We start from the raw sequence: 114,172 nt of genomic DNA, 5'->3' as shown, positions 1-114,172 counted from the left end.
TAGAAAACTGTGAAAGAAGCCGTGAACACACCGAATCCCGCCATGGCCCGCCGCTCCCTCCTGAAGTTCGGAGCCGCACTTGCCGTAGGCCTTCCTGCTTCAGTGGCCCTTGCGTCGTGCGCTGCCGAGGACCCGCTGGCGCAGCAGGCCGCAGCCGGAGACAACAAGAACTATATTGCGGGCGACGGTTCGGTCACTGAATATGCGGTCGGCGAGCGCGGTGAGGCTGTCGACCTGACGGGGAAGCTCTTCGACGGAACCCAGGTGTCAAGCGCCGAGTGGACGGGCACCGTCACCGTCCTCAACTTCTGGTACGCCGCATGTGCGCCATGCCGCAAGGAGGCCCCGGACCTCGTTGCGTTGCACGACGAGTTCGAGCCGCAGGGTGCCCAGTTCTTCGGCGTCAACATCCGTGACGAACGGGCCACGGCCGAAGCGTTCGAGCGCAGCTTCGACATCCCCTATCCGAGCTTCGATGACCAGGACGGCGGCGTCCTCCTCGCCATGACGAGCTATGTGCCGCCGCAAGCCGTGCCGACAACCCTGGTTTTCGACAAAGCGGGCCGGATCTCGGCAAGAATTCTGGGCCTGGCGGAGCGAAGTACCCTCAAGGCCCTGATCCAAGATGCTCTCGCAGAGTAGCGCCGGCGCAGCGCCCGCACTCTCCCTTCCCTTGCTCTCAGCCGATAATTCCTTCGCCGATGCCGTCCTCAACGGGTCGATGCTCCTGGCTCTGCCAGTGGCCCTGCTGGCTGGGTTCGTCTCCTTTGCCTCTCCCTGCGTCCTACCGCTCGTCCCCGGGTACCTCGGCTATGTCACCGGCCTCACCGGGGTGGATCTCGAGCGGCAGCGGCGGGGGCGCATGTTCGCCGGCATCGGCCTCTTCGTCCTCGGATTCTCGGCGGTCTTCATGGCCTACGGTGCATTGTTCGGTGCGCTCGGCTCCTGGCTTCGGCTCTCCCAGGACTGGCTGATCCAGGTTTTCGGTGGAGTGGTCATCCTGCTCGGCGTCGTGTTCATCGGCGGTTTCTCCTGGTTCCAGCGGGAAAGCCGCATTCACGCGCGCGTGCCCGCTGGACTGATCGGCGCGCCGCTCCTCGGCGTCACGTTCGGGCTCGGCTGGGCTCCGTGCATCGGTCCCACCCTGGGAGCAGTGCAGCTGCTCGCCATCTCCGGTGATGATGCCAGCGCATTCAAGGGCGCGGTGCTGACGTTCGTTTATTGTCTCGGCCTCGGCCTTCCGTTCCTCCTCATTGCCCTCGGGGTCCGCCGGGGTATGGGGGCGGTGAAGTTCTTCCGAAAGCACCGGCTCGTGTTGCAGCGCTCCGGTGGAGGGATGCTCATCGCAGTGGGGTTGCTCATGGTCACCGGGGTGTGGAACCTGTGGATCACCGAGCTCCAGGATGTCCTCGTCAACAGCGTGGTGCTCCCCATCTAGCGCACTGCGCTCTACGCAGGAATCCAGCCAGCCAGGAACCACCACAGAAGAAAAGGTCAGAGTGACAAAGGAAAAGGAAAGCAGCCGGGAGGTACGGTCCGACGCCGTCCTGCCCGCGCTGGGATTCACCGGAACGCTGAGGTGGGCCTGGACACAATTGACCAGCATGCGCACCGCGCTGTTTCTGCTGTTGCTCCTTGCCGTCGCGGCAGTGCCTGGATCACTGTTCCCGCAGCGGTCGGCCAACCCCGAAGTGGTGACGCAGTACATCCAGGACAACCCGGATACCGGCCCCGTCCTGGACTGGTTCCAGCTTTTCGACGTCTATTCCTCGGTCTGGTTCTCGGCCATCTACCTGCTGCTGTTCATCTCGTTGATCGGGTGCGTGATTCCACGCGCGATGGCCCATGGACGGGCCCTGCGGTCACAACCGCCGCGGACACCGAAACGACTCTCGAGGATGCCGGTCTATGGAACTCTGGAGATTCCGGCGGCCCGGGCTGCGGAGTCGGGGATCACGCCGTCGTCAGCTGCCGCCGACGCCGCTGCCGTCCTCAAGAAGCGCGGGTACCGCGTGGAGGTGAGGGATGCCGGAACCGATCGCCCCTCGGTGGGAGCCGAACGTGGGCTGTCGAAGGAGCTGGGGAACCTTGTCTTTCACACTTCGCTGATCGGGGTGCTGGTTTCGGTGGCCGTGGGAAGCCTTTTCGGGTACAACGGGCAAAAGGTGATCGTGGAGGGTGACAGCTTCGTCAATACCCTCGTTGGTTATGACTCGTTCACGCCGGGTTCGAACTTCTCGGGAGACCAGCTTGAGCCCTACTCCATCCGGCTGGACGCCTTCGACGTGCAGTTCGACCGTTCCCAGCCCACCAACTACGGCTCCCCGATCGACTTCACCGCGAACGTCACCACGCAGGACGGGCCCGGTGCGGAGCCCGAGGAGCAGGTCCTCAAAGTCAACGATCCCATCACCATCGGCGGGACCAGCGTTTACCTGGTGGGGAACGGTTACGCGCCGGTGGTCACCATCCGTGACGGCGAGGGCAACGTCGCGCTGGAAGGCCCCGTCGTCTCGGTACCCTCGGACGGCCTCTACACCTCGCTGGTGGTCATCAAAGCCCCTGATGCGAAGCCCGAGCAGCTCGGGTTCGTGGGTTTCTTCCTGCCCACGGCGTTCGTTGATGAGGCTGGGGTGTCCTTTTCCAGGGATCCCGATCCGTTCAACCCCCAGCTGAACCTCAACGCCTACTACGGCGACCTTGGGCTGGATGAAGGGAATCCCAAGAACGTCTACGTGCTCGACACCGAGGACCTCACCGAACTCAACAGTCGCACCAGCGAAAACGGCGGCATCACCCTCGGTGCCGAAGAGACCTACGAACTGCCGGAGGGCAAGGGATCCATCACCTTCGAAGGCCTCCGGCGCTACGTTGCCCTCGACGTCCACCACGATCCGGGGCAGCTCGGGGCGCTGGTGTTCTCGACCCTCGCGCTGACGGGGCTCTCCGCCTCGCTGTTCATCGGACGGCGGAGGCTGTGGGTGCGGACGGGGGCGCATGCCGACGGCCGCGTGATGGTTGAGTACGGGCTCCTGGCCCGTGGCTCGGACCATCGGCTGTCTGGCGAAGCGAAGGCCGTCGAGGGTCTTCTCGCAAAGCGCTGGCTGGTGCAGCAGCAGCGCACAGGCGAAAATGAATTGCAGACCGCGGGAGCGCGCGCCGCCGGTTCCGGCACTGGGGAATCCCACAACGATGCTAAGGACAAGTAATGCCAAGCGTTAACACTGAACTGGGCGGGATCAGCGAGCTGTTCATGCTCCTCGCCTCCATCGCCTACATGGCGGCGTTCGTCTTCTTCGTGCTGGACCTGGTGAAGTCGAGCAAGACCATCAGCGGCGTCGAGGCCCGGCTTGCGCAGGAGCAGGCTGTGCTGACCGGAGTGGGTGGGCGGTCGGGTACGTCCGCCGTGGTGCCGCCCGACGTCGCGACCGCCGATGACTCGATGGACTATGGCTCTGGTCGTCCGAGGTCTTCAGCCCGCATCGCGGTAGCACTGACAGTGGTCGCCGCCGCCATACATGGCGTGGCCGTCGTCACCCGCGGCTTCGCAGCGAATCGGGTTCCCTGGGGCAACATGTACGAGTTCTGCACCACGGGAGCCTTCTTCGTCGCGGTGATCTTTTTGGTCACCCTCACCCGCAAGGATCTGCGCTTCGTCGGATCCTTCGTGATCGGCCTCGTGGTGTTGATGCTGTGCGCCGCGACCGTCGGATTCCCCACCCCCGTGGCGAGCCTCGTTCCAGCCCTCCAAAGCTACTGGCTCGTGGTCCACGTGTCAGTGGCGGTGGCGTCGTCGGCCCTGTTCACGATCACGTTCGCCATGTCCATCCTCCAGTTGGTGCAGACCTCGCGTGAAGCGAAGGTTGCTGCCGGGCGACCCGACAATGCAAAGTTCATGCGGGTTGTTCCCTCCGCCCTCAGCCTCGAGAATCTCTCCTACCGGCTGAACGCGATCGCCTTCGTGGGTTGGACGTTCACCCTGATCGCCGGTGCCATCTGGGCCGAGCAGGCGTGGGGTCGGTACTGGGGCTGGGACGTCAAGGAAGTGTGGACGTTCGTGATCTGGACCGTCTACGCCGGATACCTGCACGCGCGCGCCACCCGCGGCTGGACCGGTACGCGCGCCGCGTGGCTGTCGATCATCGGCTACCTCTGCATCGTGTTCAACTTCACCATCGTGAACATCTACTTCTCGGGGTTGCACAGCTACTCGGGGGTCTAGCCGAGCGGAGACCGGCCGAGTGGAGACCAGCGGAGCGGGTTGTCGCGGGACGTGCGCACTGGCGGTGGGTGTTGACGCCATACCCCCGCCGTTGCTGCGCTGCTCTCCGGGGCTACGCATGGCGGGCAGCGCGCACCCTTCGGCGTTGTCGTCCTTCGGGCCGGCTAGGGGTTCTTGGGGCGCTCGGCGTCGGTGCTGGCGGGTCCGGCGTCGTCGTCCTTCGACTGTCCCTTGACGGGGTTGACCGGGTTGACCGGGTTGACGGGGGTGGTGGAGTTTCCCGGAGTGGCGGTACCGCCGGCTTTTCCGCCGTCGCTGGTGCCCTTCTTCTTTTTCGCCTCCGCCTCGCGAGCCTTGAGCTCCTGTTCCTTACGGCGCCGTTCCGTTTCTCGGGCTTGCTGGCGGCGCTTGGTCTCCAGGTTCTGCAGGAACTGGGGGTCGTCGTCAGGGGCGGTCGGATGCCGGCGGGCGGGCCGCGGAGGGCCGGGCGGGGTGGAGCGCGGACGGCCGAAAAGGAACCACATCGCGGTCCCGATGAGGGGCAGCAGAAGAATGATCACGAGCCAGGCGGGCTTCGAAATGCTGCGCACCTCATGCCTTTTGCTCATGATGCAGTCAATCAGTGCGTAGATGATGACGGCGACTCCGAGAATCGCCAGAAAGAGCAAGAGGCGCGGCATACTCCAAGTGTAGGCGAGTAAACTTGAGCAGTGGCCTTCCTCAAATTCACAGCCCTCCGGCTCCTGCTCGTGATCGTTTTCTTCGTTCTCTGCATGTTCCTGCAGCTCGGTGCGGTGCTCTCCGCGGTGGTCGCAGCCATCCTCGCCTGGTGCATCACGTACCTGTTCTTCCGGCCGATGCGCGACGACGCGGCGGCCGACCTCCAGCGGCGTTTCAAGGACGGCGCGCCCCCTGTGCGGAACGGAATGGAGCTCGACGACGCCGAGGCCGAGGACCGCTTCGATTCGAATGCAGCAGTGAACGCGGCTCGCCGACCTCGGCAGAACTAGCCACGGCAAAGCCGGCTGCGGTGCGACTGCCCGCTAGCCCAGCGCGGCGGACAGCACGATTCCCAGGCCGAACAGCAGGCTGAAGGCCAGGTTGATGAGCCCTGTCTGCTTGAGCACGGGAATCAGGCTCTCGCGCCGGGAGCCCCTGATCATCACCCTGCTCGGTGCAAGACAAGCCGGGACCAGTAGGAGAACCAGCAGGACCCAGGGGTAGCTGGGTACCAGCGCCAGGGGCAGCAGGACGGCTGCCGCCAGCATCCCGACGTAGGTCGCCCGTGCCGCCGGGTCGCCGAGACGTACCGCGAGCGTTAGTTTTCCAACTTCTCGGTCGGTCGGGATGTCGCGCACGTTATTGGCCATGAGCAGGGCCATGGCGATCAATCCGGTGCCCACTGCACCGATCCAGGCGGGAGCGCTCAGCTGCCCCGCCTGGGTGAAGGTGGTGCCGAGCGTCGCGACGAGGCCGAAGAACACGAAGACGAAGACATCGCCGAGGCCACGGTAGCCGTAGGGGTTCCTGCCCCCCGTGTAGCCCCATGCTGCAGCGACGCAGCCGATTCCCACCAGTAGCAGGAACCATGCCTGGGAGAGAATGATCAGCAGCAGACCGGCGGCCATGGCGGCGGCGAAGCAGGCGAAGGCTGCGAACTTGACCTGCCGCGGCGCTGCGGCTCCCGATCCCGTGAGCCGCAGCGGACCCACGCGGTTGTCATCAGTGCCGCGGATACCGTCGGAATAGTCATTCGCATAATTGACGCCGACCTGCAGCAGCATTGCCACGACGGCAGCCAGTACGGCATTGAGAGGCCGGAAACCGCCCAGTCCGTAGGCTGCCGCGCTGCCGACGATCACGGGCGCCACGGCCATGGGCAGTGTCCGGGGGCGGGCTCCCTCGAGCCATTGAGCGGCAGTCGCCACGGAAGTTCCTTTGCTGGTTGAGCGAGTTCGGGTGGATGGCCGGCGAGCCCGGTCAGGATCCGGCTTTTCCGAGCAGTGCCTGAATGGTCCTGCGGTCGGGCTTTCCGCCTGGCAGGAGCGGCAGCGCATCGAGCGCCAGGACCGACTTCGGCACCGCGTGGGCACCGAGCGCGTCCTGCACACGCTGGCGCACCAGCTGGGCTTCCGCGGTGCCGACGACGGCGGCAGCCACGGCGGTGCCCCACTGAGTGCTCGGGATGCCGACGACGAGTGCCTGACTCACTCCGGGGATCGATTCGATGACCTCTGCCACTCTGGCTGCCGACACCTTCAGGCCGCCGGTGATGATGACGTCATCCATGCGCCCGCCTACGGAAACCGTTCCGTCCGGGGCGACATCTCCGGCGTCGTCGGTCCGGAACCAGCGCTGTCCGGAGTTGAAGGGAAAGCGCTCGTCGGTGAGCTCGGCGCTGTTGAGGTATCCGTCAGCCAGGACCGCCCCGCCGATCCACAGTCGGCCCTCCTCCGAGGTGACCTGTACGCCGTCGAGCGGCACGCCGTCGTACACGCACCCGCCGCACGTCTCACTCATCCCGTAGGTGGTCACGATCCTCAGTCCGTGTTTCCGGGCCTCGCTCCGCAGGGCTGAGCCAGCGGGGGCTCCACCGAGCAGGATCGCGTCGAAGCGTTTGAGGGCTTTCAGGGTTCTCGGGGAGGGATCGGTCAGGAGCCGCTGCAGTTGCGTGGGTACCAGTGACGTGAACCGTACGCGGTCGGTGAGCTCACCGGCAGCGTCGGTGAAGGTAGCAGGCGTGAACGATTGCGCGGTATCCAGGGCCCAGGGCTGCGTTCCGGCATACAGCGAGCGCACGAGCACCTGGAATCCCGCAACATAGTGGACGGGAAGGGCAAGGAGCCACTGACCCTCGGCCTTCAACGCCAGGGCGGTCCCCATCGCCGAGGCAGCGAGGGCGTCGACGCTCAGCAGGGTCTGTTTGGGGATGCCGGTGGACCCGGACGTACTGATGACCGCCGCGACCTCGTCGTTGGGCAGTTCACCTTCGAACCGCTGGCCGGGTTCGCTGTGTGGGGCGACCGCAGGCCCTTCCCCGGCAAGTGCGTCGGCGAGGGGCTTGAGCATGGCGAGTGGGTCGAAGCCGGCGGGGGTGTGGATCGGAAGGAGTTCCATGCGGGTCCTAGAAGTAGTGGGGGAAGGCGGACCAGTCGGGTTCCCGCTTTTCCAGGAAGGCTTCCTTGCCCTCGGTAGCCTCATCGGTCATGTAAGCCAGACGAGTGGCCTCACCAGCGAACACCTGCTGGCCTGCGAGGCCGTCATCGGCCAGGTTGAAGGCGAACTTGAGCATGCGGATGGCCTGGGGGCTTTGGCGCGCGATGTCCGCGGCGTAACGCAGTGCCGTTTCCTCGAGGAACTGGTGATCCACGGCCTCGTTCACCGCTCCTGCGGCCACCATGTCCTCCGCGGTATATTCGCGTGCCAGGAAAAAGATTTCACGGGCCTTCTTCTGGCCGATCTGCCGGGCCAGGAGTGCCGAGCCGTACCCGGCGTCGAAGCTTCCCACCGTCGCGTCGGTCTGCTTGAAGCGGCCGTGCTGCCGGGAGGCGATCGTCAGGTCGGCCACCACGTGCAGGCTGTGCCCGCCGCCCGCGGCCCAGCCATTGACGACGGCGATCACCACCTTGGGCATGGTCCGCATCAGTCGCTGCACCTCGAGGATGTGCAGGCGGCCTGCGCGTGCCGGGTCGATCGTCTCGGTCGTCGCGCCCTCCGCGTAGCGGTAGCCGTCGCGCCCACGGATGCGCTGGTCGCCTCCCGAACAGAATGAGTGCCCACCATCCTTGGGGGACGGGCCGTTGCCCGTCAGGAGCACCGTCGCTACATCCGGTGTCATCCGGGCGTGGTCCATGGCTCGGTACAGCTCGTCCACGGTGCCGGGCCGGAAGGCATTACGGACTTCCGGACGGTCGAAGGCGATACGCACCGTGGGCAGGTCCCGCAGGACATGTCCGTCAGCGTCCCGTTCCACCTGGCGGTGGTAGGTCAGGTCGGCGAAGTCCTCGAAGCCTGACACGACGCGCCACCTGGGGGGGTCGAAGATGTCGGATACCTGGGAGGGAAGATCGAATGTCACCAGCCGAGTCTAGCCGGGCAGCGGATTCCGGACGGGATACGGTTTCTTTGCGGTGGACCTACCCGATGCAGAACTCGTTGTCCTCGGGGTCGGCCATCGTGTACCAGGTGTGCGGCCCCTGTGAGGCCTGATACAGGAACCTCGCGCCGCGCGCCTCGAGGGAGGCCCGCAGGACGTCCTTGTCCCCGTCGTCGAGGTTGATGTCCAGATGAACCCGGTTCTTCCCGGTTTTCGGCTCGGGGACGGGTTGGAACAAGATTCGTTGCCGCCCTTTGGTTCCTACTTCCTCGGGCCGACAAATTGCGGCGCCGCCCTTCCATACCCGGGTGCCTCCGTGCTCCATCAGGTCGTCGGGTCGGGCATGACCCGCTTCCAGCATCTTGTCGATGAACGCCTGGTTCGTCGGCTCGACAACCCACTCCAGCGTTTCTGCCCACCAATCGGCCAGCGCGTGGGGGTCGGTGCCGTCGATCGTGATCTGGACGTTGAGACCCATGGGGAAAGGTTAGGGGAGCGGCATCGGAGCGGGAAAGGGCATTACGGACAGATCCGGTCCGTATTGCTGCGGGATCCCCGCGTGGTTCGGAGAGTGTTCGGCCCCGATCGCACGAGGAGCGCCCGATGCCATGGCACCAGGGTCTCGGTGGCACACTCGGCCGGCCGGTATCGGAGTATTCCTGCTACAGTTTTTACAGAACGATCGGTCGGTAAATACCGGTTTCAAAAAACCAACGACGATGGAGACGGCCATGGCTGAAGCTTTCCTGGTGGGTGGGGTACGCACCCCTGTCGGTAGGTACGGCGGAGCGCTCTCGGGTGTTCGCCCTGACGACCTCGCGGCGCTCGTGGTGCGTGAAGCCGTGAGCAGGGCGGGGATCGATCCCGCGAGTGTCGACGAAGTGATCCTCGGAAACGCGAACGGGGCGGGCGAGGAGAACCGCAACGTCGCTCGCATGGCGACCCTGCTCGCAGGGCTACCGGACAGCATTCCCGGCGTCACCGTCAACCGGCTGTGCGCCTCGGGGCTTTCGGCAATTCTCATGGCTTCGCACATGATCAAGGCCTGCGCCGCTGACATCGTGGTGGCGGGCGGCGTCGAATCCATGAGTCGGGCGCCGTGGGTCATGGAAAAGCCGGGCAAGGCCTTCGCCAAACCAGGAGACGTCTTCGACACCTCCATCGGCTGGCGGTTCACCAACCCCCAGCTTGCGGCGAGAGACAAGCTCACCTTCTCGATGCCCGAGACGGCCGAGGAACTCGCCACCGTGGATGGCATCTCGCGCGACGACGCCGACCGCTTTGCACTGCGCTCCCACCAGCGCGCAGTCGCCGCCATCGAAGCGGGCCGGTTCGACGACGAGATCGTGGCAGTCCAGGTGAACCAGGGAAAGCGCTCCTTCTCCGTCACCACTGACGAGGGTCCGCGCTCCGACACCAGCCTTGAAACACTGGCGGGCCTCCGCTCGGTGGTGCGTCCCGATGGCGTTGTCACGGCAGGCAACTCGAGCTCGCTCAATGATGGTGCTTCCGCCGTCATCGTGGCATCCGAAGCTGCGGTGAAGCGTTTCTCCCTCGCTGCGAGGGCTCGCATCATCGACGGAGCCTCCGCGGGCGTGCCCCCCGAGATCATGGGTATCGGGCCGGTCCCGGCCACCCAGAAGATCCTTGAAAGGACAGGGCTCAGCATCGGCGACCTCGGCGCCGTCGAGCTCAATGAAGCGTTCGCTCCGCAGGCTCTCGCCTGCATTCGCCGGCTCGGGCTGGATGAGGACATCGTGAACCGCGACGGCGGCGCGATCGCGCTGGGGCACCCCCTCGGATCCTCGGGATCACGCATCGCCATCACGCTGATGGGCAGGATGGAGCGGGAGCTGCGCAACGGCGGAGCGGGGATCGGGCTCGCAACAATGTGTGTGGGAGTGGGACAGGGAACCGCCATGCTGCTCGAGGCCGTGTAGTGACCGGCACGGCCACCCTCCGCATCGATGACACCCGGGGCGGGCTGCTGGTGCAGCTCGACAGGCCCGAGGCGCGCAACGCCATCGATCAGCAGATGGTGGACGAGCTGCATGAGGTGTGCGGCCGGCTGGAGCGCGAACCGCGGATCCTGATCCTCGCCGGGACGCAGGGTGTCTTTGCTTCAGGCGCAGACATCGGCCAGCTTCGCGAGCGACGCCGGGACGACGCCCTTGCGGGAATCAACTCAACCCTCTTCACGCGGATCGCCCGGCTGCCGATGCCGGTCATCGCTGCACTGGACGGCTACGCGCTCGGCGGGGGAGCGGAACTCGCCTACGCCGCCGACTTCCGGATCGGAACGCCCAGCCTGAGGATCGGCAACCCCGAGACAGGCCTCGGGATCCTCGCAGCTGCCGGTGCCACCTGGCGCCTGAAGGAACTCGTGGGGGAGCCGCTGGCCAAGGAAATCCTGCTGGCCGGCCGTGTATTGGGGGCCGACGAGGCGCTCGCCGCCCGTCTCATCACGGAGATCCACGAGCCGGAGGCATTGCTCGACGCCGCCCACGCCCTTGCGGACCGCATTGCCCGGCAGGACCCGCTCGCCATCCGGATCACGAAGAGCGTCTTCCATGCGCCGGCGGAGGCACACCCAGTGATCGACCAGCTGGCGCAGGGCATCCTCTTCGAGTCCGATGCGAAATTTGCACTCATGCAGGAATTCCTCGACCGGAAGAAGGACCGCTGATGCCTATCCCGAATCGCGTGGGTGTACTGGGTGGCGGGAGGATGGGTGCAGGAATAGCGCACGCTTTCTGTCTTGCCGGTGCGGAGGTCGTGGTGGTGGAACGAGACGAAGCTGCTGCGGCAGCGGGCAGGGACCGGGTGCACTCCGCGTTGGCCAGGAGTGTGGAGCGGGGCACCACTGCGGAGCCCCTCGATGCGCTGGAATTCCGCGTGTCGGTGGCCGCGGACTACGCGGCCTTTGCCGGATGCGGTCTCGTCATCGAAGCGGTGCCCGAGGACTTCGATCTGAAGGCAGCGGCACTGAAGCGGGTGGAGGCCGAACTGCGGGCCGGGGCGTGGCTCGCCACCAATACGTCGTCGCTCTCGGTGAACGCCTTGGCGGCGCAACTGGCCCGGCCTGCAGAGTTCTGCGGTTTGCACTTCTTCAATCCCGTTCCGGCGTCAACCCTGATCGAGGTGGTACTGGGAACGACGACGTCGCCGGGTACCGCTCACGCCGCCGGGGAATGGGTGACTGCTCTCGGGAAAACCCCGATCGTGGTGAACGATGCCCCGGGCTTCGCAAGCTCACGGTTGGGGGTGGCCATCGCCCTTGAAGCGATGCGGATGGTGGAGGAGGGCGTGGCTTCCGCCGCCGACATCGATACCGCAATGGTGCTGGGCTACAAGCACCCGGTGGGGCCGCTGCGGACCACGGACCTCGTAGGCCTTGATGTGAGGCTCGGGATCGCGGAGTACCTCGAATCGACGCTCGGTGCCCGGTTCGCACCGCCGGCCATCCTCCGGGAGAAGGTGGCCCGCGGTGAACTGGGAAGGAAGACCGGAATAGGTTTCTTCGACTGGAGCTAGTCCTTGCCGATTCTTCCGGGTCTCGTCAGGTCCACCCGCTCCTGGACCGCGGCAAGGTAGCCCAGTTCGTAGCCCTTGGCGTTGGGGTGCAGGTTGCCGGGCTCGTTCGGGACTCCGAAATTGATCCAGGAATCAACTGTGCCGACTCCGCGCCCTTCAAATTTCCCCACGGTGTTGACGTAAATGAAACCCTCGTCTTCCGCTGAGTCCTTGATCGCGGCATTGACAGCATCGGTCGCGTCGTTGAACAGCTTCTGTGATCTTAAGCTGATCGGAAGGGGAACGGCGGCACCCGGGGAGAACAGGTGCGGGTATCCCGTGACCACGACTGTCGCTTTGGGCGCTGCATCTTCGATCTGTTCGTAAAGGGCTTCAAGTTTGTCGGCGAGGGCAGGCAGCAGAACTTTCTGGCTGCTGTCGATGGCCTGGGCGCAGGCTGCTTCAGACACAAAGCAAGCAGTCGCCACGTCACCGAAGCCGACGTCGTTACCGCCTGCCGATACGGTGACCAGATCAGTGCGCTTGCTCAGGACGCGGGTTGCCTCAAGGGCTGCCACCTGCTCGGGAACGTCCACGGCCCCTCCCGCCAGGGTCGAGGCGAGCGCACCTGCGCAGGTTCTGTTCCCCACCAGTTCGACCTTCTTCTGCGCGTCGAGGAGGCCCGGTAACCCGAACGGTGACTGGCCGCACTGCACTCCGTACTCGGGGCCCGCACCGGAATTCCCGTAGGAGCCCGCGCCGAAGCCGGAGGCATACGAGTCGCCGAGCGCTACGTAGTCGATAGGGCCGGGGGAGTGAGCGGCAGCAGGGCTGACGCCGGCGCTGGTGAACACGAGCGCGGAGAGGAGGGTGAGGGCGCCTGCGCGGCGTCGAGCGGGGCTGGAGTGCTTTCTCATAATTCAAAGTACTCCCGTTGGTTCCCTGCGCGTACGCATTGTATAGATAAGTCATGAGATTCTCTCCCGGAACGCTGAGCGGCTCCCGAGTGGTTCTTGAGCCGCTTTCCCAGAACCACCATGAAGGGCTGGTCGACGCTGTCCGGGACGGTGAGCTGTGGAAGCTCTGGTACACCCGTATCCCCACGCCCGAGGCCATGGCGGACGAGATCGACCACCGGCTCGCACTGCAGGAGGAGGGCAGCATGGTGCCGTTCACCGCGATCGACGCGCGGACCGGCGTCGTCATCGGCATGACGACCTACTGCAACATCGATCGCACCACTCCGCGCACGGAGATCGGCTACACCTGGAGCCGGGCCTCCTTCCATCGCTCCGGATCGAATGCGGACAGCAAGCTCCTCCTGCTGGCGCATGCCTTCGAGGTGGAGGGCTGCGCCGCCGTCGAGTTCCGCACCCACTGGCACAACCTGCAGTCGCGCGGTGCGATCGCGCGGCTGGGTGCGAGACAGGATGGCGTGCTACGTTCGCACCTGCGGATGCCGGACGGCACCGTTCGTGACACCGTCGTCTTCTCGATCACGGCATCGGAATGGCCGATGGCCCGGACCGGACTCGAATATCGGCTCAGCAGGCCGGCAACGAATGGGGGAATGGGACATGCAGTCATCGGACATACTCCTTGAGGGATACGGCAGGCTGCCGGCTCTGGTTGGAGCTGCAGTGGAAGGGCTCGACGGCGGCGCCCTCGTCGAGCGGCCGGGCGGCACCGGCAATTCGATCGCCTGGCTCGTGTGGCACCTCACCCGGGTGCAGGACAGCCACTTCGCGGAGGCGTTCGGCGAGGATGAGCTGTGGTTGAGGGACGGGTGGGCGGAGCGCTGGGGACTCTCGCTCGACCCGCTCGATACGGGCTACGGGCATTCAAGCGGCCAGGTGGACGCCGTAGGAGTGGAGTCGTCGCTGCAGCTCATCGAGTACTTCAACGCGGTGCACTCCCGCTCCCTCACACTGATTCGTCGTGTGAGGGACGAAGACCTCGAACGTGTGGTCGATGAGAACTGGGATCCTCCGGTGACGCTGCTGGTCCGGCTGGTCAGCGTCCTGGACGACTGCCTGCAGCACGCGGGCCAGGCAACCTATGCGAGAGGCATGATCTCGGGCACCAGGTCTACCGGGTAGCATCGCGCGGAGGTGACGCTACACGCGAAGAGCCTCGTTCGTAGCACCGGGTAATCAGCGACGAGTAGTCATTGATGGGCGAGGAGCCGCCGTTGACGGTCGGCCTCGCTCTCCTGCTCCGTCGGGTCTTCACCATCCAGATCGATGCGGACCGTGTGGAGAGTGCCGGCGAACGCGTTGTCCACGGCGGCATATTCGTCGGTGACCGGCGTGCCGCGGTCGACGCCGATGTTGAGTGTTTCGTCGAAGGAAAAATAGTACGCGGTCGTAAGCTCCACCCGCCCTTCGCCGATAATGCGCCCGTCGGCACTCAACTCGACATGGCCGCCCTTGCCGAGCCCGCCGCCGTCGTACTGGAACCGGATGCGCAGCTCGTGACTCCCGGCGCCCAGTCGCTCCTCCGAGGTGACGGTGTAGTGGTCGCGACCGTAGCAGTTGTACGCATAGCGCAAACAACCATCAGCGACATACAGGGACCATCCGCCGAAGCGGCCGCCCTGCGCGATGATCACGCCGTCCGCACCGCCGTCGGGAATGTCGACCCGGGCGGTAATAGTGTGCGACCGGTTCTTGACGTTCGGGGCGGTTTCCTCGGTGAAGCGCCCCATACCGGCCCGGTAGGTCACCGACTTCCGGTCCCCGAAGAGGTCGAGGCGCCCGGCCAGTTGCGGGTTCTCCCGTTCGGTGACCCGGTCGTCGAGCGGAAAGACGTTGTACTTGCTCGCTTCGATGAGGAACAGTTGCTGTAGCTCGCGGAGCTTGTCAGGATGGTCGGCGGCGAGGTTGTGGGCCTGGGACCAGTCGGTGGTGGTGTCGTAGAGTTCCCAGACGTCCTCGTCGAAGGAAGGCAGTTCCTGCGGCACCATCTCCCACGGCGTGCCATGCCGGGTGACAGCCGTCCAGCCCTCGTGATAGATGCTTCGGTTGCCGCACATCTCGAAGTACTGGGTGCGGCGGCGGTCCGCGGCCCACGGCTCCTTGAAGGTGTAGAGCATGCTGGTGCCCTCGACCGGCTGTTGGGCTACCCCATTGACCGAGACCGGCAGGGGAACGCGAGCCGCTTCGAAAATGGTCGGGGCGATGTCGATGACATGATGCCATTGATCGCGGATCCCTCCGGCATCGATCCCGCTGCCCCAGTGCATAATGATGCCGTTGCGCGTACCGCCGTAATGCGAGGCGACCTGTTTCGTCCACTGGTAAGGAGTGTTCATCGCCAGCGCCCAGCCCACCGGATAGATGGCATAGGTGCTCGCATCGCCGAGCGAGTCCAGCTGCTCGGCCATCCGCTCCGTGCTGTCGGTGAAGCCGTGGCCGACCAGGTGCTCGCGGGTGGTGCCTTCAATGCCGCCTTCACCCGAGGCCCCGTTATCACCCATGATGTAGATGAACAGGGTGTTTTCGAGTTCGCCGAGTTCATCGAGCGCGTCGACGAAGCGGCCCACCTGGGCGTCGGTGTGCTCGGCGAACCCGGCGTAGGTCTCCATGAAACTGCATGCCACCCGCCGTTCGGTGTCGTCGAGCTCGTCCCACTGCGGGACGCTGGACGCCCATGGAGCCAGGTCGGCCGATTCAGGAACGATTCCCATCTCCTTCTGCCGGGCCAGGGTTGCCTCGCGCTGCGCATTCCAGCCGACATCGAAACGGCCCTCGTACTTCTTCTTCCATTCAGGGCTGACATGAAAGGGTGCATGGGTTGCGCCGAAGGCCACATAACTGAAGAAGGGCTTGTCCGGGGTCAGCGTTTTCTGCAGCTGAACCCAATCGATGGCCCGGTCGACGAGGTCTTCTGACAGGTGATACCCGTCTTCGGGCCGGCGATCCGGCTCCACGGGTGTCGTTCCGTCGTAGAGCTGCGGGTACCAGTGGTTCATCTCAGCGCCCATGAACCCGTAGAACTTATCGAACCCTTCCCCTGTCGGCCAGCGGTTGAAAGGACCCGAGGCGTTGACCTCCCGCGGTGGAGTCTGGTGCCATTTGCCGAATGCGGCTGTGCTGTAGCCGTTGCCACTGAGGGTTTGTGCGATGGTTGCCGCACTGTCGGGCCGGAAACCCGTGTATCCGGGAGCGGAAGTAGCCATTTCGCTGGTCACGCCCATTCCGACCGAGTGGTGGTTGCGGCCGGTCATGAGTGACTGCCGGGTGGGCGAACAGAGGGCGTTCACGTGGAAGCGGTTATACCGCAACCCGTCCTCCGACAGCCGCTCCGCTGTCGGCATCTCGCACGGCCCACCATAGGCACTCGAGGCTCCGAACCCCATGTCGTCGACGAGGACGACCACCACATTGGGCGCACCCTCCGGGGGCCGCAATTCGGCAACGGGGGTGAAGCTGCCCGTTTGGTCCTTCCTGTCCATCGACGTGGGTATGGAACGCTTCGGCTCTGGAATGGGCAGGATTTCGCGGATTCTCGCATCCATGGTCTTCACTCCCTCACTCTTGGCCAAGCAGGCCGCCGGCCTCGCTGATGAATCCTTCCCGGACCATCCAATCGAAGGCGATCTCCGCCGGCTCCCCTCCTTCCACATCGACCTGTCCGTTCAGCTCCCGAATCACGTCGCTCGTGAGTTTCGGCATGACCTCGGCAAAAACACCGGCCACCTGCGGAAAGTCCTCAACCAGTTCGGTGCGTACGACGGGCGCTGCGTTATAGGCGGGAAAGAAGTTCTGGTCGTCCTCAAGCACGGTGAGGTCGAGGGCATCGATGCGTCCGTCGGTGGTGAACACTTCGCCGAAATTGCAGGCTCCGTTGTCAGTGGCCGAATAGACCGCGCCCGTATCGTAGATGCCGATGTTCTCGTCCGGCACGCCCTCCGGGGATCCGCGTTCCAGCCCGTAATGCTCCAGCATGGGATTCAGCCCGTCGGACCGGGAATTGAACTCGGATTCGACACAGAATGTGCGCTCTTCCACCGGCAACTCCGTCAGTCCGGAGAGCGAGGAGATTTTGCCAAGGCTGTCCACGGCTTCCGATCGGACAGCCATTGCATAGGTGTTGTTGAGGGGGGCCGGAGGGAGCCAGGTCAGGTTGTTCTCGATGTCGGCCTCCCGGACGGCCTCCCACTGCTCCTGCTGGTCCGGAATGCCTTCCGTGTTGCCCAGATAGGTCAACCAGGCGGTGCCGGTGTACTCGATGGTGATGTCTCCCTCGCCAGAGAGCATGAGATCCCGGACGGGCTGACTGCCGGGGACATTGGTCAGGTCGGTGACGTCGAATCCGGCGGCCTGCATGGCCAGTACCGTGATCTTGCCGAGAATCAGTTGCTCAGTGAAGTTCTTCGACGTGACAGTGATCGTTTCTTCCTCGGCCCCTGGAATTGCCTCGATGGATCCCGGGCCGGCCGCCGGCACGAAGGAGGTGGCCGGCTGAAGGCCACAGCCGCAGAGGATCACGGCTAGGCCCGCCATCAACCCGGTTGCTGCCGCGCTTCGCGTCCGCTTTTGCCTTTTCATCATTCCAGTCCCTTCGGGCCCTGTCCGCTGTTCGGCGATTCGTGCTCCACTAGTCCCTGAGCAGGGCAGGCGGGGCGATGAATGCGGCGACTCCGCACACCGTGCCTCCTTCGCCTTGGTCACCGCACGACGGCGGCTCCGGCTCACCCACCGTAGCGAAGATCACAGTGGGGATCCACCCTGCTGGGCGTGCCGTCCGTCGCCGGAGCCGGGGAGGGTTCCGGGCGCCGTACGTCCATGACGGTTCGGAATCCACAGTTGCCGGTGGAGGATTCCGGCGTGTTCGAACTGCGTGCAGCTACCCGGTAGCGGTTGCAGTATGAGTCGTGGCACAGATAGGAGCCGCCTCGCATCACCCGTCCTACGCCTGTTGCAGGCCCCCTCGGGTTGTCCGTGGGAGTCTCGCGGTAGTACCGGGGAAGAAACCTGTCCGAGCACCACTCCCAGACATTGCCGCTGACTTCGAAAAGCCCGTAGCCGTTGGGTGCGAAGGATCTCACCGGCGCGGTGGCCAGGAAACCGTCGTCGCGCGTGTTCGTCGTCGGGAAGACGCCTTGCCAGATGTTGCACCGGTGGTTCCCCTCGCGGTCCAGCAACTCGTTTCCCCACGGGTACCGCCGGCCATCAAGTCCACCCCGGGCGGCATACTCCCACTCGGCCTCGGTGGGAAGGCGGCGGCCGGCCCACCGGCAGTACGCCCGGGCGTCCCGGTGGGACACGTGCACGGCAGGGTGGTCGGCGACGTCGCGCCAGCTCGAGTTCCGCCCGTTCGGATGTGACCAGTCGGCGCCACGCACATTCAGCCACCAGGGCGCACCCGCGGCCTCACCGAGGACGTGTGCGGCAGGAGCCTGGACCGCCAGGTGGAAGACCGCCGATGTACCGTACTTCTCCGCGTCGGTGCGGTAGCTGGTTGCGGAGATGAAGGCGGCGAACTGGTGATTGGTCACGGCCGCGGTATCAATCCTGAACGCGTCCACCCGTACCTCATGGACCGGGGTCTCACCATCCGTCGGGTTGCCCTCACCGAAGCCGTCTCCCATCAGGAATGAACCGGCGGGTACCCGTACTTCCTCATGAACGGGACGGAGGTCGGCAGCAGTTTCCGTCCCGAATGCGCTGACTGCCGGCTGTGGGACGCGGGCACCCGAAGGGGCCGGACTGTCGGCGTGGGATGGCGCGTCCACGGCAGTTTCCGCGCGGGATGGCGCGTCCACGGCGCGGACCGGGGAACAACAGGGGTTGGTCGAGGATGCAGGGGCGTCGTCGGCGTTCACGGGGTGTCCCTCTCTGTCTGCCGCACCTGCTCCTTCCGGAACCTTTCGCACGGTGAGTCCGATTTCATTGCAGTGGCAGGGCAAGGATGACGTACGCACTCAGCAGCGCGAGCACGATGATCGAAGCACCGACGGCGAGTACCGCTACGGCGTCGGCGTGTACCCGCTCCATCTCCACGCCTTCGTCGATCCGCAGGTAGCGGCGGCGCTGGCGAAAGGAAACCCCACCGGCGCTGATCATCGCCACGCCGATCAGGATCGCAGGGAATCCGCCATACCCCGGGATCCAGCGGAGGAACAGCAGGCTCACCACCACCATGGCGAGCATGGTGCGGCCCCATGCCAGCCACGTCCGTTCCGGCTGCAGCCCCGGGTCCGGGTGGCGCCTGCCTCGATTCATCCGCTAATGCCCCCGAAGCAGCACGAAAACCACGAACACAGCACTGACCAGTGCTCCTCCGAGCGCGAGGACCGGAATCAGCAGCGGAATCGGAAGCGGCGCCTTGCGGCGCATCGCCCGTTCCACCCTCACCCAACGGAAACAGGCTCCGCCGGCGATGACCATCGACAGCAGGAGTAGAAGCACCGCAACGGTCTTGCGGATATCCGGATCCAATACGTCGACGGTGAAGGCTTCCACTGCAATTCCGCCGGCCAGCAATGCCAGTGCGGTCCTGATCCACGCCAGGAAGGTCCGCTCGTTGGCCAACGTGAAGCGCGGGTCGGGCTCGGTCCCGCCGCCCAACAGCGTCGCGGAGAATTTGCCTCTTCCCGCTCCGCTGCCTGAGGCTGAAGTTGAACGCACGTGCTCTCGAATCGTCGCCGGGACCGTTGCTGTTCCAACCTACGCTTCCTGTCCCACCCATTGAAAACTGTTCAGAACCTGAGCAGATAGGCATGGGAGCTGCCACAGAAGTACGGCCGCCGATACTGTCCGACGTCGTCCGGTTGGAGGGGCTCACCCTATTCCGGCAGCCGTGACCAGGCGTGTCTGATTGTTTATCACGCCGTCGGTGGCCGTCAATCCGACTGGAGCCAATCGGTGAAAGTCGGGCCACGGCGCTCGATGGCCGGTCCGGGAAGCAATGCGTCGCCGGCCAGGGCCCGAGATGCTCCCGGAAACGGGATCGCCACGACGCGGACGCTCGTACCCTTCTTGGCTGCGACCGCTCTGGCGGGGTCGAGCAGCTCGAGATCCTCGGGCACCGCCACCTCCTCGCACCCAGTGGCGGGCCCACGGCGACGTCACACGAACAAGTGCAGGCGCCGTACCGCCGTCATCACCGACGGACCGCGCTGATGGGCGGTGACTCCATCCCGCTTGCTTGCGTGACACGATGAAGCGCCACGCAAGCCACGCCCTAGGCCGGATTCGGCCGGTCGAGCAGCAGGTTGGTGATGCGCATGCTGCAGAGGCGTGCGCCGTCGTCGTTCGTGAGAACCACTTCATGAGTGGTGAGGGTGCGGCCCAGATGGATCGGCGTCGCCGTGATGGTGACCGTGCCGGCCCGCGCCGCCTTGTGGTGGGTGGCCGATACGTCGACGCCGACGGCGGTTTTCCCGAGTGTACCGGCGTGGATCACCGCGGCCCAGGAGCCCACGGCTTCGCCGACGGCAAGGGACGCCCCGCCGTGCAGGAGCCCGAAGGACTGCCGGTTCCCCTCCACGGGCATCGTCGCCACGACTTTCTGCACCGACTGCTCCACGATGCGCACGCCCATCTTCTCGTCGAGCTCGCCGAGGATGATGCGCCAGGGCTCACCGGCGGGGGATTCGGTCTCATTGCTCACAGGGGCTCCTCGGGACTGCCGGCGGAATTGCCGGTTACTGTACGCTGGATATATTACCGAACGTCCGTTCAGTTAGTCCCGGAGGCCCTCCGGAAGGCGCACGGGCGCAAGCTTTCTGGTGAAAGGCGAGTCGACGATGACTTCAACAATTCTGGGCATTGACATAGTTCCGAGCTTCATCGAGGACGCATGGTGGACGCCGACCCAGGAGACGGTCCGCACTGGTGCGCGCACGGTGGTGAGGGACGCAAGCACTGGCGAGGAGCTTGCCGTCGTCAGTACCGACGGGCTGGATACAGCAGCCGCGGTGGCCTACGCCCGCTCGGCCGGGCAGGCCGCGCTCGGCGCCTTCACCTTCCATGAGCGGGCGCTCAAGCTCAAGGAGCTGGCCCAGTATCTGAACGCACACCGCCAGCCGCTGTATGAACTGTCGGCACGCACGGGTGCTACCCGCGGGGACTCGATGGTGGACATCGACGGCGGCATCGGCGTCCTCTTCACGTTCGGGTCCAAGGGCAGGCGTGAGTTGCCCAACGCGCAGGTGATCGTCGACGGTCCTGCCGAGACGCTGTCGAAGGACGGCTCGTTCCTCGGTACCCATATCCATACCCGGCTCCCCGGCGTGGCAGTCCAGATCAACGCCTTCAACTTCCCGGTGTGGGGAATGCTCGAGAAGCTGGCACCCGCCTTCCTCGCCGGGGTACCCACCATCGTCAAGCCGGCCACCCCGACGGGTTACCTGACCGCCGCCGTCGTAAAGCTGATCATCGAGTCCGACATTCTGCCCAGGGGTGCGCTGCAGCTGATCTCCGGCCCCGCGCGGGACATCCTCGACTACCTCGATTACCGGGACATGGTCTCCTTCACGGGGTCGGCATCCACAGCGAACCACCTCAAGTCCCACCCCAGCGTGGCAACCGGGGGAGTGCGCTTCACCTCCGAGACCGATTCTCTGAACGCCGCCATCCTCGGTCCCGACGCCGTGCCTGGTACACCGGAGTTCGAGGCCTTCATCAAGTCCCTGGTCACCGAGGTCACGGTCAAGGCCGGCCAGAAATGCACGGGCATCCGCCGGACCATCGTGCCCAGGGATGTGGTCGGCGACGTCGTTGCTGCCGCCGGTGAGCGGATCCGGCAGCGGGTGGTCCTCGGCGACCCCCGCGCGGAAGGCGTTACGATGGGTGCGCTCGCCTCCCTGGAGCAGCTGGAGGGTGTGCAGGACGCCGTTAGGGAACTGCTGGCCTCGGGTGGTTCCCTCGCCTACGGCTCGCTCGACGCGCCGAACGTCACCCACGCGGACAGCTCCATTGCACCGGCTCCCGGTGGCGCCTTCATGGCTCCTGTCCTGCTGACCTGGGAGGATGTCGAGGCCGGGGCACTGCACTCGATCGAGGCCTTCGGCCCGGTGGCCTCGGTGATCGGGTACGACGACGTTGCGCACGCCGTGCAGCTCGCCGCACTGGGCGCGGGATCGCTCGTGGCTACCGTCTGCACCAATGATCCGGACATCGCCCGGGAGCTCGTCACGGGAATCGCCGCGCATCACGGAAGGGTGCTGATCCTGAACCGGGAGGACGCCCGCTCCTCCACCGGCCACGGCTCACCCGTACCGCATCTGGTGCATGGAGGGCCGGGACGGGCCGGCGGCGGCGAAGAGCTCGGCGGAATGCGCTCGGTGCTCCACCATATGCAGCGCACGGCGCTCCAGGGGTCGCCCAACATGCTCACCGCCATCACCGGCATCTGGCACACGGGTGCGGACCGCTCCTTCGGCGATGTCCACCCGTTCCGGAAGAACCTCGCCGAGCTGCGCATCGGCGACGCCGTCACGTCGGCCCTCCGCGAAGTGACGCTGGAGGACATCACCGCCTTCGCCGAGACCACGGGTGACACCTTCTACGCCCACACCAACCAGGAAGCGGCAGCAGCCAATCCCTTCTTCCCGGGGATCGTGGCGCACGGGTACCTGCTGCTGTCCTGGGCCGCGGGGCTCTTCGTCGATCCGGAACCCGGGCCGGTGCTCGCGAACTACGGTCTCGAAACGCTCCGGTTCATCACTCCTGTGGCTGCCGGCGATTCGATCCGCGTCACCCTCACCGCGAAGCGGATCACACCGCGCGAGACGGACGAGTACGGCGAGGTCGCCTGGGATGCGGTGCTGACCAACCAGCACGACGACGTCGTGGCCACCTACGACGTGCTGACGCTCGTCGAGAAGTAGTTCGACGGCCGGCGCCGGCTCCCGGGAGCGGTCAGCGCCGGTGCAGGCCGTCGAACACCATGGTGACGACGTCATCGGCCAGCTTCTCCGCGGTGAGCGGACCTCCGGGCTTGTACCACTCGACCACGGAGTTGATGGTGCCGAACAGCAGGCGCGTGATGGTGCGCGGGTCAAGGTCGCTGCGGATCGAGCCCTCGGTGCGGGCAGCGTCGACGAGGGCCGATACCTGGCGGTCGAAGGAGCGACGCCGCTCGAGGGCTTCGCGCTCCACAGTGGTGTTGCCCCGCAGCCGCAGCAGGAGCGTCACGAAGGGCAGGCGTTCGGTCAGGACCGCGATGGTTCCGCGCACCACGTGCTCAAGGCGCGCGTCGGCCTTGCCCTCGGTTGCCCCGGATTCGGTGAGCACTGCCTCGAGGCCGCCCAATGCGTGGTCGAGGGCGAGGCGCAGAAGGTCGCCCTTCGACGGGACGTGGTGGTAGATGGCGGACTTGCTGATGCCCAGTTGCTCGGCAAGCACGCCCATGGAGGTGGCCTCGTAGCCGTGCCGGTTGAAGACGTCCACCGCGATGGTGAGCACCGACTGCTGGTCGTACCCCGGGCGTCCGCGGCGCGCTGCGGGTTCCTGTTCAACTGGTGTGCTGGCCATGGGTTTCATTTTTGCACGAACGTTCGGTCAGCGCCGGTCGGTCACGCAGTGGACTTGGGCCGGAGGTCGTAGACCCGCTTGAGTTTCCCGCTGGAGCGCACCAGTGAATTCAACTCGACGATGGTCACCGAGCAGCTCGATCCGATGTGGATCTTGATCTGCTCGCGCAGCTGCTCCGCCGCTGTTGCCGCGTCCTCAGGGCGTACTCCTTCCCGGGGCTCCACGCGGACGTTCAGCTGGTCCATGCGCTGGCCCTCGGGGCGCGTGAGCTCGAGCTGGAAGTGGGGACTCAGCGCCGGAATCCGGAGGACGAGTTCCTCGATCTGCGTGGGGAAGAGATTCACGCCGCGGAGGATGATCATGTCGTCGCTCCGGCCGGTGATCCTTCCCATTCGGCGCATTCCAGGCCGTGCAGTACCGGGCAGCAGCCGTGTGAGGTCATGGGTGCGGTAGCGGATGATAGGCAGGGCTTCCTTGGTGAGCGAGGTGAAGACCAGCTCACCGTGCTCGCCGTCGTCCAGCACGGCGTCGGTGAACGGGTCGACGATCTCGGGGCGGAAATGGTCCTCCCAGATGGAGGATCCGTCCTTCGACTCGACGCATTCGCCAGCGACGCCCGGCCCCATCACCTCGGACAGACCATAGATGTCGCAGGCGTCGAAGCCCATGCGCGCCTCGAGTTCCTGCCTCATCTCCAGCGTCCAGGGCTCGGCTCCCAGCACCGCCGTCTTGAGCGAGGTCGACCGCGGATCGATTCCTGCCGACACCATGGCGTCGAGGATGGTCAGGAGATAGGTGGGGGTCGCGAGGATGGCGTCCGGTTCGAAGTCCTGGATGAGCTGCACCTGGCGCTCGGTCTGCCCTCCCGACATGGGAATCACCGTGCAGCCGAGCTTCTCTGCGCCGTAATGTGCCCCCAGTCCACCGGTGAAGAGCCCGTAGCCGTAGGCATTGTGGACTTTCCATCCGGTTTTCACCCCTGACGCCCGGAGGGAGCGCGCCACGAGGGTGGCCCAGCGATCGATGTCGCCGACGGTGTAGCCGACGACGGTAGGCCGGCCTGTGGTTCCCGAGGACGCGTGGATCCGCGCGACCCGCTCCTGGGGCACCGCGAACATGCCGAACGGGTAGGTCTGCCTGAGGTCCTCCTTCGTGGTGAAGGGGAACTTCGCGAGGTCGGTGAGATCCACCAGGTCGGTGGGATGAATCCCTGCATCATCGAACTTCCGCCGATAGAGCTCCACATTGGCATAGGCATGCGCGACGGTGGCCTGCAGCCGCTCGAGTTGAAGGGACTCGATCCGGTCGCGGCTGAAGTGCTCCTCGGGATCCAGGCTGTCGGGTGCGGCCGGGGACGCTTTGATGGCGGTGCTGGTCATGACTCGTCCTTCGCGGGAGAGGTTCGGCGGACGGCGGGAATGGTGCGCGAGCGGCCTCGGAATTCCGCAACCGGCCGGGGCGTTCCGCCGTCATCTGCGGTGACGGTGATGTCGTAGAGGCCGCTGCGCCCTGCCGACGCGCGGCGGGCGGCGACGGCGGTCAGCAGTTCGCCGTCGTACGCGGGGGACAGGAAGGAGATGTCCGCGCCCGCGGCGACAGTGCGCTCGCCCGTTCCGGTGCCGTCCTCGAGTGGTGATGCCGGGTTGCAGGCGAGGGCAAAGGCCGAATCGGCGAACGCGAAGATCATGCCGCCGTGGACCATGCCGAAGCCGTTGAGCATTTCAGTGCGGACCCGCATGGTGACCCGGGACGTGCCGTTCCCCGTGGCGGCGAGCTCGATCCCCAACCAGGCCGACGCGCGGTCGTCCGTCAGGAGTGGATGGTGAGGCTTCTTGTCCGACGCAAGCCCGGACGGGGGAAAAGGGACGTCGCTGTCCGCCATGATCGCCTTCCAGAATTAGTTACCGAATGTTCATTAGGTAATACTGCCGACGCGGCGGGTGTCAAGCGCCACATCGGCGTTCGCCTTCGGGACCAGCAGCGAAAGGACACCTAGGAGGTAGGGCGCGGGCGCACTTCCGTGGCTCCGAGGGCATCCGCCGCGAAGGCGTAGTCCCACGCCACGTCCTTCCATCGTGAGTAGCGTCCGCTTGCCCCGCCGTGGCCGCCGTCCATCTCGGTCTTGAGGACGATCGGCTCCGGACCGGTCGTCTTTTCCCGTAGCGCCGCCACCCATTTGGCCGGCTCCACGTACAGCACCCTCGTGTCGTTGAAGCTCGTCACTGCGGCGATCCGGGGATATTCCACGGCACGGATGTTCTCGTACGGCGTGTAATCCTTCATGTACCGGTACACATCAGGCTCCGTGATCGGGTTACCCCATTCCTCCCACTCCAGGGCCGACAGCGGCAGCTCCGGGTCGAGAATGGTGGTCAACGCATCCACGAAGGGAACCTGCGCCACCACGGCCCGGTATTTCTCCGGGGCGAGGTTCGTGACAGCGCCCATCAGGAGGCCTCCCGCCGACCCGCCCATCGCCGCGATCCGGTCGGGATCCACCCAGCCCGAATCTGCGAGGTAGCTGGTGGCATCGACGAAGTCGGTGAAGGTGTTCTTCTTGTGCAGCTTCTTGCCCTGTTCGTACCAGGTGCGGCCCATCTCGCCGCCGCCCCGGACATGGGCGACGACGAAGATGATGCCGCGGTCCAGCAGGGACAGTCGGGCGATCGAAAAGCCCGGATCCACGCTGATCTCATAGCTGCCGTAGGCGTAGACCAGGGCGGGATTGGTGCCGTCCTGTCCGAGGTCCGAGCGCCGGATGACGGAGAGGGGAATGGACGTCCCGTCCGCGGCCGGCGCCCACCAGCGCTCCGCGACGTAGTGGCCGGCGTCGTACTCCCCGCGCACCTCGGTCTCCTTCCGGAGCGCCAGGGCGCCCGTGGCGAGGACGTAGTCGTAGATGCGCGGCGGCGTCAGGAAGGACGTGTAGGACAGTCGGATGATCGGGGACTCGAACTCGGCGTTGGCCAGGCTGCTGGTGAAGAGCTCCTCATCGAATGCGGGTTCCACGGGAGCCGGCTGTCCCGCGGTGCCGAGTCCGGCCAGCGGGAGCACCTGGATGCGGTCGGTGGTGTTCTTCCGGACGGAAAGCACCAGGTGGGTGGCCGTCACGGCGATGCCGTTGACCCGAACGGCCTCGTCGTGATCGACGACGGTCCTCCACAGCTGCTCCGCGAGCGGCTTTGCCAGCTCCGGGACCTCGACCAGGCTGACCATCGAGTTCTTCGCGTTCCGGTTATGCGTCAGGAGGTAGGAGGGCGCGCCGTCGATCATCACCGGCTCGGCCTCGTAGAGCACGCGCTCATCGCGGGAGATGAGCAGGGTCAGGGCGGCGTCGGGGTCGGTGAGATCGAGCGCGTGGTACTCGCTGTACTCCGAGCAGCCGCTGCTGATGAGGAGCTGGGAGCGGTCGGCGGACAGCTCGAAACCGGTCCACATGGCGACGTCGTCGTCCTGATAAAGGACAGCGTCGTCGCCCACAGGCGTGCCGAGCGTGTGCGCGCGCACCTGGAAGGGGCGCCACGAATCGTCGACGACGGTGTAGAAGAGGCGGCGGCCGTCGGGGGAAAAGGCCACGCCGTAGAAGACGTTGGGAATTTCATCGGGCAGGAGGGCGCCGGATGCGAGGTCCTTGACGCGCAGGGTGAAGCGTTCGTCGCCGGCGTTGTCCTCACAGTAGGCAAGGAGCGTGCCGTCCTCGCTGACGGCCAGCCCGCCGAGGGAGAAGAACGGCTTGCCTTCGGCTTCGACATTGGCGTCGAGCATGACCTGCTCGCCCGGTACCGGCACGCCGGGCACCACCTCGGGCGGTGTCCAGTCAGCATCGAGGTTGCCGGTGTCCGTCGCGGCGACCCGGCACTGGATTCCGTACTGCTTCCCCTCCTCGGTGCGGGAGTAGTACCACCAACCCTTCTTGCGGGCGGGAACCGAAAGATCCGTTTCCTGGGTGCGGTTCCTGATCTCGTCGAAGATGTCCTGGCGCAGCTGCTCCTGCCCGGAGGTGACGGCGTCGGTGTAGGCGTTCTCGGCGGTGAGATGTTCCACGACCCCGCGGCTCTCCTTCTCCCGAAGCCACTCGTAGTTGTCCACGAACAAGTCCCCGTGATGGGTCCTCTCGACGGGCAACTTTTTCGCGGGAGGAGGGGTCGGCGCTGTGTCGAAGTGGGTCTCAGCAGTCATGGGCTCCATCTTGCCAGAACGCATTCGCCCCACCGCTTCCACCTTTTCGCCCCACCCCCCTGCTCCCGCCGCCCCCGCCTACTCCCGCCACCCCCACCCCCCGCTGATTAAGCACTTGTGGCGGCTATTTTCCGAGAATGCCCGCCATAGGTGCTTAATCAGCGAGGGGTCCAGCCGTTCCGTCAGCGAGGGGTCCAGCCGTTCCGCCGCAATGCCGGGACCACCCGGGACGCCACCCAGGATGAGCCCCGTGACAGGTCTCCCGCGTAGATCTTCACCTGCAGCCAGCCCCGTTCGGCGGTCAGCGTGTCGCGGACTCTGTCGGACGCCTGCTTCTCAGGGGTGAGGTGGTGCGCGCCCTCGTACTCGACGCAGGTCCTGAAGTGGAGGCAGCCGAGATCAACCCACAGCGGCGGGGAGCCGTTCGAACCTTCGATGGGGAAGTTCGGGGTGAATGCGGGCAGCCCCGCATCGTGCAGCAGCAGGCGCAGCCTCGTTTCGGGAGGGGAGTCCACGCCGATCCGCAGAAGCTCTAGAGCTTTCCTTGCACGGATGACGCCGCGGATCTTGTGCTTGGATTCCAGATATTCGCGCAGCTCGCCGAGTGGTACAAGAGGAATCCGCTCCGGTCCGAAGTGCCGATTGTGCGCGCTGACGAGGTAGTCGCCGGCAATCACCAGATCCTCCATGGACAGGGTTGCGGCCAGGTCGAGCCAGGTCCTTGCCGGAGACGTCACCGCGATGCCGTCCATGACGGTCCGCTCATCTGCGTCGAGCCGCCGCTGATGGCCGACGGCGTTCCTGCGGCGGGCGGCCGTCGCCCCCGGAGGCCGGGTGAGGTGGACAGCGGTCTCGTTCTGCAGCCGCCACGGGATGGGGATGCCCAGGAGGAGCGCGGCAGTGGTGTGGCTGATCGTACCGAGCGGCGTCAGCGCTGCATAGGGTGCGACGGCGTCGAGCAGGGTTTCCGTGCTCAGTGCCGGTCTGCGGATCCCCCGGCTTTCGGTCACCAGGTCAGCGGCGCGGCTTCTCGCCCGGGAAACGCCGGACGCGGTGGCTTCCGAGGAGGTGAAGGACCGACCGGCGAGGTGCATCGGGAGCGGAGCTGGTGGGCGCATGTTCCCGATTGTTGCGCGTCGGCGGACGTGCGGGACGGTTATCCACAGCGTCGGCGACAACCAGGCCCAAGGTGATGCCGACGTCGTGCCCGTTGGGTGAGCAGCCCCCTCTGATTCAGCACCTATGGCTGGCAAATCCCGGAAATGGCAGCCGTAGGTGCTTAATCAGAGGGGGGCTGGGGCAGGGGCTAGGGGCAGCGGGGTGGGTAGCGACGAAGCCCGGTGTCGTCCTGTTGACTGCCACCGCCTGCACTGGATATCCTGAACGAACGGTCGGTAATTATTTCCGGCGTCGTTCCAGCACAGTGAGGTGACCATCGTGGCGACAACCGCACCGGTTGAGCAGATCGAAGCAGGCGAGCGGCTCTTCAATGACCTGATCGCTCGGGACTCGCGCATCGAGCCGCGTGACTGGATGCCGGAGGCGTACCGGAAGTCCCTCACCCGCCAGATCTCCCAGCATGCCCACTCCGAGATCATCGGCATGCAGCCCGAGGCCAACTGGATCACGCGGGCACCCTCACTCAAGCGCAAAGCCATCCTGATGGCCAAGGTCCAGGACGAGGCAGGCCACGGCCTCTACCTGTACTCGGCTGCGGAGACCCTTGGCACACCCCGGGACAAGATGACCGAGGACCTGATCGCCGGTAAGGCACGGTACTCGAGCATCTTCAACTATCCGGTGCCCACGTGGGCTGACATCGGCGCGATCGGCTGGCTTGTCGACGGGGCGGCGATCTGCAACCAGGTACCCCTCTGCCGCGCCTCCTACGGTCCATACGGCCGCGCGATGGTGCGCGTCTGCAAGGAGGAGTCCTTCCACCAGCGCCAGGGCTTCGAGATACTGCTCGAGCTGGCGAACGGAACCCCGGCACAGCGCGAGATGGCGCAGGACGCCGTGAACCGCTGGTACGCGCCGTCGCTGATGATGTTCGGCCCGCCCGACGACGATTCGCCCAACTCCAAGCAGTCCATGGCCTGGAACATCAAGCGCTTCTCCAACGATGAGCTGCGTGCCCGCTTCGTGGGAATGATGGTGGAGCAGGTGAAGGCACTCGGCTTGACCCTCCCCGACACGGAAGTACGTTTCGATGAGGAAACGCAGAAGTGGGAGCACGGCCCGCTGGACTGGAATGAATTCGCCGAAGTCCTCGCCGGCCGTGGACCCTGCAACGCACAGCGCATGGAGCGTCGCCGTGAAGCACACGAAGAGGGTGCGTGGGTGCGGGAAGCCGCAGCCGCCTACGCCGACAAGCAGGCCGCCGCGCGCGCCGCGTCAGTCAAGGCGGCCTAGCGTGACCGGAGGTTCAACGACGGGCGACGACGGCGCAACGGCCCCCAGCACGGGGCTCTCGGAAAAACGCCAGGGCTGGCCGCTGTGGGAGGTTTTCGTGCGGTCCTCGCGAGGCCTCTCGCACGTCCACGCGGGGTCTCTCCACGCCCCTGACGCCGACATGGCCGTGCGGAACGCCCGTGACCTCTATACCCGGCGCAACGAGGGCGTCAGTCTCTGGGTGGTGCCGTCGTCGTCGATCATCACCAGCGATCCGGACGCGAAGGAGCAGTTCTTCGAATCCCCCCAGGGCAAGGATTACCGCCACGCCACCTACTACACGAAGAGCGAGGGAGTGAAGCACCTGTGAGCGAGTCAAGCGCCAGCGCCACGCGGATCACCCCCGGCAACGCCCTCCGCCCCGAAGACATTGCCGCATCGGATGCCAGACCGACCGCCGACGTCGCTGAATACGCCCTGTGGCTCGGCGACGATTCGCTGATCCTGGCGCAGCGGCTGGGCTGGTGGATCTCACGGGCGCCGGAGCTCGAGGAGGACGTGGCGCTCGCGAACATCGGGCTCGACCTGATCGGCCACGCGCGGTCCTTCCTCACCTACGCCGGCCACGCGTCGGGCAGGACCGAGGACGACCTCGCCTACTTCCGCCGGGAACCCGAGTTCCGCTCGGCCCACCTGTTCGAACAGCCGAACGGCGACTTCGCCCGGACCATCGCGCGCCAGTTCGTCGTCGCGCATTACCAGTGGGAGTTGTACTCACGATTGGTGCATTCCACTGATTCAACCCTTGCGGGCATCGCTGCCAAGGCGGTGAAGGAGGTCGACTACCACCGCGACCACAGTGCCCAGTGGATCCTGCGGCTCGCCCTCGGAACCGACGAATCACGACGCCGCATGGAGGTCGGGCTGAAGCTCACCTGGCCCTATGTAGGGGAGCTGTTCACCGACTACGCGCCCGTCGACGCGCTGGGGGACGCCGCAGTCCGTCCGAGTGCGCTCCAGGCGGCGTTCGATGCGGCGGTCGGAGCCGTGCTCTCCGAAGCCGAACTCGAGGTCCCGTCCGTTCCGCAGGCGGTGGGCGGGGGCCGTCAGGGCCGTCACAGCGAGCACCTGGGCTACATCCTCGCCGAGATGCAGGTCCTAGCACGCGAGCACCCCGGAGCTTCCTGGTGACGGTGGCCATGGGAACCAGCACCGGAACCAGCACCGGGAAAAACACCGGAACCAGCACCGCAATCAACACTGCCTGCCGGCCGGCGAACGACGACGACGCCCGGGTGTGGGACATCGCCGCCGAGATCTGCGACCCCGAGATCCCCGTACTCACCATCGAGGACCTGGGTGTGCTTCGTGCCGCAGGTGCGGGTCCGGGCGGAAAAGCAACGGTGGTCATCACTCCCACTTATTCGGGGTGCCCGGCGATGGACGCGATCCGCGACGACGTCAGCTCGGCCCTGAAGCTTCGCGGGTACGACGACGTCCGCGTGAGCATCGAGCTGGCTCCGGCATGGACCACGGACTGGATGACCGACGCCGGAAAGGCGAAACTCAACGAGTACGGCATCGCTCCTCCTACGGGGAAGGCTGCCGCAGGTCCGGTGAGGATCGGTTTCAGCGTGAAGTGCCCCCAGTGCGCCTCGCTCGACACGCGCGAGCTCACCCGCTTCGGCTCCACGTCCTGCAAGGCGCTCTACGTGTGCCAGGACTGCCGGGAGCCCTTCGATTACTTCAAGGTGTTGTAGATGGCGGTAGTCCTCGCCCCCACGAACAAGCGTCGAACGGCATTCAACCCGCTGACGGTGTCCGAGGTTCGCCGCCTCACCGACGACGCCGTCGAAGTCGCCTTCGCGGTGCCGGCCGCGTTCGCCGATCGGTACGATTACCTCCCCGGCCAGTACGTTGCGCTGCGCACCACGCTCGACGTCGACGGCGAACCGAAGGAAGTGCGCCGCAGCTACTCGATCTGCGCTGAGCCGAAGCCCGGCGAGATCCGGGTGGCGATCAAGCGTGACCTCGGCGGGCTCTTCTCCGTGTGGGCCAATGAGTCGCTGAAGGCCGGCGACACCCTCGACGTCATGAGCCCCATGGGCCAATTCATCTCGAAGCACGAACTGACGGAAGTCAACGACCCCCGGCAGATCGACACCGCGACGCAGACCTCCTTCGCCGCCGTGGCGGCGGGGTCCGGGATCACACCCGTCATCGCCATCGCCCGGACGGTACTCGCAGCCAACGCGACCGTCCGGTTCGACCTGATCTACGCGAACCGTGCTGCGATGGACGTGATGTTCCTCGAGGAACTCGCCGACCTGAAGGATCGCTACCCCGCGCGCTTCGCGGTACACCACGTACTCTCGCGTGAGCAGCGGATTTCACCCCTGCTGACCGGACGCATCGACGCGGACAAGCTCGAGACCCTGCTGGGGAGCGTGATCCGCACCGACGAGATCGACGAGTGGTTCCTCTGCGGGCCCTTCGACCTCGTGCAGCTGTGCCGCGACACGCTCGCCGGGCGCGGTGTTCCAGCGGAGAGAATCCGGTTCGAGCTGTTCTCGACGGGTGAGCCTGACAGGCCTGAGGGCCAGACGGGAAGACCGGTGCGGGCAGCGGAGGACGGTGAGAATTTCATCATCTCCTTCAACCTCGACGGACTGCAGGGGGAGGTCAAGAGTCCCACTCATGCACGGGAATCGATACTCAACGCCGCGCTGCGCGTGCGTCCGGATGTGCCCTTCGCCTGCGCCGGTGGCGTCTGTGGAACCTGCCGGGCGAAGGTAGTCTCCGGAACCGTGGACATGGCAGAAAACTATGCACTCGAACCCGATGAGGTGGAGAATGGTTTCGTCCTGACGTGCCAGGCCCGCCCCACGAGCGACACCGTCACCGTCGACTACGACGCCTAGGAACGCTGACATGACGACAAGTACTGCCGACAGCATGATCAGCCTCGAGATCTACGACGGCGTGGTCGAGATCGTGCTCGACGCACCCCACAAGCTGAATGCGCTCGACGACCGCGCGCTGGCCGATCTGTCGGCCGCTTTCGACGACGCCGCCAAGGGGTCGGTGCGCGCCCTGCTGCTGCGCGGGGAGGGCCGGGCGTTCTGCGCAGGGCGCGACATCTCCGGTGTCGATGCCCGGGACGACGACGCCGGGGGATACCTCGACGGGCGCGTCAGACCGCTGCTGCAGAAGATAGCGGCGTTTCCGGCTCCCACCTTCGCGGCGGCGCAGGGCGCTTGCCTCGGCGTCGGTCTGGGACTCCTCGTGGCAACGGACGTCGTCTACGTGGCGGACACCGCGAAGATCGGCTCACCCTTCGCGAACCTCGGTGCCACCCTGGATTCCGGGGGGCACTGGCTGTTCACGGAGCGGCTGGGTGCGCACCGGACACTGGATCTGGTGTACACCGCGGAGCTCATGAGCGGGACGGAAGCCGTCGCGGGCGGCCTGTTCAGCCGATCCGTCCCAGCCGGGGAACTGCTCGAATTCACCCGCCGAAGGGTCCACGCGGTTGCCGATGGTGCCACCGCCGCCTTCCGGGAATCGAAAAAACTCGTGTCGGCAATCCGGGACCAGCGGCTCGGCCTGTGGGAAGCGCTCGCGCAGGAGAACGCTGCACAGGGTGCACTCAGTAGAACCGCCGACTACGCCGAGGGTTTCGCCGCCTTCCAGCAGAAGCGCAAACCGACCTTCACCGGCTGAGGTCGCGCCTAGCGGGTGTCGAGGTCCTCGAATACCAGGAAGGTCTGGGTGTCGAGCACGCCGGGCATGGATTGCAGCTGGTCGAAGATGACGCGCCGGAGGCCCACGTTGTCTTCGGCGCGCACCAGGAGAAGAACGTCGAAGTCCCCGCCAACCAGGGCGATATGGTGAATCTCCGGAACCTCCCGCAGCTTCTCCCGAAGTTCGCGCCAGGCGTGCTGCCGGACCTTGAGCGTGACATACGCGGAGGATTTGAGGCCGGCCTTTGCGGGATCGATGATCGCGGTGAACCGGGTGATCACGCCGTCGTCGGTCAGTCTGGCGATACGGGAGTATGCATGCGCGCGGGAGATATGCACGTTGTCCGCCACCGCAGTCACCGACTGCCGGGCATCCCGCGTGAGCTCCGTCAGGATCTTCCGGTCCACCTCGTCCAGTGTTCTTTCCGCCACGTGTCCACACTCTCCGCCGTAATCCAGCTCACACGAACTCTTTGTCTCCAAGATTAGTCCCGTTCACGGATTACATCCACACTTTTGCCGACTTGTGGCGACAATTCGCGGTGAAAGCGATACTTGGAGTGACACAGCATCCATAAGCCGATGCCTTGTTCCAGGACATCGAGCCGCTGACAGGGCGGCCAAGGGAGGCGAAGAATGACCATTCCCGCGAATCGGCAGTTCGACAGTCCAACGAAGGACGGCGAGCGCCGCAGCGGCAACCCGGAAGCGGCCCTCCTGCCGTCGTCGAGCCCTGTGCAACTGATCGATCCCTCCGGCATTCACCAGCACGATGACCGCTATCCGCTGCCCGACGGCGACGAACTGGTCCGCGCCTATGCCCGCCTGGTCACCGGCCGCAGGGTCAACGACCAGGCCAACGCCCTCGTTCGCCAGGGACGGATGGCGGTGTACCCGTCCTCCCATGGGCAGGAGGCATGCCAGGTGGCTGCCGCCGTGGTGCTCGGCAAGCAGGACTGGCTGTTCCCCACCTACCGCGACACCGTGGCCGTCATCACGCGCGGGGTCGACCCGCTCGAGGTGCTGACCCTGCTGCGGGGTGACTGGCACTCCGGCTACGACCCCTACGAACACAACGTCGCCCCGCAGGCCACGCCGCTCGCCACCCAATTGCTGCACGCCGTTGGTGTTGCCCATGCGGCCAAGCTGCGAGGCGAGAACACCGTGGTGCTCGCCATGTGCGGTGACGGCGCCACGAGCGAGGGCGACTTCCATGAGGCACTCAACTTCGCGGCAGTGTTCCATGTCCCGGTGGTCTTCTTCGTCCAGAACAACGAATACGCCATTTCGGTGCCGCTGAAGAACCAGTCGGTCGCGCCGTCCCTGGCACACAAGGGGATCGGCTACGGCATGCCCGGCGAACGCGTGGACGGCAACGACGTCGCCGCGCTGCTGTCGGTCCTTGGTACCGCAGTATCCCGGGCACGCGACGGCGGTGGTCCCTCCCTCGTCGAGGCCCACACCTACCGGATGCAGGCACACACCAACGCCGACGACGCCACGAGGTACCGCTCGACCGCCGACGTCGACAAGTGGATTCCGAAGGATCCGCTGAGCCGCATGCGGACCTACCTGCGGAGCCTGAACCTGCTCGACGCCGACGCCGAGACCAGGCTCGCAGCGGAGGCCGAGGTGCTTGCCGCCTCGATCCGCGACGGGCTGAACAAGGAGGTCGAGGTGAATCCGCAGGATCTCTTCGCCTACGTCTACTCCCAGAAGACCTCCCAGCTGCGCGAGCAGGCCGCAATGCTCCGCGAGGAACTGACCCGCGAGGAGATTCCATCATGACCCAGACAGCCGAGCGCACGGCAGGCTCCGCCCCCGGTTCCACTGCAGCCCCGGTCACCTTCGCCAAGGCGCTGAATGCGGCCCTCGCCGATGCCATGGAGGCCGACGCCTCGGTTCTGATGTTCGGCGAGGACGTCGGCCCGCTGGGCGGCGTCTTCCGCGTCACCGACGGACTCACGGCACGTTTCGGCGAAGAACGCTGCTTCGATACGCCACTGGCCGAGGCAGGCATCATGGGCATGGCCATCGGCATGGCGATGAACGGGATGCGCCCCGTCGTCGAGATGCAGTTCGACGCCTTCGCCTATCCCGCCTTCGAGCAGGTGGTCAGCCATGTCGCGAAGATCCCCAACCGCACCAAGGGCAAGGTCCTCCTCCCGATGGTCATCCGCATCCCCTACGCCGGCGGGATCGGGGGAGTGGAGCACCACTGCGACTCCTCGGAGTCCTATTACGCCCACACCCCGGGCCTCACGGTCCTTGCCCCGGCAACTGTCCGCGATGCCTATCTGATGCTGCGTGAGGCGATCGCGCTGCCCGACCCCGTGGTGTTCCTTGAACCGAAGAAGCTGTACTGGTCCAAGGAGAAGCTCGACCTCGACGAGCTCCGCCGGACCTTCGACGAGCAGTCCGGGCCCCGGTCCATCGGCAGTGCTGTCATTGCAAGGGCGGGCACGGACGCCACGTTGATCGCCTATGGCCCGTCGGTTCCCACGGCCCTGGCCGCGGCAGCCGCGGCAGCCGAGGAAGGGCGCTCCCTCGAGGTGATCGACGTCCGCTCAATCGTTCCGTTCGACGACGAGACCGTATGCGCGAGTGTCCGCAGGACCGGGCGCGCCGTCGTGATCGCCGAAGCACCGGGCTTTGCCTCCGTTGCCTCGGAAATCGTGGCACGCGTCCAGGAACGCTGCTTCCATTCGCTTGCGGCGCCGGTGCTGCGCGTCACGGGCTTCGACATCCCATACCCTTCCCCGAAGCTCGAATCCTATTACCTGCCGAGCGTCGACCGCATTCTCGACGCCGTCGATGCCCTGCAGTGGGAGGACTGACCATGAGTGCCGAAGCACTGACACCGGCCCTGCTGGTGTTCAACCTTCCCGATCTCGGAGAGGGCCTCACCGAAGCCGAGCTCGTATCCTGGCTCGTCAAGGAGGGGGACGAGGTGATGGTGGACCAGGCCATCGCCGAGGTGGAAACCGCCAAATCGGTGGTCGAGGTGCCCTCACGCTTCGCCGGAACGGTGGCCGTGCTGCACGGAGCTCCGGGGGAAACGCTCGACGTGGGAGCGCCGTTGATCTCGGTGCGTGCCACTGGCACGGCGGGAACGGCGACGCCCGATGTGCCCGGTTCCGCGGCCGAAGCCGCTTCCGCAACCGAGGCGTACCGCACGGAGGAGCGCGCGGGAATCTCCCCGACGGCTGCGCTCGACAAGGCGCCCGTGCCCGAGGCGGAAAGCGGCTCGGGGAACGTCCTGATCGGCTACGGGACACCGGGCGGATTGACCGGTGGCCGCACCAGGAAACGCAGAACCGGAACGTCCGCGTCCCGGCAGGAAAGCGGGCAGATCGTTCGTGGACCCGTTGCCGGTAATCCAGCCGCCGGCGAGTCAGCCGATCGCGGCGAGGACGGAATTTCCGCCCGCCGCGCGGTGCTGTGCGTCTCACCGTTGGTACGGAAGGCTGCCCGGGAGGCCGGGCTGACGCTGGGCAATATCCCCGGCAGCGGCCCGGACGGGCTGATCCTCCGCCGCGACGTCGAGGCTGTGTCGGCCGCCCAGGCAGGACCGCCGTCGTCCTCCCCGCGTGCAGCAAGCGTTGCTGCGCCGGAAACGAGCCCTTCGTCAACCGAGGCGGGTGCCGCTGTTCCAGGGACCGATCCGCGCTCCGGGCTGCCGGTGCTCGACCGGACCCCGTTGCGCGGCGTGCGGAAGACCGTGGCGGACACGATGTCCCGCAGCCGGCGGGAAATACCCGAGGCAACAGTGTGGGTGGACGCGGATGTCACAGCCCTCGTCGAGTTGCGGGCACAACTGAAGATGCGCGGGGCGGAGTCCGCGCCGGGCCTGCTCGCCTTCATCGCCCGGTTCGTCGTGGCGGGGCTTGACCGGTATCCCGAACTGAATACGCGCATCAATATCCTTGATGACGGCTCACAGGAGATCCTCCGGGTGGCAGGGGTGAACCTCGGGCTGGCTGCACAGACGGACAGGGGTCTCCTGGTGCCGAGTGTCCGGAACGCCGACCGGATGAACACACGGGAGCTCGACGTTGAAATCCGACGGCTCGCCGCCCTTGCGCGCGTGGGCAAGGCGACGCCCGCGGACCTCACCTCCGGGACGTTCACCCTCAACAACTACGGGGTTTTCGGGGTGGACGGCAGTGCGGCCATCATCAACTTCCCGGAATCTGCCATCCTCGGAGTCGGCAGGATCATCGACCGCCCCTGGGTCGTGGGCGGTGCACTGGCCGTCCGCAAGGTGACGGAACTGACGCTGTCCTTCGATCACCGCGTGTGTGACGGGGGAACCGCCGGAGGTTTCCTCCGTTACGTTGCAGATGCCATGGAGAACCCGGGGAGCGTGCTCGCCGATCTGTAGTCCGGCGAGCTGAACCATCAATTTGAACTGGCTTGTTTCTCGAACTGGTGCGCTGCCTGCTGGACCAGGGCGTGTGCATGCCGCATCACTTCCAGATCGGTTGCAGGGGCAGCGAGTTGCACCGCCTCAAGGGTGACCAGCTCGACGCCGGGAATCTCCGCCACCTGTGGTTCGAAATCATGGCTGAGGGCAAGATCGAGCACGGTGAGAGGTTTTCCGGCCCTTCGCCTCAAGAGCGCCAGAATGGGCTCGGTGATGCGGGCGCCGGCCCCGCTGCAACCGATCAGCACGTCCGCCCAGGCCACCGCCGCCGGCAGTTCGTAGACACTCAACGCCGTTCCACCTCTCTGGGCGGTGAACGCTTCGGCCCGGTCGGACCAGGAGAATACGCAGATGGCTGAGCAGTCCCGGCTCCTGAGCAGCTCCAGAACGCAGCCCGCCAGGTTTCCTGTGCCGATGAGAACAACTGACACCTCGGAAAGGGCGGGGCGCGGGAAGCCGGTCGCGAGATCAAGGGCCACCGTGGCGATTGAAGTCCCTGTGCTGCATCGGTCCACCCAGGCTTCCACTTCGTCCGCCGTGCGCGACGCCGCCTGGAACAAGCGGACCAATTGCGCACTGGCTGTGCCGGCCGCCTGGGCCAGGGTCAGGGCCTTGCGAACCTCGGTGGACATTTCGCGCTCGCCTCCGCCTGCCGAATCAAGGTCGGCTCCAACGGTGAACAGGTGCTGCGTGACGGACAGCCCGAAGCTGTAGGCAAAGAGTGAGGAGAGGGGGAGCAGTGGGATGCCCGTGCAATGGCTGACGGACCCGAGGGTTTCGGAACAGGCGATTCGGGCCGTTGAGGAGGGCGAGGTTTCGCAGTAGATCTCGAAGCGGTTGCACGTCGCCAGGATCACGGCTCCGATGACGGCGGTGCTCGTGGTCAGCAGATCCTTGGTGATCTGGGATGAGACGGCTTGAAGGTGGGACGTGATCTCAGCGTCGGTACCCCGAAACGGCCGAACCTGCGCCAGGAAGACGAAGCCATCCTGCGTTGGATGAACCTCCGGGTCCGCGTAGCGGGATGTTCCGGACATAATTATTCTCCTTGCGAGAGCTGCCGACACATGCTGGGTATCGAGCAGCAGCCATAACACGTACGCATAGGGTCGCTCACCAACCTTCGGGAATCCTTGAGGTCTGTTCGCGTTATCCGTAGGCATGACCGGACAAGGTTTTCCCATGGTCGCGCCGCCACGCTGGAGTTATGAATGTTGCCGGTGATCCCATGGAACCTGAGGAATCCCTCCTTCCTGTCAGCCCGCCTGCCCGCGGGACCAACACCTGGTTAACGCGCGGCAGAGTTCTTGCGTTCGTTTTTCTGCTGGCGGTTGTTACCGTGGGAGGCATTCTTCTGCTGGGCGGGAAGGAGGAGAGCAGCACGCCGTTGGGGGCCGCAGCCGTCATCGACGGCGGGCTGGCTCGCATCAACGGTATCGTCCCGGTCGAAGAGGACGGGTGGACGCCCCAGGACGCTGGGGAAACGGGCGTATTCGACTCGCCCGCCGCGGCCGGCGCGCACCGGGTGCGGGTGGTACTCGAACTCACCGCGGTGGAACCTGAAGGAATTCCGTTCGATCCAGCGGATTACTCGATCAGCGGGTTGGCTGCAGGGACGAGCGAGCTCCTTCTCTCAGTGCCGGGAAGCCAGCGCATCCGACAGGGAAACACAGTGAATACGGAGTTGGTCTTCGAGATTCCGGATCGTGCCGTGGAGCTTGCGTTGGAGGGACCGGATGACATGCGTTTGTCCCTCGGTGTTTCGCACCATACCGGCGACTGAGTGCGCATCCTGCACGGGCACTCATGGCAAGAGCAAGATGCCGAGGAGGTTCTCCAGGGGAACGCTCCCGTAGTCGCGTGAGTCGATGGACCCGGCACGGTTGTCACCCAGAACAAACACCTGACCTTCGGGGACTTGCACAGGGCCGAAATAGGTTCCGTCGATGCGGGTGTGGTCGATGCCCGGCTCGGGGACTGCCTTCCCATCCACCAGCAGGATCGAATCCTCGATGGCCACGAACTGTCCGCCGACCGCGACCACCCGCTTGAGGGTAGGCGTGCCTCCCTCCGGGCTGGTGAAGACGATCAGAGTGCCCCGCTTCACCTGCGCTGGTGGGAACGCTTTGAGCATCAGCACGGTGCTGTTCTCTGCCACTGCCGGTTCCATGCTGTCGGACGCCACCGTCAGGGGCTCGATGACCCAGAGCCGGGTGACCAGCAGTGCAGCGACCACCCAAGATGCTGCCACCGACTTCGGGTGGCGCAAACCGGGCGCCCTGCGTGTAGTCCGCAAGAGCACCCGGTCCGCATCCATGACTTCCCGGCCCCTACGCGCCGGTGCCGAACTGGGGAGGTGCTGCCTTGATGGGATCGTTGGGGTCATTGTCGAAATCCTCGATCCCCACACTGAACTGAACCATCATGTCGTGGTCCTCATGCGGCAGGTTATGGCAGTGCACCATGTAGCGGCCCCGATGGGGACCGAACTTCATGAGCAGCCTGACCGTTTCGCCCTCGCCGACGTACACGACATCCTTCGGCCCGCGCTCGGAGGCAAACGGCGGCCTGCCGTTGCGGCTGAGGATCTGGAAATCGACGAGGTGGATGTGGATGGGGTGGAACCAGCCGCCCGAGCTGTTCTCGAACTCCCAGATCTCGACGGCGTCGAGATCGACGTCCGCGATGGTCTTGCGGTATTCGCTGGCAATGACGTCCTGCCAGGTGTCACTGTCGATCGTCCACAGGTTGGTCACGTCGTCCCGCTTGACCCGGAAATGGCGGGTTTTGGTGGCTTGGGCGGGCTTGAGGCTCATGGCCTCGCTGGGGACCAATGCTGCGGGAACGGTGTTCCAGGTCGCATCGGTCGTATCGACCGGGGTGTCCACCACGTCGAAGGCCATGATCTTGTTCGTGAAGTCGTAGTCCACGTTGTTCTTGTTAGAGAGGTTCCGCAGTTCGATCCGCTGCCCTGTCGCGTACTTCCGGAAGTCGATAAGTACCTCGTACCGCTCAGCGCCGGCGTGACGGTAGTTGGCGACGTTCTGCGGTACGGGCACCAGCCCACCATCGGTTCCCACGATGATCAGGGGGTCGCCGGTGCTGAGAGTGGGCCGGAGAGAGCGGGAGATGCTGCAGTTGAGGATGCGGAAGCGGTAGATGCGTTTTTGAACCTTCATGATCGGCCATGGTTTGCCGTTGACCAGGATGACGTCGCCCCAAAGGCCGGAATGGGAGTTGTCGTCGTAGCCGAGGGCGCCGTTGGCGGCGAACATGGCATCGGAGATAGTCAGTGCGACGTCGAAATTCCCCTGCGGGAGGAGCTTCCGCTCGAGCGGGTCGTGCATGTGGTACTGCCCGGCAAGTCCTGAATAGGCGTTCTGTGCCGTGAAATGCACCCCGTGGTCGTGGTACCAGAGGGTGCGAGCCGGCTGGAAGTTGGGGTACTGGTAGTCCTTGTAGAATCCGGTGTTGGTTACGTCGCTCGCGTAGCCGTCGAACTGCGGCAGGGAGGCTGACCCGTGCAGGTGGGTCGACGTGGACAGAAGGTGGCCGGCGGTGGGATGGGTAGCGGGAAGCTGATTGCTGATTCGTACAACGGCCTTGGTGCCCTGATCAAGGCTGATGGTCGGACCCGGGAAGACCCCGTTGTAGCCGAGAATCGGCGTCGTCAACCGGGGAAGAATCGAGGCAGTCGCTGCGGTTTCCTTAAGGAAGTAGTAATTGACGGGTTTCCCGTCAGCAGGATCAATCGCCGTTCTGGGCGCGAGGATGGGCGCCTGGGCGAACTCGGTCCTGAACGGCCGGGGCATATCCCGGTCGGCGAGCCTACTGATGGATTTAGCTTCGACAAGTGTGGACGGCAGCGATAGTGCGCTTGCCCCCATTACTCCCAGCCCTCCGAGCAGGAGTACTTGTCGTCGTGAAGTGGTCATGATGGTCTCCTTAGAGCCGAACTGGCGCTCTAAGCGTGCTCCGCGGTTCTTGGGAAAACCCTGAGTTCTCGAGTTTGTAGAAGTTTCGTGACGGCTCCTGCGACACAAAGGCGAACGGGCCCGGTGTTCTCCAAGTTCTGGAGGAACACCAGGCCCGTTCGCCGGTTCTTTCTATCCGAGTGTGCTCTTACTTCATTACCTGTTCGTCACCGTCGTGGGTCCTGCGACTCCTCCCACCGAGGACTCGATCCAGACCGTTCCGGGGTTGCTGGTGCCCGCTGCGGCATCCCGGAGTCGGAGACTGAACTCGCCTCCAGTCGCCGGTGCCACAGCCGCTGTGACAGTCGCACGGCCCAGGACGGGGCCGCCGAGGCTGCCCTTGTGGAGGGTGATGACGCTGCCGACTGCCGAGCTGGTTCCCGAGACCCTGAAGTCGCCGCTCTTCCACTCGGCCCTGCCGATGGCCACGCGGTCAGGAACCGGTGTGACCTTGACCTCGTCGGTCCGGCTTTCGCCGCCCGCGGTGACCGTCAACCGGAAGGTGAGCGGATTGTTGGTCGCGGGGTACTTGTAGACCGGGAGGGTGAACGTCGGCTTCAGCGTGGTAGCCCCAGTGAGCGTCATCTTGTCCGGATCGGTATCTCCGGTCAGGACCTGCTCCCACAGGTAGGTGGCGCCCGCCGTGGTGGAGCCGGTGCCATCCAGGGTCACCGGAGTGGCCGTGGTGCGACGTACAACGGTCTGATCCGCTCCTGCCTGTGCCACCAGCGCACCCTGAACCGTTACCGGTTCGGACTTCGCCGACGCGGGACCGGTACCGTTGGTGTTGCTCGCCCGTACCGTGAACTGGTACACCGTGTCGCCGGTGAGGCCGTCGTACACGAGGGTGGTGACGTCTCCGGCAACAGTCTTCGGTGCTCCGAAAGCCGTGCCATCGGCCGTGTAGGCCTGGACGGTATAACTGGTGATGGACAACCCAGCGGCTCCCGCGTCAGGGGCAGTCCAGGCAAGTGATGCGGTTCCCTTGCCTGCTACCGGCGCTCCAGTGAAGGTCGGTGCGGCAGGCAGCGGATCATTGGTGATCGTGTAGGTTGCCGTCATGTTGTTGGAGACGTTGCCGGAGGGGTCAATCGCCGCGTAGGTGATCGTGGTGGTTGCTCCGATGGCGATGGGCCCGGTGTAGAGCGTACCGGCACCGACACCGCCCGAGGTAATGGGGTCGGATCCATCGGTCGTGTAGTAGATGTCGGCGGCCGGTTCGTTGGAGGTGAGCGTCACTTCCTGGGCGGTGGGGGATGTTGCACCGTCACCAGGTGTTGCGCTCACGGTCGGGGCTTCGGCGTCCGATGCCGGGATGATCCTGGCGGCGGGGAAGGTCTCTCCGACGCTGCTGACGGCCACGACGTAGACTTCGTAGGTTTCGTCCGGGTTCAGGCCGGTGATGGTGGTGCCGGTGGCGCCCTGGCCGCTGATCCGCTTGCCGATCTCGATCTGTTCGTTAGCGGTTATGGTGTTGGCCACGGCCGTGACGCGGTAGCCGGTGATAGCCGGTGTGCCGGGGATGGCCTGCGCGGGGGTCCAGGTGACCTTGAGGTCGCCGTTGGTGCCGACCGGCGCGGCTGCCAGATCGGTGGGTGCCGGGGGTCCTGACTGGAGCGGCCCGTTGGGGCAGCCGCCCATTCCGGGGCCGCCGACTTCGCCGAACTCGGCGATCGTCAGGCCCTGGCGGTTACCGTCGACGTCCGCTTGCTCCCAGGCCATGGCGCGGGCACCGCCGGCGGCTGCGACCTGGGCGGTCTCTGGCGAGGTGAAATCATACGTCGCGGTGAAGGTGTTCCCCTCGAACACCACGCCGGAGGTGTAGGCGCCCGAGTCATCGGACGTCACTGGCCCCGGGAGAGCACGCACATCGCGCCGTCCGACGTCGGTTTCCTTCAGCGCCGGTTCGATGACCCGCTGCTCGAACTGGGCCTCGTTCACAACCTCTGCAATATGGCCCTTGATGGTCATTATGGTGCCATCACCGCTGATGACAGGGGAACCGGTCACGTTGGCGTCCTGGACGCGGGTGTCAGCAACGACGGCGCCGTCGAACTTGATGGACACGACGTCCCCGGCCTTGATGTCGGGGGTGACGTTCAAGCCGGTTCCGGCTCCCCAGCAGACGCCGCCGGGGTGGTTGATCTCGAAGGCCACGTCGCCGGCTCCTACGACGCTGGAGGCTGAACCGACCACCCCGGCCCCTTCGCGGCTGACTTCGATGGTCGCTGTTTGTCCGACCCTGTCCTGGTAGCCCTCGATGGTGATGAAGTCCCGGTCGGGGAACACCACGAGGTTGTCCGGGAACGTCGGGACCGCTGCTGACGCTGATGGAATGGCGAAGATGGAGGAGGTGCAGACGACGGCGAACGCCGTCGTGATGATTCCGGTCCTTTTCCCTCCGAAGGACCGTACTTTTGTTCTTCCCTGAGTATCCGGTGCAGGTTTCATGACTACCTCATTGAGTGGGGTGCGTGAGGGCTTCACGCACACACTGAAGTTTGCGACTGCGACCTTGGGAAATCGTTAAGTTCTCCCCTCCGGAGCTTTTCCTCTGGTTTCTCCAAGCGCGGAAGCGCATTCTTATCCTGAGCGGGACGGCGATGGGTCCGCCCCACCAGACCCGGGGTGTTGCCGGGATGATCAGGAGGATCGAAATGATGGGCAAGAAATTTTCCAGGATGATCGCTGGGGTGGCGGTGGGCATGCTCGCGCTGAGTGGGTGCTCAGGTGCGGCAGAAGAGACTGCCGAGACTGTCGCGGCGGAGGTCACGTCCGCTGAAACCACGGAGGCTGAGACGACCGAGGCCGCTGAAACCACGGAGGCAGCGACTACGGAGGCTGCCGAACCCAGTGAGGCCAGCGAGGAGGCCACCGGAGCGGCCAGTGAGGAGGCCACAGGGGAGGCCAGCGAGGAGGCCACAGGGGAAGCCAGTGCGCCTGCGGCGGTCGGCCCCACTACCCTCGGGGTGGCGGAGAGCGAGTTCGGCGAGATCGTGGTCGACGCCGGAGGAATGACGGTCTACTACTTCACCCGGGACGAAGCCAATTCGGGGGTCAGCGCGTGCACGGGGGATTGCCTCGTCGCCTGGCCACCGGTGATCAGCGAAAGCGAAACTCCCGAGGTGCAGGGCGTCACCGGCGAAGTAGGCACCATCCAGACTCCCGAGGGTCAACTGCATATGACCATCAACGGGATGCCGATCTACTACTTCGACAAGGACCTGGCTGCAGGGGACGTCAATGGACAGGCTGTCGGAGAGGTCTGGTACGTCGTGGCCCCTGACGGAACCATGATCCAGTAACCCCCACATTCCGAAGTGAACCGGAACGTCGCTGGGCAGGACATTGCGGATCAGACGAGTGCTGGCAGGTACGAGGGACGCGAGGGCGATTCGGGCCCCAACGCGGCCCAAGTCTCTGCCAGTATCCGCACTGCCTGCTCCGTGTCCTCGGCCGGATAGCTGAAGGGAATTCGCAGGAACCTCTCGAACACTCCGTTGATCCCGAAGCGCGGTCCAGCAGCAAGGAGCAGGCCGCCGGAGCGCGCAGCCAGTGCCAGTTGCGAGCTCGCGGGTCGTCCCAGATTGACCCAGGTGCTCAACCCCCCGTTGACGTGGGGAACCGTCCACTCCGGAAGTGCCGCGGCCAGCAGGGACTCGAGGTGCTGCCGTCCGCGCGCCAATTGGCCGGCCCGGATTCCCAGCAAACGCCGGTAGTCCTTCATCAGCTCCAGGGCAATCAGCTGCTCGAGGATGGGGGTGCCAAGGTCACTGGCGAACCGTGCCTGCACCAGGCGTCCGATCAGGTCCGGTTCGGCACGGATCCAGCCGATACGCAGCCCTCCCCAGACGGTTTTCCCCAAGGAGCCGATGAGGACCGCCGGCCCGTAGGCCGCCAGTGGAAGAACCGGCTCCGGCCCGTCGATGCGCAGCTCAGCCATGGTCTCGTCAGCGATCACCACGGTGTCGTGGCGCGCAGCTTCAGTCAGTAGCCGCTCCCTCGATCCGGCCGGCATGACCTCACCCGTCGGGTTGTGATAGTCGGGCATCACATAGGCAATGACCGGATCGGCCCTCCGAAAGGCCTGTTCCATGCCGTCCTCATCCCATCCTGATCCGGAGCTCACCGCGACGGGAACCAGTCGGCGCCCGGCTGCGCGCAATGCCTCATAGGCGTGGGGATAGCTGGGCGCCTCGACCAGCGCGCTGTCACTCCGCTCCAGCAGGGTCCGAGCAAGGAGCGAGATAGCGTGCTGCGCGCCGAGCGTGATCAGAATCTGCTGTGGTTCGGTCGGCAAGCCGCGGTCGGCATAGCGGTCCGCCACCGCCTGCCGCAACCGGGGCAGTCCCACGGGATCATAGCCAGGACCGTTCAGATACGCGGGCAGTTCCTGGACAGCCCGCGCCGTCGCCTCGATGAACTGGGGAGCGGCGGGAAGGGCCGCCCTGCTGAAATCAAGGAGTCCCGCAGGGTTGTCCTCCGGTGGGGGAGTGCCGCTACCGGGCATTCCGACGATGCTTCCGGACCCCCGAGTGCTCGACACGTAGCCCATCCCACGCAGGCGGGCGTAAGCGGCAGCTACAGTGGTCCGGCTGACACCGAGCTTTTCCGCCAGTTCCCGCTCGGCCGGCAGCCGTGTACCCAGTGGAAGCCGGCCATCCAGCACTAGCAGCCGGACGCGGTCAGCGAGGGCGGTATACACCGCGGTGTTGCCCCGCCATTGCCCGAGTTCCGACGAAAGTCGATGGGCGGAAAGTACCAGCATGATGCCAGAGTAATAGAATTGGCATCTTGTGGTAAGTCCAATTCAACGATTGAGTAGCACCATGCCTTTCCTCTCGATCCGCCGCTGGACCCAGCTTCTGATAGGACTCTTCCTCTATGGCGTGTCACTCGCCATGATGATCCGCGCCGGCCTGGGTGTCTCCCCCTGGGACGTCCTCAGCCAAGGGGCGTCGCTGCAGTCGGGCATACCGTTCGGTTGGATGACCAACATCATCGGCGCACTTGTCCTTCTTCTGTGGATTCCACTGCGCCAGAAGCCCGGGGTAGGAACGGTGCTCAACGTGCTCCTGGTCGGCCCCAGCGCCGAGGTCGGCCTGGTGTTGATCTCCGAGCCGGATCAGCTCTGGGCGAGGGTGCTGCTTTTCACCGGTGGACTGGTTCTCCTCGCCGTGGCCAGCGGTCTCTACATCGGCGCGCGCCTGGGACCAGGACCGCGGGACGGCCTGATGACGGGCGTGCACTTCCGCTACGGGCTGCCGATCTGGCTCGTGCGGACCACCATCGAAGCGACAGTCCTCGGCATCGGGTGGATCCTCGGGGGAACCGTCGGTCTGGGGACGGTGGCCTTCGCGCTCCTGATCGGCCCCCTGATCAACTTCCTGCTGCCACTGCTCCGCGTACCCGAACGCCCGGATGCAGGGACGACGACGACGGAACCGCTCGCCTTCAAACCCGCGCCCTAGGAGTGTCGACACCTAGACTGGGAACGCCTCCGATCGAAAGGGAACCCATGTCCACCGCGTCGCCCGAATCCGTGCCGGATGACCCCTGGAGGGAACTCGGCCCCGGTGTGTGGGTGCTGTCCACTCCGGGATTCGGAATGAACACCGGCCTCGTGCTGGGTTCCGAGAAGGGTCTTGTCATCGATCCCGGAGCCGGCCCCCTCCAGGCACGTCGGATTCATCGGGCCGTCCGGCAGCGAACCGACCTGCCCCTCGCCGTCGTGAATACCCACGCGCACGGGGATCACATCTTCGGGAACAGCTACTTCGCCGCCCAGGGCGTCGAGGACTTCTGGGCGACGGCGCGCTGCGGGGAAGTGAGTTCCGAGCGCGGCGAAGCCCAGCGCGGTCTGGTAGCCGGCATCGAGCCGGGTATGGCGGCGGACGACGGCGACAACACCCGCATCCTGCCTGCCAATCGCCTGGTGGAAGGTGCCCCGGTGGACCTGGATCTGGGCGATGTCTCGGTGACACTGTTCTATCTGGGCCGGGGACATACCGACCACGACCTTCTGGTGGGTGCCGGAAATGTGCTCTTCACGGGCGACCTCGTGGAGGAGGGGGCGGACCCGGCGTTCGAGGATTCCTTTCCTTCGGACTGGATCCGGACCCTCGGCAAGATCGTCGCCCTCGAGGACCTGTACGACGTCTTCGTCCCGGGGCATGGACGTCCTGTGGGGGTGGATCACGTGGAAACGCAGTTGAACAGGATGCGTTCGGCCATCCGGGTGACGAAGGCGGCCATGGATGAGGCGTCCACCGACATGACCAAGGCCATTCCCCTGCTGCCGTACGGCCCGGAGCAATCGCGTGCGCTCCTTACCCGGCTCCGGACCCTGGCACACTGGCAGTGGCTCGACCGGAAGCACTGACGGCGGGGGAATCGAGCGCTCCTGGTCGGGATGCCCGGCCGAACACCTTGCGCTCAAGGAAGTCGTTGCGGAACTTATGCTCTGGATCCATGCGTTCCGCGAGCTCCCGGAAATCGGAAAAGCGCGGGTAGAGCGGTTCAAGCGCCTCCACTTCCGCAGCGAACAGTTTGCCCCAGTGGGGACGCGCCGACAATGGCGCCAAAGCAGCTTCGAGCTCCGGCAGCAGGGCTTCGACGGCGGCTTGCTCGGGCTTCCACGTCAGGTGGAGCCCTATGCTTGCGCGTTCGTAGCTGCTGCTCAGCCACAACCGATCCGCTGCCATGGAGCGGATCTCGGACACCTGGAGCAGGGGACCCAGACGTTTCCCGAAGGACCGCATCACCGTGATCGCTTCCACTGCGTACTCCCGTGGCACCAGATATTCGGTCTGCAGTTCCTGACCGCTGCTCGGAAAGAATTCCATCCGGAAATGTGCGAGGCGGTCGGACCACGGCCCGGGAACTCCGAGTTGTACGGTGCAGTTCTCTGCCGAGATACCAGGGAGGGGATGCAGTGCGGCTCGTGCGGGGGTGCCCCCGAAGAATCGCGTCGTCAAGCCAGGCGCGTCGGTCCGGCTCTTCAGCCACGCCTGACTGACGACGTCGCTGCGCCAGTCCGTGAAAAGGCTGACGCTGTAGGCGGCTGAGGTGGCGGCGTCGAAATCCTCCAGGACGGTCGCCCAGGGGATGTCCGTGAAGACGTCCTGGCGTACGCCGAAAGCGGGTTCGATGCGCAGGATGAGCCTGCTGACGATGCCCAGTGCACCCAGCCCCACCACCATGCCGTCGAAGTCGGCGGTGCTGCTCCGCCGGACGGACCGGATCTCGCCCGAGGCCAGCACCAAGTCCATGCCGACGACGGCGGTGGCCAGGTTCCCGTTGGCGTCACCCGACCCGTGGGTGGCGGTCGCCACGGCGCCGGCCACCGAGATATGGGGAAGGGAGGCGAGATTGTGGAGTGCATAGCCTCGCCTCTGCAACTCCTCGGCCAGTACCCCGTACCGGGTTCCCCCGCTCACGCTGACGGTGCGCGCGGTTTCATCGATGGAGATTCCAGGATCGAGCTTTTCCAGCGACACGAGGGTACCGGTCGAATCGGCAAGGTCATTGAAGGAATGACGCGATCCCAGGGCGCGGAGCTTAGGAGCCGACGCCACCAACTCCTGGAGTTCAGCGGTGGACCGGGGGTAGGCGAGACGATCCGCACGATAGGTGTGGTTGCCTGCCCAATTCAGTTCGGTGCTCACATCTGGTCCTTGATCGTCCGCCTCGGTAGGTCTCACTCTATCGAGAATGCCATTGCGGGTAGTCCCCGCCGATGACGGTGCCGGGCGGGATGCTGGAATCGAGGATGATCTGAACGGCGGACTGCGCCGAGGACGTACCCGACGCCGGACAGCTGAGGCTCCGGGTGAGGCTAGGGGAGCCGGGAGGGCCGCAGCAGCGTGGGGACATGCGCTCGGCTGGGCTCAAGCGGCACCGGGCTGATCAATACGGCCGGGCCGCGATGCAGTACCCCATCCGAGAGCGGCTGGGAGCGCACTCCTCCCCGCCCGCGCATCGCGGCGTGCGCCCCCGGAGCCAGCATCCGATCCATCCACGCACAGGGATGAGCAGGCCGCCCGCCCCGGATCCGCACGAGATCCCCTTGCGACTCCAGCGCGAACTCTTCGCCCACGAGCGGAGCCAGCTGGGCGCCCCGAAGGATCACATTGCGCCGTGTGAGCAGCGGGTCGAAGGGCGCGACCCCCAGATCCTCGGCGATGGCCTCGAGGGCCTCGATTGCCATCAGGGTCACAGCGGCGTCCATGTGCGCCGCCTTGCCGAAGAACCGGTCACCGATGATCCCTTTGCCGGTCACCAGCTCCACGTGGTCGGCATCTGTTGTGGGGACGTCGGCCGCGCCGTCGCGGGCGCGGCCGAAGTAGGCATGAGCCGGTGACACGAGCAGGTGCAGCACCTCCACGTCATAGCGATACGATGCCGTCATGTTCCCAAGCTATCCTTTCTTGCGGTAGCCGGGTGCGGGCCCGTGCATTCGGCAGGTCGGCAGGTCGGCGGCGCGGCCAAGGCAGTGGAGGAGGGCGTTATCGGCGGCCGGTAGGAATCAGAACCGTGCAGGAAGAGGCTTCGGGTCGCATCCGGAGCCTCTTCCTGCGATCGCTGCGAGGTCGGCCTGGACGGAGGCTGGAGGACGTGATGCATCGAGGACAGTGAATGTGGCGTATTCGGGAAGTGACACATACCCGGCATGGAAGGCCGTCAGCCCCGGCAGCGTCTCGGTATCCGCGGCTCTTTGGTCGATCCGCTTCAGGGCGAGGGCGGGTTCCAGTTCGAAGTGGACCACCGCGTCGGGTCGCGGCAGCACCGAAAGCAGCCAGGGGATCACGTGGCCCCTCGGCAGGCCCCTCATCTGCCGCAGCGCCAGCTGGCAGACGAGCCCGCGGTCCATGAGGACGAGTCCGCAACGGCGGCGGGCCCGAACGGTATTGATCAGCACGTTCCAGATGCGTGCCGAAGACTCGAGGCACTCCTCCACCCGAGGCGCCGGCCGGATCCCCAACCGCGTCCACATCGAGGCCATCGCCAGACGCCCCGCCGGATTGCGCAGGAGACAGGCCTGCTTTCCGGAGGCACGGGCAGCGTCGACGACGGCGAGGGCAGCGGTGGTCTTTCCTGCGCCGTCAATTCCAGTGAGGACGATGAGCAGAGCGGGTCCTTTCGTGCGGTGGGCTAATCTGTTGCTGTCCCACGCCACACAATCACGTTCCCCTTGGAATGGTGCAGTACAGCGTGGGCAGTCGATCCCAACCGGGCGGCGAGACCGCTGACCCCTTTCGACCCAAGCACCAGGCACTGGGTACCGGTCACTTCATGCAGCAGCATCTCGGGCACTGAGCGACCCGTCGGCAGCCGTACCTCCAGGCCCTCCTCAAGACCGGCACCCCGCGCCACGGCGGCCGCCTCGTCGAGGATCCGTTGCCCGTCCTCCGCGAGTGCGGGAAGCTTCGGCCCGGACCTCGGTTGCGGCACCGCATGCACAATACGCAGCGGGGAAGCGAAGGCCAGCGCGAGATCGCAGGCGAAGGTGAGGGACTTCCGGCTGAAGGATGATCCGTCCACTGCGACGACCACAGGCCCTGAGACCGCAGCGGCGTCGCGGATGATCGCCACCGGGCAACGGGCGGAGGCCACCAGGTGAAGGCTTGCGGATCCGATGAGGAGCCCGAAGAAGCCACCGAGACCCCTGCTCCCGGTTACCACCAGGGCGGCGTCGATCGACGACCGGGTGAGGATTTCCGCCGGGTAACCGACTTCCAGGCGTGTCTCGACGGAAAGGCCGGGCGCCTCGGTGAGAGCCGCCTTGCGGCCGTCCGCCAGTGTGGTTACTGCTGCATGCTTGAGTCCGCTGTCCGCCACGCCGTTCACCGGCCCCAGATTGTGCGTCATGAGCGGCCAGAGCCAACAGTGCACGATGACCAGTTTGAGGGAGCTGCTTGCAGCGTAGCGCGCTGCCCACCGGACTGCGGCCCCGGACACCTCCGAGCCGTCGTACCCCACCACCACGGGGGCGCTGTTGTTGGGAGTGCTGTTCTCGGGTTGCTGCGTCATGAATTTCTCCGAACTGGTGAGCGGGTTTTACTGGGGAAGACGTGTGATGAGCGTGGGACAGGGCGGATTCAGCAGTACTTTGTGGCTGACGGAACCGAGCAGCATGCGGCGTACCGCTCCGCGGCCGAGGCTTCCGACCACGAGCAGCTGGGCAGTCGACGCTGCACCGATCAATGCTTCTGCAGCCGGCAGCTGTGTCTCGAGCCGGCTCCTCACCATCAGACCCGGGTAGGAAGCGGTCACGAGGGATACCGCCTCGTCCAGAAGGCCACGGGACGCAGCGATGACGCCCTGGTATTCCGCGCCGCCGGGTTTCTGCGCCCACGCTTCGGTGGGTGGGATAGCGCACGAGGTGAGAATCAGCAGGTCCGCCCCGATCAGTGCGGCCTCTGCGGCGGCGGCGCCGACGGCCTGGCGCGCTTCGGCCGAGCCGTCGGTTCCCACCACCACGCCCGCGGCCGTCGAGAGGTCCTGTGGAGGAATCACTGCTACCGGCGCGAAGCTCATGACAGCCACCTGCTGGCTGACGGCTCCCGTCAACTCCCCGGAGTCCGCGTCCCTCTTGTCGGTACCAAGGACCACCAGGCGGGCCGACGCGGACAGTTCGCTCAGGGCACCCACCACGTCCCCGCTGTGCACATGGGTACTGACGTGCAGGTCGGGCACGAGCAACCGTGCCCGTCTCACGCCTGACTGGAGCAGCTGGCGGGCAGCCCCGATGACGGCGTCGTAGTGGGTGGCTTGGGGCATCAGCCAGAATTCATGGACGGCGTGCACCAGCTGCAGCGGACACCGCAGGGCTCCGGCCCTCCTCGCAGCCCAGTCCAGCGCGGCGGCGCTCGCGGGCGAACCGTCGAAACCGACGACGACGGGATCCGCGGGTGTCGTGCTTTCCGCGGTCGGCAGCAGCCCTTCCCCCAACATCATGTGCCCAGCATTGCACCAAAGCAGCGGATCGCACAGCGGTCACCCGCCGGGCGTTCACCCGTCCGGCACTCCAGGCTGATCATTACACTTGCTCTGACCGGCAATGAGTGATCAACCAGGGGAATGTCCATGAGTGAAGAGCGTCGCAGGGAACTGGGGGAATCGGATGCGCCTGTGGAGGAAGAGCTCATCGAGTCTTTCGACGAGACCATCACGGAGGGTGCCGAGCGCCTGAACCGTACCGGGCGCAACGTCCTGGTCACCGGGCTGTTCGGGGGCCTCGAGGTCGGGCTGGGCATCATGGCCTACCTCGCGGTGCTGCACGAGACCGGAAACCACCTGCTTGCGGGGCTTGCCTTCAGCGTAGGACTCGTTGCACTGTTCCTCGCGCACAGTGAACTCTTCACCGAGAACTTCCTCATGCCGGTTGCCGCCGTCGTCGCCCGCGAGGGAAGCGTGAGGCAACTCGGGAAGCTGTGGGGCGGCACGCTCCTCGGCAACCTCGTGGGCGGCTGGATCTTCGTCTGGATCGTGATGCAGGCGTTCCCCCAGTGGAGCGACGTCGTGAGCGAGGCAGCCCACCATTATGTCGACCCGGCGATCTCGCTCCAGACGGTGGCGCTCGCCGTCCTGGGCGGCAGCACGATCACGCTCATGAGCCGGATGCAGCAGGGCACGCAGTCGGATCCGGCGAAGATCGTGGCAACGGTGATCGGCGGATTCCTTCTCGCCGGGCTTCAGCTGTTCCACTCGATCCTCGATTCGCTGCTCATCTTCGCGGCGATCCACTCGGGCGCGGACGTCACGTACCTGCAGTGGCTCGGCTGGTTCGGCTATACGCTCCTGTTCAACGTGCTGGGCGGGATCGTGCTGGTCACGCTGCTCCGGCTCGTCCGGACGAAGGAGCTGATCCAGGAGCGACGCGAGGCGTCTCCCGCCGATCCCGAGGACGCGCACGGCGACCGTTGACCATCAGGGGGCCGGTGCCTCCGCCGCGAGATCCCACTGGTGCGCGCCTTCCTCAGCCGCTCCGAGGGACTCCACGACCGAGCGGGTCCGCTCCCGGGCGGCGTCCTCGCGTTCCACCGTCGTGCAGGACCCGGCGGGCTGGTCGGGAGCGAGGGAACACCACCGGTACGGGTCGCGCACGATCATCGAGGGAACCCAGGCGAGGTCGCTGACGCTCCAAGCCCCGGCGTCGTCCTGGGCGAACTGTGCGCGCACCGTCAGTCCTTCATTGTTCACGTCGTAGGTCGGAGACAACTCGGTGACGCCGTTGCCCAGGCCGTAGACGATCCAGGTGTCCGCGTACTTCTCGATGGGCAGCACCGAGTGGGTGTGGTGCCCGTAGATGAAGTCGACGGCGCCGCTGTCCGCCAGCGCATGCGCCGCCTGCACCTGCTGCTCGTTGGGGACCGACGCGTACTCGTCCCCGGCATGGAGGGCAGCAAGGACGACGTCGGCCCCCTGGGCGCGTGCCGCCTCGGCCTTCGCGATCATCGTCGGGATGTCGAGCATGTCCACGCGCCAGGGCTGATCGGGCACCAGCCCGTTGAGCCCGTAGGTCGCCTCGATCACCGCAACCCGGGCAGCCGGCGTCGGGAGGATCATCAGGCGCTGGGCGTCAGCTTCGGTCGCATAGGAGCCCGTGTGGTCGAGCCCCGCGGCATCCAGGGTGTCCAGCGTGCGGAGCAGCCCTTCGGTCCCGGCATCGATGGTGTGGTTGCTGGCCGTCGTACAGGCCTGATACCCCACTTCCTTCGCCGCGGTCACTATCTGGGGAGGCACATTGAACTGGGGGTAGCCGCTGAAGGGCCCGTCCGGGGTGGCGACCGGTGTTTCGAGGTGGCAGAGCGCCAGGTCGCTGTTCTCGAGGTAGGGACGCTGGGCGGCGAGGAGCGGTTCGAAGTCCAGCGGGCCCTTCCCGGTGGCAGCGGCATCGGCGGCAGCCTGCTCCCAAAGCTGCGGATGCACGAGCAGGTCACCGCTGACGGTGACGCTGAAACACCTGTCGGTGACGCACTCCGGCCCCTTGCCCGGCGTCGATTCGGGTTGCGGATCCGTGGAAGGGACCGGGGTCGGAGGGGCCGCCGCCGCAACGCTCGGCACCGTGGTCGGATCCGGAGTGTCCTCCGCCGGGTCACTTGAGCAGCCGGCGCCGAGAAGAGTGACAGCTATTCCAAGAGACGCCATTCGCGCGAAGATTCTGGCCATGCCATATAGTCCCAGAGCCCGTGGGTCTCCGCCAATCCGGCGGACCGGGAACTAGAGTGGAAGGGTGCCCAAGGAAACCTTCAGCTTCAAGGCGATTGCTGTTGGCGCCTACGGCCCCTCACTTCTGTATGGGGTGGCGACGGGCGCGATCCTTCCGGTCATCGCGCTCACTGCCCGGGATCTTGGTGCTGACCTTGCCACCGCGGCCCTCATCATCACGCTGACCGGCATCGGATCGCTGGTCACCAATGTGCCCGCGACCCTGGTTGCTACGCGTTTCGGTGATCGGAAGTCCCTGATCGGGGCGGCACTATGGGGCGCTGCCGCCATGTTCCTTGCCCTTCTCGCGCCCAATCTCGCGGTTTTCGGAGCGGCGATCTTCATGGTCGGCATGTCCGATGCGGTGTTCGGGTTGGCACGCCAGAACTACCTGACGGAGGCAGTGCCGATCCTCTTCCGGGCACGAGCCCTTTCGACGCTGGGCGGGATGACGCGCATCGGCGTCTTCATGGGTCCGTTCGCCGCCGCGCTGGCCATGAGTGTCCTGGGGCTCGACGGTGCTTACTGGGTGGGTGGTGTTGCTGCGATCGGCGCCGCCATCCTCAGTCTTGCCGTCCCGGTGCCTGAAGCTTCACAACGCAGAGCTTCCCGTGGTTCAGCGCTGGCCGCCGGGACTGATTCCTTGCCCTCGGCGCCCACCGTGCGCTCGACGCTCCGCAGCCACTCGCGGATCTTCCTGACCGTCGGCATCGGGGTCCTGCTCATCGCCGCGGTCCGTGCGACCCGGCAGGCGGTCCTGCCCCTGTGGGCGCAGAGCATCGGGCTCGACGCCGCTACCACCGCGCTGATCTACGGCCTCTCAGGGGCGATCGACATGCTCGTCTTCTATCCTGCCGGGAGGGTCATGGACCTGAAGGGCCGCCGCTGGGTTGCTGTGCCCTGCCTGTTGATCATGGGCACGGCGCTTACGGTGCTGCCGTTCACTTCTTCGGTCACCGGGCTGCTGCTGGCCGCCCTCCTGATCGGATTCGGGAACGGAATAGGCTCAGGAATCGTCATGACCCTCGGCGCGGACTTCTCACCTTCGCCGGGCAGGCCTCAATTCCTCGGGGTCTGGCGCCTGCTGAGTGACATCGGCACCATGTCCGGGCCGGGTCTGCTCGCCGTCATGACCGCCGCGGTGTCGCTGTCCGTGGGTATCTGGGCCACGGCGTTCCTGGGTTTCCTCGGTGCGTTCGTCCTGTGGTTCTGGATTCCGAGGGCGGCTCCGCCTGCGGCCGAGCCCAGCCGGGTCCAATGAGTCCGACGGCGGACCTCAGCTGCGGAACCGCCGCGCGAGCGTCCTGACCGCAACGACGGCGACACCGCCCACGGCCACCCATGGCCCGGCGACGATGAGCGGGCCGAGCCAGGCATGGTTGACGTCCGCCCAGCGTTTCCCCAGACGGGAGGCGATGCCGTGCCTGCGTCCCTCGGAGAGCACGCCCGTCTGGGTGATCGGGTTGTCCGGGCGCAGCGATGCGAAGGACTTTGCATGAGCGCCCCAGGCGTCCACCCGGTCGGCGAAAATGAGGATGAGCCAGTGGGCTGCGCGCCCCTCGCCGTAACGGTAGGCATAGCGCCGGATGGCGCCGGAGACTCCGTGCAGCGGTGCGCTCGTGCCGAAGACCGGGGTCAATTGTCCGTGCTCGATGGACCGCTCCCGGCCCTCCCCGTTCTGCTGCTCCTCGGTATAATCCCAGTGCGCCCCGGTCCCGGCGGGGTCGAACACCTCCTTCGGGTAGGACGGTCGGTCCTTCGGGTCGAGGTCCGCCCCCCATCCGGGGATCCGGGCGCGAAGAGCTTCGGGCGTCGGGATGTCCCTGGGCTTGTTCGCGACGTAGGGCGTTGACGGCATGGTGGTCTCCTAACTCGGGTTCGCGATGACAAGCGTCTTGATGCAGTTATCGAGCGGAACATGTGGTAACCCTCGGCGATGTCCTCGAGAGGTATCCGGTGGGTGACGATGTCGTTGGGCTTCAGGTAACCGTTCCGGATGTGGTCGAACAGGCGCGGCCACTGCCGCTTCACCGGCGTCTGGTTCATCCGCAGGGTCAGTCCCTTGTTGAGCGCGTCACCGAACTTCACGGCGCTGAAGATGGGTCCGTAGGCCCCGACGACGGACACTGTACCGCCCTTGCGCACCGAGTCGATGGCCCAGTTGAGTGCGATGGGGGAGCCGCCCTGCAGCTTGAGCTTGGTACCGGTTACCTGCTGGAGGAAGTTTCCGTCCGCCTCTCCTCCCACGGCGTCGATGACGACGTCCGCACCCAGGAAATCCGTGGTCTTCTTCATCTCGACGATGATGTCGTCGTGCTCCGCGAAGTTGAAGGTTTCCGCATGGGCGAACGTGCGGACCTTTTCGAGCCGGTATTCCAGATGGTCGATGACGAGAACGCGCCCGGCCCCCATGAGCCATGCCGACTTCGCGGCGTAGAGCCCGACGGGGCCGGCGCCGAACACCACCACGGTGTCACCTTCGACGATGCCGCCGAGCCGAGCACCGAAGTAGCCGGTGGCCAGGGCATCCGTGAGGAGCACCGCGTCCTCGTCATCCATCCAGTCGGGGATGACCGTCGGCCCCACGTCGGCGAAGGGCACACGCACGAACTCCGCCTGCCCGCCGTCGTACCCGCCGCACGTGTGCGAGTAGCCGTAGATGCCACCCACCGCCGTCGCATTCGCATTCACGTTGTGGCAGTTCGAGTACAGGCCACGGGCGCAGAAATAGCACGATCCGCAGTAGACGTTGAAGGGCACCATGACGCGGTCGCCCCGCTTCAGGTTCTGAACGGAGGATCCCACCTCCTCGACGACGCCGATGAACTCGTGCCCGAACGTGGTGCCCACGCGCGTGTCCGGCATCAGTCCGTGGTAGAGGTGGAGGTCGGAGCCGCAGATCGCCGCAAGAGTCACCCGCACGATGGCATCGTTGGGGTGCTCGATCGGCGGGATATCCTTCTCCTCGACCCGGATCTTGTAGGGTCCGCGGTACACCATCGCTCGCACGTCAGCCTCCTCGACCGACTTCAACCGACGAAATACAGAATTGGAACAACTCTCACACCGCGTCGGAAAGGGGGTCAAGGTCTTTCTGCGTGAAGCCGGGCCTGGACTCCGAACAACCAGCCGGCGGCAGCAGAAAGGGTGAAGCCCACCCCGACGATCAGGGAAAGTCCGGACCAGAAGAACAGGGGTATCCTCGCGCTTCCGGGATCAGGGGCCGGGCCGATCGCCTGCACGTAGGCGTAGAGCGCGGCGGCCAGTGCAACCCCGGCGAGTCCGGCGACCCAGCACAGGATCAGCCACCAGCGCGAGGACGCCCAGGAAGCGCCGTAGCCGGACCAGCCGTTCCAGGAATCACCGGTCCGCAGGATGAGCAGGCCCCCAGGAGGGTCCAGATGCCCACCACGAGGAGTGCGGCGACGACGTCTGCGGGACGGTGCCACAGGTTGATGAACGTCGCGGCTCCCGCCACCACGGAGCAGGCACCGCCGGCCACGGCCGCCAGCGGCCTCCAGCGGGGCGACGCCACCAGGAAAACGGCTGCCGCGGCCGAAGCGGCGAGGGTCGTATGCCCTGATGGTAATGAATTGAAGTCGAGGGTCGGCACCCCCCGGTCGGGGCGGTCGAACACGAGGTTCTTCAGGATCTGGGTGGTGAGGTTCGCACCCGCGATCGAGCCGAGGGCTATCGCCGAAGCCATCCACCGGCGCCGGACGAGGGTGACGAAGGCAATGGTGGCGGCTGCGATCACCAGGGAAAGCAGGGGCAGGTGGTCCAGGAACTGGAGGACCGGCAGCTTGGAGTCCGGCGCAGCAACGCCGGCTTCGGCCCAGGCGGATTCGTCGGCGAACTGCCCAGACGTGGTTCGGACGAACGCCCAATAGGTCCACCCGAGTGCCACCGAGCAGGCGAGCGCGGCCAGCACGAACAGCAGCGGAGTGCGCGCCGCGCGGGTTCGCCGGGGGGTCCGGCGCTTCTCGGACTGCATCTTCATCCCGTCAACTGTTCCACAGAAGACTGGGAGGAACCGGCCGACTGGCCGCTGCGCCGAACCGGCTCCCGTAGCCTGAGCGGGTGACTACACCTGGGCTGCCCACAGATCCGTCCGCCGCGGATCTCCTGCCTCCCGTGGCTGAACTGCTTTCCACGGCGCGCGTGGTGGCCATTCCGATGCGCGTGAAGTTCCGTGGATTGATGGTCCGGGAAGCGCTGCTGTTCGAGGGGCCCAGCGGCTGGGGGGAGTTCGGGCCGTTTCCCGAATACGACGACGCCGAGGCCTCGAGCTGGCTGCGCTCCGGTGTCGAAGCGGCGTGGCGGGGGTTTCCGAAGCCGGTGCGTCGACGCATTCCCGTCAACGCAACGGTCCCGGCGCTGCCCGCATCCCGGGTCGAGGCGATCCTGGCACGCTTCGGGGCAGTCGGTGCAGTGAAGGTGAAGGTGGCCGAGCGCGGCCAGACCCTCGCGGACGACGTCGCCCGCGTTGCCGAGGTGCGCCGGCTGCTTCCGAACGCAGCACTGCGGGTGGATGCGAATGGCGGCTGGAGCGAGGAGGAGGCGGTGACCGCGCTGACCGCGCTTGCGCAGTTCACCCTGGAGTACGCCGAGCAGCCGGTTCCGACCATTGCAGGCCTCCGCAGTGTGCGCAACGAACTGCGGCGAAGGCAACTCCCGGTACTGATCGCCGCGGACGAAAGCGTCCGGCGTGAGCAGGACCCCCTGCGGGTCGCGAGAGAGGACGCCGCCGACCTGCTGGTCATCAAGGCAGCACCCCTCGGCGGAGTCCGGCGCGCGGTGGAGATCGTGGCGTTGGCCGGGCTGCCCGTCGTCGTCAGTTCAGCCCTTGATACGTCGGTGGGCATCCGGGCAGGCATCGCGCTCGCGGCGGCCTTGCCGGAGCTGCCGTACGCCTGCGGGCTGGCGACGGTGTCGCTCATGGACGGTGATGTCACGGAGCGCCCGATGGTGCCCGAGGACGGCGTACTCGCCGTGCGGCCCGTCGAGGTCTCGGGCGAACTCCTCGGGAGGTACGCAGCACCTGCGGAGCGCCGCCGGTGGTGGCTGGAGCGGCTCGAACGGGTGCACGGGGTGATGGCGACCTGACGAAGGAAACGGTGGTGCCGGCCGTCAGGCGGTGTCCGGTACTCAGTAGGTGAGGCTGAAGACCCAGGCTGCGAGGACGAAGACCACCAGGACCTGTTTCTCGCCCGCGCTCATCGAACCGAGTTTCTTGTAGTCGCTGCGGATCAGTTGCCGTCCACCGGGGACCTCGTCCATCTCCGGTTTGTGGATGACGCTGGTGAGCAGGAACCAGGCGATCGCCATGAAGACGACGGACATGGGCCCACCCACGAGCATCCACTGGCCGTACCCGACAGTGATGTCGTGGTTCTCGGCGAGGTAGCCCACCATGAGTGCGTTGGGTGGCGTGCCGATGATGGTGCCGAGGGATCCGATGGACGCCGCATAGGCGATGCTGAAGTTCTTCGGCGGCCTGGTTCCGTCGCCGCATTCGCGTAGGGCGGGACGACGTCGTCGATCGGTGCCACGTCGAACGCGGGGGACAGCACCAGCGGCAGGAGCGCGGTGACGGCCAGTGGCACGGCTTCGGTCATCCACCACACGGCCATCAGCGAGGCGATCGCCGCCGTCATCCGCGCCGGTTGCACAAGATCCGCCGGCAGGACGAAGTGCACGAGGATGGCCAGCAGGACGCCGGCAGCAAGTCCGATGCGCTTGCGCTTGATCACCCGCGGTTCCTCCGCCTGGGCGCGCATCCCCGGCGCAATCGAATGGTCGGTCCCAGTTGACGACGTTGTCATGGTGGACTCCTTGTCTCGGGCGGGAAAGCTGTTTCTGGTGCACCTGAGCGTGTGAGGTTCGGGGGCCGGAGACGAGGGTGGGAACTATCCCCGCTCATGCCCTTCGACGGCCTGCGCGGAACGATCATCGAAGCCGCTCCTGACCAGTCGCCGGAGTCCACCTTTGGGAGGTACCCGAACGGGTTCGGGCCAGCGGGGCTGCAGGTTGTCGCCAAGCGTCACACCCCGGATCTTCCGGTAGGCAAGGGGCACGATCCAGTCGTTGACCCAGCGTCGCTGCGAGCGCTCCCACTGCAGCAAGGTTCGGGACCGGAGCGGTTCCCGATCCAGCAGGTTCATGGAGTGTCGAACACCGAGAACGTCAAGGACCCGGGACGCGAGGTACTTATGGCCCGCCTTCGACATGTGGAGCCGGTCCGGCGCCCACATTCGCGGGTCCCGGTACGCCTCGAAGCTCCAGTAATCAACCAGGACGGCGTCGTACTCCCGGGAGATGCTGCGCACGCCGTCGTTGTACAGGTGGTTCCGGCGCCTGAACAACCGCAGCGCCGGGGTGACGTCGACGTCGTAGCCGGTAAAGAGCAGCAGTGTGGCACCCGTCGTGGACAGGGTTGCCACGAGCTCCTCATACTGCCGGAGCAGTTGCGCGACGTTCGTTCCCGCATCGAGGATGTCGTTCCCCCCGGCGTAGAGGGTGATCAACGTGGGCTGCATGGCCAAGGCCGGCTCGAGTTGTGCAGCGGCGATCTGTCGCAGGCGTTGGCTGCGGATCGCCAGGTTCGCGTATTCCCAGCCGGGCTGGTCCTTGGCCAGCTTTTCCGCGACGCGGTCTGCCCAGCCGCGCACGCCGTTCGGCAGGTGCTTGTTCGGATCCCCTACGCCTTCGGTGAAGGAATCTCCGAGCGCCAGGTACCGCCCGGGGGAGGGAATCATGTCCAATCCGCTGGTCCTGATCGTCCGGGGATCACACCGCGGCGCCGGCGGGGGTGGATGCTGCCGCGGACCTGCCGTCGGCTGTTCGACCGATTCCCCTGTAGTCCCACCCCGCGGACCGCCAGGCGTCGGGGGGAAGGGCATTCCGTCCGTCCAGGATGGCCTTCCGTGTTACCAGGGCTGCGGCGTCCACCGGGCTGATCGCACGGTACTCCGGCCATTCGGTCAGCAGCAGCGTGAGCTCAGCGCCCCGCATCGCCCGGTTCGTGTCGGCATGGAAGCTCAGCTGCGGGTAGTTCAGCCATGCGGTCCGGACGGCCCGCGGGTCGGTGATGGTCACCTCCGCACCCGATGCTGCCAGCCGGAGGGCAATATCGATCGACGGGGAATCGCGGACGTCGTCGGTGTGGGGCTTGAACGCCGCGCCCAGGACGGTGATGCGGCGGCCGCTCAGGTCCCCTCCGCACATGTCCAGTGCCATAGCGTGGATGCGTTGCCGCGCCTCGGTGTTCATGTCATCCACGAGCCCCAGCAGCTTTCCCAGGGACAGCGCCTCGGCGTCCTGTGCCTGCGCACGAAGCGAACGGAGGTCCTTGGGGAGGCAGCCGCCGCCGAACCCGGCTCCCGCGTTCAGGTAGTTCCCGCCGATGCGTGGATCGAGGCCGAGCACCTGGGTCAGTGACAGGACGTCGGCACCCACTCCGTCGCAGAGTTCCGCGATGCCGTTCATATAGGAAAGCTTCAGGGCCAGGAAAGCATTCGCCGCTGATTTGGCAAGCTCCGCCGTCGCGAAACCGGTCACCAGCCGGGGAATCCCCTCCTGGAGGAGTGGTGCGTAGACCTCGTCCAGAATCGCGGTCACCCTCCGTCCTGCTTCGCCCTCAGTGACGCCATACACCAGCCTGTCCGGTTGAAGCGAGTCACCGATGGCGGTGCCCTGGCGGAGGAACTCCGGGTTCCATGCAAGCTGGGCTCCGGTGCCGGCCAGCAGCCGGGTGAGCGTCGCGCTCGTTCCCGCCGGGACGGTCGATTTACCGACGACGACGGAGCCCTCGCGGAGGTGCCGGGTCAGGGCATCAACAGCGGAGAAGACATGGGTCATGTCTGAGTGGTTGGTCGTCTTCTGCTGCGGCGTCCCGACGCAGAGGAAGTGGACATCGCATTCGGCCACGTCGGCGAAGGCGGAGGTGAATCGAAGGGTGCCGGCCCGCCGTCCGGCGGCAAGGAGCCGCTCGAGGCCCGGTTCGAAGAACGGCACCTCACCGTGGGAAAGCTGGTTGACTTTTTCCACGTCCGTGTCCAGGGCGGTGACGACATGGCCGAGTGAGGACAGCGCAGCCGCGTGCACAGTCCCGAGATAACCGCAGCCGATCACAGATACTTTCATGGGTTCCTCCGGGTCACAGGCTAAGCAGGGCATGTTCGGAAATGGTTTCGTCGTAGTGCTGGAGAAGCAGTTCGCAGAGAACAGGCCAGGTCCGTCCCTGCACACGGGCGAAGGCCGCTTCGGAGAACGCAGAGCGCTTCGCGTCATCGCCGATGAGGTCGACCACGCGGCTGCGGAGCTGTGCAAGGTTCCCGGGATCGTAGAGCCAGCCGGTCCTCGATGGATCCACCAGGTCGAGCGGGCCACCCCGTCCGGTCGCCACGACCGGGACCCCCGACGCCATGGCCTCCTGGATGGTCTGCCCGAATGTCTCGAGCTCCCCGGGGTGGACGAACAGGTCCAGGCTGGCCACCGCGGTGGCCAGCTCCTCGCCGCCGAGGAAGCCGGTGAAATGGGCTCCGGGGAGGGCGGACTCGAGGGCGGGGCGGAGCGGACCGTCGCCGATGATCACCAGCCGGGCGTTCGCTATGTCGGCAAGGACCCGAAGATCCTCGACCTGTTTCTCGGCAGCGAGCCTGCCCACGTACCCGATCAATTTTCCGCCGGCTGGTGCTACGCCTGCCCGGAAGGAGCTACTCCGTCTGCGGGGATGAAACCGTGCTGTGTCGACTCCCCGCCGCCAGAGGTGGACGCCGGGAACACCGTGCGCCTGCAGTTGCCGCACCGCCGAGGTCGAGGGCGCCAGGGTCCGGGCCGCACTGCAGTGGATGTTCCGCACCCGCTGCCAGGCCCAGTTCTCGAGGAGGGGCACCCCGTACCGCGCTGCGTACCCGGGAATGTCTGTCTGGTACACCGCCACCACCGGAATCCCCAGGGTTGCGGCTGCCCGCATTGCACGCCATCCCAGCTCGAAGGGGGAAGCCAGATGGATGATGTCCGGCACGAAGTCCGCGAGGATCTTCCGAACCCTGCTGACTCCACCCACGGCCACACGCACGCTGCTGTAACCGGCCAGGGGAACCGACGTCAGCCGCACAACACGGATGTTGTCCTCCAACCCGGACTCATCGGGGGAAGTGCTGGACGGAGCGATCACCAGCACTTCATCCCCGCGTTCAGCGAAGTGTTCAAGCATCTTCCGGATTGAATGGGTGACTCCATTCACGGTGGGCAGAAAAGTCTCGGCGACGATTGCGATCCTCACGGAACCACCGTTCCACCCGCTGTTGATCATCCGGCGGCAAGCAGGTATCGGCGGCCCGACGAATCGGTGAACAGGAAACGCCGGGTACACTTCCTGTCGCCTGATCTTTTTGGGGAGCGTCTGCCCGCCGACCGCACACAGTCCGAGCAGACATCCATTCAAGCGACCGGAAGCCGACCATGACCGATGTCCGACACCCCTTCCAAGCCCAGCCGTACCGCAGCCGCCGCAGTACCTCCCTCGCCATCGGCGTGACTGCGCTCCTGGCCAGCGCGGTGCTCACAGGATGCACCCCCGAGGGCGAAGTGATCGACGCCGACTACGCCCAGGTCTGCCAGGACCGCACCACCCAGGAGCGGGTCGAGGACAGCAAGTGCAGCGAGGAGGGCCGGTCCTCCGGCTCCTTCGGCTGGTACTTCTTCGCCATGGGTGCGCTCAACTCGGGCCAGACGAGGTCGATCCCGGCCGTCGGGTTCAGGCTCACCAACGGCGTGACCTCCATCCCGGCGGGCGCCTCCGCCAGAAGCGGCGTGGCAGCGCAGGGATCCCCGTCGGTCAGCCGCAACGGCTTCGGCAGCAGCGTGAAGTCCGGCGGGGGCGTCGGAAGCTGATGAAGCGTATCGAATCGACCCCGCGCCCGGACTGGAAGGAGAAAATCGCCAGCCAGGGGCTCGTCTTCTCGACGACGGTGATGCCCGACGGCTCCGAGATCGACTACTGGAACGAGAGCGCCTACTACCAGTTCGATCCCAGCGAAGTCGAAATGCTCGAGAACGTCACCGAAGAGCTGCACGGCATGAGCCTCGAAGCCGCCCGCTATCTTGCCACCGGAGCCATGGGTAACATCGGCATCAGCCCCGGGGCCCTGAAGCTTGCGGCCGGATCCCTCGCCCGCAGCGAACCGGGCATCTACGGGCGCTTCGACTTCGCCTATGACGGGGTGAACCCACCGAAGATGCTCGAATACAACGCCGACACCCCTACCGGCCTGATCGAGGCGTCCATCGCGCAGTGGTACTGGCTGCAGGACGTCAGGCCCCGGAACGACCAGTGGAACGGCATCCACGAAGCCCTCGTGAAGGCCTGGGCAAAGCAGCGCAAAGGACTCGAAGGAGCGCGACTGCACGTCGCCCACACCGAGGTCGAAGAATCAGGCGAAGACTGGATGACCGCGGCCTACATGCTCGACGTCGCGAACCAGGCCGGTTGGGAGACGGTCGGCATGAACATCAGCGACATCGGCTGGAACTCCCTGACGAAGCGCTTCGTCGACCTGGACGAGAACGTGATCAGCACCATCTTCAAGCTGTATCCGTGGGAGCTCATGATGAAGGAGGAGTTCGGCCGGAACATCCTCGACTGGCCGGTGATGACCCGCTGGGTCGAACCTGCCTGGAAGATGTTCCTCTCCAACAAGGCGCTGCTGGCCGCACTCTGGCACCTCTACCCGGGGCATCCGAATCTGCTGCCGTCCTTCCTGGATTCTCCGAACGGGATGACGGAATGGGTTGCCAAGCCGTTGCATGGGCGCGAAGGAGATAACATCCGGATCCACGCCGAGGGCATCGACATCGAGCAGCCCGGGAACTATGGATCCGAAGGCTGGTGCTATCAGGCCTGGAGCCCACTGCCGAACTTCGGTGGCAACCACCCCGTCCTGGGAGCATGGGTCGTCGACGGTGAATCCGTCGGCGTCGGCATCCGCGAGTCCGACGGCTACGTCACCGACTACTACTGCCGCTTCGTCCCCAACATCATCGACGCACCTGCGCCGGATCTGAGCAGGAAATGAGCGTCGACGGAACACCCGCCTCCACCGTGCGGGGCAAAGGACTGTCCGCTGACGACCTCGGGCTTGCCGGGAGCGTCTCCGTCGGTCTGTCCTCCACGGCGCCGGTGTACTCCCTGGCCGCCACCCTGGGATTCATCATCCTCGCTGTCGGTGTGCAGGCGCCGGCCGCCTTGATCGTCGCCTTCTTCCCGATCCTTTTGATCGCCTACGCCTATCGGGAGCTCAACAACGAGACCCCTGACTGCGGGACGACCTTCACATGGGCCTCGAGGGCCTTCGGGAAGTTCACAGGCTGGATGGGCGGCTGGGCATTGGCCCTGTCCGGCATCGTCGTCCTCGCCAACCTCGCCCAGGTCGCCGGGCAGTACCTGTGGCGCCTGGTCGATGCCGAACTCGGGAACAACGTGCCCCTGGTGACGGCAACCGGAGTAGCCTTCATCGTCGCCATGACCTGGACCAATTACCGCGGCGTGGACCTTTCCGAGAAGATGCAGCGGACACTGATCATCCTCCAGTATGCTGCGCTGGCCCTGTTCAGCGGCTTCGCCGGATACCGCATCGCCTCCGGGCAGGCCTTCGACCCGACGCAGGTCTCCCTCGAATGGTTCAACCCCTTCGCCGTGGACGACCTGCAGTCGTTCACCTACGCGGTGCTGCTGTCCCTGTTCATCTACTGGGGCTGGGATACCTGTCTGGCGCTCAACGAGGAGACCCGCAATCCGCGGAGGACCCCCGGCCGGGCCGCACTGATCTCCTCGGTCATCCTGCTGGTCACCTACGTCGGGGTGAGTGTTGTCGTCATCGCCTTTGCCGGCACCGGAACCGAAGGGCTCGGCCTCGGCAACGAGGAGAATGTCGGGGACGTCTTCTATTCGATGAGTGAGGCCGTTCTGGGCGACTGGGCCTGGATCGCGATCGTTGCAGTGCTGATCTCCGCGGCATCCGCCACCCAGACCACTATCCTGCCGACCGCGCGCGGCACCCTCTCCATGGCCGCCCACCGGGCCCTGCCGGAACGGTTCGCGCGCGTCCACGCCAGGTACCTGACGCCCACCTTCTCGACCGTGCTGATGGGGGTCACGGCCTCGGTCTACTACGTGGTGCTGACCCTGGTCAGCGAGAACTTCCTGGCGGACTCCATCGCCTCGCTCGGCCTGTTCATCGCCTTCTACTACGGCCTGACCGGGTTCGCTTCCGCCTGGTTCTTCCGGAGGACCCTGCGTTCGAGCAGACGGAATCTCGTGTTCCGGGGCATCCTTCCGCTGCTGGGTGCCGTGATGATGTCGCTGGCTTTTCTCCTTTCCGCCGCCGACATGCTCGACCCGGCCTACGGAAGCACCGCCTTCCTCGGCATCGGAGGAACGTTCCTGATCGGTGTCGGCGCTCTTCTCCTGGGTGTCGGACTGATGGCCCTGTGGTACGCCTCGGCCCGACGCCGGCAAGCAGCCGATGCGGCCATCGCCGCGTACGGCGCATCCGGGTAAGGTCCCCCGCCCCGCGTGTTGGGCCCGCGTTCACCGTGCGTTCAGCAACCGGTACAGCGATTGTTCAATTCCCTTGCCAGTCTTCTGTCGAACGCCCGTTCGTTACCTGGAAGGCACCCCATGAGTGAAACCAAGCGCCGCCTGTTGCCCATGCTCGGCCACACCAAAGGAAAGCGCAGCGCGGTAACCTGCGCCCTGAAGTGCGACAACGCCTGCTCGGCCGCGGTCTGCAACAGCACCGACAACGGCTACTTCCGGGACATCGTTTCGCGTGAGTTCTCGCGCCGCAACATGCTCGGAGTGGGAGCAGCCGGCGCACTCACGCTGCTCGTCGGCACGAACGCCGGCACCGGGGTTGCCCAGGCAGTGTCGAACCAGGGCGGCAGGGCAGCCAAGGGCAGGCTTTCCTTCACCCCTATCGCTCCGGTGGACGCGATGGTGGACAACATGACCGTCCCTGAAGGTTTCGGCTGGAAGCCGGTCATCCGCTGGGGTGATCCCCTCTTCCGGAACTCGCCGGTATTCGATGCCGATGCGCAGACCGCCGCGGCCCAGGCCCTCCAGTTCGGCTACAACTGCGACTACACCGACATTCTCGAGCTCCCCGGCACCAAGGGCCGGCGTGCGGTGCTTTTCGCCAACCACGAGTACACCAACGAGAACATCATGGTGCCTCCCACCACGCCTGCACCGGAGGTGCGGGGCATCGGGAAAGCGGCGCACGGCCTGTCCGTCGTCGAACTGGAGCGCAAGAACACCAGCAAGCCGTGGAGCTACATCCAGGGCGCGCCGCTGAACCGCAGGTACCTCACCACCACACCGTACGAACTGACGGGACCGGCAGCCGGGTCCGAACTCGTGAAGACGATCGGCGATCCATCGGGACGCACCATCCTCGGCACGCTCGGCAACTGTGCCGGCGGGACCACGCCCTGGGGGACCATTCTGTCGGGTGAGGAGAACTTCAACGGCTACTTCGTCAGCGCGGGAACCAGCGACGGCGACCGGCGCTACGGCCTGACCAGCCAGCCGACCGCGCGCAACTGGGAAGCAGACGAAGCCCGCTTCGACACCCGCACCCCCGGCCACGAGAACGAGAAGCACCGCTTCGGCTACATCGTCGAAGTGGACCCCTTCGACCCCACGAGCACGCCCCGCAAGCACTCGGCGCTCGGCCGTTTCAAGCACGAGGGCGCCAACATCTCGGTGGCCCCCGACGGCCGGGTGGTGGCCTACTCCGGCGACGACGAGCGCTTCGACTACCTGTACAAGTTCGTGTCGAAGAACGTGATGCAGCCCGGGACCACGCCCGAGGCCCGCCGTGCCAACATGACGCTGCTCTCCGAGGGCTCGCTGTACGTGGCGCGGTTCCAGGGAAACTCCACTGCTGAAATCGATGGCTCCGGAGCGGTCCCCTCGGACGGGGCGTTCGACGGCGTCGGCGAGTGGCTGCCGCTGCTCATCGACAACGAATCGGCAGTGGAGGGCATGAGCGCCGCCGAGGTCGCCGTTTTCACGCGGCTGGCGGCGGACAAGATGGGTCCCACCAAGATGGACCGGTGCGAGGACGTCGAGCCGAACCCCGCCACGGGCAGGGTCTACGTCGCCTGCACCAACAACACCAACCGGGGTACCGGAACCAACGCGGCAGCCGACGAGGCAAATCCCCGCACGGTCAACCGCGACGGACACATCGTCGAGATGGTGGAGAACGGCGGGGATGCAACTGCCCTGCGCTTCACCTGGAACCTGCTGATGGTGTGCGGTGATCCTGCCAGGAATTCCAGCACCTATTTCAGCGGCTACCCCGTCGAGTTGGTTTCGCCGATCTCCTGCCCTGACAATTTGGCCTTCGATTCGGCGGGCAACCTGTGGATCTCCACGGACGGGCAACCGGGCACCATCGGCTACTGTGACGGCCTGTTCAAGGTGGGACTCGAAGGCGCTGACCGCGGAAGGGTGGAGCAGTTCCTCGCCGTTCCCCGTGACGGCGAGACCTGCGGGCCGATCATCCATGACGCCGACGGCAGCGTCTTCGTTGCCGTCCAGCACCCGGGCGAAGACGGCGACTGGGAGAACCAGGTGTCCCTCTTCCCCGACTACGTCCCGGTGGGCCAGTTCCCCCGCAAGGGTGAAGGCGCCCTCCCCAGGCCTTCGGTGGTCCAGGTGTACCGCGGCTCCGAGGGACGCAGCGAGGACCACTCGGGCCGAGGCCGCGGGCGCGTTTCCGGGAGGCCACGCAACGACGACGACCGCGGCGGGCGGGACGGCAGATAACTGACCCGCAGGGCATTGCAGGGCGCACCACCGGGACTCACCGGTGGTGCGTTTTGCGTTCGGTGGCCATGATCGGTGTGAGGATGGAGGAGTGAGCAATTCCCCCAGCAGCAGCGGATCCCTCAGTGCCATCGAAGCGGCACGACGCGTCGTCTCGGCATTGATCTCCGGCGGCGTGCGCGACGTCGTCGTCGCCCCTGGTTCACGGAGCGCTCCGCTCGCCTACGCGCTCGCGGAAGCGGGCAACGCACTCCGGCTGCACGTGCGTATCGACGAGCGTGTCGCGGGATTCACGGCACTCGGTCTTGCACTGGGGGCGCAGCGTCCGGTGGCAGTGGTGACGACGTCGGGCACGGCAGTGGGGGAACTCCTGCCCGCCGTCATGGAGGCGAACCACGCGGCGGTTCCGCTCCTGGTGCTGTCCGCCGACCGGCCGGAGGAGCTGCGGGGAACCGGGGCCAACCAGACGACGGTGCAGCCTGGCTTGTTCGGAATCCACGTCCGGTTCTCGGCCGATATACCCGCGGGAACAGACCCTGTGCCCTCCGTGGTCCAGGCGCTGGCGGAGGCCGGCGGCAGCGGAGGGCCGGCAGGTCCCGTGCACCTCAACCTTGCCTTCCGCGATCCGCTGGTGCCGGGACGGGCCGATGCGCTGCCCTCGGCTGGTTCGCCGGAGCCGGTCGCAGGGCTTGCGACAGGACGCGGGCCGGAATCAGTCGGTGTTGAAGCGACTGCTGGCGCGACCGCTGGCGCGCGTGCACCGGCCGACACCCTCGAACCAACCGCGATTGCCGCCGTCGGAACGCCCGGGGGTAGGGCCGGAACTTTCGCCCCTGCCTTGATTCCTCGGAAGCTACCGGAGGGCGCAACCACAGTGGTGGTCGCCGGGCACGGCGCCGGTGAGCTTGCCGCGGTCTTCGCCGCCCACCTGCGGCTCCCGCTGTTCGCCGAGCCGTCGTCCAACGCGCGTTTCGGCAGCAGCGCCATCGCGCCCTACCGGCTGCTGCTCGAGCATGCCGGCGGCTCCATCACGAAGGTGGTGGTCTTCGGCCGTCCCACCCTGTCGCGTCCGGTGGCAGCCCTGCTGGCCCGGGACGACGTCGAGCAGGCACTGTACGTTCCCTCGCCCGTGGCCTGGTTCGAGGAGGGCAGGCGGCACGAGCGCATCATCGACAGCCTGCCGGAACTGCTTCGATTTGCAGGCCGCGGCGCCAACGGCTGGCTGGACTCCTGGCGGAAGGACGGGGCGGCAGCGGAGGCTGCAATCCAGAACCTGCTGGCGGGGGAGACGGCACTCAACGGGTTGCACGTCGCTGACGCCGTGTGGGAGAACACCGACGGCAACCTGGTGATCGGCTCCTCGAATCCCATCCGCGACCTCGACCTGGTGGCCCCGACGGACTGGCATCCGCTCGACGTTTTCGCGAACCGCGGCCTTGCCGGGATCGACGGCACAGTATCCACTGCCACGGGGGTGGCGCTGGCCCGCGGCATCCCCACCCGGTTGCTGGTGGGAGACCTGACGTTCCTCCACGATGTCGGAGGCCTGCTGATCGGGGCTGGAGAGCCACAGCCGGATCTGCAGATCGTGGTGCTCAATGACGGCGGCGGCGGCATTTTCGGCCTGCTGGAGCACGGAGCAGAGACGACGACGGCGCGGTACGGAGCCGCCGTCGAGCGTCTGTTCGGTACGCCCCAGACGGTGGACCTCGCGGCCGTCGCTGCCGCCTACGGGCTCCGTTACGAGCGCGTTCCGTCCCTTGAAGTCCTTGACGCAGCGATGGAGCGGCCCATCGAGGGCCGCTCCATCGTCGAGATCCGCTCCGGCCGCGGAAGCCTCCGGGACCTGCACGCCCGGATCCGGCAGGCTGTTGCCGGCGCAGTGGTTCCCTAGAGCACCTTCGAGAGGAAACCCTTGGTGCGTTCGTGCTGCGGGTTTCCCAGGACGTTCTCGGGCGTGCCCTGCTCCACCACCACTCCGCCGTCCATGAACACCACGCGGTCGCCCACCTCGCGGGCGAAGCCCATCTCATGGGTGACGACCATCATGGTCATACCCTCACGGGCAAGCTGCTTCATGACCTCGAGGACATCGCCCACGAGTTCGGGATCGAGCGCACTGGTCGGTTCGTCGAACAGCATCATGTCGGGATCCATCGACAACGCGCGGGCTATCGCGACGCGCTGCTGCTGACCTCCCGAGAGCTGTGCGGGGAAGGCCCCGGCCTTCTCCGCCAGGCCGACCTTGGCGAGGTTGCGCCGGGCCACCTCCTCTGCTTCCGTCCTGCCGCGGCCTTTGGCGCGGCGCTGCGCGAGGGTGAGGTTCTGCAGCACGTTGAGATGCGGGAAGAGGTTGAACTGCTGGAATACCATGCCGATCCGGGTGCGCACCTTGTCGAGGTCCGTCTCGCCGTCGGTGATGTCCACGCCCTCCACGAGGATGGTTCCCGTGGTGGGTTCCTCGAGCCGGTTCACGCAGCGCAGGAGCGTGGATTTGCCGGAGCCGGACGGGCCGATCACGCACACCACCTCGCCCTGGTCCACGTGGAAGTCGATGCCCTTGAGGACCTCGTTGGTACCGAAGCTCTTGCACAGTTGGCGTACCTCGATGGCGGGTACGCCCGCAGGGGGTGCTGCCGAGGCAGCAGCTTTTGAACCAGCCACCGCTATCACCGGCCTCTCTTGTTGTGTCGTTCGAGCTTGGCCACGAGCTGCGTGAGCGGCAGCGTGATCACGAGGTACATCAGCGCAGCGAGGACCAGCGGCGTCGCGTTCGCCTGGCTCGTCAGTGAGTCCCTGGCGAAGGTGGTCAGCTCGCGGTCCCCCAGGGCCATTCCTGCGATGAACAGGAGTGAGGTGTCCTTGATGAGGATCACGAGCTCGTTGGTCAGCGGGGGAGTGATGATCCGGAAAGCCTGGGGGAGGACCACGGAGACCATGGTCCACGCCGGATTCATGCCCAGCGATCGTGCTGCTTCGACCTGGCCCTTGGGCACTGCCTCGATGCCCGCACGGATGGTCTCCGCAATGTAGGCCGAGGACACGATGATCAGCGCAATCAGGCCGGCACCGGCACTGCCGCCGGGAGGCCGCCACTGGAACGCGATGGGTACGGCGAAGGCAAAGGCGAAGATGACCAGCAGCGCCGGGAGACCGCGGAACAGTTCGATGTACGCGGTGGCGAGCCAGCGGTAAGGGAGCACCGGGGAAAGCTTCATCAGGGCGAAGATCAGACCGAGGAGGAGCCCTCCCGCGAAGGCGATCGCCGTGTAGACGATGGTGTTCTTCGCAGCGATCGTGACGATCTCGGGGAAAGCGGCAGCGGCCACCTCGAGGTCGAAGAAATTGGTGCGGATGGCCTGCCAGTCGGCCGCGAGGATGATCGCGAGGACGAGGGCGGCGAACACCGCGTAAAGCGCGCCCTGGATGAGGCGTCTGCGTGTTGAGCGTTTCACGCTGGGGGTTTACCTTCCTTCAGGAGGTTGCAGCTCCCGCGGCTGCCGGCGCTGTGTTCTTCGCGCCGGCAGCCGCGGGGCTTGAGCTGTTGATTACTCCGTGAAGTAGGTGTCGTAGATTTCCTGGTACTTGCCGCTGTCGCGCATCGCGGTCAGCTGCTCATTGACTGCTGCAACCAGCTCTTCGCTGCCCTCCTTGGCCATGGCGAAGCCGTACTGTTCATCGGTCTCGTATTCCTCGGCGATGGTGAATGCACCGTCCTCGGTGTGCCCGAGGTTGACCGGCAGGTCCTGAAGGAGGGCATCGACGTTGCCGGCCTGGACGGCCGCGTACATCTCGGCATCACTCGGGAACGCAACCACCTCGGTGTCGGCGGGTACGTTCTCACGTGTGTAGGTTTCACCGGTGGTGCCCTGCTGGACGCCTACCGACATGCCCGCGAGGTCCTCAAGGCTTGCTACGTCGGAGCTCTCGGGAACCAGCAGTGACTGCAGCGAGTCGTAGTACGGATCCGAGAAGGCGAGGTTCGCTTCACGCTCGGGAGTGATGGTCATGGCACTCGCGCCGATGTCGCACTGTCCGGCGGCGATCGTCGCGCCACTCTGGAGGCCATCGAATCCGACATCCTGGACCGAGAGTTCGAGGTCCATGCCGGTGGCGATTTCCCTCATGAGGTCGATATCGAAGCCGGTGTACTCGCCGTTCTCCTCGAACTCGAAGGGAGGGTAGGGGATGTCGGAGCAGACGGTGAGGTTGCCCTCGGACACGAGGTTCAGCCCGCCTTCCGCGGCGGGCTCCTCGGAGCCGCCACAGGCGGTCAGTGCCAGCGTTCCGGTGGCCAGCACGGCCAGCAGTGCGTTCTTTTTCAAAATCATGGGATACCTCGATTGGACGGGAAAGCGGACGGAGAGGGGGGACTCCAAGGAGCCGGATCGATTCTACTGCGATTTGAGATGTGCATCACAGGCTACAGGCATTGCCTATTGGTAACCAACCCAGGGTGGGTCAGCTGGACAGGTCGAGGGCCTGGATCATGGGGCGGAACTTGCTCCAGGTCTCGGCCAGCTCCGCTTCGGGCTGTGATCCCTCAACGATCCCGCAGCCCGCGTACAGGCGTATTCGCGTGGGGCTTTCCACGACCGCTCCGCGCAGGGCAATGCCCCACTCGCCGTTGCCCTCGGCGTCCATCCATCCCACCGGGCCCGCATAGGGTCCGCGCTCGAGGTGCTCGAGCTCCCGGATCAGGGCGCCTGCCACCGTCGTGGGGGTGCCGCATACTGCTGCTGTCGGGTGGAGGGCCTCGACCAGCGCCAGCGACGTCGGCACCTGCCCTTCGCCGTCGACGGTCAGCTGTGCAGTCACATCCGAGGCGAGATGCCAGACATTGGGCAGCTGGAGGACGAACGGCTCGCTGTGCGAGGTCATGGAGCTGGTGAAGGGCTCGAGCTGGCGGGTGAGGGAGTCGATCGCGATCGAGTGTTCGTGCAGCTGCTTGTCGGAGCCGGCCAGAACGCGCTGCGGGTAGTCCGGGTCCCCGGCGGGCGCGTTCGCCCGGTCGAGGGTGCCGGCCAGCACACGGGCCCGGGCCGTGCTGTTCTCGACCTTGATGAGCATCTCGGGGGTGGAACCGATGAGCCCGTCCACCGAGTAGGTCCAGCAGTCCTCGTACCGCACGGCCAGCTCGCGGAGCACCTGGGCAGTGGCGATGGGAGCGCCGAGTTCGGCGACGACGTCACGGGCGAGAACCAGTTTGCTCAGTTCCTCGGCCTGGACATGCCGGACACCCTCGGCCACCGCCACCATGTACTCACCCTCACTGAGGATCCCCGGGGACAGACGGTCCCCTGGGTGGGGTGCGCGTTCGGGGGCGACGTCGTCGAGGTATGCCGCGAGCACCGCTTCCGCTGCTTCGGGTGTCACGTCCGCGCCGGCGTCGCTGGTGATGTAGGTCAGCCAGCTGGAGCCGTCGGAGCAGCCCACGACGATTTCCGGAACGATCAGCCGGGACTCGTACGCCGATGTCTTCGAGAACGCGAAGGACCCGAAGGCGATGAGCCCGGTGCCGGACTGCCGCAGTGGATTGTCGACGTCGGCGGTTGCCAGCTGACCGCGCCACCAGTCCTGTGCCTCGGCGAAACGGCCCGGTCCGGCGCCGGTGAACCGTGCGGTCTCCCCGTAGGCGACGAGGCCGCCGCCCCGCCGTATCCAGGTGTGGGCATCGTTGCGTACTACATAGTCGAGCAGCCCGGTATTCGGTTCAATGGGTCCCCTCGAAAGGGTGATGCTTCGAAGTCCGCCGATCCGCGCGCGATCGGGCGCGGGTGCTGTCAGGGACGGATTGCTCATGGTGCCTCAAGCCTACTCCGGTGCGGGAGGAGCCCGATCCGGCGTCGGTGGGCCCGGTGTGCGAGCCTTCCGCAACGGTCGGGCGGCGGGCATTTGTTTGAGACAATGGGCAGGTGAAACGTGCATCACTGGAGAAGCGGCCCAACGAAGTAGCAGCCATGTTCGACGACGTCGCACCGAAGTACGACATCGTCAACGACGTCCTGTCCGTGGGCCAGGCGCACCGTTGGCGTCGGATCGTCGTCGATGCGGTGGATGCCCGGCCGGGACAGCGCGTCCTCGATCTCGCCGCCGGCACGGGCACCTCGAGTGAACCGTATGCGGACGCGGGAATCGACGTCGTCGCGTGCGATTTCTCCCTGGGGATGCTCACCGTGGGGAAGCGTCGGCGGCCGGACATCAACTTCGTGGCCGGCGATGCGACGAACCTACCCTTCGCCGACGATTCCTTCGACGCGAGCACCATCTCCTTCGGGCTGCGCAACGTCAACGAGCCGCACAAGGCCCTCGCGGAAATGCTGCGTGTCACGAAGCCCGGGGGGACCCTGGTGATCGCCGAGTTCTCGCAACCCACTGTTGCGCTGTGGCGCACCCTGTACACCGAGTACCTGATGCGTGCCCTGCCGGCGATCGCCACGAAGGTCAGTTCCAACCCGGCGGCCTACGTCTATCTCGCCGAATCCATCCGGGCCTGGCCCAATCAGGACGAGCTCGCGACGGAAATCTCCGGAAGCGGCTGGGCCGAGGTGGCGTACCGCAACCTCAACGGCGGCATCGTGGCAGTGCACCGGGCCGTCAAGCCGGGCGCGGCACCGCGTGCCGCCAGGCCTACGGTGGCCAGCGGCTCGGCGCGGCTGCGCCGACGCAGCACACGGGCGGCAAACTGAATGTCGGTCCTCATCATCGGCGCGGGCCCTGCGGGGTCCACCGCTGCCTTCTACCTGGCCAGCGCCGGCATCGAGGTGACAGTCCTTGAGAAGACGCACTTTCCGCGCGAGAAGGTGTGTGGAGACGGACTCACCCCCCGCGCCGTCCGCGAGATCCAGCTTCTGGGGCTGCCCCACGATGAAAGCGACGGTTGGCGCCGCAACAAGGGGCTCCGCCTCAGGGCCGGCACGCGGACGGTCGAGGTGCCGTGGCCCGAGCTCAGCGACTTCCCGGACTACGGGCTCGTGCGCACCCGCCTCGGGTTCGATGAAGCCCTTGCACGTCACGCCCAGCAGGCCGGCGCGCTCATCCTCGAGGGGCATTCCGTTTCCGCTGCGGTGCGCAACGACGCCGGCCGCGTTACGGGTGTGTCGGTGAACCTGCTGGATGCCGACGGGCGGAAGACCGGTGAATCGCGCACCTTCAGCGCCGACGTCGTGCTGGCCGCCGACGGCAACTCCACCCGGACCGCGGTGAGCCTCGGGATGGCGAAGCGGGACGACCGCCCCCTCGGAGTCGCCGTGCGTACCTACTTCACCAGCCCTCGGCACGACGACGACTGGATGGAGGGCTGGCTCGAGCTCCCGGATGCCACCGGGCGTCCGCTGCCGGGCTACGGCTGGGTCTTCGGGGTGGGCGACGGCACCTCCAACGTGGGCCTCGGCATCCTGAATTCCTCCGCGAAGTTCGGCAAGCTCGACTACAAGCAGGTGCTGCGCGACTGGACCGCCGGCATGCCCGCCGACTGGGGATTCACGCCCGAGAACCAGGTGGGCGAGATCCGCGGTGCGGCGCTGCCTATGGGCTTCAACCGGACACCGCACTACAGCCCGGGGCTCCTGCTGCTCGGCGATGCAGGCGGAATGGTGTCCCCCTTCAACGGCGAGGGCATCTCCTATGCGATGGAGTCGGCCCGCTACGCCGCCGAGTTCATCGAGCGGTCGCAACGGGTGCGCTCCCCGCTCGGGCGGGACCAGGTGCTTTCGGGGTATGCGCCCTACATCCGTGCGCAGTGGGGAAGCCACTTCACTCTGGGCAGCATCTTCGCCCGCCTGATCGGAAAGCCGGCCATCCTGTCGCTGGCGCTGCGCACCGGAATGCCGGTTCCCGTGCTGATGCGCTTCGTGGTGCGGATGCTGGCGAACCTCACCGATACCGGTGGGCGCGGCTTCGAGGACCGCGTCATCCACCTGCTCGAGGCGCTGGTCCCGCCCACCACCAACCAGCCCTCCGTCACGGCTGCTCTCCGTGCGCAATCTGCCGTGCCACGTGGTTAGTCTTATACGGTGACGAAATCCTTTCCCTCCAGCTGGACCGGCGTCGGTGCCGACAGTGCGCTGGACACCGCCGGAGGGCTTGACGATTCCTCGAGCCTGCCACCCGGTTTCGCGCTGATCGCCGAGGATCCCGAACTCGGGCCGGCCGTGGCTTCCTGCCTCGCCGAGGTCGAGAAGCAGCTGCGAGGTGCGATCTCGAACTCCGACCCGCTGGCCGATGCCACGAGCCGTCACCTCGTCGAAGCGGGGGGCAAGAGGATCCGTCCGCTCCTGACCATCCTTGCTTCCCACCTCGGCAACCCGACCCGCCCGGAGGTGGTGCAGGCCGCCGTCGTCGTCGAACTGACCCACCTCGCCACGCTCTACCACGACGACGTCATGGACTCCGCTCCCTACCGCCGCGGCGCACCGACGGCCCACGAGGTGTGGGGCAACTCGGTGGCGATCCTGACGGGCGACCTCATCTTTGCGCGTGCGTCGATCCTCGTGTCGGAACTCGGCGGGGAAGCCCTGGGCATCCAGGCCCGCACGTTCGAGAGACTGTGCCTGGGGCAGCTGCACGAGACCGTGGGGCCGGGCAAGGACGAGGATGCCCTCGAGCACTACCTCTCGGTGATCGCCGATAAGACCGGCTCTCTTGTGGCGGCATCGGGCCAGCTCGGGGCACTGTTCGCCGACACCCCGCGCGAGGTCATCGACGTGATGGTGGCCTATGGCGAGAAGGTGGGAATCGCGTTCCAGCTCGCCGACGACGTCATCGACGTCACCGGCCTCAAGGTGAAGTCCGGCAAGGCACCGGGAACCGATCTGCGCGAGGCCGTGCCCACCCTGCCGGTCATCCTCCTGCGGCGGGCTGCCGCCGCCGGTGACGCCTCCGCGGCCGAGGTGATCGCCCTGGTCGACGCCGACCTCACGTCCGACGCCGCGTTGGAGAAGGCCGTATCCGCAGTGCGCTCGCATCCCCAGACGCAGGAAGCGTGGGCCTTCGCGCAGCGCTGGGCCGACGACGCCGTCGCGGCCCTGGATCCGCTGCCGGACAGCGTGGTGAAGCAGGCGCTCGCCAGCTTCGCGCAGGCAGTGGTCAGCCGGGAAGTCTAGCCCTCCGCTGCTGGCTTCATGGCGCTGGCTTCACGGGGTGGGCGCATGGCAATTGCCGCCTTTGTGGGCCGGCGGCCGCTTTTGACGGCGTGTCGCCCTCCGACACGCATTGAAGCCGGGCATTGACGTGAAATGTGGTGCGGCGAATTGCGCACATAGCGACGGCGCCGACCCCGCGGTCCCGCCGGGTGCTGTTCGCTGTCTCCATGGAAGTCGTGCGCGTACTGCGCAGCATGGGATCGGTCGCCCGGACGCAGGACCTCCTGGGGAGAGGATTCGGGGCGAGGGCGTTGGCCCGGGCCGTCGCGGACGGACGCGTCCTTCGGCTGCGTCCGGGTGTCCTGGGCCTGCCAGATGCACCAGAGGACTTCAGTGCTGCAGTGGTCGCGGGAGGGCTTCTCACCTGCCTTTCCGCTGCTGCACACTATGGGTTGTGGACTCTCAAGGAACCGGCAGCGGTACATTTGAGCCGCGTCAATGTCGGTGCCGGGAACGCAGTCAACCATCGAGGCCGCAGCGTTCCGACCCATGCGGTGCTCCCGATCGTGGGTCTGGTGGACGTGTTGGTGCACGCGCTGCAGTGCCGCCCGCAGCGGGAGTCGATCCCGATGGTCGAGTCCGCGCTGAGAAGAGGAGACACAGTCCCGCAGTTCGTGAGGGACCGCCTGCCGGGAAACCGCAACGGTCGGGCGCGGACGGCACTCGACCGGGCCGGGACGAGCGCCGATTCGGCTATCGAGGTGGTTGCCCGGCTGCTGCTCGAGGACGCGGGCTGGCAGGTAGAGCCGCAGGTGTACATTTCCGGCGTGGGCCGGGTGGATTTCCTTGTTGAGGGATTTCTCGTGATCGAGATCGACGGTGCGGCTCTCCACTCCGACCGCAGGGCCCTCCGACGGGACCGGAAGCGCAACAACGCCACGGTCATCAGCGGCTACCTGGTCCTGCGCTTCTGCTACGAGGACGTGATGTTCTTCCCGGACGAGCTCCTAGCGCAGGTCGCCCAGGTACTCGGCGGGCGCCCGGTGCGGTGAGGCTGCACGGGTTTTGCCGTCCTTGCGGGGGAAGGCTGCGCAGTCGCGGCGTGTCTCCCCGCGACACGCCGTCGACGGCGGCAATGGCGGCACATGGAGTGCGGCGTGTCGGGCGCGACGCGCGCTCGACCCGCTGATAGGTGGGCAGGACCCGACGCCGGACCTACAGGAACTCCTTCAGCTCCAGTGCCTTCCTCGCCCGGATCTCCGGATCCACGACGGGCCGCTTCGGCGTGAAGTAGAAGCCGTCGTCGTGCCAGCGCGGCAGGACGTGCTGGTGATAATGCCAGACGTGCTGGCTGCCTGCGGGCTCGTTGTGCTGTCGGGTCGACACCCCGTCGGGCTCCCACGCACGCTTGATCGCCACGGCGACATCGCGGGTGACCGTCATGATGCGTGCAGCGACGTCGTCGGGCAGTTCGTAGAGCAGTTCGACATGGCTGCGCGGTATGACGAGCACGTGCCCCGGGTTGGGCTCGAAGCCGTGGGAGGCGATGAAGGCGAGGACGAGCTCATCCGCATACACGACGTCGCCCGGGCGGCAGAGGTTCCGAGGATTATCGAAGTTGCTTCGGGCAAGGTCGCAGAAGGGGCACTGATATCCCTCGGGGGCGTGGTGGAAGAATCCGCTCACTCAGTTCTCCTCCGTGTCCTCGAACACCCACTCGAACAGGTCGAGGACGTACTCGCTGAACGTGCCGTCCTCGGACTTCCATTCTCCGCGCGCGTTGTTGCGGCGCCACACGATCGGGTCCGGGACGGATAGCTGGTCCGCTTTCATGCCCCAGGTGTACAGTTCTTCCTCGTCCTCGAGGAAGAGGAGGAAGCCGTCCTCGATCTCCAGCTCGTCGGGATCCCAGAAAAAGTGGAAGGCCTCCATGATGTCTTCCGTCGCGCCGACGGCGAGGTAGAACTCGCGCAGCGCGAGGGGCAGCTCGAAGTCCTTGCCCTGCATCATCTCCTCGAGCTCTGCCGGTGAGAGCCCGTCCTCCTCGACCCACTCGTCCTCGAAATAGGAGGGAACCAGGGCTCGAAATTTGTCCAGAAACAGCTCAGTCACGGTTACTCCAGGTGGGGGGTGGGGATGCCTCAATCGTAACCGGCCGCGGTCAGGCGCTCTTACGCTTCCGTGCGCGCCGCGGCGTCCACGCGCGTGCCGCCAGGGGTGCGTGCCAGCCGTACCGCCAGGCCAGGACACGCAGCGAAAAGACCATGGACGCCGCGGCCGTTCCGGACAGGAGGTTGAACCAGCCGTGCGCCACCAGCACGGTGACGACGACGCCACCGAGCATCGCGGGCAGCGCGTAGATGTCGCGTGGATCGAACAGCTGCGGAACCTCGTTGGCGACGACGTCGCGCAGCAGACCACCGCCCACCGCCGTGGTGACGCCCAGCAGCACTGCAGCAACGGGGTTCAGTCCGAACGTGAGGGCCTTGAGCGTGCCGGTGATGCAGAAGAGGGCAAGGCCCGCGGCGTCGAAGATCACCAGGACCCGCCGACCACGCTCCACCCGCGAGAAGACGAAGTAGACGAGCACAGTGGCGAGCAGCGGCGGCAGGAGGTAGGTGGGATCGTTGAACGCAGCGGGAGGGGTGTCGATGATGACGTCGCGCGCCACGCCGCCCCCGAGGCCCGCAAGTGAGGCGAGGAGCAGCGAGCCCACGAGGTCGAATCCCTTGCGGACGGCCAGCAACGAACCGGACACAGCGAAGAAGAACACCCCGAGGAGATCGAGGATCAGGGCTATCTGGGCTGCGGTATCCATCGGGTCCTTACCTGGGAAGGGCGGCCGCCGGCGGAACATTCCGGGCGCGGGCCGACAGCGCGAAGAGGCTTTGTCCAACGTCCAGCATGACAGAGAGCTCCTCGGCGGCGGACGGCGGGAGGAGTCACCGCTCGGTTCGGACGGCGGCCATCCGCATGGCCGGAGGTGCCGCGTCTGCGAGGGGGGAAGATCGCCTACCCGCTAGGCTGGCCGAATGATCGAGCGCATCCGGCGGAGCCTGCAGCGATATTCACCGGGCGATCCCCGCACCGAGGGTTCCCTGTCCGTGCGGTTGGCCTCACGGCTCATTGCGCTGACCCCGACGAAGGACCGCCACCGGACCACCGACTGGGTCGAGGACACCTATCCGGGGCGGGAGTATCCGGAAGCGGCGGCGATGCCGCGGACCCTGACGACGCTCCACAGCATCCAGGAACGCCTGGTGGACGGGGTCCGGACGATCACTGTCCGCCCGCGCAAGGGCGCAACGCGCCTGCACATCATCTACACGCATGGCGGCGTCTACATCAATGAACTGAGCCGTCCGCACTGGTGGATCGTCGCAGAGCTGATCCGGCGCACCGGCGCCACCGTCACCGTCCCGCTGTACCGGCTCGCTCCCGAGAGCACCTACCGCGAGGTCTTCCCCTATCTCACCTCGGTGTACCGCGGGGTGCTGCTGACGAGCGACGCCGACGACGTCGTGCTCGCGGGAGATTCCGCCGGGGGCGGACTGGCTGTTGCGCAGTGCTGGGCGTTCGCTGACGCGGGACTGCCCATGCCGTCGAGGATCATCGCTTTCTCGCCGTGGCTGGACGTCACCGGCACCAACCCGGATGTGCCGCGCTACGAGAAGATCGACCCCATGCTGTCCGTTCCCGGAGCGGTGCGCGCCGGGTCCTGGTGGGCCGGCGGTGATGATCCGCGCACGCCGCTCGTGAGCCCGGCCTGCGCTCCGGCCGATCTGCTCGGCAGCCTCCCGCCCATCCGGATCTACCAGGGCACCCGTGATGTGTGCATGCCGGACGCCCTGGTGTTCCGCGATCGCGCGCGGGAAGCGGGCGCCGACGTCGTCCTGCGGGAGTATCCCGGCGCGTTCCATGTGTTCCCAGGCCTTCCCTGGCTCCCCGAATCACGCGCGGCGTATGCCGACCTGGCCGACTGGCTGGGGCGGCCCGCCCTGCCGTAACACCGGAGGAACGGCGAGAGGAGCAATGCACTCCCATGCACCGGAGATAAAGGTTATGGTGTGATCTGCCCTGTCCGCTGTTCCTGCGGTTCCAGTGGCTCTTTCACCGACCGACTGGGGACTTGCCGTAGTTATGGACAACGTGCTTGCCTACCTGGCGCTGAACCTGCGCCAGTTCCACGAGTTCTCCCTGCGGGGCCGTGTTGTCCTCACCCAGTTGCCGCTGTCCGCCACCGTGCTCCTGATCGTCGTTGGCAGCCTCATCTTCCATCCGCAGATCTTCGACCACCCTGCTTTCGTTCTTGGGACGGCACTCCAGGCCCTTCTGCTGCTCCTGTGCTTTGTCATTCCCTGGGATCGGTTGCCCTACCCCAGCTTCCTGATCATCCCGCTGCTCGCTTTTCTTCCCATCGGGCTGATGCGGCACGGAGCCGGCTCGGTGATCACGGGTGTCGGGCTGCTTGCGGTGTTCCCCATCGTCTGGCTGGCAGCGTCGGGACTCTACCCCCGTGCCACCCTTGCCGCAGGATTCCTCGCGACGCTCGCGGTGGTCTGGGTTCCCGTGTTCGTGACAGAGGTGGCAGTCAGCCCGGCGACGTTGACGCAGTCCTTCCTGCTGCCCTTCATCATGCTTGCCATCGGCATCACCATCCGTGTCATGACATCGAGCATGATGACCCAGCAGGCGGTGGTAGAGGAGAAGGACCGCGAGTTGCAGGTACTGCTGGAGGCAAGCGCCCGCAGGGAGCTCCTGCTCAATACGCTCGTCAACTCGGTGGATGTTGGACTGCTCGCCGTCGATGAAGAAGGCAGACCCCTGCTGACGAATCGGAAACTGCAGCACTTCTATACGCTTGCAGCCGCGCACCCTGATCAGGCGGAGTCAGAGGATAACCTCCTCATTTTCCAGAATGACGGGCGGTCGGCGATCCCGGAGTCCCTCCGTCCCAGCCGGCGTGCCGCGGAGGGACAGGTGTTCTCCGACTACCTCCTGTGGTGGGGGGCCCAGCCGAACCAGCGGGTCCTCTCCACCTCCTCGCGGCTGATGATCAGCCGGACCGGCAGCCGCGAAGGTTCAGTGGTGACGTTCAATGACGTCACCGAACTGGTCGCAGCCCTCAACGCCAAGGAAGAATTCGTTGCAACGGTCTCCCACGAGCTGCGCACTCCGCTGACTGCCATCCGCGGCTACGTCGAATTGCTCGGCAGCCTTCCGGGTCTGCCGCCGGATGCCGTAACGGGACTGGAAGTGGTGTCCCGCAATTCCGACAGGTTGCACAAGCTGGTCAGCGACCTCCTTGCTGCTGCGGAACGGCCATCCGAGGTTCATCCAGTTCGCATTGATTTCTCGGCGCTCCTCGCCCAGCGGGTCGCATCGGCCAGGGAGCGCACGGCGAATCCGCTGGTGAACTTCAGGGAGGTGGCGCACCAAGAGCTGATGGTGCAGTGCGATCCGGCAAGAATTGCGCAGGTGCTCGACAACCTGCTGTCCAACGCAGTGAAGTATTCACCCTCCGGTGGAACCGTGACAGCCAGCGCCTCCGCGGCCGACGGCGTCCTGGAATGCAGGATCGAGGATGAGGGCACAGGGATGTCCGAGGAAGAAATGGCGGGCATCTTCTCGAAGTTCTTCCGCACGTCGGCGGCCCGGAACGCGGCAATTCCCGGCGTGGGGCTGGGCCTCGCCATCTCGAGGGCGATCGTGGAACGCCATGGCGGCACTCTGTCCGCCGAGAGCATCGAGGGCCGGGGATCCGCCCTCACCTTCCAGCTGCCGATGGAGCTATCCCTGGATCGTCACCTGGACCCGGTGGACGAATGCGGTGGGTCGAGCCGCGAAACCGTCGGTGAACCCGTAGCCGGGCCGGTCCGATCACCGTAACGAGCGGACCGTGAGCGCCAGGTACAGGTGCACGCGGTCGGCTGTGACACCGGGGTCGTAACCGGTCAGGTCGATGAGTTGCTGCAGCCGGTACCTCACGGTGTTGCGGTGCAGTTGCAGGTCTTCGGCGACCGCCGCCACCGAGCCGTTCAGGGACAGGTACTTCTCGAGGGTCACCATCAGCCCGGCGCCGTGCCTGGCGTCGAACGCCGCCACCGGATCGAGGGTTTCCGCGGCGAGGTCCGCGAGCGGCACATCGCCGCTCGCCAGCAGCAGCGAGGTGAGGCTCAACCGGTCCGCCGTGTTGATGCGATGGCCGTGGGTGAGCGCCTCCCGGGCTTCGAAGTAGCTCCACCGCAGCCCGTGGGGCTGGGCGTAGGAGCCTCCCACGCCCACCTGCGCCGTGAACCCCGCACCGTGCAGGTAGGAACTGAGGTCACCCGCAAGCTGCCCGATGTCGGCTGCACCGGACAGCAGCACCAGCCGGTCCTCGAGGATTGCCGCAACCGCGGATTCCCAGCCGGCGGGCAGCGGAAGGGTACGCAGCGCCCTCTGCTGGCCGGAGGCGACGTCGATCATGACCACCGTCTGGCGCGTGCCGGTATCGATTCCCGCACTGGCCAGGCGGGCCGCGGCATCGGGACCGTCGAGGGTGCCGCGCGTGATGTCCTGGATCAGCTGGCCGGCAGCGGCGCGCTCACTCGTTCGCCGTCGTGCCTGGTTGCTGAGTTCCACACTGATCAGGCTCTGGGCGTAATCCACGATCGCAGCCTGGCGGAACGGTTCGGCCACCGTGAGCGTGCAGCGATCCTTGAGTCCGGTCGCCACGGGCACCCGGTGCCAGATGGTTGCGGTGGGGGAACCGGCGACGGGCGATGCAGCGCCGGCGACGCGGGTTCCATACTGGAACAGGGCGACCTCGGCCCCGGTCATCGCGGCCAGTTCCCGCAGCAGCGCGGGGATCCCACCGCCCCCGAGGAGTGCTGCGGCAAGGACCTGGTGTCCGCGCAAAAGGCTCTCGAGCCCCGCGTAGGTGTCCGCGGCCAGGGCGTCAGCCACGATCTTCCCGATCGCGATGAAGGGTGTCTCGTAGGGAACGCTGAAGATGGGAAGCCCCTCCTCCTCCGCCTGCTCGAGGAAGGCCGGCGGAATCTTCCCGTGAGTGAGCCCCACACCGAAACCCACGGCGAGTGCGCCCGCCTCGCGGACGCGGGTCACGAAGTTCCGCTGGGCCGCCGCTGTCTTCTGCCGGACACCCGTCGTCAACACCACCTCCCCGCCGCTGAGGAACGGCAACGGGTCCTCGAGCTCGGTGACCGCGACCCACTGGATGGGAGTTTCGGGAAGCGGCGCGGTGCCCTGGCGGGCGAGGTTCAGGCCGGGAGCGGACAGCAGCGAGATCAGGGGAATAGCCATGGCTCCACCCTAGGTCCTTCCTGTCCTCCTGCACGGCGATTTCGGCGAATCCCTGTGCAAGTGTCCGTGGTTCGGCGCTGCGGTCCGGCGTAGTGTTCCGGAAGATCCCCGCAGCCGTTTAGCGGCTCCATTCCACTGAAAGGGACGCCCACCGTGGCCGATACTCTCAAGAATTACATCAACGGGCAGTTCATCCCGGCCGCCGGCACCGAGCTGCTGGACATCGTCAATCCCACCAATGGTGAAGTGGTGGCGCAGTCCCCGGTGTCGAACCAGGCTGACGTCGACGCCGCCATGGCCGCAGCTGCCACGGCCTTCCGGTCCTGGAGGAACGTGACACCGGGCCAGCGCCAGCTGATGCTGCTTCGGCTCGCCGACGCCCTCGAGGCGAACAGCGAAGAGCTGGTCGAGGCCCAGCACCGCAACACGGGCCAGGTTCGCGCGATGATCGCGGCTGAGGAAGTTGCCGTCGGCGCCGACCAGCTGCGGTTCTTCGCAGGCGCCGCTCGGCTCCTCGAAGGCAAGTCGGCGGGAGAATACCTGGAGGGCCACACGTCCTACATCCGTCGGGAGCCCATCGGTGTCGTCGCGCAGGTCGCACCCTGGAACTACCCGCTGCTCATGGCGATCTGGAAGATCGGGCCGGCACTAGCGGCCGGCAATACCGTGGTCCTCAAGCCGAGTGACACCACTCCAGAATCCACCCTGGTCCTGGCCCGGCTGACCCAGGACATCCTTCCCGCGGGCGTCCTCAACGTCCTCCTCGGCACCGGGGAAACCGGTGCCGCGATGGTTGAGCACCCCACCCCGGGCCTGGTCGCCATCACCGGGTCGGTCCGCGCGGGAATCGCCGTGGCGACCGGCGCCGCGAAAACCCTCAAACGGGCTCACCTGGAACTGGGAGGCAAGGCCCCCGCCGTCGTCTTCGCCGACGCGAACCTCCAGAAGACCGCCGAAGCCATCGCCGAATTCGCCTTCTTCAACGCCGGCCAGGACTGCACCGCGATCACCCGCGTGCTGGTGCAGGAAACGGCACACGACCAGCTGGTCGACGCGATGGTCGCGCACACCCGGACCCTGAAGACGGGTAGTTCGGACGACGCCGAAAACTATTTCGGGCCGCTGAACAACATCAATCACTTCAACGCCGTCAACGCCGTGATGGACGCCGTGCCCGCGCACTGCAGCATCGTGACGGGCGGCAAGCGCGCGGGGGAGAAGGGATACTTCTTCGAACCCACCATCATCACGGGAGCACGGCAGAGTGATGACATCGTGCAGAAGGAGACCTTCGGACCGATCCTTACCGTGCAGCCCTTCACCACGGAGGCCGAGGCGGTGGAGCTTGCCAACGACGTCGAATTCGCGCTGGCCTCGAGCGTGTGGACCACCGACCACGGAACCGCGATGCGCGTTTCGAGGGATCTCGAATTCGGCGCCGTCTGGATCAACACCCACATCATGCTCACCGCCGAAATGCCGCACGGAGGCTTCAAGAGCTCCGGCTACGGCAAGGACCTCTCCATGTACGGCGTGGAGGATTACACCCGCATCAAGCACGTCATGAGCGTGCTGGACGCCTAGGCAAAGGACATCAACTCCATGACTACACTCTCAGCCCCCACCGCGGCCCGCATTGCCGAGCCCGCTTTCCGGCTCGAACAGAAGCGCAGCATCGTCGGCGAATTCCCCGGTCCCAGGTCGGTCGAGCTCACGGCCCGCCGCGCCGCCGTGGTCGCCAAGGGCGTCGCCTCCACGGTGCCGGTGTACGCAGCCGACGCCGACGGCGGGATCGTCCGCGACGTCGACGGCAACTCCTTCATCGACCTCGGCGCCGGCATCGCCGTGACGAGCGTCGGTGCTTCCGATCCCGCCGTCGTCGACGCGGTCGCGGAGCAGGTGAGGCGCTTCAGTCACACATGCTTCATGGTCACCCCCTATGAGGGGTACATCGCCGTCGCCGAGCAGCTCGCCGAGCTGACGCCGGGCGATTTCGAGAAGCGCACCGTGCTGTTCAACTCGGGTGCAGAGGCAGTGGAGAACGCCGTCAAGGTGGCCCGCCTGGCCACCGGACGGGACGCCGTCGTCGCCTTCGACCACGCCTATCACGGCCGTACCAACCTGACCATGGCGCTCACCGCGAAGTCCATGCCCTACAAGGCCGGCCCCGACGGCGGCTTCGGCCCCTTCGCGTCCGAGATCTACCGCGTTCCGATGAGTTATCCGTTCCGCGAGGAGAACCCCTCGATCACCGGCGCCGAGGCCGCGCAGCGTGCCATCACGATGATCGAGAAGCAGATCGGCAGCGAATCCGTCGCCGCGATCATCATCGAACCGGTCCAGGGCGAGGGCGGCTTCATCGTCCCGGCCGAGGGGTTCCTTCCGGCGCTCGCGGAGTGGGCGCGCGAAAACGGCGTGGTCTTCATCGCCGACGAGGTGCAGTCCGGATTCTGCCGCACCGGGGAATGGTTCGCCGTGAACCACGAGGGTGTGGTGCCCGATATCATCACGATGGCCAAGGGCATCGCCGGGGGGATGCCGCTCTCGGCCATCACCGGCCGGGCGGACCTGCTCGATGCCGTCCATGCGGGCGGTCTGGGCGGGACCTTCGGCGGCAACCCCGTGGCGTGCGCGGCGGCACTTGCCGCGATCGGCACCATGAAGGAGCTCGACCTCGCCGGGCGCGCCCGGCACATCGAGGGCGTGGTCACGGCGCGTTTCACCGCTCTGCAGGCGGAGCTGGGGGAGCGCAGCATCATCGGTGAACTCCGTGGCCGCGGCGCGATGCTCGCCATGGAGTTCGTGGTACCGGGGACCCGAACCCCCAATCCCGAGGCCACCAAGGCCGTCGCAGCGAGGTGCCTGCGCGAGGGCGTCATCATCCTCACCTGCGGCACCTACGGCAATGTGGTCCGGCTGCTGCCGCCGCTGGTCATCGGCGATGCGCTACTCGCGGACGGGCTCGGCGTCCTCGAGGACGCCATTCGCTCGGTGGGCGCCTGACACCTCCCGAATGGAACCTGCGCACTTCCGGCCGGCCGGTACGCCCGCGGCCCCAGAAATGTGCAGGTTCCGCGGAGCTCAGTCCGCCAGTTGCTCCCTCAACCCGGTGATGAGTCCCTCCAGGCCCGCCCGGAAGGCGGCGTCGGCGGCGTTGTCCCCCGATGCGGCGCTGCTGCGCACCGCGGCGGTGAAGATCGGGAACTCCCCGGCGAGGTCTCCCGAGTCGAAAATGTCGCTGGGGGCCGAGACATCGAGCGCCGAGCCGTAGATGAAGGATTCCAGGGCCACGATGGCGGGCACCACGCGATCCTCGGGCCAGCCACCGGCGAGGAAGCCCCGAGCCACCTCCTCGTACATCCGTAGCGTGTCGGCCGCGTCGGTCACCGGCAGGACCGCGATGACGGGCACCAGTGGGGCGTGTCGGGCAAAGACCTCGCGGTAGGACCATGCCCAGCGGCGCACTGCCTCGGCCCACGGCTCTGTGGCGAAGGCACTGAAGTCGACCATCGTCATTACGTGGTCCTGCAGCCAGCGCAGCACTTCCTGTTTGGATGCAGCGTGGTTATAGAGGGCCGACGGCGCCACCTCGAGGCGGCGTGCGAGCGCTGACATGGTGAGGCCGTCGTAACCGGTGTCATCGATCAGCTCCAGTGCCGCGTTGGTGATGCGGCTGCGGGACAGCACTCCCTGTGAGGGCCTTCCCGCGCGGCGCTGCTGCGCGTCCGGTGGCACGGTGCCCATGGCGGCGACTCCTATTTCCTCCGGCGAACTCTTCCCAAGAACGTCTCCTAGAACTATAGTAGGGCGATATAAATGAACATCGTTCATTTAGTAGGGTTCCGCACCGCAGGAAGGAACGTAGTGAACATTCTGGAGCGCGACGTCGTCGTGATCGGGGCAGGGCCCTCAGGGCTGACTGCGGCCCGCAGTCTGGCGAGGGCCGGCCATTCCGTGGCAGTCCTCGAGGCGCGGGGCCGTGTAGGCGGACGCACGCACACCGACGTCGTCGGCGGAGCGGTTCTCGAGGTGGGCGGGCAGTGGGTCTCACCCGACCAGACCGCGCTCATCGCACTGCTGGACGAGTTGGGGATGGACACCTTCCCCCGGTACCGCGAGGGCGATTCCGTCTACATCGGGCCGGACGGCGAAGCGATCCGCTATGCCGGGGACAGATTTCCCGTCGACACGCACACCCGCGAGGAAATGGAGCGGCTGATCGGGATGCTGGACCGGCTCGTCGCCGAGGCCGGGCCGGAAGCCCCATGGAACCATCCCGATGCCCGCGCGCTCGACACCATCTCGTTCCACCACTGGCTGCGCCGGCAATCCGACGACGAGGAGGCCTGCAACAATATCGGACTGTTCGTCGCCGGTGGCATGCTGACCAAACCCGCGCACGCATTCTCGACGCTGCAGGCCGTCCTCATGGCGGCCACCGCAGGGTCGTTCTCGAACCTCGTCGATGAGGACTTCATCCTCGATCGCCGCGTCATCGGCGGGATGCAGTCGGTCTCCGAGCGCATGGCAGCGGAACTGGGTGACGACGTCGTCCTCAATGCTCCGGTGCGGACGTTGTGCTGGGGCGGGATAGGGGCGGGCAGCGGCGTCGCTGCAATCTCGGACAGCACCACGGTCTCCGCCCGCTATGCCGTCATGGCGGTGCCGCCCAACCTGTACTCACGCGTGTCCTACGAACCTCCGCTGCCCCGGCGCCAGCACCAGATGCACCAGCACCAGTCCCTGGGACTGGTCATCAAGGTCCATGCCGTCTATCCCACGCCCTTCTGGCGCGACGAAGGACTTTCAGGCACCGGGTTCAGCGCGGGCTCGATCGTGCAGGAGGTCTACGACAACACGAATTACGAGGACCCACGCGGCACCCTCGTGGGATTCATTTCCGACGAGAAGGCGGACGCCATGTTCGAGCTTCCGCCGGAGGAACGCCGGGAACGGATCCTCGGGTCGCTCGCCGGGTTCCTCGGGCCTGAAGCACTCAATCCCGAGGTCTACTACGAGTCCGACTGGGCGTCGGAGGAATGGACGCGCGGCGCCTATGCGTCGAGCTACGATCTCGGCGGGCTCCACCGGTACGGACGGGACCAGCGCACCCCCGTGGGGCCCATCTACTGGTCCTGCTCCGACATCGCCGCCGAAGGCTACCAGCACGTCGACGGTGCCATCCGCATGGGGCAGCTCACGGCGGAGGCAATCGCCCTCGCGCTTGCCGAAGAGTCCCTCCGAACCCCCGGAGTCTGACGTGCCGGGTACCCACCAGACCCCCGAGGCCACGTCCGGCCCGGGTTCCGATCGCAAAGAGGCCACTCCATGAGCACAGAAACCCAGACGCAAGCTGGGACAGGGCTGAGCAGGAAAGGGTTGAGCGCCGGATCGGTGGGCCTGCTGGGTGCCGTCGTCATCGGGGTCTCCTGCATCGCGCCGGCCTACACGCTTACGGCGGCCCTCGGGCCCACCGTCGCGGAGGTAGGGGTGAACCTGCCGGCGATCTTCCTGGTCGGCTTCATCCCCATGCTGCTCGTGGCCCTGGGCTACCGCGAACTCAACAACGCGATGCCCGACTCCGGCACGTCCTTCACCTGGGCCACCCGGGCCTTCGGGCCCTGGGTCGGGTGGATGGGAGGGTGGGGACTCATCGCCGCGACGATCATCGTGCTGTCGAACCTCGCGGCCGTGGCCGTCGATTTCTTCTACCTTCTGCTGTCGCAGATTACGGGTAACGCCGCCCTCGCTGACCTGACGCTCGACCTTCCGGTCAATATCGCCACCACCCTGGTCTTCATCGCCCTTGCCTGCTGGGTGTCCTACCGGGGCATGGAAACCACCAAGACCGTCCAGTACGTGCTGGTGACGTTCCAGCTCGTGGTGCTCGTGTGGTTTGCTGTCGCCGCCTTCATCCACATCACCAACGGAACCGCCTTCGACGCGACGCCGATCAGCGCCGAATGGTTCAATCCCTTCGCCGTCGGCTCCTTCTCGGCGTTCGCCGCGGGGGTCTCGCTCTCCATCTTCATCTACTGGGGCTGGGACGTCACGCTGACCATGAACGAGGAGACCACCAATCCGGAGAAGACGCCGGGGCGGGCCGGGATGCTCACCATCGTGGTCATCATGGCCGTATACCTGACCGTCGCACTTGCCACCCTCTCCTTCGCGGGTGTGGGCGAGGGCGAACTCGGTGCCGGCAACCCGGACAACCAGGAGAGCATCTTCGCGGCTCTCGCGGGCCCGGTCATGGGGCCCTTCGCCATCCTGATGTCGATGGCCGTCCTCAGCAGCTCCGCGGCGTCGCTGCAGTCCACCTTCGTCTCCCCGGCCCGGACCCTCCTGGCGATGGGGCACTACCAGGCGCTGCCGGGCAGGTTCGGCGGGGTCAGCCGGCGGCACGAATCGCCCGGCTACGCAACGGTGGCGGCTGCCGTGGCCGCGGCAGGGTTCTACGTGATCACGAGGATCGTCTCGGAGAACGCGCTCTGGGACACCATCACCGCCCTCGGCATGATGATCTGCTTCTACTACGGAATCACCGCGCTGGCGTGCGTCTGGTATTTCCGGGCGCTTGCGTTCAGCACTGCGCGCGATTTCCTGCTCAAGTTCCTTGCCCCGCTCCTGGGAGGCGTGATCCTGCTGGTGATGTTCGTCAAGACCGCCCTCGATTCCATGGATCCTTCCTACGGCTCGGGCTCCGAGATCGGCGGGGTGGGCATGGTCTTCCTCCTCGGGATCGGAGTGATCCTGCTGGGCGCGGTGCTGATGCTCGTAATGTCGCGGGTGAACCCGGCGTTCTTTCGGGGAGACGTGCTGAAGACGGGAGCTGCTCCCTCGGCCTGACGTACTGGAACCGGCAGGTTAGAGTGGGTCGAATCCGGCCCGGCGTCACCTGCCTCGAGCGCCGGTGGTTTCTCCTCCCGGAAGGATCTTCCCGTGCGATACGTCGTCGGCTACACCGAGAACGACCGTGGGCAGGATGCCCTTGAGCTGGCGACGTCGCTGGCGCTCACGCAGTCCGCGGGCATCGACCTGGTGACAGTCCTCGACTGGCCGCAGGACGGCAGCGCGGCCCCCGGGACCGCCCGTGCCGCCGAAGCCCTGGAGCGCGCGGCGGCGAGCGTGCCCAGCGCCGTGAAGGTCACCACCCATGTGCGCCTTGCCGACTCCTTCGCCGCGGGCCTGCTCGAGGCGGCAGCGGAGCTGGATGCGGGACTCATCGTCATCGGAGCATCGAGCAACGGATTGCTGCGCCGCTTCACGGTAGGCAGCGTGGCCAATGCGGTGCTGCACTCGTCACCGCTTCCGGTGGCCCTCTCGCCGCGGGGCTATCGGCACCGGGACCGCTTCACGCGGATGTCCTGCGCCGTGGGGGCGCGAGCCGGTGCGGAGGCCGTACTCGACGTCGCCGTGGAGTCTGCCGCACGGCGGAGCCTGCCCCTTCGATTGATTTCCCTCGTGGCGCTCGACCAGCGGGAAGCGGAGAACTCGGGCGAGGCCATCAACCAGGCCCACCGCCACGCGAACTCGGTGCTCGTCCGGGCTGTGGAGCAGTTGCCGCAGGGTCACGACGCGTCGATCATGGTGGCCCACGGCCGCACCATCGAGCAGGCCATCGACGACATCGAATGGGACGCCGGCGAACTGGTCATCGTCGGTTCGAGCCGTCTCGCCCAGCACAGCCAGTTGTTCCTCGGCTCGACGGCGAACAAGATGCTCCGCGCCCTGCCGGTTCCCATGGTCGTGGTCCCGAGGGACTGGAACCTCGCGGCGGCCTGATCTGCAGGACATCGCAGCGGGGAATCAGCTCACAGCTTCAGGGGCGCCTGGGTATCGGAGGTCTTTCCGGGAGTCGCTTCCGCGCTGCTCCGGTCCGCGGAGCCGGTAGGAGCCGCCCGGTGGGCGCCCTGGTCCCCGGAGGAAGGCGCCGGGGCTCCACCGCCCTTGCCCACCCGGGGTTGGCGGCGGACGGTGCGGAGCATGTCGATGGTCAGCAGCACCAGGCCCGCCCACACGAGGCTGAAACCCACCCAGCGCTCGATCGGCATCTCCTCGCCGAACACGAAGAGGGCCAGCAGGAACTGCAGGACGGGCGCGAGGTACTGCAGCAGCCCGATGGTCGTGAGCGGTAGGCGCCGGGCCGCAGCGCCGAAGAAGATGAGCGGCACAGCGGTGATGACGCCCGACGCCGCCATGATCCAGAAGTGCCCGCTTCCTTCGGTCAGCAGGGTGGCTGCACCGCTGGATGAGAGCCACACCATCACCCCGGCGGCAATCGGGGTGAGGACCGCCGTCTCGATACTGAGGCTCGAGACGGCGTCCACACGGGACCCGACGCTCTTTTTCACGAAGCCGTAGAAACCGAAGGAGAACGCGAGTGCCAGGGCGATCCACGGCACAGAACCATAGCCGATGGCCAGCACGACGACGGCGAGGAGGCCCATTCCGATGGCGACCCACTGCAGCGGCCGGAGTTTTTCGCGCAGCACGAACACGCCGAGCAGCACCGACACGATGGGATTGATGAAGTAGCCCAGGGACGCCTCGATGGCCTGGCCGCTCGTCACGCCGTACGTATAGACGAGCCAGTTGACGGCGATGAGGAGTGCGGCGACTGTCAGGAGGCCGAGGATGCGGGGGGTTCGGACGGCCCGGCTGACCGGTCCCCACGACTTCAGGACCGTCAGGAGGATGGTGCAGAACAGCAGGGACCACAGCACCCGGTTGGCCACGATCTCCACGGGACCTGCCGGTGCGAGGATGATGAAGTACAGCGGGAGGAGGCCCCACAGGCCATAGGCTCCGATGCCGAAGAAGATGCCCAGGGAGTTCTCGCTCCGGACTGGGCGTTGGGCTCTCTGCGCTGATCGGCTCACGAGGGCGGGAACGGGACCGGGGTGCGCTTTATTCCCCCAGCGAATTTCATCCCGCCGGTTTAGCCACGCGTCCGGCCCGCCATTTAGAATAGGAAAACGTGCGCTTATTGGCGCAGGACATTCTCGGGAGCTTTTCCCACGGAAGAAGGCATATCAGTGTCTACCTCAGCTGCGGCCCGTCCGCTGCGGGTCGCGATCATCGGCGCCGGGCCGGCAGGCGTTTACGCCGCCGACATCCTGACGAAGTCCAATCAGGTGCAGGGGGGCGATTTCGAAGTCAGTATCGACCTCTTCGACCAGTATCCTGCGCCCTACGGCCTGATCCGGTACGGCGTCGCTCCCGACCATCCGCGGATCAAGGGCATCGTCAACGCCCTCCACAAGGTGCTGGACCGCGGTGACATCAGGTTCCTCGGCAACATCAACTACGGCCGGGACCTCACGCTGTCCGATTTTCGGCGTTTCTATGACGCGGTCATCTTCGCGACGGGTGCCATCAAGGATGCCGACCTGAACATTCCTGGCGTCGGGCTCGACGGCTCCTTCGGCGGAGCAGATTTCGTGTCCTGGTACGACGGCCACCCCGACGTCGACCGCACCTGGCCGTTGGACGCGAAGGAAATCGCCGTCATCGGCAACGGCAACGTGGCACTCGACGTCGCCCGGATCCTCTCCAAGCACGCGGACGACCTCCTCACCACCGAAATTCCGGACAACGTGTACGAGGGCCTCAAGGCGTCGCCCGTGACCGATGTGCATGTCTTCGGCCGGAGGGGTCCGGCGCAGGTGAAATTCACCCCGCTCGAGCTTCGCGAGCTCTCGCACTCGCGTGACGTGGACATCGTGCTGTACCCCGAGGACTTCGACTTCGATGAAGCCTCCGAGCAGCAGATTGCCAGTAATAACCAGACCAAGACCATGGTCAAGACCCTGACCAACTGGCTCGTCGAGGATGAGCCGACCGGCGCTTCGCGCCGGCTGCACCTGCACTTCCTCCACACGCCGGTCGAGATTCTCGATTCCCCGGAGACTCCCGGCAAGGTGGCCGGAATACGGTTCGAGCGGACCGAACTGACGGGTGAGGGAAGCGTGCGCGGTACCGGTGAATTCGTCGACTACCCGGTGCAGGCCGTGTACCGGGCCGTCGGCTACTTCGGCTCCGAATTGCCCGAGGTCGGCTTCGACGAGAAGCGGGGCGTCATCCCGAACGAGGGTGGGCGTGTCCTCGGCGAGGACGGCAGTGCCGTGCCGGGGATCTACGCGACGGGGTGGATCAAGCGCGGCCCGGTCGGGCTCATCGGGCACACCAAGGGCGATGCCCTCGAAACCATCGGGTACCTGCTGGAGGACCGACTCAACCTGCCGCCGGCGGAGGACCCGTCGAAGGATGCCATCATCGATCTCCTCGAATCGCGCGGCGTGCCCTACACCACGTGGGAGGGCTGGCTCAAGCTCGATGCCCATGAGCTGAAGCTCGGTGCGAACTTCGTGAACACCACCGGCAACGCCGAACTGGTACGCGAAAGGGTGAAGCTTGTTCCGCGGGATTCGATGGTGGCGGTGTCACGCGGAGAGTAGCCTGCCGGAGTAATCCCGCTAGACTGTGATCCGTCCCACAGGAGTGCCGGTGGGGCGGATCCCGATACGGAGTGCCAATGACGCCGTCCCGTTCGTCCAGCCCCGAGGAACTGACCTCCCGCTCCGCGCAGCAGCGCGCTTTCGCCGCGCATGAGGCACTGGGCCAGGGCGACAGCCTCGACGGCAACCTGCGCAGGCTCGTGCGCGACTCATGGTTGCGGTCCCTGACGCACCTCCCCAATCCCGATGCCGTAGCGGCCAGCCTCTTCTACTCCGAGGACGAGCTCGAGGCCTACCGGCAGAGCCACCCGCTCGCCGCCGTCATGCCCGTCATCAACCGACTGCTGGTCCAGCCGAGCGCTGACAGCGGCCTCCTCGTCGCCGTGGGGGACGAGAACGGCCGGCTGCTCTGGGTCGACGGGGACCGGGAGCTGCGCCGCAGGGCCGAGGGAATGCTGTTCGTCGCGGGGGCCGACTGGTCCGAATCGGCGGTGGGGACAAGTGCCCCAGGTACTGCCCTCGCACTCGGGGCCAGCGTCCAGATCGCCGGGGCAGAACACTTCAGTCCGCAGGTGCACCCCTGGAGCTGCACGGCGGTGCCCCTCCACGATCCGGATTCAGGAACGGTGCTCGGCGTCGTCGACATCACGGGAACCTCCGACGCCGTCGCCGCTAATACCCTTTCCCTCGTCGAGGCGACCGTCGCCGCCGCCGAAGCCCAGCTCAGCATCCACCGCCTCCAGAGCAGGCTTCCCAGGGCGCGGCGTGCGCCGGCCGTTCGGCGGCCGGCGTTCCTGTACCGCGACAGCCTGCAGATCCTCGGCACCGACCATGGGGTGGTGCATGTCGGTGGGCAGTCCGTCCAGCTCAGCCTGCGGCACGCCGAGCTGCTGGCGCTGCTGGCGCTTCACCCCAGCGGCGTCACCGCGGAGCAGCTCGCGCTGATGGCCTACCCGGAGCACGCCTCGGGGACCACGGTGCGCGCCGAAATGCTGCGTCTCCGCAAGGTCCTCGCCAAGCACGGGGAATCGCTGGTTCCGTCGTCCCGCCCCTACCGCCTGCCCACGGAGCTCGTGGTCGACGCCGTGCAGGTGCTCAATTACCTGCACCGGGGAGCCCACCGCCTCGCGCTCGGGATCTACCGCGGTCCGGTGCTGCCGCGCTCCCAGGCTCCTGCCATCATCCGGCTGCGCGGTGAGATCAGCACGCTGCTGCGCGAAGCGGTCCTCAACGATGCCGCGCCCGACGGCCTGCTGCAGTACCTCCAGTTGCCCGAAGCCGAGTACGACGTCGAGGCGTGGGCTCTCGCGTTGAAGGTGTTGCCGCCACGGTCGCCCCGGCGGGCAGCCGTCGTCGCCCATCTCGAATGGATGGACCGCGAGCTCGGCATCGCTGGGCCGGGCAGCTTGAGCAGGTCCTGACCTGCACGGGCGCCGCAGGCCTGCAACCTTATTGCAACGCTCGGGCTATTACGCTCGCAGGACATAGACGACGACGTCCATGTCCCGCAGCAAGTTCGAGGAGTCAAGCAATGACCGTTTACGCCCAGCCTGGCCAGGATGGTTCCAAGGTCAGTTTCAAGCCGCGGTACGAGAACTGGATCGGCGGCGAGTGGGTTGCCCCGATGAAGGGCCAGTACTTCGAGAACATCTCCCCCGTCACCGGCAAGGCGTTCTGCGAGGTGGCACGGAGCACCTCGGAGGACATCGACCTCGCCCTCGACGCCGCCCACAAGGCAGCTCCCGCATGGGGCAAGACCTCCGTGGCCGAACGCGCCGCAGTGCTGAACAGGATCGCCGACCGCATCGAGGCGAACCTCGAGATGCTCGCCGTCGCCGAGACCTGGGACAACGGCAAGCCGGTACGTGAAACGCTGGCGGCCGACATGCCCCTGGCCGCGGACCACTTCCGGTACTTCGCCAGCGCCATCCGCGCGCAGGAAGGGCGCCTGTCGCAGCTCGACGACGACACGACGGCCTACCACTACCACGAGCCGCTCGGTGTCGTCGGGCAGATCATCCCGTGGAACTTCCCCATCCTCATGGCCACGTGGAAGCTCGCCCCCGCGATCGCCGCGGGCAACGCCGTCGTCCTGAAGCCGGCCGAGCAGACGCCGTCGTCCATCCTGGTGCTGATGGAGCTCCTGAGCGACATCCTGCCCGCCGGCGTCATCAATGTGGTCAACGGATTCGGCGTCGAGGCAGGCAAGCCGCTGGCGTCGTCGAAGCGCATCCGGAAGATCGCCTTCACGGGTGAGACCACCACTGGCCGTTTGATCAGCCAGTACGCCAGCCAGAACCTCATTCCGGTCACGCTCGAGCTCGGCGGCAAGAGCCCCAACATCTTCTTCTCGGATGTTGCCGACAGCAATGACGCCTTCTACGACAAGGCACTCGAAGGGTTCGCGCTGTTCGCGTTCAACCAGGGCGAGGTGTGCACGTGTCCCTCGCGGGCACTGGTGCAGGGGTCCATGTACGACTCGTTCATGTCCGACGCCGTGGCGCGGGTGGGGAAGATGGTGCAGGGCAACCCGCTGGACACCGACACGCAGGTGGGCGCCCAGGCATCCAACGACCAGCTCGAGAAAATCCTTTCCTACATGGATATCGGCCGTCAGGAGGGCGCGAAGGTGCTGATCGGCGGTGAACGTATGACGCTCGGCGGCGATCTTGCCGAGGGCTACTACGTTCAGCCGACCATCTTCGAGGGCACCAACAACATGCGGGTGTTCCAGGAAGAGATCTTCGGGCCGGTGGTTTCGGTCACGAGGTTCGAGGACTACTCCGAGGCTTTGGAGATCGCCAACGACACGCTCTACGGACTGGGCGCCGGCGTCTGGTCGAGGAACGGAAATGTCGCCTACCGTGCGGGCCGCGAGATCCAGGCGGGCCGTGTGTGGGTCAACAACTACCACGCCTACCCGGCGGGAGCGGCGTTCGGCGGCTACAAGTCCTCAGGCATCGGCCGCGAGAACCACGCGATGATGCTCGATCACTACCAGCAGACCAAGAACCTCCTGGTCAGCTACTCCGAGAACAAGCTCGGGTTCTTCTAGGGAGATGCCGTGACAGTAGAAGCCTCGGTGGTCCTGCCGGGCGAGACCTTTTCCCGGGTGGCCCTGAGCGGGTCCGCCGTCGAGCTCCTGCAGAAACTGTGGGGCATCCACGGTCCACTGATGTTCCATCAGTCCGGCGGTTGCTGCGACGGTTCCTCGCCCATGTGCTATCCGGCGGGAGAGTTCATCACCGCGGAAGCCGACATCCTGCTCGGGGTGCTCGATATCTCCGACGACGGCAGCCAGACGATCGATTTCTGGATGTCCCGGGAACAGTTCGAGTACTGGAAGCACACGCACCTGACGGTCGACGTCGTGCAGGGGCGGGGCAGCGGCTTCTCGGTGGAGGCGCCGGAGGGCAAGCGGTTCCTCATCCGGTCACGGTTGATGGACTAGCTGCGCCGGGGAAGGGCGGGGTCGTCACCCGCCCTTTTCCGTGTCCTGCCGGTCGACTCCTGCCGGCTGCCACAGCTGGATGCCGTTGCCTTCGGGGTCTTCGAGGCTCGCGAACGTTCCATTGGGATCCGTGGCCGGATCGACCGCGACCGGTATGCCCGCCTAGCAGCGGCCGGTCCCGGGAGGGGCGGGTCGCCTCCGTTCCCGGTGATCATTTGACGGCAAAAATTGCACGCTGTGCAATTTGTGAACTAACCTGACGTCTGTGGAGACGATAGCCGAGACGACAGAGCCCCCGGGGCGCCGCGCGCAGAACAAGATCGACACCCGGAGGGCGATTGCCGATGCAGCATTCGCCCTGGCACGCCGGGAGGGCCCGGGGTCGTTCACCGTCGACCAGATCGCGGCCTCCGCAGGGGTGTCGCGCCGCACTTTCTTCAACTACTTCCACAGTGCAGAGGAAGCCCTCAACGTCCGGATGGAGTCCTTCCTCGAACTGGCCATCGGCATCTTCGCCGAACAGCCCGCCGGGCTCCCGCTGCTCGACACGATGATTGCGGCATTCGGGGCCACCACCCAGGTACAGCATCTGGGGACGCACGGCGAGCTGTTCCGCATGGCGGCCGACAATCCGGAGCTGCTCCGGGCGCAGCTCCACTCCTGGGAGCGCGCCGAAACCCGAATAGTCCAGGCCGTCGAAGAGCGCCTCGGGCCCGGCGTATCCCACCTGTACGTCACCGCGCTCGTCGGCTCGGTGCTCTCCTGCACCAAGGCAGCCATGCAGGACTGGGCCGGGGAAAGCCCCGAACCCGACGACGCCTCCGGTGCGGACCTCGAAGCCCGGATAGTCCGCGCCCTGTCCCTGCTCCGCGACGGCTTCGCACACCCCGCCTGACACATCCTCCGTTTCCAGCACCAACCCGCAAGGACCCATCATGGCATTTCTGCTCTACCGGCTCGGCAAGTTCGCCTACCGCAGGCGGTGGTGGGTGGTGTCGGCCTGGCTGGTGATCATCCTCGCCGTGGGCGGGGCCGCCGTCGCCTTTTCCGGAACCCTGACCAACAACTTCTCCATTCCCGGAACCGAATCGCAGCGTATCTCCGACCGCTTGAGGGAGGAACTTCCCGAGGCCGTGGGAGGCACGGGCACGGTGGTCTTCACCTCCGACGACGGCGCGTTCACTGCCGACCAGGCGTCCGCCGTCCAGGCGGCGCTCGCCGAGGTGGCCGCGCTCGACGGCGTCCGCTCCATCGTGGATCCCTTCGACGTCGCGGCGCAGGTAGAGAGCGGCAGCGCTGAACTGCAGGCGGGCCGGTCGGAGCTCGACGCCGGCGGACAGGAACTCTCCGGCAGTGAAGCGCAGCTGGAGCAGGGCCAGGAGCAGCTTGACGCGCAGCGGGAAGCATTCGAACAGGGGCGGGCCTTCCTCCCACCGGAGCAGGCCCAGGCCACCGAGGAGCAAATCGCAGCTGCACAGGCACAGCTCGACGCCGGCAGGGCCGAACTCGAGGACGGTCGCGCGCAGCTCGAGGAGGGCCTTGCGTCCCTGGAGCTCGGGGAGCGCACGCTCGAGGCGACGTCGGGCATCCGCCTCGTCTCGGAGGACAACACTGCGGCTGTAGCGAGCGTGCAGTTCGAGGAGCAGATCAATGCCGTGACGCCGGAACTCCGCGAGGAAGTGCAGGTAACGGCCGAGTCGGTTGCGGACGCCGGAGTCTCGGTGGATTTCAGCAAGGATATCGTCGAGGACGTCTCGGAGATCTTTGGGCCTGCGGAGATCGTGGGCCTCCTCGTCGCCGCGATCGTGCTGGTGCTGATGCTCGGCACCCTGATCGCTGCCGGGCTGCCGCTGGTCATGGCCGTAGTGGGCGTGGGGGTGGGCGTCGGTATCACCTTCGCCCTGTCCGGGCTCATCGAGATGAACAGCATTTCCCCGGTGCTCGCACTCATGCTCGGCCTCGCCGTGGGAATCGATTACTCCCTGTTCATCGTCAACCGCCACCGGACGCAGCTGCTGCACGGCATGGATCTGCAGGAATCGATCGGCAAGGCCACAGGTACCGCCGGGAACGCCGTGCTGTTCGCGGGACTCACCGTGGTGGTGGCGCTGGCGGCACTCGCGGTGCCGGGCCTGCCGTTCCTCACCGTCATGGGTCTCTCCGCAGCCGGCACCGTCGCGGTGTCGGTCCTGGTGGCACTGACCCTGACACCAGCGCTCCTGGCCTTCCTCGGCACGAGGCTCATCTCGAAGCGGCGCTGGGCGAAGAACGAGGTCGAATCGGCCGCAGGTACGCCGGAAACGCTCCAGCAGGCCGCCGACCAGCGTGCCGCCGTCGGCCGCGGCTGGGGCGGTATCGTCACGCGGAAACCGGTGCTCACGCTGATCGCCGGCATCGTGCTGCTCGGCGTCATCGCGGTGCCGGCTGCACAGCTCCGCGTCGGACTGCCCGACGGCGGCACCGAGTCTGCCGATTCCACCGCCTTCCAGGCCTACAGCACCGTCGGGGAGAAGTTCGGCGAGGGAACCAACGGTCCGCTGATCGTCGTCGGATCCTTGCCCGAAACAACCGGCAAAGCCGAACTGACCGAGCTGCAGCTGCAGGTCAATGACCGTCTGACGGCAATTCCCGACGTGGCGGCGTCCATCCCGGCCACCGTGAGCGAGAACGGCAGGACCGCCATATTCCAGGTGATCCCCGAGGAGGGCCCGGCCAGTGAGACCACGGAGAACCTCGTGCGCGACCTGAGGGATTCCTCAGCGGACATCGAAGCCGAAACCGGGGTGACCATCGCCGTGACAGGGCAGACGGCGGCGAACATCGATGTCTCCGCGAAACTCATGGAGGCCATGCCGCTGTACCTGGGGATCGTCGTCGGCCTGTCACTGATACTGCTCCTGCTGGTCTTCCGCTCCATCCTGGTGCCGCTGATCGCGACCGCCGGTTTCCTGCTCTCGCTGCTGGCGAGCTTCGGCGCAACGGTGGCGATCTACCAGTGGGGCTGGCTCGGGGGATTCTTCGGCGTGACGAATCCGGGGCCCATCCTCAGCTTCCTGCCCATCATCCTGATCGGCGTGCTGTTCGGGCTGGCCATGGATTACCAGATGTTTTTGGTATCGGGGATGCGGGAGGCCTTCGTGCACGGTGACGATCCGCGGGCTGCCGTGCGCATCGGCTTCAGCCACGGCGCGCGCGTGGTCACGGCCGCGGCAATCATCATGGTCGCGGTCTTCACGGGTTTCGTGTTCTCCCACCTGACGATGGTCCGGCCCATCGGCTTCGGTCTGGCGTTCGGAGTGCTGCTCGACGCCTTCGTGGTGCGGATGACACTCGTCCCGGCGGCCATGTACCTGCTCGGCAGGAGGGCGTGGTGGCTGCCGGCCTGGCTCGGGCGGATCCTGCCCGACGTCGACGTCGAGGGCGCCAGGCTCACCCGTAGCGAAAGTAAGCCGGAAGAAGTGCTGGTCCGGACCTGACCCCCCGCTGATCAAGCACCTATGGCTGGTATCTCCCGCCGGAAGCCGCCACAAGTGCTTGATCAGCGGGGGTGGGGTGGCGCGTCACTTGGAACGGGGCACGACGTCTATCACGGTCACGCCCGCCGGATTACGTCCCGAGGCCATCAACAGAAGTGCCTCGGGTGTCTCATCCAGGGTGATCCTGCGCTCGATCAGGATTTCGGGGCGGAGCGCTCCCGAGGCTACCAGCGCAAGGAGGGCAGGATAATCCCGGGCCGGCATCCCGTGGCTCCCCAGTACCGTCAACTCCCTGGCGATCACCGCCGACATGGGCATCACCGGGTCGGAGGAGAACAATCCGATCTGGACATGCCGGCCTCGCGGCAGCAGGGAGAGGATGCCCGCCGTTGCCGTCTCTGCGAGCCCGAGTGCGTCGACTGACACGTTTACGCCCTGCGGGACCAGCTCCCCGATCGAGCCCAGGAGTGCCTCCCGGCTCATCCCGGACGAGTTGATGGTCCGCGCAGCTCCGACTCGGCGCGCCCGCTCGAGGGTGGCATCGTCGACGTCGACGGCGGTGACGGTGGCTCCAAGCGCGACGCCGATCATCACTGCGCTCAGGCCCACGCCTCCGCAGCCGATCACCAGCAGGGATTCGCCCGGCTGCACCCGCGCCTGGTGGGCGAGGCCGCGGTAGGCCGTGGCGAACCGGCATCCGAGGAGCGCAGCTGCTCCGCTGTCGAGTTCCGCGGGTACGGGGATGAGGTTGTTGTCGGCGTCGTGGAGGGCTACAAGCTCGGCATAGGAACCCCAGTGGGTGAAGCCGGGCTGCGTCTGGTTCCGGCACACCTGGCCATTGCCCGAGCTGCATTCGGGACACCGCCCGCATGCGCAGACGAACGGTACGGTGACGCGCTGCCCTGCAGAGAAACGCTGCACCGCCGGGCCGACCGCATCGATGATTCCCACCAGCTCATGGCCGGGAACGTGCGGGAGGGCGATTCCGGCGTCGTGTCCCAGCCAGCCGTGGACGTCGCTCCGGCACAGTCCCGTCGTCTCGACACGCACGACGACGCCGCCCGGGGTGGGCACCGGGTCCGCTACATCGCGGAGCACCGGCCGCTGGGAAAACCTGTCGAAATGGACTGCGCGCACTGGTTCCTCCGGGGGAATCCGACGATTCTGCCTTCCGCGCCATGCGGCGGTCAGCTTCCAGCGAGGGTATCAGGGGAGGAACCGGGGGAGGTGCACAGCACCGGAGCTACGTGTAGCAAGGCCGGGCAAAGTACGCATTGTCATCTTTCTTCCCCAGCAGAAGCCGTGGATACGCTTCTATGCCGGGTACCCGCTGACGGGTCCTGGTGGCTGAAGGATCGGCACTCTCTGCGTCAATGACGACAGGCCGCGCGGGTCTTCCAAGGAAGACGAACTCCGATCACGCACCCTGGCCGGCCTTGTCCCAGCAGGAGATTGCCGGCTGAAAAATGGGGAGAATCCGCTGGTGCATGGGCGGTGGGAGAATAGTCAGCCTACTGGGTTTCTCTTTCAATCCGGTTGAACTATGCTTTCGGAACCGGCCTAGCAGAGGGCCATGGAAACCACCAGCGTGGAGTAGACCATGGAAAATGTTCCCCTAGTACTTGACCGTCTTCACTCGCCTGTTGTGCAGCAGAGCCCGCCGCCCTTCGTTGCACCGTCAGGCCCCGGTTCCAGCATCGATCCGCAACTCGATGAAACGGGCTTTCCGGTCGACCTCACGGTCGTTCCCACCCGCCAGCTCCGTGTGCTCTGCAACCAGGTCTATCGACTCCTGGACCGCGATTACCCCCCGATGGAATCCAGGGAGCAGTACGAGTCCCTCGTCGAAGAACTCGAACGCCGGGAAACCATCGCCGAGACCCGCGTGGTGCCGCCCGACCCACGTGGAACTTTCCGCGACAACCCGCTGTTCTCCCGCTTCGAACTTTTCCAGAACGGAAGGATGGCCGGGTACGTCAAGTATGAAATGCACGGCGGAGACGTGCTGCTCCTCCAGGCCGTTGTGGATCCACGGTTCCACCGGGCTGAGGTGGAGCCGCTTCTGATCCAGCATGTCCTTCTCAACGCGCACCGCCGCCGACTTGCCGTCGCACCGTACTGCCCTCAGGTCCGGGAGTTCCTGACCGAGAATCCGCATTACCTCGCACTCCTCCCGACCCGGCAGCGACACCGCGTGGAACTCCTCATCGCAGATGCCGAGTTGCACGAAGTCTGAGTCCTACCGCTATACGCAAGAGACGCAGGGCGGGCCCGAAGGCCCGCCCTGCGTCTCTTCGTGCTGATGCCGCGGATGCGGTCGAGCGCGGCGTCGTCAGCCGCGGTGCAGTTCGATACGGCGCCGTCTAGTACAGCGCGGCTTCGGACTCCGAGACGGAGGCGGTACCGAGGTTCGCACGGAGCTTGGCGCCGAGCGTTTCATCGACGTTCGTCCAGTACGCGATGGCCCTTTCACGGATGTCGCCGCTGACGACGCCACCTACAGCCCCGGTGATCGTCTCGAGGAAACGGGCGCGTTCGGCGTCGTCGAAGACCTCACGGTACAGCGTGCCGGCCTGGCCGAAGTCGTCGTCCTCGGCGTGCAGCGAGTGTGCAGCATAGACGAGGTCGCCGTCGTTCTCCCAGCCGCCGTGTGCACCGTACTGTGCGGGATCAGCGGCGGGACCATTCACCGAATTCGGAGCGTAGACCGGGGTCGACGCAGCGTTGAAGTGGTACCTGCCGGCGCCGTCCTTCGAGTAGTTGCGGACCTCGTTCTTCGGCATGTTCACGGGCAGCTGCGCGTGATTGGTGCCCACGCGGTAGCGGTGGGCGTCTGCGTAGGAGAAGATACGTGCCTGCAGCATGCGGTCGGGGCTTGCCGCGATGCCCGGAACGAAGTTCGACGGCGCGAACGTGGCCTGTTCGATCTGCGAGAAGTAGTTCTCGGGGTTCCGATTCAGGGTGAGCTTGCCGACCGGGATCAGCGGGTAGTCGGCCTGCGGCCACACCTTGGTGAGGTCGAAGGGATTGAACCGGTAGTCCTTGGCGGCGTGGTAGGGCATGATCTGGACCTTGAGGTCCCAGCTGGGGTGGTTGCCCTTCGCGATGTTCTCGGCGAGGTCGCGGAGATGGTGGTCGGCGTCCGAGCCGGCGAGCGCTTCGGCCTCGTCGACAGAAAGTACTTCGTGGCCCTGGCTGGACTTGAAGTGGTACTTCACCCAGAACTTGTCGCCGGCCTCGTTGATCCACATGTAGGTGTGGGATCCGTAGCCGTTCATGGTGCGCCAGGAGTTGGGCAGGCCGCGGTCTCCCATGAGCCAGGTGACCTGGTGTGCGGATTCGGGGCTGAGCGTCCAGAAATCCCACTGCATGTCGGCGTCGCGCAGGTTGGTGCCGGGAAGGCGCTTCTGTGAGTGGATGAAGTCGGGGAACTTGATGCCGTCACGGATGAAGAACACCGGGGTGTTGTTGCCCACGAGGTCGTAGTTGCCTTCGGCGGTGTAGAACTTCAGCGCGAAGCCGCGGGGGTCGCGCCAGGTGTCGGGGGAGCCCTGCTCGCCCGCAACCGAGGAGAAGCGCAGTAGCGTCTCGGTGGTCGTGCCCTGCTGGAAGAGGGCCGCCTTGGTGAACATGCTGACGTCCTCGGTGGTCTCGAAGACGCCGAATGCGCCGCCACCCTTGGCGTGGACAACGCGCTCGGGGATCCGCTCGCGGTTGAACTGCGCCAGCTTCTCGATGAGGTAGTGGTCGGTCAGCGGAATGGCTCCGTCACGGCCGACGGCCGAGGAATTGCCGTCATCGATGACCGGCGCCCCGGACTGCGTCGTGCTGAAATTAGCGTTCATGTTGCTCCTTCTGGAATGGATCTGAGATTTGGTCGATGGGGTGTGCAGGGGTGGCGCGGCAGTCGTCGCAGAGGCCCTGGTACATCACTTCCGCGATCCGGATGGTCATCCGCTTGGAGCCAGGGGCCCAGGAGGGAGTCAGGCAGGGGGCATGGCCCACTGCGCAGTCGACGTCCTCGATGCGTCCGCACCCCGTGCACACGGCGTGATGGTGGTTGTCATTCACCCGCGTCTCGTAGCGTGCGGGGGAGTGCGGCGTTTCGATGCGGCGTAGCAGACCCGCGTCGGTCAGGTCCGCGAGGACCACATAGACGGACTGCACGGTGATGTGCGGCAGTTCGGCGCGCACGGCGGCCGCGGCGTCGTCGGCGGTCGCGTGCGGGGAACGTTCGACGGCGGCGAGGACTGCCAGCCTCTGGCGGGTGACACGCCTCCCCAGTGAATGCAGCGCGCTCGACCACTGGGCCTCGAGGGCCTCGGAGTGGTGCGCTGCTTTGGTCATGACCCGAGTCAACCACTTATTCCGAACAATTCATAATAAGGCGCGGAAAGGTCCCCCGAACCGGAAGAATGTCGGTACGGTGAGAGGGTGAACCTCGGAAAGCGCGGCTGGGCCTGGGCGCTCGACTATGCCTATGTTGGTTTTTGGCAGATGCATGGGTTTCTTTTCCGGGCGGACCCCGCACGGTACCTGCATCCCGACGCGAGCAAGGCGCAGGCGGACAAGCTGCCGGTCCTGCTCATACCGGGGATCTACGAGACCTGGCAGTTCCTGCGTCCGATCGCGGATCATCTGCACAAGGCGGGCCACCCCATCCACGTGGTGCGGAAGCTCGGCTACAACCTCGGGACCGTCGAGGACATGGCGGTCCTCGTGGGCCGGTATCTCGAGCAGCAGGGCCTCGAGAACGTGGTGGTCGTCGCGCACAGCAAAGGCGGGTTGATCGGGAAATTCCTGATGACCATGCCGCACCAGGCGGGCCGAGTGAACCGCATGGTCACCGTGAACACCCCCTTCTCCGGCTCCATCTATGCAAACTTCTTCGTGCTCCCGAGCATCCGGGCCTTCGCCCCGGGTAACCGCACCCTCCAGCTTCTGCGCGAGAACATCGAAAGCAATGCCCGCATCACCTCGATCTACGGCAAGTTCGATCCGCACATCCCCGGCGGCAGCTATCTGGAGGGTGCCCGGAATATACAGCTCGAGACAATGGGGCATTTCCGGCCCATCGCCGACCCCCGGGTGCTGAAGGAAATCGACACGGCGATTGCCGCGGAAGAGCGGGGAACCTGAGGGGCACCACCCCTTGATGAAGTTGTTGCCGCCGCGAACGAAAGTCCGGATACACTTTCCCGGTGCCCAGACTCCTCGCCGACCTCACGCCCCTTCGGGAGAGCCCGGCATTTCGGCGGCTCTACATCGGCACGGCGCTTTCGGCGATCGGCACCCAGCTCACCCTGATCGCCGTCAGCCTCCAGGTCTACTCGTTGACGGAATCAACGTTGAGCGTCGGGCTGCTCAGCCTCTTCGCCCTCGTGCCGCTCGTGATTGCCGGTCTCTATGGCGGGGCCATCGCTGACGCGCAGGACCGCCGGAAGGTGGCGCTCGCATCGGGCATCGCGCTGTGGGGGACGTCGATGGGAATCGCCGCGCAGGCCTGGCTCGGCCTCGACAACGTCTGGCTGCTGTACTGCCTCATCGCCCTGCACTCGGGCGCCGCAGGCATCAACCAGCCGACCCGCAGTTCGATCATTCCGCGGCTTGTCCGGCCCGAGCTCCTCCCGGCAGCGAATGCGCTCAGCATGATCACCTTCGGTCTCGCCTTCACCATCGGTCCGCTGCTTGCGGGCGTGCTGGTGGCGCAGGTGGGCTACGCCTGGACGTATACGGTCGACGTCGTCACGTTCTCCTTCGCGCTGTGGGCGGTGTACCGGCTGCCGCCCATGCCGCCGGAGGGACCCACCCGGCGGGCAGGGCTGGCGACGGTCCTCGAGGGTTTCCGCTTCCTCGGGACCCGGCCGAACATCCGGATGACGTTCATCGTGGACCTCGCCGCCATGATCCTGGCGCAGCCGCGCGTGCTGTTGCCTGCAGTGGGGGCAGTGCTGATCGGCGGCGGGGAGCTGACGGTCGGCATCCTGTTCGCCTCGGCCGCGTTCGGGTCGGTGCTTGCGGGCCTGTTCTCCGGGCCGCTCGGGCGCATCCACAAGCAGGGGCTCGCGGTGATCTGGTCGATCGTCGGCTGGGGCGCCTCGATCAGCGCCTTCGGACTGGTGGTGGTGATGGCGGGCGCCGGGCGGGCTCCGGTGGGGGAGGGGGAGCTTTCCGTCTGGGTTCTCCCGGCCGCCCTGTGCCTGGTCCTTGCGGGGATCGCCGATTCGATCAGCAGCGTCTTCCGCCACACCATCCTGCAGTCAGCGACCCCCGACGCCATGCGCGGCCGCCTGCAGGGAGTGTTCATCGTGGTGGTCGCGGGAGGCCCGCGGGTGGGCGACGTCGTGGCCGGCGGGAACGCGGCCTGGCTCGGCGAGGGGTGGACCGCCGTCGTCGGCGGACTTGCCTGCATCGTGCTGGTGCTGGCTCTCTCGCGCTGGCAGCCGCGCTTCGCCCGGTACGATTCGCGCCGGCCGGAGGCCTGAAACTACCAGCCGGCGCCAAGCCCCGGCCCGTAGAATCTGGAGAACAGCGTGCCTCGCGGTCGCGTTGAGCCAGTACGTCCCGGTTGGATCCGGGAGCCGTCATCCGAAGGAGTTGCTGCAGTGCACAATCATCTCAACGGTGCCAAGACGGCGTTGTTGTTCGGCGCCCTCATGGGGATCTTCCTGCTGTTCGGCGCCGTCATCGCCGGCGCCACGGGTAGTTCGGCCTTTCTCTGGATCTTCGCCCTGATCGGGGTGGGATCCGTCGCGTACAGCTACTGGAACAGCGACAAGATCGCCATCCGGAGCATGAAGGCCGTCGAGGTCAGCGAGCAGCAGGCGCCCGCCATGTACCGCATCGTGCGGGAGCTCAGCGCCCGGGCCGACAAGCCGATGCCGCGACTGTACGTGTCACCCACGATGGCACCCAACGCTTTCGCAACGGGCCGCAATCCCGAGCACGCCGCAGTCTGCTGTACGCAGGGAATCCTCCAGTTGCTCGACGAGCGGGAACTCCGCGGCGTCCTGGGGCACGAACTCATGCACGTCTACAATCGGGACATCCTCACCGGCTCCATCGCGGCTGCCGTAGCCGGCGTGATCACGTCGGTGGCTCAGATGTTCGCGTTCGCCGGCCTCTTCGGCGGCCGGAACCAGGGCGGCAACCCCATCGCCGCCCTGCTGCTGGCCTTCCTCGCCCCGGTCGCCGCGGGCCTGATCCAGATGGCGATCGGGCGCACCCGCGAATACGATGCCGACGAGGACGGCGCCAAGCTCACCAACGATCCGCTGGCCCTCGCCTCGGCGCTGGGCAAGCTCGCGTCGGGCACCCAGCGTGCGCCGCTTCCGCAGGAGCAGCGCCTCGTCAACACCTCGCACCTGATGATCGCCAACCCCTTCAAGGGCAGCGACGTCAACAAGCTCTTCGCGAGCCATCCGCCGATGGACCAGCGCATCGCGCGCCTCGAAGCGATGGCCGGGCGGCGGAACTGACCTCCAACGACGACGGCGGCCCCACCTGTGGAAGGTGGGGCCGCCGTCGTCGTTACTGGTGCTGGTCAGCGCATGTTGACGAACTGCAGATCGGCCTCGTCGAAGTTCTTCAGCAGGGCCATGGTGGCCTGGAGATCGTCGCGTGACTTGGAGCTGACGCGCAACTCGTCGCCCTGGATCTGGGACTTCACGCCCTTGGGACCCTCGTCCCGGATGAGCTTGTTGATCTTCTTGGCGATGTCCTGCTCGATGCCCTCCTTGATGGAGGTCTCCAGCCGGAATTCCTTGCCCGAGGCGTAGGGCTCGCCGGTGTCGAGGGACTTCAACGAGATGCCGCGCTTGATCATCTTCGACTGCAGTACGTCAAGGACGGCGAGGACGCGCTCCTCGGAGTTGGCCTTCATCAGGATCTTCTCGCCGCTGAAATCGACCTCAGCGCCTACACCCTTGAAGTCGTAGCGTTGCACGATCTCCTTCTGCGCCTGGTTCAACGCGTTGGCCACCTCCTGCTTGTCCACTTTGCTCACGACGTCGAACGTGGATTCGCTTGCCACGGTGCCTCCTTGAAGTTGGTTCGATTCCTTGTTCAAGCCTACTTGGTTGCACCATCGGACGCCTTCTCGAGGTGTGCCCATCCTCTTCCCGCTAGTCCTTCCACCCAGCGGGCAACCCCCTCCGGAGGATGCCCGGCCGCCTCCACACCGAGCGCGCAGCAATGGCGTCCTGGAGGCACTACCGGCCGGAAGTACTGCGCACCGGATGCCGATTCGTGTCTGGGGCGAATCTTTTGTAAAGTTGTCTTGCCCGCGCTTGCTGCGGGTGGTCTTCGCTTGAAGACGTTCGGCAGATTACCCGAGCGGCCAAAGGGGGCTGACTGTAAATCAGCTGGCAACGCCTACGGGGGTTCGAATCCCTCATCTGCCACAGGCGACTAGGGCCCTTACTTCCGTGCAAACACTGGGAGTAGGGGCCTTTAGTTTTGCCCGGATAAGCTTCGTGCCCACACTTGCTACTGAACAACGTGATCAAGTGCGTCTGCAACGGCGGTCAGATCGTCTTCAAACAGGTCCGCATAGATGTCTAGGGTCATAGCCGCTGAGCTGTGCCCGAGCATCCTTTGCACCGCTTTGACGTTCGCGCCGGCCAATACGGCGAAGCTCGCAGCGGTATGGCGACCTGAACCTGGGCCTCCGGATGGGCGAGCAGCTCGAAACCGGCATGCTCGGCCTGAACGCCGGCGTCATCTCCAACGCCGCTGCGCCTTTCGGCGGTATCAAGCAATCAGGACTAGGCCGAGAAGGCGGAAGCGAAGGCATCGAGGAATACCTCTACACCCAATACATCGGCATCGCCTGCCCCTACGCCAACTAGCTACCGGGGGTGCCCCTCGTCGACGTTTCTGACGCAGGGGCACTCAAGAGTGACACCAAGTGCCCCTGCACGGTGATGGGTTGCCGCGAAAAACTCTCACCGGGTATGGAGCCATCTGATCTACGAGTTCCGCGAAGGGACAATGGTTTTCCCCGATCCTCCACCGCAACACCATTCTCCGGTCCAAACCGCCACCAAAAATCCCATATGGAACCTGATGCAGCTGACCCACCCGCTGGCTCGGGGTCAGCGCAAAGGGAAAGTTTGCAGGGCGCAGCTCACTGGCTCGGGCACAACAGCGGCGGAGTTGGGTTCGCGAGCATCAAATCCACTATTGCCTTGGCTTGGTTCGTCAGTGGGCGCCCCAAATACCAATTCACGTAGACCTCGCGTACGGCCGCTTCATGATCAATTCTGCGGAAGACCACATTGTGTTTCCTTGAGACCGCCACAGGCAGCTCCGTGGTGAGACCGACGCCTGCGCCGCTTTCGACCAGCGCCAGAAGTGACTGCGGGTGCTGCACTTGATGGGCTACCTCGGGATAGCCGCCGAGGTCGCGCCAGAGCGGATGGCTGAGAAGCGTATCAGGCCGGAATCGGCCCGTCATGATGATTCGGGCATGCAGAATCTGCTGGGGGTCCAGCGGTTTCTCAGGGCTCTCAGCCCATTTGTGTGTGGGTGGAATCACAACTAGGAAGTTCTCCCGCCACAAGAGCTCCGAGGCAAAGTGCCGGCGCGACAGCAGCGGTTCGGTCTGCCGGAGGAAGACGTCAAACCTGCCAGACTCTGCAGCGCTTTCCATCTCTCCACCGGCCATTTCATCCAGCAGAACGTCGATCTTCGAGTGTTCCTGACGGGCGAGTCCCAGCAAATGGGGAAGATAGCCCGCCGATGCACTCGGGTAGGTGCCAACGGCCACGACACCGTGAGACTGCGGCTTGCCGTATCTTCGCGCATGTTGCAACCCGACGTCGACTTCCCCCAGGATCAGGCGCGCGTGGCGAATGAAGCTGGCACCCACCGGCGTGAGCTGCACCGGTCGTGTTCGTCGATTTATCAGCTGTAGGTCGAGCTCCGCCTCGAGTTCCTTGATATGCCCGGTGACGGTCGGCTGGGACAGTCCAAGCTCCTGCCCGGCCTGCAGGAAAGATCCATAATCGACGATCGCCACGAGAGACTCCAGCCAGCGCAGTTCCATCCCTAGCTCTCCTTTGCATTGATATTTCTGATACTAATCATCAAGTTTATTGTCTTGTGCGATACTGCAGCACCTGTCAAGCTTTCACAATCGAAGGTGATCAAGGACACGTCACGAGCGTCCCCGAGGCACTGACTGCGGTTGCTTGGCTCACCTGTAGGACCCACAATCAAGGTTACGTCCCGCTGAGTGGTGGAGTTTTCTCGACACCGTGCGGGTCAGTTCTTTGATTATGCTGCAGTGAGTTCTGGGAGCAAAACTGTTT

The 114,172-nt window shown here is 66.0% G+C and carries 104 protein-coding genes, 1 tRNA gene and 3 pseudogenes; 55 read left to right on the top strand and 53 right to left on the bottom strand.

What is annotated here, in order from left to right; all coding sequences use genetic code 11:
* Positions 1 to 42 precede the first annotated feature (42 nt).
* From IWX65_RS09405 to ccsB, 4 genes are all read left to right on the top strand, one after another.
* A complete protein-coding gene (locus IWX65_RS09405) occupies positions 43 to 642 on the top strand; it encodes a TlpA family protein disulfide reductase (protein WP_196882416.1) in 600 nt (199 codons plus the stop codon).
* Entirely contained in the window at positions 626 to 1,438 is an 813-nt protein-coding gene (locus IWX65_RS09400) for a cytochrome c biogenesis CcdA family protein (protein WP_442859182.1), read from the top strand. Before IWX65_RS09405 ends, IWX65_RS09400 begins: the two co-directional genes overlap by 17 nt.
* A 61-nt stretch (positions 1,439 to 1,499) precedes the next feature.
* Positions 1,500 to 3,209 carry a cytochrome c biogenesis protein ResB gene (gene resB / locus IWX65_RS09395; protein WP_334683774.1) on the top strand — a complete coding sequence of 570 codons (1,710 nt, stop codon included), beginning with the start codon at positions 1,500 to 1,502 and terminating at the stop codon, positions 3,207 to 3,209.
* On the top strand, positions 3,209 to 4,222 hold the full coding sequence (ccsB, locus tag IWX65_RS09390) for a c-type cytochrome biogenesis protein CcsB (protein ID WP_196882354.1): 1,014 nt from the start codon (positions 3,209 to 3,211) through the stop codon (positions 4,220 to 4,222). The genes resB and ccsB overlap by 1 nt, the downstream gene beginning before the upstream one ends.
* Before the next feature lie 164 nt (positions 4,223 to 4,386).
* Here ccsB and IWX65_RS09385 read toward each other — a convergent pair whose 3' ends face one another.
* On the bottom strand, positions 4,387 to 4,902 hold the full coding sequence (locus tag IWX65_RS09385; RefSeq protein WP_196882352.1) for a PLDc N-terminal domain-containing protein: 516 nt from the start codon (positions 4,900 to 4,902) through the stop codon (positions 4,387 to 4,389).
* A gap of 30 nt (positions 4,903 to 4,932) precedes the next feature.
* Between IWX65_RS09385 and IWX65_RS09380 the strand changes: the two genes are divergently transcribed.
* Positions 4,933 to 5,232, top strand: a complete 300-nt coding sequence (locus IWX65_RS09380) for a DUF4229 domain-containing protein (protein WP_196882351.1) — start codon at positions 4,933 to 4,935, stop codon at positions 5,230 to 5,232.
* A gap of 33 nt (positions 5,233 to 5,265) precedes the next feature.
* On the opposite strand, the gene IWX65_RS09375 is transcribed toward IWX65_RS09380, so the two are convergent.
* Genes IWX65_RS09375 through IWX65_RS09360 form a run of 4 tightly spaced genes read right to left on the bottom strand, consistent with a single transcriptional unit; the run spans position 5,266 to position 8,796 of the window.
* Entirely contained in the window at positions 5,266 to 6,150 is an 885-nt protein-coding gene (locus tag IWX65_RS09375; RefSeq protein ID WP_196882350.1) for a 1,4-dihydroxy-2-naphthoate polyprenyltransferase, read from the bottom strand.
* A gap of 52 nt (positions 6,151 to 6,202) precedes the next feature.
* Positions 6,203 to 7,339, bottom strand: a complete 1,137-nt coding sequence (locus IWX65_RS09370) for an AMP-binding protein (RefSeq protein WP_196882349.1) — start codon at positions 7,337 to 7,339, stop codon at positions 6,203 to 6,205.
* 7 nt (positions 7,340 to 7,346) lie between these two features.
* Positions 7,347 to 8,300, bottom strand: coding sequence for a 1,4-dihydroxy-2-naphthoyl-CoA synthase (locus IWX65_RS09365; protein WP_196882343.1), 954 nt, complete (start codon positions 8,298 to 8,300; stop codon positions 7,347 to 7,349).
* A gap of 58 nt (positions 8,301 to 8,358) precedes the next feature.
* The gene (locus IWX65_RS09360; RefSeq protein ID WP_196882341.1) at positions 8,359 to 8,796 is read right to left on the bottom strand and encodes a VOC family protein; all 438 of its coding nucleotides are present in this window, start codon (positions 8,794 to 8,796) and stop codon (positions 8,359 to 8,361) included.
* A 253-nt stretch (positions 8,797 to 9,049) separates the two neighbouring features.
* On the opposite strand from IWX65_RS09360, the gene IWX65_RS09355 reads away from it, so the two are divergent.
* Genes IWX65_RS09355 through IWX65_RS09345 form a run of 3 tightly spaced genes read left to right on the top strand, consistent with a single transcriptional unit; the run spans position 9,050 to position 11,852 of the window.
* Entirely contained in the window at positions 9,050 to 10,258 is a 1,209-nt protein-coding gene (locus tag IWX65_RS09355; RefSeq protein ID WP_196882339.1) for a thiolase family protein, read from the top strand.
* Positions 10,258 to 11,004, top strand: a complete 747-nt coding sequence (locus IWX65_RS09350; protein ID WP_196882337.1) for an enoyl-CoA hydratase/isomerase family protein — start codon at positions 10,258 to 10,260, stop codon at positions 11,002 to 11,004. The genes IWX65_RS09355 and IWX65_RS09350 overlap by 1 nt, the downstream gene beginning before the upstream one ends.
* On the top strand, positions 11,004 to 11,852 hold the full coding sequence (locus IWX65_RS09345) for a 3-hydroxyacyl-CoA dehydrogenase family protein (protein WP_196882335.1): 849 nt from the start codon (positions 11,004 to 11,006) through the stop codon (positions 11,850 to 11,852). The genes IWX65_RS09350 and IWX65_RS09345 overlap by 1 nt, the downstream gene beginning before the upstream one ends.
* On the opposite strand, the gene IWX65_RS09340 is transcribed toward IWX65_RS09345, so the two are convergent.
* The gene (locus IWX65_RS09340) at positions 11,849 to 12,748 is read right to left on the bottom strand and encodes an SGNH/GDSL hydrolase family protein (protein WP_196882334.1); all 900 of its coding nucleotides are present in this window, start codon (positions 12,746 to 12,748) and stop codon (positions 11,849 to 11,851) included. The genes IWX65_RS09345 and IWX65_RS09340 overlap by 4 nt on opposite strands.
* Positions 12,749 to 12,801: 53 nt before the next feature.
* Between IWX65_RS09340 and IWX65_RS09335 the strand changes: the two genes are divergently transcribed.
* Both IWX65_RS09335 and IWX65_RS09330 read left to right on the top strand, forming a co-directional pair.
* Positions 12,802 to 13,434, top strand: coding sequence for a GNAT family N-acetyltransferase (locus tag IWX65_RS09335; RefSeq protein WP_196882333.1), 633 nt, complete (start codon positions 12,802 to 12,804; stop codon positions 13,432 to 13,434).
* Positions 13,409 to 13,930 (top strand): mycothiol transferase, encoded by a 522-nt coding sequence (locus tag IWX65_RS09330; RefSeq protein ID WP_196882332.1) that lies wholly within the window; start codon positions 13,409 to 13,411, stop codon positions 13,928 to 13,930. Before IWX65_RS09335 ends, IWX65_RS09330 begins: the two co-directional genes overlap by 26 nt.
* A gap of 68 nt (positions 13,931 to 13,998) precedes the next feature.
* Here IWX65_RS09330 and IWX65_RS09325 read toward each other — a convergent pair whose 3' ends face one another.
* The 7 genes from IWX65_RS09325 to IWX65_RS09295 all read right to left on the bottom strand — a co-directional run bounded on the left by IWX65_RS09325 (position 13,999) and on the right by IWX65_RS09295 (position 20,381).
* Positions 13,999 to 16,350 (bottom strand): arylsulfatase, encoded by a 2,352-nt coding sequence (locus IWX65_RS09325; RefSeq protein WP_196882414.1) that lies wholly within the window; start codon positions 16,348 to 16,350, stop codon positions 13,999 to 14,001.
* A gap of 13 nt (positions 16,351 to 16,363) precedes the next feature.
* Positions 16,364 to 17,383 (bottom strand): glycine betaine ABC transporter substrate-binding protein, encoded by a 1,020-nt coding sequence (locus IWX65_RS09320; RefSeq protein WP_196882413.1) that lies wholly within the window; start codon positions 17,381 to 17,383, stop codon positions 16,364 to 16,366.
* Positions 17,384 to 17,526: 143 nt separating this feature from the next.
* Positions 17,527 to 18,660 (bottom strand): formylglycine-generating enzyme family protein, encoded by a 1,134-nt coding sequence (locus IWX65_RS09315; protein ID WP_334683773.1) that lies wholly within the window; start codon positions 18,658 to 18,660, stop codon positions 17,527 to 17,529.
* Between the two features lie 64 nt (positions 18,661 to 18,724).
* Complete coding sequence (locus IWX65_RS09310; RefSeq protein ID WP_196882331.1) at positions 18,725 to 19,060, bottom strand: DUF202 domain-containing protein; 336 nt, start codon at positions 19,058 to 19,060, stop codon at positions 18,725 to 18,727.
* Between the two features lie 3 nt (positions 19,061 to 19,063).
* On the bottom strand, positions 19,064 to 19,465 hold the full coding sequence (locus IWX65_RS09305) for a YidH family protein (protein WP_196882330.1): 402 nt from the start codon (positions 19,463 to 19,465) through the stop codon (positions 19,064 to 19,066).
* Between the two features lie 215 nt (positions 19,466 to 19,680).
* Positions 19,681 to 19,866: a hypothetical protein gene (locus tag IWX65_RS09300; RefSeq protein WP_196882328.1), complete on the bottom strand. Its 186-nt coding sequence runs from the start codon at positions 19,864 to 19,866 to the stop codon at positions 19,681 to 19,683.
* Positions 19,867 to 20,021: 155 nt separating this feature from the next.
* The gene (locus tag IWX65_RS09295) at positions 20,022 to 20,381 is read right to left on the bottom strand and encodes a PaaI family thioesterase (protein WP_196820866.1); all 360 of its coding nucleotides are present in this window, start codon (positions 20,379 to 20,381) and stop codon (positions 20,022 to 20,024) included.
* A gap of 205 nt (positions 20,382 to 20,586) precedes the next feature.
* On the opposite strand from IWX65_RS09295, the gene paaZ reads away from it, so the two are divergent.
* Positions 20,587 to 22,671 (top strand): phenylacetic acid degradation bifunctional protein PaaZ, encoded by a 2,085-nt coding sequence (gene paaZ, locus IWX65_RS09290; RefSeq protein ID WP_196882325.1) that lies wholly within the window; start codon positions 20,587 to 20,589, stop codon positions 22,669 to 22,671.
* Positions 22,672 to 22,702: 31 nt separating this feature from the next.
* On the opposite strand, the gene IWX65_RS09285 is transcribed toward paaZ, so the two are convergent.
* From IWX65_RS09285 to IWX65_RS17785, 5 genes are all read right to left on the bottom strand, one after another.
* Positions 22,703 to 23,317 carry a TetR/AcrR family transcriptional regulator gene (locus IWX65_RS09285; RefSeq protein WP_196882323.1) on the bottom strand — a complete coding sequence of 205 codons (615 nt, stop codon included), beginning with the start codon at positions 23,315 to 23,317 and terminating at the stop codon, positions 22,703 to 22,705.
* A gap of 41 nt (positions 23,318 to 23,358) precedes the next feature.
* Positions 23,359 to 24,696, bottom strand: coding sequence for a phenylacetate--CoA ligase PaaK (paaK, locus tag IWX65_RS09280; RefSeq protein WP_196882321.1), 1,338 nt, complete (start codon positions 24,694 to 24,696; stop codon positions 23,359 to 23,361).
* A complete protein-coding gene (locus IWX65_RS09275) occupies positions 24,693 to 25,199 on the bottom strand; it encodes a hotdog fold thioesterase (protein ID WP_196882312.1) in 507 nt (168 codons plus the stop codon). The genes paaK and IWX65_RS09275 overlap by 4 nt, the downstream gene beginning before the upstream one ends.
* 110 nt (positions 25,200 to 25,309) lie before the next feature.
* Positions 25,310 to 27,496, bottom strand: a complete 2,187-nt coding sequence (locus tag IWX65_RS09270) for a S9 family peptidase (protein ID WP_196882310.1) — start codon at positions 27,494 to 27,496, stop codon at positions 25,310 to 25,312.
* 182 nt (positions 27,497 to 27,678) lie between these two features.
* Positions 27,679 to 28,614, bottom strand: a complete 936-nt coding sequence (locus IWX65_RS17785) for an endonuclease domain-containing protein (protein WP_334683772.1) — start codon at positions 28,612 to 28,614, stop codon at positions 27,679 to 27,681.
* 319 nt (positions 28,615 to 28,933) lie between these two features.
* Between IWX65_RS17785 and paaA the strand changes: the two genes are divergently transcribed.
* The 6 genes from paaA to IWX65_RS09235 all read left to right on the top strand — a co-directional run bounded on the left by paaA (position 28,934) and on the right by IWX65_RS09235 (position 33,610).
* Positions 28,934 to 29,908, top strand: a complete 975-nt coding sequence (gene paaA / locus IWX65_RS09260) for a 1,2-phenylacetyl-CoA epoxidase subunit PaaA (protein ID WP_196882308.1) — start codon at positions 28,934 to 28,936, stop codon at positions 29,906 to 29,908.
* Positions 29,909 to 29,990: 82 nt separating this feature from the next.
* On the top strand, positions 29,991 to 30,257 hold the full coding sequence (gene paaB / locus IWX65_RS09255; protein WP_442859185.1) for a 1,2-phenylacetyl-CoA epoxidase subunit PaaB: 267 nt from the start codon (positions 29,991 to 29,993) through the stop codon (positions 30,255 to 30,257).
* A complete protein-coding gene (gene paaC / locus IWX65_RS09250) occupies positions 30,254 to 31,078 on the top strand; it encodes a 1,2-phenylacetyl-CoA epoxidase subunit PaaC (RefSeq protein ID WP_196882305.1) in 825 nt (274 codons plus the stop codon). Before paaB ends, paaC begins: the two co-directional genes overlap by 4 nt.
* 8 nt (positions 31,079 to 31,086) lie before the next feature.
* Complete coding sequence (paaD, locus tag IWX65_RS09245; RefSeq protein ID WP_196882304.1) at positions 31,087 to 31,647, top strand: 1,2-phenylacetyl-CoA epoxidase subunit PaaD; 561 nt, start codon at positions 31,087 to 31,089, stop codon at positions 31,645 to 31,647.
* Positions 31,648 to 32,808 (top strand): 1,2-phenylacetyl-CoA epoxidase subunit PaaE, encoded by a 1,161-nt coding sequence (paaE, locus tag IWX65_RS09240; protein WP_196882300.1) that lies wholly within the window; start codon positions 31,648 to 31,650, stop codon positions 32,806 to 32,808.
* Between the two features lie 34 nt (positions 32,809 to 32,842).
* Complete coding sequence (locus tag IWX65_RS09235) at positions 32,843 to 33,610, top strand: enoyl-CoA hydratase/isomerase family protein (protein ID WP_196882408.1); 768 nt, start codon at positions 32,843 to 32,845, stop codon at positions 33,608 to 33,610.
* An 8-nt stretch (positions 33,611 to 33,618) separates the two neighbouring features.
* On the opposite strand, the gene IWX65_RS09230 is transcribed toward IWX65_RS09235, so the two are convergent.
* Positions 33,619 to 34,062, bottom strand: coding sequence for an Lrp/AsnC family transcriptional regulator (locus tag IWX65_RS09230; protein WP_196882297.1), 444 nt, complete (start codon positions 34,060 to 34,062; stop codon positions 33,619 to 33,621).
* Positions 34,063 to 34,266: 204 nt separating this feature from the next.
* On the opposite strand from IWX65_RS09230, the gene pdhA reads away from it, so the two are divergent.
* The 3 genes from pdhA to IWX65_RS09215 are packed head-to-tail and all read left to right on the top strand — an operon-like array spanning position 34,267 to position 38,014.
* Positions 34,267 to 35,418, top strand: coding sequence for a pyruvate dehydrogenase (acetyl-transferring) E1 component subunit alpha (pdhA, locus tag IWX65_RS09225; protein WP_196882296.1), 1,152 nt, complete (start codon positions 34,267 to 34,269; stop codon positions 35,416 to 35,418).
* Complete coding sequence (locus IWX65_RS09220) at positions 35,415 to 36,467, top strand: alpha-ketoacid dehydrogenase subunit beta (protein WP_196882294.1); 1,053 nt, start codon at positions 35,415 to 35,417, stop codon at positions 36,465 to 36,467. The genes pdhA and IWX65_RS09220 overlap by 4 nt, the downstream gene beginning before the upstream one ends.
* A gap of 2 nt (positions 36,468 to 36,469) precedes the next feature.
* Complete coding sequence (locus tag IWX65_RS09215; protein ID WP_196882292.1) at positions 36,470 to 38,014, top strand: dihydrolipoamide acetyltransferase family protein; 1,545 nt, start codon at positions 36,470 to 36,472, stop codon at positions 38,012 to 38,014.
* A gap of 17 nt (positions 38,015 to 38,031) precedes the next feature.
* On the opposite strand, the gene IWX65_RS09210 is transcribed toward IWX65_RS09215, so the two are convergent.
* Positions 38,032 to 39,093, bottom strand: coding sequence for a glutamyl-tRNA reductase (locus IWX65_RS09210; RefSeq protein WP_196882290.1), 1,062 nt, complete (start codon positions 39,091 to 39,093; stop codon positions 38,032 to 38,034).
* A 302-nt stretch (positions 39,094 to 39,395) separates the two neighbouring features.
* Here IWX65_RS09210 and IWX65_RS09205 point away from each other — a divergent pair, with 302 nt between their 5' ends.
* Positions 39,396 to 39,839: a hypothetical protein gene (locus IWX65_RS09205; RefSeq protein ID WP_196882288.1), complete on the top strand. Its 444-nt coding sequence runs from the start codon at positions 39,396 to 39,398 to the stop codon at positions 39,837 to 39,839.
* Between the two features lie 21 nt (positions 39,840 to 39,860).
* On the opposite strand, the gene lepB is transcribed toward IWX65_RS09205, so the two are convergent.
* From lepB to IWX65_RS09190, 3 genes are all read right to left on the bottom strand, one after another.
* Entirely contained in the window at positions 39,861 to 40,292 is a 432-nt protein-coding gene (lepB, locus tag IWX65_RS09200) for a signal peptidase I (protein WP_334683771.1), read from the bottom strand.
* Positions 40,293 to 40,386: 94 nt separating this feature from the next.
* Positions 40,387 to 41,991, bottom strand: a complete 1,605-nt coding sequence (locus IWX65_RS09195; RefSeq protein WP_196882284.1) for a multicopper oxidase family protein — start codon at positions 41,989 to 41,991, stop codon at positions 40,387 to 40,389.
* Between the two features lie 195 nt (positions 41,992 to 42,186).
* Entirely contained in the window at positions 42,187 to 44,481 is a 2,295-nt protein-coding gene (locus IWX65_RS09190; protein WP_196882281.1) for a fibronectin type III domain-containing protein, read from the bottom strand.
* Between the two features lie 206 nt (positions 44,482 to 44,687).
* On the opposite strand from IWX65_RS09190, the gene IWX65_RS09185 reads away from it, so the two are divergent.
* Positions 44,688 to 45,335 carry a COG4315 family predicted lipoprotein gene (locus IWX65_RS09185; protein ID WP_334683770.1) on the top strand — a complete coding sequence of 216 codons (648 nt, stop codon included), beginning with the start codon at positions 44,688 to 44,690 and terminating at the stop codon, positions 45,333 to 45,335.
* Positions 45,336 to 45,385: 50 nt separating this feature from the next.
* Here IWX65_RS09185 and yczR read toward each other — a convergent pair whose 3' ends face one another.
* Positions 45,386 to 46,798 (bottom strand): MocR-like transcription factor YczR, encoded by a 1,413-nt coding sequence (gene yczR / locus IWX65_RS09180; protein ID WP_196882275.1) that lies wholly within the window; start codon positions 46,796 to 46,798, stop codon positions 45,386 to 45,388.
* 61 nt (positions 46,799 to 46,859) lie between these two features.
* On the opposite strand from yczR, the gene yczE reads away from it, so the two are divergent.
* Together yczE and IWX65_RS09170 are read left to right on the top strand one after the other, a co-directional pair.
* The gene (gene yczE / locus IWX65_RS09175) at positions 46,860 to 47,501 is read left to right on the top strand and encodes a membrane protein YczE (RefSeq protein WP_196882273.1); all 642 of its coding nucleotides are present in this window, start codon (positions 46,860 to 46,862) and stop codon (positions 47,499 to 47,501) included.
* A 47-nt stretch (positions 47,502 to 47,548) separates the two neighbouring features.
* The gene (locus IWX65_RS09170; protein WP_196882271.1) at positions 47,549 to 48,412 is read left to right on the top strand and encodes an MBL fold metallo-hydrolase; all 864 of its coding nucleotides are present in this window, start codon (positions 47,549 to 47,551) and stop codon (positions 48,410 to 48,412) included.
* On the opposite strand, the gene IWX65_RS09165 is transcribed toward IWX65_RS09170, so the two are convergent.
* The 5 genes from IWX65_RS09165 to IWX65_RS09145 all read right to left on the bottom strand — a co-directional run bounded on the left by IWX65_RS09165 (position 48,360) and on the right by IWX65_RS09145 (position 52,989).
* Positions 48,360 to 49,697: an FAD-binding protein gene (locus IWX65_RS09165; protein ID WP_334683769.1), complete on the bottom strand. Its 1,338-nt coding sequence runs from the start codon at positions 49,695 to 49,697 to the stop codon at positions 48,360 to 48,362. The two genes, IWX65_RS09170 and IWX65_RS09165, sit on opposite strands and share 53 nt — an antisense overlap.
* A gap of 170 nt (positions 49,698 to 49,867) precedes the next feature.
* The gene (locus IWX65_RS09160) at positions 49,868 to 50,440 is read right to left on the bottom strand and encodes an MOSC domain-containing protein (RefSeq protein WP_196882264.1); all 573 of its coding nucleotides are present in this window, start codon (positions 50,438 to 50,440) and stop codon (positions 49,868 to 49,870) included.
* Between the two features lie 117 nt (positions 50,441 to 50,557).
* On the bottom strand, positions 50,558 to 51,208 hold the full coding sequence (locus tag IWX65_RS09155; RefSeq protein ID WP_334683768.1) for an AAA family ATPase: 651 nt from the start codon (positions 51,206 to 51,208) through the stop codon (positions 50,558 to 50,560).
* Positions 51,184 to 52,062 carry a universal stress protein gene (locus IWX65_RS09150; protein ID WP_196882263.1) on the bottom strand — a complete coding sequence of 293 codons (879 nt, stop codon included), beginning with the start codon at positions 52,060 to 52,062 and terminating at the stop codon, positions 51,184 to 51,186. Before IWX65_RS09150 ends, IWX65_RS09155 begins: the two co-directional genes overlap by 25 nt.
* A gap of 27 nt (positions 52,063 to 52,089) precedes the next feature.
* On the bottom strand, positions 52,090 to 52,989 hold the full coding sequence (locus IWX65_RS09145; RefSeq protein WP_196882261.1) for a universal stress protein: 900 nt from the start codon (positions 52,987 to 52,989) through the stop codon (positions 52,090 to 52,092).
* A gap of 129 nt (positions 52,990 to 53,118) precedes the next feature.
* On the opposite strand from IWX65_RS09145, the gene IWX65_RS09140 reads away from it, so the two are divergent.
* Positions 53,119 to 53,958 carry a formate/nitrite transporter family protein gene (locus IWX65_RS09140; protein WP_196882260.1) on the top strand — a complete coding sequence of 280 codons (840 nt, stop codon included), beginning with the start codon at positions 53,119 to 53,121 and terminating at the stop codon, positions 53,956 to 53,958.
* Between the two features lie 3 nt (positions 53,959 to 53,961).
* Here the strand turns inward: IWX65_RS09140 and IWX65_RS09135 are convergent, their stop codons facing one another.
* The gene (locus IWX65_RS09135; protein ID WP_196882259.1) at positions 53,962 to 55,203 is read right to left on the bottom strand and encodes a CapA family protein; all 1,242 of its coding nucleotides are present in this window, start codon (positions 55,201 to 55,203) and stop codon (positions 53,962 to 53,964) included.
* Positions 55,204 to 55,267: 64 nt separating this feature from the next.
* Between IWX65_RS09135 and IWX65_RS09130 the strand changes: the two genes are divergently transcribed.
* Entirely contained in the window at positions 55,268 to 56,503 is a 1,236-nt protein-coding gene (locus tag IWX65_RS09130) for an MFS transporter (RefSeq protein ID WP_196882258.1), read from the top strand.
* A gap of 15 nt (positions 56,504 to 56,518) precedes the next feature.
* Here the strand turns inward: IWX65_RS09130 and IWX65_RS18060 are convergent, their stop codons facing one another.
* The 3 genes from IWX65_RS18060 to IWX65_RS09115 all read right to left on the bottom strand — a co-directional run bounded on the left by IWX65_RS18060 (position 56,519) and on the right by IWX65_RS09115 (position 59,242).
* Positions 56,519 to 56,881 carry a hypothetical protein gene (locus tag IWX65_RS18060; RefSeq protein WP_442859181.1) on the bottom strand — a complete coding sequence of 121 codons (363 nt, stop codon included), beginning with the start codon at positions 56,879 to 56,881 and terminating at the stop codon, positions 56,519 to 56,521.
* Complete coding sequence (locus IWX65_RS09120; RefSeq protein ID WP_442859184.1) at positions 56,878 to 58,242, bottom strand: zinc-dependent alcohol dehydrogenase; 1,365 nt, start codon at positions 58,240 to 58,242, stop codon at positions 56,878 to 56,880. Before IWX65_RS09120 ends, IWX65_RS18060 begins: the two co-directional genes overlap by 4 nt.
* Positions 58,243 to 58,543: 301 nt before the next feature.
* Positions 58,544 to 59,242 carry a phosphatase PAP2 family protein gene (locus IWX65_RS09115; protein ID WP_196882256.1) on the bottom strand — a complete coding sequence of 233 codons (699 nt, stop codon included), beginning with the start codon at positions 59,240 to 59,242 and terminating at the stop codon, positions 58,544 to 58,546.
* 80 nt (positions 59,243 to 59,322) lie between these two features.
* On the opposite strand from IWX65_RS09115, the gene IWX65_RS09110 reads away from it, so the two are divergent.
* A complete protein-coding gene (locus IWX65_RS09110; RefSeq protein ID WP_334683767.1) occupies positions 59,323 to 60,348 on the top strand; it encodes an o-succinylbenzoate synthase in 1,026 nt (341 codons plus the stop codon).
* 60 nt (positions 60,349 to 60,408) lie between these two features.
* Here the strand turns inward: IWX65_RS09110 and IWX65_RS09105 are convergent.
* The 4 genes and pseudogenes from IWX65_RS09105 to IWX65_RS09090 form a co-directional block, all read right to left on the bottom strand.
* A pseudogene (locus IWX65_RS09105) lies at positions 60,409 to 61,067 on the bottom strand (SLC13 family permease); the annotation flags it as partial.
* 84 nt (positions 61,068 to 61,151) lie between these two features.
* Entirely contained in the window at positions 61,152 to 62,000 is an 849-nt protein-coding gene (locus tag IWX65_RS09100) for an SGNH/GDSL hydrolase family protein (protein ID WP_196882253.1), read from the bottom strand.
* A 31-nt stretch (positions 62,001 to 62,031) separates the two neighbouring features.
* Positions 62,032 to 63,387: a UDP-glucose dehydrogenase family protein gene (locus IWX65_RS09095; protein ID WP_196882250.1), complete on the bottom strand. Its 1,356-nt coding sequence runs from the start codon at positions 63,385 to 63,387 to the stop codon at positions 62,032 to 62,034.
* Between the two features lie 13 nt (positions 63,388 to 63,400).
* Positions 63,401 to 64,531, bottom strand: a complete 1,131-nt coding sequence (locus IWX65_RS09090; RefSeq protein ID WP_196882248.1) for a glycosyltransferase family 4 protein — start codon at positions 64,529 to 64,531, stop codon at positions 63,401 to 63,403.
* Positions 64,532 to 64,710: 179 nt separating this feature from the next.
* Between IWX65_RS09090 and IWX65_RS09085 the strand changes: the two genes are divergently transcribed.
* The 5 genes from IWX65_RS09085 (at position 64,711) to menD (ending at position 71,978) form a co-directional block, all read left to right on the top strand.
* Positions 64,711 to 65,142, top strand: a complete 432-nt coding sequence (locus IWX65_RS09085) for a tRNA-dihydrouridine synthase (RefSeq protein WP_196882247.1) — start codon at positions 64,711 to 64,713, stop codon at positions 65,140 to 65,142.
* Entirely contained in the window at positions 65,142 to 66,323 is a 1,182-nt protein-coding gene (locus IWX65_RS09080) for a glutathionylspermidine synthase family protein (protein ID WP_196882246.1), read from the top strand. Before IWX65_RS09085 ends, IWX65_RS09080 begins: the two co-directional genes overlap by 1 nt.
* Positions 66,320 to 67,807, top strand: coding sequence for an APC family permease (locus IWX65_RS09075; protein WP_196882245.1), 1,488 nt, complete (start codon positions 66,320 to 66,322; stop codon positions 67,805 to 67,807). Before IWX65_RS09080 ends, IWX65_RS09075 begins: the two co-directional genes overlap by 4 nt.
* Before the next feature lie 120 nt (positions 67,808 to 67,927).
* Positions 67,928 to 70,084 carry a PhoX family protein gene (locus IWX65_RS09070; protein WP_196882244.1) on the top strand — a complete coding sequence of 719 codons (2,157 nt, stop codon included), beginning with the start codon at positions 67,928 to 67,930 and terminating at the stop codon, positions 70,082 to 70,084.
* A gap of 91 nt (positions 70,085 to 70,175) precedes the next feature.
* A complete protein-coding gene (menD, locus tag IWX65_RS09065) occupies positions 70,176 to 71,978 on the top strand; it encodes a 2-succinyl-5-enolpyruvyl-6-hydroxy-3-cyclohexene-1-carboxylic-acid synthase (protein WP_196882243.1) in 1,803 nt (600 codons plus the stop codon).
* Here the strand turns inward: menD and IWX65_RS09060 are convergent.
* The 4 genes from IWX65_RS09060 to IWX65_RS09045 form a co-directional block, all read right to left on the bottom strand.
* Positions 71,975 to 72,748 carry an amino acid ABC transporter ATP-binding protein gene (locus IWX65_RS09060; RefSeq protein ID WP_334683766.1) on the bottom strand — a complete coding sequence of 258 codons (774 nt, stop codon included), beginning with the start codon at positions 72,746 to 72,748 and terminating at the stop codon, positions 71,975 to 71,977. The two genes, menD and IWX65_RS09060, sit on opposite strands and share 4 nt — an antisense overlap.
* A gap of 5 nt (positions 72,749 to 72,753) precedes the next feature.
* Positions 72,754 to 73,539 (bottom strand): amino acid ABC transporter permease, encoded by a 786-nt coding sequence (locus tag IWX65_RS09055; protein WP_196882242.1) that lies wholly within the window; start codon positions 73,537 to 73,539, stop codon positions 72,754 to 72,756.
* A 93-nt stretch (positions 73,540 to 73,632) separates the two neighbouring features.
* Positions 73,633 to 74,415 (bottom strand): transporter substrate-binding domain-containing protein, encoded by a 783-nt coding sequence (locus IWX65_RS09050; protein WP_196882240.1) that lies wholly within the window; start codon positions 74,413 to 74,415, stop codon positions 73,633 to 73,635.
* A 130-nt stretch (positions 74,416 to 74,545) separates the two neighbouring features.
* Positions 74,546 to 75,886, bottom strand: coding sequence for an isochorismate synthase (locus tag IWX65_RS09045; protein ID WP_196882239.1), 1,341 nt, complete (start codon positions 75,884 to 75,886; stop codon positions 74,546 to 74,548).
* A 113-nt stretch (positions 75,887 to 75,999) separates the two neighbouring features.
* On the opposite strand from IWX65_RS09045, the gene IWX65_RS09040 reads away from it, so the two are divergent.
* From IWX65_RS09040 to IWX65_RS09025, 4 genes are all read left to right on the top strand, one after another.
* Positions 76,000 to 76,773, top strand: coding sequence for a demethylmenaquinone methyltransferase (locus IWX65_RS09040; protein WP_196882237.1), 774 nt, complete (start codon positions 76,000 to 76,002; stop codon positions 76,771 to 76,773).
* A complete protein-coding gene (locus IWX65_RS09035) occupies positions 76,774 to 78,090 on the top strand; it encodes a geranylgeranyl reductase family protein (RefSeq protein ID WP_196882234.1) in 1,317 nt (438 codons plus the stop codon).
* A gap of 60 nt (positions 78,091 to 78,150) precedes the next feature.
* On the top strand, positions 78,151 to 79,188 hold the full coding sequence (locus tag IWX65_RS09030) for a polyprenyl synthetase family protein (RefSeq protein ID WP_334683778.1): 1,038 nt from the start codon (positions 78,151 to 78,153) through the stop codon (positions 79,186 to 79,188).
* 134 nt (positions 79,189 to 79,322) lie between these two features.
* Positions 79,323 to 80,219 (top strand): DUF559 domain-containing protein, encoded by an 897-nt coding sequence (locus IWX65_RS09025; RefSeq protein ID WP_196882229.1) that lies wholly within the window; start codon positions 79,323 to 79,325, stop codon positions 80,217 to 80,219.
* Positions 80,220 to 80,382: 163 nt separating this feature from the next.
* On the opposite strand, the gene IWX65_RS09020 is transcribed toward IWX65_RS09025, so the two are convergent.
* The 3 genes from IWX65_RS09020 to IWX65_RS09010 are packed head-to-tail and all read right to left on the bottom strand — an operon-like array spanning position 80,383 to position 81,985.
* Entirely contained in the window at positions 80,383 to 80,853 is a 471-nt protein-coding gene (locus IWX65_RS09020; protein ID WP_196882227.1) for an HIT family protein, read from the bottom strand.
* The gene (locus IWX65_RS09015; RefSeq protein WP_196822967.1) at positions 80,854 to 81,279 is read right to left on the bottom strand and encodes a hypothetical protein; all 426 of its coding nucleotides are present in this window, start codon (positions 81,277 to 81,279) and stop codon (positions 80,854 to 80,856) included. It abuts the gene before it with no gap.
* 49 nt (positions 81,280 to 81,328) lie between these two features.
* The gene (locus IWX65_RS09010; protein ID WP_196882226.1) at positions 81,329 to 81,985 is read right to left on the bottom strand and encodes a trimeric intracellular cation channel family protein; all 657 of its coding nucleotides are present in this window, start codon (positions 81,983 to 81,985) and stop codon (positions 81,329 to 81,331) included.
* Between the two features lie 214 nt (positions 81,986 to 82,199).
* Between IWX65_RS09010 and IWX65_RS09005 the strand changes: the two genes are divergently transcribed.
* Together IWX65_RS09005 and IWX65_RS09000 are read left to right on the top strand one after the other, a co-directional pair.
* Positions 82,200 to 83,174, top strand: coding sequence for an alpha/beta hydrolase (locus tag IWX65_RS09005; protein ID WP_196882225.1), 975 nt, complete (start codon positions 82,200 to 82,202; stop codon positions 83,172 to 83,174).
* Positions 83,175 to 83,268: 94 nt separating this feature from the next.
* Positions 83,269 to 85,056 (top strand): sensor histidine kinase, encoded by a 1,788-nt coding sequence (locus IWX65_RS09000; RefSeq protein ID WP_196882224.1) that lies wholly within the window; start codon positions 83,269 to 83,271, stop codon positions 85,054 to 85,056.
* Here the strand turns inward: IWX65_RS09000 and IWX65_RS08995 are convergent.
* A complete protein-coding gene (locus IWX65_RS08995) occupies positions 85,048 to 86,472 on the bottom strand; it encodes a PucR family transcriptional regulator (RefSeq protein ID WP_196882223.1) in 1,425 nt (474 codons plus the stop codon). The genes IWX65_RS09000 and IWX65_RS08995 overlap by 9 nt on opposite strands.
* Positions 86,473 to 86,625: 153 nt before the next feature.
* Between IWX65_RS08995 and IWX65_RS08990 the strand changes: the two genes are divergently transcribed.
* Both IWX65_RS08990 and gabT read left to right on the top strand, forming a co-directional pair.
* Positions 86,626 to 88,056: a gamma-aminobutyraldehyde dehydrogenase gene (locus IWX65_RS08990; protein ID WP_196882222.1), complete on the top strand. Its 1,431-nt coding sequence runs from the start codon at positions 86,626 to 86,628 to the stop codon at positions 88,054 to 88,056.
* An 18-nt stretch (positions 88,057 to 88,074) separates the two neighbouring features.
* The gene (gabT, locus tag IWX65_RS08985) at positions 88,075 to 89,475 is read left to right on the top strand and encodes a 4-aminobutyrate--2-oxoglutarate transaminase (RefSeq protein WP_196882221.1); all 1,401 of its coding nucleotides are present in this window, start codon (positions 88,075 to 88,077) and stop codon (positions 89,473 to 89,475) included.
* Between the two features lie 78 nt (positions 89,476 to 89,553).
* Here gabT and IWX65_RS08980 read toward each other — a convergent pair whose 3' ends face one another.
* Positions 89,554 to 90,216, bottom strand: a complete 663-nt coding sequence (locus IWX65_RS08980) for a TetR/AcrR family transcriptional regulator (RefSeq protein WP_196882219.1) — start codon at positions 90,214 to 90,216, stop codon at positions 89,554 to 89,556.
* 120 nt (positions 90,217 to 90,336) lie between these two features.
* Between IWX65_RS08980 and IWX65_RS08975 the strand changes: the two genes are divergently transcribed.
* The 3 genes from IWX65_RS08975 (at position 90,337) to IWX65_RS08965 (ending at position 94,257) form a co-directional block, all read left to right on the top strand.
* Positions 90,337 to 91,731: a flavin monoamine oxidase family protein gene (locus IWX65_RS08975; protein WP_196882211.1), complete on the top strand. Its 1,395-nt coding sequence runs from the start codon at positions 90,337 to 90,339 to the stop codon at positions 91,729 to 91,731.
* A gap of 69 nt (positions 91,732 to 91,800) precedes the next feature.
* A complete protein-coding gene (locus IWX65_RS08970; protein ID WP_196882210.1) occupies positions 91,801 to 93,321 on the top strand; it encodes an APC family permease in 1,521 nt (506 codons plus the stop codon).
* Positions 93,322 to 93,414: 93 nt separating this feature from the next.
* Entirely contained in the window at positions 93,415 to 94,257 is an 843-nt protein-coding gene (locus tag IWX65_RS08965; RefSeq protein ID WP_196882208.1) for a universal stress protein, read from the top strand.
* Positions 94,258 to 94,286: 29 nt separating this feature from the next.
* On the opposite strand, the gene rarD is transcribed toward IWX65_RS08965, so the two are convergent.
* Entirely contained in the window at positions 94,287 to 95,354 is a 1,068-nt protein-coding gene (rarD, locus tag IWX65_RS08960) for an EamA family transporter RarD (RefSeq protein ID WP_334683765.1), read from the bottom strand.
* Between the two features lie 156 nt (positions 95,355 to 95,510).
* Here rarD and IWX65_RS08955 point away from each other — a divergent pair, with 156 nt between their 5' ends.
* The 6 genes from IWX65_RS08955 (at position 95,511) to IWX65_RS08930 (ending at position 103,859) form a co-directional block, all read left to right on the top strand.
* Positions 95,511 to 96,932 carry an FAD-dependent oxidoreductase gene (locus tag IWX65_RS08955; RefSeq protein ID WP_196882206.1) on the top strand — a complete coding sequence of 474 codons (1,422 nt, stop codon included), beginning with the start codon at positions 95,511 to 95,513 and terminating at the stop codon, positions 96,930 to 96,932.
* A 77-nt stretch (positions 96,933 to 97,009) separates the two neighbouring features.
* The gene (locus tag IWX65_RS08950; RefSeq protein WP_196882204.1) at positions 97,010 to 98,353 is read left to right on the top strand and encodes a GAF domain-containing protein; all 1,344 of its coding nucleotides are present in this window, start codon (positions 97,010 to 97,012) and stop codon (positions 98,351 to 98,353) included.
* A 110-nt stretch (positions 98,354 to 98,463) separates the two neighbouring features.
* Positions 98,464 to 99,987: an acetaldehyde dehydrogenase ExaC gene (gene exaC, locus IWX65_RS08945; protein ID WP_196882201.1), complete on the top strand. Its 1,524-nt coding sequence runs from the start codon at positions 98,464 to 98,466 to the stop codon at positions 99,985 to 99,987.
* Positions 99,988 to 99,996: 9 nt separating this feature from the next.
* Positions 99,997 to 100,383 (top strand): DUF779 domain-containing protein, encoded by a 387-nt coding sequence (locus IWX65_RS08940; RefSeq protein ID WP_196882200.1) that lies wholly within the window; start codon positions 99,997 to 99,999, stop codon positions 100,381 to 100,383.
* A gap of 265 nt (positions 100,384 to 100,648) precedes the next feature.
* A complete protein-coding gene (locus IWX65_RS08935) occupies positions 100,649 to 101,278 on the top strand; it encodes a TetR/AcrR family transcriptional regulator (RefSeq protein ID WP_196882199.1) in 630 nt (209 codons plus the stop codon).
* 40 nt (positions 101,279 to 101,318) lie between these two features.
* On the top strand, positions 101,319 to 103,859 hold the full coding sequence (locus IWX65_RS08930; protein ID WP_196882198.1) for an MMPL family transporter: 2,541 nt from the start codon (positions 101,319 to 101,321) through the stop codon (positions 103,857 to 103,859).
* Between the two features lie 84 nt (positions 103,860 to 103,943).
* On the opposite strand, the gene IWX65_RS08925 is transcribed toward IWX65_RS08930, so the two are convergent.
* On the bottom strand, positions 103,944 to 104,996 hold the full coding sequence (locus IWX65_RS08925) for a zinc-dependent alcohol dehydrogenase family protein (RefSeq protein WP_196882197.1): 1,053 nt from the start codon (positions 104,994 to 104,996) through the stop codon (positions 103,944 to 103,946).
* A 463-nt stretch (positions 104,997 to 105,459) separates the two neighbouring features.
* On the opposite strand from IWX65_RS08925, the gene IWX65_RS08920 reads away from it, so the two are divergent.
* Entirely contained in the window at positions 105,460 to 106,095 is a 636-nt protein-coding gene (locus tag IWX65_RS08920; protein ID WP_196882196.1) for a GNAT family N-acetyltransferase, read from the top strand.
* A 127-nt stretch (positions 106,096 to 106,222) separates the two neighbouring features.
* On the opposite strand, the gene IWX65_RS08915 is transcribed toward IWX65_RS08920, so the two are convergent.
* Positions 106,223 to 107,704, bottom strand: coding sequence for a catalase (locus IWX65_RS08915; protein WP_196882195.1), 1,482 nt, complete (start codon positions 107,702 to 107,704; stop codon positions 106,223 to 106,225).
* The gene (locus IWX65_RS08910) at positions 107,694 to 108,206 is read right to left on the bottom strand and encodes a Fur family transcriptional regulator (RefSeq protein WP_196882194.1); all 513 of its coding nucleotides are present in this window, start codon (positions 108,204 to 108,206) and stop codon (positions 107,694 to 107,696) included. The genes IWX65_RS08915 and IWX65_RS08910 overlap by 11 nt, the downstream gene beginning before the upstream one ends.
* A gap of 87 nt (positions 108,207 to 108,293) precedes the next feature.
* On the opposite strand from IWX65_RS08910, the gene IWX65_RS08905 reads away from it, so the two are divergent.
* The 3 genes from IWX65_RS08905 (at position 108,294) to htpX (ending at position 111,337) form a co-directional block, all read left to right on the top strand.
* Positions 108,294 to 108,998: an esterase/lipase family protein gene (locus tag IWX65_RS08905; RefSeq protein ID WP_334683764.1), complete on the top strand. Its 705-nt coding sequence runs from the start codon at positions 108,294 to 108,296 to the stop codon at positions 108,996 to 108,998.
* Positions 108,999 to 109,060: 62 nt separating this feature from the next.
* Positions 109,061 to 110,344, top strand: coding sequence for an MFS transporter (locus tag IWX65_RS08900; RefSeq protein WP_196882192.1), 1,284 nt, complete (start codon positions 109,061 to 109,063; stop codon positions 110,342 to 110,344).
* 120 nt (positions 110,345 to 110,464) lie between these two features.
* Complete coding sequence (gene htpX / locus IWX65_RS08895) at positions 110,465 to 111,337, top strand: zinc metalloprotease HtpX (RefSeq protein ID WP_196882190.1); 873 nt, start codon at positions 110,465 to 110,467, stop codon at positions 111,335 to 111,337.
* A 65-nt stretch (positions 111,338 to 111,402) separates the two neighbouring features.
* Here the strand turns inward: htpX and IWX65_RS08890 are convergent, their stop codons facing one another.
* A complete protein-coding gene (locus tag IWX65_RS08890) occupies positions 111,403 to 111,891 on the bottom strand; it encodes a YajQ family cyclic di-GMP-binding protein (protein ID WP_196822939.1) in 489 nt (162 codons plus the stop codon).
* Between the two features lie 288 nt (positions 111,892 to 112,179).
* Between IWX65_RS08890 and IWX65_RS08885 the strand changes: the two genes are divergently transcribed.
* A tRNA-Tyr gene (locus tag IWX65_RS08885) sits at positions 112,180 to 112,261 on the top strand.
* 85 nt (positions 112,262 to 112,346) lie between these two features.
* Here the strand turns inward: IWX65_RS08885 and IWX65_RS08880 are convergent.
* Positions 112,347 to 112,517 (bottom strand): annotated as a pseudogene (locus IWX65_RS08880) (tyrosine-type recombinase/integrase); the annotation flags it as partial.
* Between IWX65_RS08880 and IWX65_RS08875 the strand changes: the two are divergent.
* A pseudogene (locus tag IWX65_RS08875) lies at positions 112,511 to 112,708 on the top strand (aldehyde dehydrogenase family protein); the annotation flags it as partial. The pseudogenes IWX65_RS08880 and IWX65_RS08875 overlap by 7 nt on opposite strands.
* Before the next feature lie 278 nt (positions 112,709 to 112,986).
* Here IWX65_RS08875 and IWX65_RS08870 read toward each other — a convergent pair.
* Positions 112,987 to 113,907 (bottom strand): LysR family transcriptional regulator, encoded by a 921-nt coding sequence (locus tag IWX65_RS08870; protein WP_196882186.1) that lies wholly within the window; start codon positions 113,905 to 113,907, stop codon positions 112,987 to 112,989.
* Positions 113,908 to 114,172 lie beyond the last annotated feature (265 nt).

Origin of the sequence: Arthrobacter sp. CAN_A214, from assembly GCF_015751955.1 — a bacterium.
Taxonomy (GTDB): Bacteria; Actinomycetota; Actinomycetes; order Actinomycetales; family Micrococcaceae; genus Arthrobacter_D.
The sequence above is the reverse complement of the archived record's forward strand: the minus strand, read 5'-3'. Positions and strand labels throughout refer to the sequence as shown.

Coding starts and splice junctions, on each gene's coding strand:
- IWX65_RS08870 (WP_196882186.1), bottom strand. CDS start 113,907: ATGGAACTGCGCTGGCTGGAGTCTCTCGTGGCGATCGTCGATTATGGA.
- IWX65_RS08920 (WP_196882196.1), top strand. CDS start 105,460: ATGGAAAATGTTCCCCTAGTACTTGACCGTCTTCACTCGCCTGTTGTG.
- yczE (WP_196882273.1), top strand. CDS start 46,860: ATGCCTTTCCTCTCGATCCGCCGCTGGACCCAGCTTCTGATAGGACTC.
- IWX65_RS09185 (WP_334683770.1), top strand. CDS start 44,688: ATGATGGGCAAGAAATTTTCCAGGATGATCGCTGGGGTGGCGGTGGGC.
- IWX65_RS08930 (WP_196882198.1), top strand. CDS start 101,319: ATGGCATTTCTGCTCTACCGGCTCGGCAAGTTCGCCTACCGCAGGCGG.
- paaK (WP_196882321.1), bottom strand. CDS start 24,696: ATGACCAGCACCGCCATCAAAGCGTCCCCGGCCGCACCCGACAGCCTG.
- IWX65_RS09285 (WP_196882323.1), bottom strand. CDS start 23,317: ATGGCCAGCACACCAGTTGAACAGGAACCCGCAGCGCGCCGCGGACGC.
- IWX65_RS09160 (WP_196882264.1), bottom strand. CDS start 50,440: ATGACGGCATCGTATCGCTATGACGTGGAGGTGCTGCACCTGCTCGTG.
- IWX65_RS09400 (WP_442859182.1), top strand. CDS start 626: ATGCTCTCGCAGAGTAGCGCCGGCGCAGCGCCCGCACTCTCCCTTCCC.
- paaE (WP_196882300.1), top strand. CDS start 31,648: ATGGCGGTAGTCCTCGCCCCCACGAACAAGCGTCGAACGGCATTCAAC.
- IWX65_RS09115 (WP_196882256.1), bottom strand. CDS start 59,242: ATGAAGATGCAGTCCGAGAAGCGCCGGACCCCCCGGCGAACCCGCGCG.
- IWX65_RS09385 (WP_196882352.1), bottom strand. CDS start 4,902: ATGCCGCGCCTCTTGCTCTTTCTGGCGATTCTCGGAGTCGCCGTCATC.
- paaZ (WP_196882325.1), top strand. CDS start 20,587: ATGACTTCAACAATTCTGGGCATTGACATAGTTCCGAGCTTCATCGAG.
- IWX65_RS09140 (WP_196882260.1), top strand. CDS start 53,119: ATGAGTGAAGAGCGTCGCAGGGAACTGGGGGAATCGGATGCGCCTGTG.
- IWX65_RS09335 (WP_196882333.1), top strand. CDS start 12,802: ATGAGATTCTCTCCCGGAACGCTGAGCGGCTCCCGAGTGGTTCTTGAG.
- IWX65_RS09100 (WP_196882253.1), bottom strand. CDS start 62,000: ATGATTCCCTCCCCCGGGCGGTACCTGGCGCTCGGAGATTCCTTCACC.
- IWX65_RS09345 (WP_196882335.1), top strand. CDS start 11,004: ATGCCTATCCCGAATCGCGTGGGTGTACTGGGTGGCGGGAGGATGGGT.
- IWX65_RS09045 (WP_196882239.1), bottom strand. CDS start 75,886: ATGAGCAATCCGTCCCTGACAGCACCCGCGCCCGATCGCGCGCGGATC.
- IWX65_RS09145 (WP_196882261.1), bottom strand. CDS start 52,989: ATGATGTTGGGGGAAGGGCTGCTGCCGACCGCGGAAAGCACGACACCC.
- IWX65_RS08950 (WP_196882204.1), top strand. CDS start 97,010: ATGACGCCGTCCCGTTCGTCCAGCCCCGAGGAACTGACCTCCCGCTCC.
- IWX65_RS09080 (WP_196882246.1), top strand. CDS start 65,142: ATGAAGCGTATCGAATCGACCCCGCGCCCGGACTGGAAGGAGAAAATC.
- IWX65_RS09220 (WP_196882294.1), top strand. CDS start 35,415: ATGACCCAGACAGCCGAGCGCACGGCAGGCTCCGCCCCCGGTTCCACT.
- IWX65_RS09320 (WP_196882413.1), bottom strand. CDS start 17,383: ATGAAAAGGCAAAAGCGGACGCGAAGCGCGGCAGCAACCGGGTTGATG.
- IWX65_RS08970 (WP_196882210.1), top strand. CDS start 91,801: ATGAGCACAGAAACCCAGACGCAAGCTGGGACAGGGCTGAGCAGGAAA.
- IWX65_RS09005 (WP_196882225.1), top strand. CDS start 82,200: ATGATCGAGCGCATCCGGCGGAGCCTGCAGCGATATTCACCGGGCGAT.
- IWX65_RS09295 (WP_196820866.1), bottom strand. CDS start 20,381: ATGGGCGTGCGCATCGTGGAGCAGTCGGTGCAGAAAGTCGTGGCGACG.
- IWX65_RS09355 (WP_196882339.1), top strand. CDS start 9,050: ATGGCTGAAGCTTTCCTGGTGGGTGGGGTACGCACCCCTGTCGGTAGG.
- gabT (WP_196882221.1), top strand. CDS start 88,075: ATGACTACACTCTCAGCCCCCACCGCGGCCCGCATTGCCGAGCCCGCT.
- IWX65_RS09370 (WP_196882349.1), bottom strand. CDS start 7,339: ATGGAACTCCTTCCGATCCACACCCCCGCCGGCTTCGACCCACTCGCC.
- IWX65_RS09075 (WP_196882245.1), top strand. CDS start 66,320: ATGAGCGTCGACGGAACACCCGCCTCCACCGTGCGGGGCAAAGGACTG.
- ccsB (WP_196882354.1), top strand. CDS start 3,209: ATGCCAAGCGTTAACACTGAACTGGGCGGGATCAGCGAGCTGTTCATG.
- IWX65_RS09235 (WP_196882408.1), top strand. CDS start 32,843: ATGATCAGCCTCGAGATCTACGACGGCGTGGTCGAGATCGTGCTCGAC.
- IWX65_RS17785 (WP_334683772.1), bottom strand. CDS start 28,614: ATGCGCCCACCAGCTCCGCTCCCGATGCACCTCGCCGGTCGGTCCTTC.
- IWX65_RS09405 (WP_196882416.1), top strand. CDS start 43: ATGGCCCGCCGCTCCCTCCTGAAGTTCGGAGCCGCACTTGCCGTAGGC.
- IWX65_RS09085 (WP_196882247.1), top strand. CDS start 64,711: ATGACCGATGTCCGACACCCCTTCCAAGCCCAGCCGTACCGCAGCCGC.
- IWX65_RS08995 (WP_196882223.1), bottom strand. CDS start 86,472: ATGGCTATTCCCCTGATCTCGCTGCTGTCCGCTCCCGGCCTGAACCTC.
- IWX65_RS09010 (WP_196882226.1), bottom strand. CDS start 81,985: ATGGATACCGCAGCCCAGATAGCCCTGATCCTCGATCTCCTCGGGGTG.
- IWX65_RS09095 (WP_196882250.1), bottom strand. CDS start 63,387: ATGAAAGTATCTGTGATCGGCTGCGGTTATCTCGGGACTGTGCACGCG.
- IWX65_RS09215 (WP_196882292.1), top strand. CDS start 36,470: ATGAGTGCCGAAGCACTGACACCGGCCCTGCTGGTGTTCAACCTTCCC.
- IWX65_RS09210 (WP_196882290.1), bottom strand. CDS start 39,093: ATGTCCGGAACATCCCGCTACGCGGACCCGGAGGTTCATCCAACGCAG.
- IWX65_RS09170 (WP_196882271.1), top strand. CDS start 47,549: ATGTCCACCGCGTCGCCCGAATCCGTGCCGGATGACCCCTGGAGGGAA.
- IWX65_RS09340 (WP_196882334.1), bottom strand. CDS start 12,748: ATGAGAAAGCACTCCAGCCCCGCTCGACGCCGCGCAGGCGCCCTCACC.
- IWX65_RS09270 (WP_196882310.1), bottom strand. CDS start 27,496: ATGACTGCTGAGACCCACTTCGACACAGCGCCGACCCCTCCTCCCGCG.
- IWX65_RS08910 (WP_196882194.1), bottom strand. CDS start 108,206: ATGACCAAAGCAGCGCACCACTCCGAGGCCCTCGAGGCCCAGTGGTCG.
- IWX65_RS09150 (WP_196882263.1), bottom strand. CDS start 52,062: ATGACGCAGCAACCCGAGAACAGCACTCCCAACAACAGCGCCCCCGTG.
- IWX65_RS09195 (WP_196882284.1), bottom strand. CDS start 41,991: ATGACCACTTCACGACGACAAGTACTCCTGCTCGGAGGGCTGGGAGTA.
- yczR (WP_196882275.1), bottom strand. CDS start 46,798: ATGCTGGTACTTTCCGCCCATCGACTTTCGTCGGAACTCGGGCAATGG.
- IWX65_RS09135 (WP_196882259.1), bottom strand. CDS start 55,203: ATGGCCAGAATCTTCGCGCGAATGGCGTCTCTTGGAATAGCTGTCACT.
- IWX65_RS09325 (WP_196882414.1), bottom strand. CDS start 16,350: ATGGATGCGAGAATCCGCGAAATCCTGCCCATTCCAGAGCCGAAGCGT.
- IWX65_RS09120 (WP_442859184.1), bottom strand. CDS start 58,242: ATGGTGTACCGCGGACCCTACAAGATCCGGGTCGAGGAGAAGGATATC.
- IWX65_RS09275 (WP_196882312.1), bottom strand. CDS start 25,199: ATGGCGGACAGCGACGTCCCTTTTCCCCCGTCCGGGCTTGCGTCGGAC.
- IWX65_RS09050 (WP_196882240.1), bottom strand. CDS start 74,415: ATGATTTTGAAAAAGAACGCACTGCTGGCCGTGCTGGCCACCGGAACG.
- IWX65_RS08915 (WP_196882195.1), bottom strand. CDS start 107,704: ATGAACGCTAATTTCAGCACGACGCAGTCCGGGGCGCCGGTCATCGAT.
- pdhA (WP_196882296.1), top strand. CDS start 34,267: ATGACCATTCCCGCGAATCGGCAGTTCGACAGTCCAACGAAGGACGGC.
- IWX65_RS09330 (WP_196882332.1), top strand. CDS start 13,409: ATGCAGTCATCGGACATACTCCTTGAGGGATACGGCAGGCTGCCGGCT.
- IWX65_RS09360 (WP_196882341.1), bottom strand. CDS start 8,796: ATGGGTCTCAACGTCCAGATCACGATCGACGGCACCGACCCCCACGCG.
- IWX65_RS09310 (WP_196882331.1), bottom strand. CDS start 19,060: ATGAATCGAGGCAGGCGCCACCCGGACCCGGGGCTGCAGCCGGAACGG.
- exaC (WP_196882201.1), top strand. CDS start 98,464: ATGACCGTTTACGCCCAGCCTGGCCAGGATGGTTCCAAGGTCAGTTTC.
- IWX65_RS08980 (WP_196882219.1), bottom strand. CDS start 90,216: ATGGGCACCGTGCCACCGGACGCGCAGCAGCGCCGCGCGGGAAGGCCC.
- IWX65_RS09190 (WP_196882281.1), bottom strand. CDS start 44,481: ATGAAACCTGCACCGGATACTCAGGGAAGAACAAAAGTACGGTCCTTC.
- IWX65_RS09035 (WP_196882234.1), top strand. CDS start 76,774: ATGTCGGTCCTCATCATCGGCGCGGGCCCTGCGGGGTCCACCGCTGCC.
- paaD (WP_196882304.1), top strand. CDS start 31,087: ATGGGAACCAGCACCGGAACCAGCACCGGGAAAAACACCGGAACCAGC.
- IWX65_RS09070 (WP_196882244.1), top strand. CDS start 67,928: ATGAGTGAAACCAAGCGCCGCCTGTTGCCCATGCTCGGCCACACCAAA.